The organism is Amycolatopsis sp. NPDC004368 (assembly GCF_053602515.1).
On record NZ_JBSGDT010000001.1, the window covers coordinates 399,132 to 514,474 of the forward strand.

Here is a 115,343-nt window from a genome sequence, read left to right on the forward strand (position 1 = left end):
CGGCTCCTCGGTCAGCGGACTCGCGAAGCAGGCAGCCGCATCGAAGCAGCAGACTTTGCTGTGGATCATCCCGCTCAACGGCGTGGACCCCAACGGCGTTGCGAACGCGCTGGCCTCGAAAACCCTCACAGTCGGTCAGGTGCCCAGCTCGTCGGGCGGCACCATCGACGGCGAGGCCATCGCCAGCGCGGTCGCGCGGGCGCTTCAGGGCACCCGCGCGCTCGGCTCGACCTCGAACACCCAACAGCAGGTGCTCGACGCGATCACCACGTCCGTCGCGTCGAACTGCGGGCTGACCACGCTGGCCACGAACTACACGCCACCGACGTCGACCACGACGCCGCCGTCGGACTCGCCGGCCACCTCCACGCCGCCCAGCACCACGAACCCCGACGGCAGCCCGCTCGCCAACCTCGTCCCGGGATCCACCGGCGCCGCCCCGCAGCGCGACTACAACGGCATCCCCACCGCGACGCCGGGCACCGCCGTCGCCCCGGGCATCCGCTACCCGGCCAACGGCACGCTGCCCGGCTCGGCCACGCCCCTGACCGGCGGCCAGGACACGCAGAGCCATGGCCCCGACGTGCGCAACGCCGGCAACGCCGAGTCGCTCGCGACCTCCGGCGGCGCGTCCGACGTGCAGCTGCCGATGCTGCTCGCGGTCATCGTGCTGGCGGGTGTGACGGCCGGGCTCGTGCGCACGTGGGTGCTGCGCCGGGCCGCCTGACCGGGGCTGTCGGCAGGACTGTCGGTGCCCCCAGGTACCCTTACCTGGACAAACCCTCCTGCCACGGACAGTCCGTGGCCGCGAGCCCATAGGAGGTGAGTGGTTGTGTCACGCCATTACGAGGTAATGGTCATCCTGGACCCCACGCTCGACGAGCGCACGGTCGCCCCCACGCTGGACAACTTCCTCAACGTGATCCGCACTTCGGGCGGAAGCGTCGAGAAGGTCGACGTCTGGGGCCGCCGTCGCCTGGCGTACGAGATCAAGAAGCACGCCGAGGGCATCTACGCGCTGCTCGACCTGAACTCCGACGCCGACGCGGTCAAGGAACTCGACCGTCAGCTGTCGCTGCAGGAGACCGTGCTGCGCACCAAGGTCATGCGCCGCGAGGTCAAGCGCGCCGCGGCCAAGCCCGTCGCCGCCAAGGCCTGAGCCGAAGGGACGTCCCCGTGGCTGGAGACACCGTCATCACGGTGGTCGGAAACCTGACCTCCGACCCGGAACTGCGCTTCACCCCGTCCGGCGCGGCGGTCGCGAACTTCACGGTCGCGTCCACCCCGCGCACCCTCGACCGCCAGTCGGGCGAGTGGAAGGACGGCGAGGCGCTGTTCCTGCGCTGCAACATCTGGCGCCAGGCGGCGGAGAACGTCGCCGAGTCGCTCACCCGCGGCGCCCGTGTGGTCGTGCAGGGCCGGCTCAAGCAGCGGTCCTTCGAGACCAAGGAAGGCGAGAAGCGCACCGTCGTCGAACTCGAAGTCGACGAGATCGGGCCCTCGCTGCGCTACGCCACGGCGAAGGTCAACAAGGTCAGCCGCGGTGGCGGCGGTGACTTCGGCGGCGGCGGCGGCAACCGCGGAGGCGGCGGTGGCGGCGGCATGCCGGCCGACGACCCGTGGGGCTCGGCCCCGCCCGCGGGCGGTGGCGGCGGCGGTTTCGCCGACGAACCCCCGTTCTGATCTCGCACTTTTACACCTCAAGATTTGAATCCAGGAGAAGACAGTGGCCAAGCCACCCATCCGTAAGCCCAAGAAGAAGGTCTGCGTTTTCTGCAAGGCCGAGAAGAAGGGCCGTCCGGAACTGATCGACTACAAGGACACCAACCTGCTGCGGAAGTACATCTCCGACCGCGGCAAGATCCGTGCCCGTCGCGTCACCGGCAACTGCAGCCAGCACCAGCGCGACATCGCCATCGCGGTGAAGAACTCGCGTGAGATGGCGCTGCTTCCCTACACCTCGACTGCCCGCTGAGGAGGCTCGTCATGGCGAAGATCATTCTCACCACGGACGTGGCGAACCTCGGCGGCCCCGGCGACATCGTCGAGGTCAAGGACGGTTACGCCCGCAACTACCTGCTGCCGCGCGGCTACGCGATCCCGGCCAGCAAGGGTGCCGAGAAGAACGTGCGCACCATCCAGCGCGCGCAGGAGTCCCGGCGCATCCGCGACCTCGACCACGCCAAGGAAATCAAGGCGACCCTCGAGGGCCTCGGCGCCATCCAGCTGAACGGCAAGGCGGCGGAGGGCTCGAAGAAGCTCTTCGGCTCCATCACCGCCTCCGAGATCGTCGACGCCATCAAGGCCGCCGGCGGCCCGCTGCTCGACAAGCGCGTCCTGGACCTGCGCGACCACATCAAGACGGTCGGCAAGCACACCGTCCCGGCCCGCCTCCACCCCGACGTCAAGGTCGACGTCCGCCTCGAAGTCAAGGCGACGGCGGTCTGACCGGTTTTTGTTTTGCGCGAAGCGCCCCTCGGGTTCCGGCCCGAGGGGCGCTTCTCTTTCGGGTGATGCTTTGCCGGAACAAGATCAGTTTCGGCGGGCTCAATGGGGTCTCTTGAACCCGCGCGGGAACCAACGGCCGTGCGTTACCATCCAACCTGCTGATCTCGCCGTTTGGGGAGCGAGAGGTAGCCAAAGGGGGTAACGCCGATGTCCGATGTTCCACCACCCGCGCCGATCAAGGTCGGCAGCTACGGAACAGCCGGTGGGTACCAGTTCAGCGAGGAAGAAGTCGACGGCGTCATCAAGCAGTGGGAAGACCTCCTCGGGCACCTGTCCGATGACCTCGGCAAAGCTCAAGCGATCTCCGATGTGAAAGCGCCGGCCGACGAATTCGCCAGCCACGACTTCATCAACAAGGGTTCGAACCCGTCCGGACAGACGCTGCTCCTCCAGCACCAGCGCATGCACGACTACGTCTCGAACTTCATCACCGCGCTCAAAGCCGCGAAGAACAAAATCACGTACCACGAGCAGGAACAACGCGACGCCCTCAACAAGACTGGAGCCTGAGTACCACATGCAGTCCCGCACCCTTCGACTCGCCGCAGGCACTGTCGCCGCCCTCGCCTTGCTCACGGCTTGCAGCGGTGGAACCGGCGGGGTGACGCCGCCGTCTGCCACCGGCAGTTCAGCCAGCGCCCCGAGTGGCGGTTCGGGACCCAAGGTGCCGGCTCCGCTGCCGACCAAGGACTTGCTGAGTGACCCGTGCAGCGCCCTCACCTCGGCAGAAGCGACACAGGTCGGGCTGGCGTCTCCCGGGCGGAAGACCGATGGGGAACTGAGCGGCTGCACCTGGACGTCGTCGGGCAACGGGCAGAACTTCGTCGCGATCAACGTCGCGCCGCAGAACCGCAACGGGATCAGCGACATCTATGACCAGAAGGCCGACCAGGCGTACTTCGAGACTGTGACCGTGGACGGCTACCCCGGCGCATTCACTTCGAAGGCCGACCTGCGCCCCAGTGGCAACTGCCAGTTGTGGCTCGGCGTGACCGACCAGCTGGCCGTGTCCATCAACCCTCAGCTCAGCGTCGGACCGAACAAAGCCGACCCGTGCGGGTACGCCAAGAGGTTCGCGACGACGTTCATCGCACATCTCAAGAGGGCGGCGTGATCACCACGCGGCCGACACACGGTTCGGAAGGAGTGGCACATTATGGGGAATGATGCCAACACCGTCGGCAAGGAACTGAAGTACGCAGCGGGCGGGGCGGTCGCCGGTGCTGCCGTCGGCTCCGTGGTGCCGGTCGTCGGCACCGCGGTCGGTGCCGTCGCGGGCGCGGCCGTGGGCAGCCTGGTAGGGCTCTTCAGCGGTGGTCCCGAAGCTCAGCAGCAGTCGGCCAACCTGGGTGGCCGCTCTATCGACGCGTACACGATCTACCAGAAGATCAAGGCCGGCGACACGACGTCGCTCACCACCGGGGTGACTGCCGCCCAGAACCTGCAGAAGGTCCACGACGGGCGGGTCACCGAGATCGACAACCTGAACAAGCAGATGGACGCCGCCTGGCAGGGTGGCGGTGCGACGGCCGCTCAGGCCGGGGCGCACCCACTCGGCATCTGGTTGCAGGATTCGGTGAACAACCTCGGCAAGAGCCACACCTACCTCAACACCCAGGTCGACTGTTTCGGCACCGTCAAGACGAAGGTGCAGGACATCCCGAAGGATCCGCCGTCCGCGGGCTTCCTGGACGGAGTCAATCCGTTCAGTGACAAAGACGACGAGATCAACGACTACAACAACAACGCCAAGGCCAACGTCGACGCGTACACCAATTACTTCAACGCCTCCGGTGCAAACGCCCAAGGTCTGCCGCAGTACAGCGCGTGGCAGGGCAACAACCTGTCCGGCCCGCCCAGTGGCCCGAATCTCCCCGGCGGCCCCGGTGGTGGCGGCAAACTTCCCGGCGTCGGCGGCCCGGGCGGTGGTGGCGGAAGCAGCTTCAACCCGGCCGACATGCCCAAGTTCGAAGCCAAGCCGACCGACTTCTCCACCGGCCACACCGGTGGCAACGACCCGAACAACCCCAACGGCACGATCGGCACGGGGATCCCGACCGGGACCTACAACCCGACCGGCTCGGACAGCACGACCGCGCAGGGCTTCACGCCGTCGTCGTTCGATTCGAGTGGGTTCGGGCCTGGTGGGGCCGGCGGGTTCGGCCCGGGCGGTGGCGCCGGGAGCTTCGGCCCTGGTGGTAGTGGCGGTGGGTTCGGCAGCGGTGGCGGTGCTGGCTCGGGTGCTGTCGCGGGCTTCGGGCCGGGCGCGTTCGGCGGTGGGGCGTTCGGGTCCGGGGGCGCGGCATCCGGTGCGGCGGCAGGGCTCGGCGAAGGTGCGGCCGGCGGGGCCGGCATGCGTGGCGGGGCCATGGGCGCCGCAGGCAAGGCCGGCGCGTCCGGAATGGGCGGCATGGGTGCGGGCGGCGCCAAGGGCGGCAAGGGCACCGAGGACGAGGAACACCAGACCAAGTACCTCGTCGAGGAAGATGCCAACGATCTGTTCGGCACCGACGAGCTGACCGCGCCACCCGTGATTGGTGAATGAGGCACAACGACGTGATCACTCTCGACCGACCGATCAAGTTCACCCTCCCGACGCTGTTCAACTTGATCAAGCGTCGGGGCGGTGAACCTCACCAGACGTTCTCCGATGTGCCCGTGTTCCACGACCCGGATGCCGAGCGCAGCCTCGATCTCCAGGTCAACGCGGCGTTGACCGAGATGGGTCTGATGGGGCCGCGCGGGATGGACCGCGATCTGCTCGGCCTGATCGAGTCGATCTCGCACCCGCAGGTCGAGTACTACGGCTGGTTCGACGGGCAATTCGGAGACGGCAGCCCCTCGCAGTACTCGGTGCTGGTCGGCAGCGGCAAAGGTGGCGGGTTCGGTCTGGTCAAGGTCGCGGGCGAAAACACCGTGACGCTGCAGCAGCAGCGGCCCGACCTGCTGCTCCCCACCTTCCTCGACCTGCTCCCCTTCGCGCAGGGGGCACCCGGGCAGCCGCTGGTCACCAGCAAGTCCGAGTTCCAGAGCGGGCACGCCGCGGGGTCCGAGGACGTGTCGCAGCGGTCGATCATGCAGACGGGGACCGGGCGGAACGAGGCGCTTGCGCCGCTCAAGGAGATCCAGCGGATCCTGAAGGCGCCGCGGACCGGGGCGGGGTCGTTGTACGTCGCGACGCGGCCGAGTGGTGGGCGGCGCCGGCGGATTCCGAAGCCGATCAACTTCGTCGACACCGCCGAGGGGCGGTGGCTGATGGAGGAGCGGCCCGGACGCGACGACTCGCTCATCGTGTTCACGCCGGGTACACCGAAGGCCATCGGGGACCGGTTGAGGACCGCGCACGGCGCGTTGGGCTGACCCAAAGCACTACTCCGGGTGGGGTTTCGAGTGCGGCACGTTCAGGTTGCCGCCAGGTGAACCCCACCCGGTTTTGCGTTGCGACCGGCCTACCAGCGGGTTCTCACTCAGTGGTTACTGAGCGCACCAAAACGCGCGCCTCGACCGGTGTCTCCCACTCCTTCAGCCCACCGTGTCATGCCTCTACGCTCCGTAGCATTCATCCACAGGCATGTGTGCACACGCCCGGGCGACACGCCGAACAACCCAGTCCGCGCGACACGCCGGACGAGTTTCGACGAAGTTCTCCACAGTCTCTACACAGGCCTTGACCTGCGGATCTTCTGAAGCTGATCAGGACTGTCCCCAACTTGTCCACAGCGTGGCGGCTGCCTGTGACTGGTTGCCCGTAGTCGTCCACAAGTTATCCACAGGACGGTCAACACCCGGAATTGCGCTCCTCCGTCCGGGGGATCTAGCGTGCCCTCTCGGCCAGCACTCACGGTGGCGCCCGGCGTGGCAGATCACGAGTGAGGGGGACGCCGGTCCATCATCAACGAGGGTCCGGCGGTGGGCTGGGAAAGTCGGAGAGGATCCGGCATAATCGAACAGGTGTTCGCACGAGGAGCGGCACTGTTCGACACAGGACGTGACGAGTGGCAGGGGATGACCGCGGCTTTGCCCGCCGGTCGAGGAGGTGTCCGGGGCGGTGGCGCTGACCGACGACCGCGGTCCGATGTACGACTCGGACTCCGATCCGGGGCCGAGTGACCCAGGTCCGGGGTTCGACCGGCAGCCGCCGCAGGACATGGCGGCGGAGCAGTCCGTGCTGGGCGGCATGCTGCTGTCGAAGGATGCGATCGCCGACGTGATCGAGGCGCTCGGGCCCGGCGATTTCTACCGGCCCGCGCACCAGGCGGTGTACGACTGCATCCTCGACCTCTACGGCCGCGGCGAACCGGCCGACCCGATCACGGTGTCGGCGGAGCTCGAGCGCCGCGGGGAGCTCGGGCGCGTCGGCGGAGCGCCGTACCTGCACACGCTCATCGCGACCGTCCCCACCGCGGCCAACGCCGGGTACTACGCCGAGATCGTCGCCGAGAAGGCGGTGCTGCGCCGGCTCGTGGAGGCGGGCACGCGCATCGTGCAGTACGGCTACGGCGCGGCGGCGGCCGACGGCGCGAACATCGACGAAGTGGTCGACCGCGCGCAGGCCGCGATCTACGACGTGACCGAGCGCCGCACCAGCGAGGACTACGTCGCCCTCGAAGACTTGCTGCAGCCGACCATGGACGAGATCGACGCGATCGCGTCACGCGGCGGCCAGTCGCAGGGCATCCCGACCGGGTTCGCCGACTTCGACGAGCTCACCAACGGCCTGCACCCCGGCCAGATGATCATCGTCGCCGCTCGCCCCGGTGTCGGTAAGTCGACCCTGGGCCTTGACTTCGTGCGGTCCGCCTCGATCCGCCACGGCCTGACCAGCGTCATCTTCTCGCTGGAAATGAGCCGCACCGAGATCGTGATGCGCATGCTCTCGGCCGAGGCCAAGATCCGCCTCGCCGACATGCGCGGCGGCAAGATGTCCGACGACGACTGGACCCGCCTGGCCCGCCGCATGAGCGAGGTCTCCGAAGCTCCGCTGTTCGTCGACGACTCGCCGAACATGACGATGATGGAGATCCGCGCGAAGGCCCGCCGGCTCAAGCAGCGCCACGACCTCAAGCTCGTGGTCGTCGACTACCTCCAGCTGATGACGTCGGGCAAGCGCGTGGAATCCCGTCAGCAGGAAGTCTCGGAGTTCTCGCGGCAGCTGAAACTGCTCGCCAAGGAGATCGAAGTGCCGGTCATCGCGATCTCGCAGCTCAACCGTGGTCCGGAACAGCGCACCGACAAGAAGCCGATGCTCTCCGACCTCCGTGAGTCCGGCTCGCTGGAGCAGGACGCCGACATCGTCATCCTGATCAACCGCCCCGACGCGTGGGAGCGCGACGACCCCCGCGCCGGCGAAGCCGACCTCATCCTGGCGAAGCACCGCGCCGGCCCAACGAGCACGATCGTCGTCGCGCACCAGCTGCACTACAGCCGGTTCGCCGACCTCGCCCACGACTAGCTCGGGAGCCAGGCCGCCATCGTCTTGTACTCGGCGTACAGGGTCGGCGGAAGAGTCTCTGCGGCGGGTTTTTCGCGCTCGGGCAGGTAGCTGAACATCTCCAGGAACCCGACGGCGGTCGCGTTCTCCACCTTCGGGTCCCTGCGGAACTCGGCGTCCAGCACCGCCGCGACCGCCCTGGCCTGCGCGAACTCGCCGGGCTCGCCACGACGCCAGGCCTCGAGGTACCACACACCGAGGGCATCGAAGTAGAGGCTCGGCAGCAGCTCACCGTGGTCGGCGAGGTGCTGTTCGAGCAACTCGACCGCGCGCGCGGCACCGGCGGCGGCTTGGGCAACCCGCAGGTGCTCGCCCGAAGCGAACGGTTCAGCCATGCCGCCAGCCTGCCGTCCCCATCCGCGACCCAGCGCTTCGTAGTTCGTGATGAAACTCGTGGGCAGGCAGCCCGGCTTCCGTCGCGCGATCCTTCTACTTGCCTGTCCATCCCGCCCCAGAACAGGCCCCCGCCCACCTCGGGGGGACGGCCCCGCTCCAGTTTACCGAGGTCAGGGGCCTGAAAACGGCTGGCGAGAAATCTGTGGACAACTGGCGCCAGGGCGGACGAGCTGTGGATAACCGGCGCCGGGAGGGCCAGCCGCGGACAACCGGCGCGACGAGGAGCCGGCCGCGGATAACCCAACGCCAGAAGGGACCGGCCGCCGACGACCGGCGCCAGAAGGGACCAGCCGCCGACAACCGGCGCCAGAAGGGACCAGCCGCCGACAATCGGCGCGAGGAGGAGTCAGCTGTGGACAACCGGTGCCAGGAGGGACCAACTGCGGACCACCCAGACAGGCGGCCACGCACCTACGCGAAACCCCCGAACACGCACGTCGACGATCGCAGGGCCGCCGCATCGCACAATGCCCTGGCGAGCGACCGAAGCACGCCGTTGTTGGAAGAAAATAGCGGCGACCCCTCGCCCTTCCATCCCGGCAGCCCAACCCTCGCCACCGAAGCGCAAGACCGTTCGGAGGAAATATCGCCGCCCCGCCCAGCGTCAAGTACTCTAGTAGTTGAAGTTTCAAACACTTGGAGGCACGCATGGCCCGCACCCCGGTTCTCTACCTCAGCCACGGTGCGCCGCCGCTTGCGGATGATGCGACGTGGACGCGGCAGCTCGCGGGGTGGTCCGCGGATCTGCCGAAGCCGAAGGCGATCCTCGTGGTGTCGGCGCACTGGGAGGAGGCGCCGCTGACGCTCGGGGCGACCGAAACCGTGCCTCTCGTGTACGACTTCTGGGGCTTTCCCGATCGCTTCTACCAGGTGAAATACGCCGCACCCGGTGCGCCGGAGCTGGCCGCGAAGGTGCGGAAGCTACTGAAGTCCACGACTCCCGTGCACGACGCGCCCGACCGCGGCCTCGACCACGGTGCGTACGTGCCGCTCGTCGAGATGTACCCCGAGGCCGACGTCCCCGTGCTGCAGGTGTCGATGCCGTCACTCGACCCGCAGGTGCTGTTCGACCTCGGCCGCAAGCTCGCGCCGCTGCGGGACGAAGGTGTGCTGATCATCGGCAGCGGCTTCTTCACCCACAACCTCAGCGCCATGCGCGAGACCGACGGCACCGACGGCACACCGCCGCAGTGGTCCAGCGAGTTCGACCACTGGGGCAACGAGGTAATCCAGCACGGTGACGTCGACGCGCTGCTCGACTTCCAGCACAAGGCGCCGGCCGCCGCCGTCGCGCACCCGCGCATCGAGCACTTCGCGCCGCTGTTCGTCACGCTCGGCGCGGGCGATTCGGCCGGCCGCACCGTGATCGACGGCTTCTGGCACGGTCTCGCGAAGCGTTCGCTCGAATTTTCCTGACGCACCAATACAAAACGGGCCCGGAAGCTGGCTGCTTCCGGGCCCGTTTCGGGATTGCCTAGCTCACTTCTTGAAGAAGCCGGTCACCTTCGCGGCCAGCTGCTGGATCATCGCCAGGGGCGAGGAGTCCATGCCCGACAGCGCCGGGACGGCGGGCAGGCCCGCGGTCGGCAGCGCCGGGACGGCGGGCAGCGCCGGCAGACCCGCGGTCGGCAGCGCCGGGACACCCGACGTCGGCAGCGCGACGGGCAGAGCCGGCAGCGCCGTCACGGCGGGGAGCTGCTGCAGCGTCGGCAGGTTCGCCTTCACCGGGAGCTGAGCCGGCAGAGCCGGCAGGTCGGCGCGCTCGCCACCGACGGGCAGACCCGGCAGGTGCACGCCGCTACCCAGACCCGACACGGTCGGCAGGGAGGTGGCGCCCTTGAGCTGGCCCAGCTCGTTCAGGGCCGAGAGCCCGCTGACCGGCAGGTCGGCGCGCTCGGCACCCGGCAGCATCGCCATCGCGGGCAGGCCCGGGAGAGCACCGGCGTCCGGCAGGGCCGGCAGCGCGGGCAGGCCCGGAAGCGCACCGGCGTCCGGCAGCGCGGGCAGACCCGGCATGGCGCCACCCGTGGGGAGCGACGACAGCGCGGGCAGCGCCGGCAGCTGAGCGGCACCGAGCTCGTTGCCGAGCGGGGTGTCGATCGACGGCTCGGACACGACGGTGTTGTCGGTGCCCTCCGCGGTCGCGGTGCCCAGCAGCTCCAGCGGGACGCCGAAGACCGGGACGTTCACCGGCAGGTGGTGGTAGAAGTTGTAGCCCGAGAGGGCGCTTCCGTCACCGTCGGTGGTGGGGGTGCCGCCGTTGGTGGCGGTGATGTTGTTGTCACCGGTCGCGTGGGCGACACCGGCCGCGGAAACGGCGTTGGTCACCACGTGCGGAACGGCGCTCACGGGGATGTCGAGGATGTTGCCCGAGACCGAGCCCTCGACGCCCGACGTGGTGTCGTCACCGGCAGCCGTCACGTCCTGCGTGTTCGTGCTGTCGGCCGAGGACACGCCCGCCGCGGAGACCGAGTCCGCCACGACCGGGACGGCCGCCAGCGGGTCGGCACCGATGACGTTGCCCGCCACCGCGCCCGCGTTGCCGTTGGTCAGCGAGGAGCCGCCCGCGGTCGACGCGACGTCGTTCGAACCGGCCGCGTGGCCCAGCGCCGCACCCGCGACACCGGTGCCCGACGGGTTCACGGCACCGGCGATCGGCGCCTTGACGATGTTGCCGGCGAGGCCGCCGTCCTTGCCGTCGGTGAGCGCGTTGCCACCAGCGGTCGAGTCGGTCAGGTTGTCGGCCTGGGCGGTGCCGATGCCGGCCACCGCGCCGCCGATCCCGTGGCCCTGGACGGGCAGCGAGACCGGAGCTTCGACGATGTTGCCGGCGGCCGCGCCGCCGGTGCCCTTCGCGTGAGCGTCCCAGCCGGCACCCGAGGTGGTGTCACCGGTCGCGGTGCCGTGGCCCTGGCCCACGAACGCGCCGCCGATGCCGAAGACCTGCACCGGGGCCGACACCGGGGCGGTGCCGAGGTTCGAGCTCAGGAAGCCGTTGTCGTCGTCGGTGTTGCCACCGCCGCCGCCCTGGACGACCTTGGTCTCGTGCGCGTCGCCCGAGCCCTGGCCGATGAACGAGCCACCGACGCCGAAGACCTCGGCGGGCACGCCCACCGGGACCTGGACGACGTTGCCCGAGCCCGAGGAGTCGTTGCCCTGGCTGCCGTCGTAGCCACCGGCCGTGACGGTCTTGGTCTCGTTCGACGTGCCCGACGCGTTGCCGATGTGGCTGCCGCCGATGCCGTGCACCTCGGGAGCGCCCGCCACCTGGCTGTTGACGACGTTGCCGCCCAGCACGGTGTCGTTGCCGCGGGTGTAGCTGCCGTTGCCGGCGTTGGCGTCGGTGGTGTTGTCGCACGCGGCGTGCGCGTTGCCGATGTAGGTGCCGCCGACACCGCACACCTCGACGGGCAGGGCCACGGCCGGGTCGACCACGTTGCCCGCGCCCGCGGCCTGCTGGCCGGTGGTCTTGACGAAGCCGCCGGAGTCGACGGTGCTGGAGTGCGAGCTGCCCACGGAACGCTCGGGCGACATGCCCGTGGTGGCGTTGCCGATCCAGGAGCCCGCCACGCTCGCGACGTTCGCGATCGGGCTGAGCTGCGCCGCCGCGGCGTTGCCGCCGAGGAACGACCCGTCACCGTCGGTCTCGAGGTAGGTCGGGATGCCCTTGAGGCTGCCCGGCCGCGTGTCGCCGGCCTTCGCGTCGGCCGAGGAGCTGGAGGACGCGTCGGCGTCCGAGCCCCACACGCCACCGGCGTTGCCGTTGAACTTCACCGGCAGGGCGATGGGCGCGCCCACCACGTTGCCGGTGCCCGCGCCGCCCTTGCCGTCGGTCAGCGCGGAGCCGCCCGAGGTGGCCGTGGTGTCGGCGGTGTACTGACTGTAGCCGTTGCCCAGGATCCAGGACGCGGCGTTGCCGGTCACCTGCACCGGGGTGGCGAACTGCCCCGCGACGACGTTGCCGGACAGGCCCGAGCCCTTGCCGGTGGTGTCGATGTTGCCGGTCTCGCTGGTGCTCTGGCTGGCCGAGCCGCCGTGCACCGCGCCGGACCCGCCCGCGAGGCCGACGCCGTTGCCGGCCAGCTGCACGGGGAGCGCCCAGTCGAGGGCGACGACGTTGCCCGCGAGCCCGGAGTTCTTGCCGGAGGTCGCGATGTCCTGGTTGTGCGAGTAGGTCTGCTCGTGCGACTTGCCGTCGACGTTCGCGTCACCCAGCACACCGACGGCGTTGTCGACGATCTGGATCGGCACGACGAGGTCGCCGGAGACCTTGTTGCCCTTGAGGGCGTCGTGGGTCGGCGTCAGCTGCCGCGGCGCGTCGGCCTTCGGCAGGCTGTCCGTCAGGTTGCTCGCCGCACCGCCGGGGCTCTTCGCCGAAGCGAGCGCGTCCTTCACAGCGGAGGTGACGGGCTTGGTGCTGACCTCACCCTGGTAACCGGGAACGTCCACCTGACCCAGCGGGGTGCCGATGGCGTTGTTGTCGACGTCGACCGGAACGGTGACGTTGAGGTCGAGCGGGGAGGCCGGGGTGTCAGGGTTGACGTTTTCGTCGGCCGAGGCGATGCCGGTGCCCAGCATCAACAACCCACCCGTGACCAACGCGGTCTGGAGTCCGCGCTTTGCCCAGGTCTGCATGGGGTTTTTCTCCTTCATTTCGGGTTCCCTTGCGGGCTTGTGGGGGTGCGCATTTCGCCGTGATCAATCGAGGGAAAGCGCACCGTGTGAGAGGTGGTGCGAGGGCGAGCGCGAAAAGTGCGCATCGCGAGAAAACCCGCGGGGTTCAGTCGGTGACGCGAAGCCGGCACGACGAAGGTGCCCGGACTTCAGGACGCGTCAGCGACCCCGCGGGTGAGGTGAATCAGTCAGGAGTGACGCCGGGCTGGTGGCCCGGGCTGAGCGGCGTGTGCCGCACACCGGCGCGGGTCGAACCCGCCACGGCGTTGTCGACGGCGGCGGTGACCCAGGAGGGGACACCGAAGTTGAGGCCGTCGAGGTGACCACCGGGGGCGGAGTTGCCGCCGCCACCGGGGACAGTCGGGATGGAGGGGGGCGCGATCGGAAGCTGCGCCGGGGAGAACGGGTCGGGCAGGTTGCGGTGGTCGCCGCGCGAGGGCGCGCCGGCTTCGTCGCCTGCCGCGAAGTCTTCGTGCGCGGAGCGGTCGAAGATCGCCCGCAGCGCGTCGGAGGTGGAAACCGCCGCAGCTCCGAGGTTCTGCGCCGTGTCGCCGGTGGTGGCCGTGGCGGCCGCGACAGGCGCGGCCGGTTCGACCGGCGAACCCGGGAGCTCGGGGAGGTCGACCAGCGAACCCGTGTGGCTCGGGTCGAGCAGGTCCCACACCTTGCGGCCGAAGTCCTGCGCCTCGGGCGACGGGGCCGTGGCCTCGTCGATCACGCGGCGGGTGTCCTCGGGCTTGCGGGCGATGTGCTCGACCGCGCCGAGCGTGCGGTGCGCGGGCTGCAGCACGGCGTCTTCACCGAGGTCGGTCACGGCGTCGCTGACGCGCCCGGCCACCTCGTGGTCGGCCGTGGTGCGCACCTGGTCGCGGTGCGGGCCACCGATGTGGTCGCGCGGGTCGAGCGAGCAGATCGGCCGGTCGTGACCCGGCTCGGACCACGTGGTGGCGTCCTGCTCGCACGCAGAGACGTTCTGCACGGCGCCCGCGGCGGTGCCGGCGACGCTGCCGGCGAACTCCGAGACACCGCGCGTGACGTCACCGAGGTTGGCCACCGTCGCGTCGGTCACCGGCGTGACGCTGACGTCGCCGGCCTGGATCGTGTCGGCCGACGCGGCGGTGGAGGAGATGGCCCACGCGGCGGCGGTCGCGGCGACCGCGCCACCGAGGACGAACAGCGCACGCGACGCGAGACGGCCGACGCGCATCGCGTCCCGCCCCTCGTTCGCCGCGTTCGTCACTCGTGCTTCTCCTCAACGTGAAAGTTCGTGACTTGAAATGGTTTCCCGGATTCGGCGAAATGACGTTCCGCATCTCCGGTGCGGAACCGAGAGAACCAGGAGCCGCCCCCGTCACGCATCCTTGACACGGCTTAATGCCACCATCGTGTGAACAACACAGAGTGTGGTCCGATCTCACGGCCCGTGATCACGACTGGCGGCGCGCGGTTACTCCGCGGTCGGCTGTCAAGCGCCACTTCGGGCGAACCACGGGACGCACCACCGCGATTGGCACCGGGAATGTCGGGGTAGACCGATACGGTGGGCACCGTGAGCCAGCCACCACGCGGACGGCGCGAGCAACCGTTCCTCGCCGAGAGCAACGACATCACCGGCCTGGTCCCGAGAGGACTGCGGGTCGCCGCCGCGCTCGGGTGGCGGTTCATCGTCGTGATCGCCGCGCTGTACGCGGTGCTCTGGCTGATGGGCTACCTGGCGGCGGTGGTCATCCCCGTGTCGATCGCGCTGCTGCTCGCGGCGCTGCTCGCGCCCGCGGTCGGAAAGCTCGTGCAGTACCGCTTCCCGCGCGGGCTCGCCACCGCGATCGTGCTGATCGCCGGCCTGGCGGTGCTGGGCGGGCTGCTCACGTTCGTGATCACGCAGTTCTCCAGCGGACTGCCGCAGCTGCAGCAACAGCTGAACAACAGCCTCAACCAGATCAAGGACTGGCTCACCAACGGGCCGATCCACCTGCGCCAGGAACAGATCCAGGACTTCCTCAGCAACGCCATCGGCTTCATCCAGAACAACCAGGCCTCGCTCACCAACACCGCGCTGACCACGGCGGGCACCGTCGGCGAGATCCTCACCGGGTTCGTGCTCACGCTGTTCGTCACGATCTTCTTCCTGGCCGGTGGCAACCAGATCTGGTCGTTCCTGGTGCGCGGCATCCCCCATCGCGTGCGCAAGCGCGTCGATGTCGCAGGGCGCCGCGGTTTCGCGTCGCTCGTCAGCTACATCCGCGCGACAGCCGCAGTGGCGGTGGTCGATGCGGTGGGCATCGGCATCGGGCTGTGGATCGTCGGCGTACCGCTGGTGATCCCGCTGGCGACACTGGTGTTCCTCGGCGCGTTCATCCCGATCATCGGTGCGGTGATCGCGGGCGGGGTCGCGGTGCTGATCGCCTTGGTGACCAAGGGGTTCATCGGCGCGATCATCGTGCTGGCCATCGTGATCGGCGTGATGCAGCTGGAAAGCCATGTGCTGCAACCGTTGCTGCTCGGGCGTGCCGTGCGGCTGCACCCGCTGGCCGTGGTGCTCGCGATCGCCACCGGTCTCGTCGCGGCGGGCATCGCCGGCGCGCTGCTGGCCGTGCCGCTGCTGGCCGTGCTCAACGCGGGCATCCGGTCGCTGCTGCACGAACACGACCCGGATCCCGAAAGCGTCGACGTGCTCCACGACCAGGCGGCGCAACCCAACGACGCCGAACCGGGCTCCGACGACGCCGAAGTGCCGACTCGGGGCGACGAAGAGGAGAAGTGAGCACGCCGACGACCCGCGACCCGGCAACTCCGCTGTGGCGTGGGGTGGTGGTGCTGCGCGTGGTCACGTGGGCGTTCGCGCTCGGCGTGGTGATCGCGCACAGCCGTGAGTTCCAGCGGCCGTGGCTGGCGTGGGCCGTCGTCGGCGCGATGGGCCTGTGGACGCTGGTGTCGTGTGTCGCGTACGCGCGCGAGAGCAGCCGTCACCGCTGGCTCGTCGTGCTCGACGTGGTGCTCACGACCGGGCTGATGTTGCTGTCGCCCTTCATCCTGTCCGACGTCCAGTACGCCGAGGCCGCGCCGCTGATCACCACGGTGTGGGCCGCGGTGGCCCCCATCGCCGCGGCCGTCTGCTTCGGCGCGGGCGGTGGCGTGGCCGCGGGGTTCGTGGTGGCGGTGGGCACCGGTGTCGCGCGCGAAACGCTGGACCTCGACGTGTTCCGCGACGGCGTGCTGCTGTGCGCGAGCAGCCTGCTGGTCGGCATGGCGGCCACCACGGCGCGGCGCTCGGCGGAGGCGCTCGCGCTCGCGTTGCGCACGGAAGCTGCGACAGCAGAACGAGAACGGCTCGCGCGCTCGATCCACGACAGCGTGCTGCAGGTGCTCGCACGCGTGCGCCGGCGGGGCATGGAGGTCGGCGGCGAGGCGGCCGACCTGGCGCGGCTCGCCGGTGAGCAGGAGATCGCGTTGCGCGCGCTGGTGACCACCGAGCCGTCGTGGGTGGCGAGCAACGGGACCGCGGACCTGCGCTCGGCGTTGCAGCTGCTGGCCACGCCGACCGTGCAGGTCGCCACCCCCGCGGGCACGGTGGACCTGCCGGCGCACGTGACCTCGGAGCTGGTGGCGGTCGCGCGTGAGGCGCTGTCCAATGTGGAGAAACACGCTGGTCCTGACGCGCGGGCGTGGGTGCTGCTGGAGGACCTGGGCGGCGAGGTCGTGGTGAGCATCCGCGACGACGGACCGGGGATCCCCGAAGGCCGGCTCGCGCGTGCGGAGGCGGACGGGCACCTCGGTGTGGTGGAGTCCATCCGGGGCCGGGTGCGTGATCTCGGCGGCACTGCGACCCTGGACAGCGCTCCGGGCCGCGGCACGGAGTGGGAGGTGCGGGTGCCGGACCCGACTGTGCCGGACAGGACTGCCCCGAACACGACTGGGCCGAACGCGAAGAGGGGCGGACGATGACGATCTCGGTGATGGTGGTCGACGACCACCCCATCTGGCGCGACGGCGTGGCCCGCGACCTGGGCGAGAACGGCTTCGACGTGCGCGCGACGGCGCCGGACGCCCCGGCCGCCGTGCGCATCGCCCGCACCGTGCGACCCGACGTGGTGCTGATGGACCTCAACCTCGACGGCACCTCCGGCGTCGACGCGACCCGCGAGATCACCACGGAGCTGCCGGACACGCGCGTGCTGGTGCTGTCGGCGTCCGGCGAGCACTCCGACGTGCTCGAGGCCGTGAAGGCGGGTGCTTCGGGGTACCTGGTCAAGTCGGCGTCGGTCGCCGAGCTCGTGGACGCCGTGCGCCGCACGGCCGAGGGTGACCCGGTGTTCACGGCGGGCCTGGCGGGGCTCGTGCTGGGGGAGTACCGGCGGATGGCCGACACGCCCTCGTCGTCGGCGCCGTCGCCGCCGCGGCTCACCGAGCGCGAGACGGACGTGCTGCGCTTGGTCGCGAAGGGCCTCACCGCCCGCCAGATCGCGGAGCGGCTGGTGCTGTCGCACCGCACGGTGGAGAACCACGTGCAGTCGACGTTGCGGAAGCTCCAGCTGCACAACCGCGTGGAGCTGGCGCGGTATGTGATCGAGCACGGGCTCGACGCGGACTGAGGTTCAGGACGCGCTAACCGCGGCTGTCTGCAGGGCGCCGGTCAGCTTGGCCTTTCCGAGCCGCCACGCGGGTTCGCCCGGGTGCCAGGCCGCGACGACGCCGTCGTCGAGCACGAGGTCGCCGTCGTCGGTCCAGTCCAGTGACGAGTGCTTGAGGTTCCCGGTGGTGTACGGCATCGACGGCGACTGCTGCCAGGTCAGGTCGGTGAGGTCGAGCAGCCACACGTCGCGGGTCTGGATGTCGGAGCTGTGCCACGCGGGCGAACCGAAGTCGACGGCCACGAAGTTGCCCTCTCGGCTCGGCACGACCAGCGGACTGCTCTGGACCACCGGTGGCTCGACCTTTTTCCGGCTCCCGTCGCGCAGGTCGACGACCGTCAGGTCCGTGAGGCCGCCGAGGATCAGCCGGTCGCCGACCGCGGCGAGGATGCGCGGGGACTGCTGCACGGTGCGTCCGGTGTCGGGGTCGATGAGGACGTCGACGGTTTCGGCGGTGCCGTTGTTCACCGTGATGAGCAGGCCGTGGGAAGTCTCCTGCCGCAGGATCGTGGTGCAGCTCGCGGAGCTGCCGCCGTCCCGCACCGCGCCGGCGAGCGACACGTGCTCGAGGCGGCAGCTGTCCGGCGCGTCCTGGCGGATGACCCACACGCTCTTGGCGTCGGCGCCCGGCGCGAGGCTCACTGCCTGGCCGAGCGGTGTGGCGACGCCCGCGTAGGCGAAGACGTCGAACGGCTGGCACGTCAGCTGGCACAGCGGCGTGGTGAGGATGACCGGGGTGCGGCCGACGCGCCGCACCGAGACCAGCCGATCGCCTCCCGGCACGCCGGGGACGGTGCCCGTCGCGCCGGTGTCGGCGTCGAACAGGGTCGGGGGTGAGGTGGCGAGCAGCAGTTGCACGTCGATCCCGCCGCGGCCGGCCGACCCGTTGAGCCCGCTGGGCGGCGGTCCGGTCGTCCGCTGGGTGGGGGTGGCCGTGGGGGCCGGGGCTGGGGCTTCGCCCGTACACGCGGCCAGCAGCAAGCTCGTCGCAACGAGGGCGACGCCGGCGCGAAATACGGGTCCGTTCAGGGTTTTTCCCCGATCTGGCGAGGGAAATACGGTTCTACCATCGTTTTCATGGCCGAGGAAGAGACGACCGGCGCGGAGGCCGCGACCGAGACGAAGCCGTTGACCGCACGCGACATCAGGGTGTCGGACGACGAGCGCGAGCACGTCGTCGCCGTGCTTCAGAAGGCGATCGGGCTGGGAATGCTCAACCTCGACGAGTTCACGGAACGCACCGACAAGGCCCTGGCTTCGCGCACGCGCGGCGAGCTGAACGCCGTGCTCACGGACCTGCCGGGCCTCCTGCACCCGGGGGCGGCGCCGTCGATCGGTTACCCGCCGCCGCCTCCGAGTTACGCCCGTGGTCAGCGGCTCGAACTCAACGCCAAGTACTCGTCCCTCCAGCGCGGCGGCCCGTGGCTGGTCCCGCCGGCGATGGTCGTGCGCAACAAGTACGGCAGCACCAAACTCGACTTCACCGAGGCCCGCGTGTCGACGCCGGTCGTCGAGATCGAACTGGACTCGAAGTGGGGCTCGGTCGAAATCGTCATCCCGCCCCAGGCCGCCGTCGACTACAACGCGATCACCGAGATCAAGTTCGGCTCCCTCGACGACAAAACCGGCAGCAACGGCCGCGCCGGCACCCCTCGCTACGTCATCACGGGCCGCATCCACGGAGGCTCGCTGGTCATCCGCAACCCTCGGCGGGGCTTCTTCGGCTGACCAGCGGTGCGGTGCCGGACCCGGTTTTCCATCCGTCGGCCGGGTCCGGCTCCGATTTTTTGCTGCCCGGTGTCGGGATCGACGCAGGTCAGTGCGGCTCGCCGTTGCTTCCGGCTCAGCCAGCGCGGGTGAGGACAACGGGCCCGGCAGGCCACGGCGTTCGTCGCGAACCCCGGGAGGCCCGAACTTCGCCACACTGCGGCCGGATCCGCGCCGGTCAGCGGTGCGGCTTCGTTACATCCGCCTCGGCGAGCCTGACCGGGGGCCAGGGCAGCGCCGCCGGACGGCAACGCTCGCCGGCAGGCTTGGGCCTCTTTGTCATCACCCACCAGCCCGGCAGGCCACAACACGCCGCCACGCCGCGGCCGGACACGTGCCGGCGAGCGTCGCCATCCCGTCGCTTCACCTCCACGAGCCGGGCCGCGGGCCAGCGCAGCACCTCCGGCTGGCAACGCTCGCCAGCAGGCTTGGGGCTCTGTTGGCTATCTCCCACCAGTCCGGCAGGCCACAACACGCCGCCACACCGTGGCCGGACCCGCGCCGGCGAGCATCGCCATCCCGCCGCTTGCACCTCCGCGAATCTGACCGCAGGCCAGAGCAGCACCAACGACCGGCAACGCTCGCCAGCCGGCTTGGCGCCCCTTGGTCATCACCCACCAGTCCGGCAGGCCACAACACGCCGCCACACCGCGACCGGAACCGCGCCGGCGAGCATCGCCATCCCGCCGCTTCCATCTCGGCGAGCCTGACCTCGGGCCATCGGCACCGCCGGCAGGCAACGCTCGCCAGCAGGCTTATGCCGTCTTGGTCATCTCCCACCAGCACGGGCACAACACGCCGCCACACCGTGGCCGGACCCGCGCCGACCAGGTCGCCGCCCCGTCGCTTCCATCTCCGCGAGCCTGCCCGTGGGCCGGCGCAGCGCCACCGGACGGCAACGCTCACCAGCAGACTTCGGGCCCTTTGGCCATCTCCCGCTAGTCCGGCAGATCACAGCACACCGCCACACCGCGGGCGGACCCGCGCCGACCAGGTCGCCGTCCTGTCGCTCCCATTTCGACGAGCCGGACCGCGGGCCAGCGCCAGCAGCGTTCACCGAAAGCTCGGGAGGCCTCTGGTTACCTCGCGCTTCGCGCCGCCGTCGGGTTGGCGCTGGCCAGTGCCGCGGCCGCCGTTGTTTGGGCGTCGGCGAGGGTGACCGTGGCCAGGGAGGCGCCGACCGCGCGGACAGCCGCCGCGTTCATCGACAGGCTGGTGAAGCCCAGGCCCGCGAGCACGACGGCTAGGCGCGGGTCGGCGGCCGCCTCGCCGCAGACGCCGGCGGGCTTGCCCGTGGCCTTCGCGGCGTCGCCGATGAGCTTGAGGAGGCGGAGCAGCGCCGGCTGCCACGGGTCGTTCAGCTTCGCGACCGCGCCGAGCTGGCGGTCGGCGGCGAAGGTGTACTGGGCGAGGTCGTTGGTGCCCACGGACACGAAGTCGACGACGTCGAGGATCTCCCGCGCGGACAGCGCCGCCGCCGGGATCTCGATCATCACGCCGGCGCGCGCGATGCCGGCGGCGCGCACGCGCTCGGCGAACCACGCGGCCTCTTCGGCCGTCGCGACCATCGGGGCCATCACGGACACTTCGGCGCCCGAGTCGTCGGCCGCGCCCTTGATCGCTTCGAGCTGCCGGTCCAGCACCTCGGGCCGGTCGAACGCGACCCGCAGGCCCCGCACCCCGAGCGCCGGGTTCGGCTCGGCGTCCGGGTTGAGGAAGGCGAGCGGCTTGTCGGCCCCGGCGTCCAGCGTCCGCACTATCACCGGCTTGCCGCGGAACGGCGCCAGCACCGCTGCGTATGCCTTGCGCTGCTCGTCGACGGTCGGCTCGGCCGGCGCGTCGAGGAAGCAGAACTCCGTGCGGAACAGGCCCACGCCCTCCGCGCCCGCCTCGGCCGCGGCCTTCGCGTCGGCGGGGGAGCCGACGTTGCCGTAGACCTTGACGACGTGTCCGTCGGCGGTCGCGCCGGTGCCGTTCCACTCCGCCGGCCCCTGCGCGACGGCCGCGATCACCGGCTCCGCCGGGTCCGCCGGCTCGACCACACCGGTGTCCCCGTCGACGGTCAACGCCCTCGCGTCGAGGTCGAGCACACCCTTCACCGCCACGACGGCCGGAATCCCCAGCGCCCGCGCGAGAATTGCGGTGTGGCTCGTCGGCCCGCCCTCCTCGGTGACCAGCGCGAGCACCCGCGCCGGATCCAGACCCGCCGTGTCCGCGGGCGCCAGGTCACTCGCCACGAGCACACTCGGCGCCAACAACTCCGGCACCCCCGGCGGCTGCTGCCCGAGCAACTCGGCCACGAGCCGGTCCCGCACGTCGCGGACGTCGCGCACCCGCTCCGCCATGTACCCGCCGGCCGCCGACAACGCCTCGGCAAACCCCTCGGCCGCCTCGTAGACCGCCCGCGCCGCCGGCAGCTGCCGCTCTTCGACGAGCTTGCGCGCCTGCCCCGCCAACGCCGGGTCGGCCGCCATGGCCGCCGTGGTGATCAGGATCGTGGCGGCCTCACCGGTGGCCGCTTCGGCCTGCGCTTCGAGCCGCTGCGCCACGACCTCAGCCGCGGGCCCGATCCTCCCGGCCTCCGCCCGGGCATCCTTCGGCGCCGGCCCAGCCGGCGGCTCGCCCAGCGGCTCCGCCACCCGCACCACGGGCCCCCTCGCCCGGCCCGGACTCACCGCAACCCCGCTCAGCCTCGCCGGCGTGCTCTCAGACATGGTCTAGACCATATCGCAGATGTGGCAGGGTGGCCCGCGGTGTCGGCCACACTCGCTGGCCCTGGTCGCGTTCCGGCATGAGCAGCACCTCCTGGCCCTTGAGACGCTCGCCCTCGCTGCTCCGGAAGGCAAGCGGTGCTCTGCCGCAGGCTAAGGCGGATCCGCTCAGGACTCCACTCTTGCCCGAAGCCCCCACTGGTCCGACTTGCGCCGAACCTTCTGTGGCCGGCGCCGCGATCGCCCCACCCCAGGACCGGCCCCGTGCTCCAGCTCGCGCTTTGCCTCCCAGGCTCCGACCCGTTCCTGTTCGAATCCACTGACCCGATCCAGCCCCGGCAAACACCCCCGCCCTCCCTTGGGGGGGCTGCCCTTTTCCAGTTTACCGAGGTCAGGCGCCCGGAAACGGCCTGCGATGAATCTGTGGACAACTCGGGTTCGGCGAGGTCGCTTGTGGATAACTTCGGGCACCAAGCGGTAAAACCTCAGTGCACGGAACAACCCAAGAGGCCGGGACCAGGCTGGAAGCCATTCCGGTCGATACGGCGATTGGTTGGGCGGGTGTGGTGCCGAACCCGAGGGCGGAGCCGAAGCCCGCCGCAACCACAAGGCCGCGGGTCAGGCCAGTTCAGCGGCCGTCGGGTACGAAGGTTGGGCGCCGGGGCGGGTGACGCTGAAAGCGGCGACCGCGGCCGCGCGGTGGGCGGCGTCGGCGAGCGAAGCGCCCGAAGCCAGGGAAGCCGCCAGAGCGCCCGAGAAGGCGTCGCCGGCGCCCGTGGTGTCGACGGCCTCGACCGCGGGCGACGAGACCGAGACCGTGCCCTCCGTCGTGATCACCACGGCGCCCCGGGAACCCAAGGTCACCACGGCCGCACGCGGGCCCAGGGCGAGCAGACCCGCCGGGTCCGCCGAAGGGGAGCCCAGGAGGTAAGCCGCCTCGTGTTCGTTGATCAGCAACACGTCCACCGCACGCAAAGTCGACGCCGGAAGCTCAGCCGCGGGCGAGAGGTTGAGCAACACAGTCGCCCCGGCTGCGGCCGCGAGGGAGACCGCGCGCGAAACCGTCGGCAGCGGGACCTCCAGCGAGAGGACGACCACCGACACCCCGGAAAACACCGACTCGGTCACGTCCGAGGGCTGAAGCGCCGAGTTGGCGCCGGGGGAAACCAGAATCGAGTTCTCCCCGTCGGGCGTGACCGTGATGTACGCGATGCCCGTCGGCCGGTCGACCGTGCGCAGGTGCTCGAGCGAGACGCCGGCGCCCGCGAGGGAGTCGCGCAGCAGAGCGCCGTAGGCGTCCGATCCGACCGCCCCCAGCAGGGCCACGGAAGCACCCAAGCGACCGGCGGCGACGGCCGTGTTCGCGCCCTTGCCGCCTGGGGAGAGCACGGTGTCGCCGCCCAGGACGGTTTCGCCGCCGGCCGGGCGGTGGTCGACGGGGACGACGAGGTCGGCGTTGGCGGATCCGACCACCAGCACGGCTGCGCACATGGGCGTCACTGTGCCACGAGGACGTTCGGGCGCTGGTCACGCACCGTCCGTGCGCAAAAGTGAAGGTTTTTGTAACTTATTCGGCGCCCAGTGCGACAATCAGGCGAGCAGCGGCTGCCCGTCACTCGATCGGGGGATACGTGTCCCCCAGGCGTCACTTCTGACACGGGTTCCGCTCTTGTGGAGCGTCACTGTCCTTGAGCCAGTGGCGTTGCCCCGACCGGAAGCGCACCGGAGAGGGCATCGGGTCGCCGGCGCCGATCACGTAGCCCCCCGAGTGATCGGCGTCGGCGGCGCCCCGACCAGGGCGGCCACGGCCCGAGCGGCCGGCATCGAAACGCCCGAGGCCAGCACGAAATCATCGCCATCACGCCGGAAAACGCGCACCACGCCACCTGCTTCGGCCGTCACGGCAGCGATCTCTTCCCGCCGCACCACAGTCCCGTTGTCGTATCGCGGTGTCCACATCACACCGTCACCGTCCACGGTGAACACGCCGCGCGTGCCGCGGTGCCGGGTCCACCCCAGCGCCGCGACGCACACCGCGACCGCGATCAGCCCGGGCACCAGGACCGGCAGCCAGACCCGCACCACGAGCACCGCCACCAGCAGCACCACCGTGCCCCCGACGGCCGCCTGGCGAGCCCCCGACGCCTTGCTCGCCCGCACCTTCACGCTCGTCCCGGCACCCGGCGGCACCCGCTTCACCGAACCCCACCGCACCACCGTCGCCGCGACGCGCTGCAGGCCGAAACCACCGCGCCGCACCTCGAGCGACGGCCACCGCACCAGCCCTGGCCGCACGGTCTCGATCGCCGCCGCCAGCCGCTGGGCCTCGCCCGGTTCGAACAACGTCGAAAGGACGTACCCCTGGGGCGCGCGCCGGCTGAACTTGCGCGCGAACCGCTCCTCCTCGACCGGCACGAGGTACACCTCGACGCGGTTGTGCTTCTCGACCAGCACGACGTCGTGGAAATCCTCCCAGCGCAACACCAGCCGCGCGTCGCGCACCGGGAAGCGCAGCCCCTCGGCCGCGACCTCGAAACTCAGCCGCTCGCGACGCATTCCCCGCCGTCCGACCGGAATGCACCCGAGCAGCACCAGCCCGATCAGCGCGATCACCGATCCCGCGTACAGACCGGCGCGGCTCAAGGTCATGAGCACTCCGCCGAACGCCGCGATCAGGACACCGGGAACACCGAACAGCAACGTGGCCAGCCGCACCTCGTCCGGTGGGACGGGCGCGGGGTAGGAAATCGTGGTGACTTCGCTCATCTCGGGACGAAGTGTGACAGAACGCGGTCGGGGTTTCCCTACCCCGTTCGGCGGACGGCCGGGTGTTTTCGCAGCTCACCGCTCCCTAACGTCGAAACCATGACGATCTCGGACTGGAAACGCGTGGTCTACGCCGTGGTCGCGCTGCCCGCCTGCTTCGGCGGCAAACGCGCGCGTCAACAGCTCGCGTTGCGGCTCATGGGCGAGCCGCCGCGTGAAGGGACCCCTCGGTACGCGGCGGCGGCCGGGGTGAGCGTCGCCGCCGTGCCCATTTCGCTGCTCGTGTGGTTCCTGGTGTGGCGGATTTCGACGTACGGCCTGTTCTGGGACTCTGCGTCGGCCGCCGAATCGTGGGGCGGGCCATCCCTGGCCGGGGCGTGGGTCGTGCACCTCTTCGCCGCGCTGGGCATAGCCACGGTGGCGATGGGGGTGCTGCGGCCGCTCACCCGGTTGCAGGCACGCCTGCTCTCCGGCCGCGTTGTTACGGGAACGAGCGCACCGACCACCTAGAATGTCCGGATGAGCAGCCCCACGCGAAGGGGCCGCGCGCGAGCGGCTACCGAGCAGGACATTCGCCGGACCGCCCGGAAACTGCTGGTCGAACAGGGTCCGGACGCCGTGACGCTCCGGGCGATCGCCCGGGAGCTGGGCATCACCGCGCCGGCCCTGTACCGCTACTACGAATCGCGCGACGACCTGGTCGAGAACCTGCGCCTCGACGTCTGCGCGGACCTGGCGGCCGAGCTCGCCGAGGACGTCGCCGTGCTGTCCGACGACGGCATGGCGCAGCTGTTCGCCATCTGCAAGGGCTTCCGCCGCTGGGCGCTGACGCACACCAAGGAGTTCACGCTGGTGTTCGCCTCGCCCACGGGTGGCGTCGGCACCACGGCGGGCAGCGCGCTGCACCGCCTCGACGAGCCGTTCGGCCGCATCTTCCTGGCCGCCGCCGGCCAGGTCCTCGCCACGCACGACCTGGTGATGCCACCGAACGACGTCGTCCCGCCCGAGCTGCGCGACGACCTCACCGCGTTCCAGAGCGAGCTGCTCAGCGTGCTCGGCGAGTCCGGCCGCGCGATCGCGCCCGAGAAGCTGGATCTCGGGCTCACGTACCTGATGATCCAGTTCTGGGCCCGCCTCTACGGCCACGTGACGCTCGAGGTGTTCGGCAACTACCCGATCCCGGTGTCGAAGCCGGACATCCTCTTCGAGGCCATCCTCACGGATCTGGCCCGTGACGTGGGGATCTACTCAGGCTAGGCCGCGTGGCCGCCGTCGACCGACAGCGTCGCCGCGGTGATGCACGCGCTCGCCGGTCCGGCGAGGTACGCCACGGCGTCGGCCACCTGCCCGACCGACCGCCGTCAGTGGACGCTGGTCGTCGGCATGCGCACCGCCGGCCGGGTTCATGTCGGCGTCGGTCGGGCGCGATGCACGAGGTCCACGGGGACGCCGTGCTTGCGCGGACTCCTCCCGATTTCATCGGGGCCGGCCTTGGCAGCGTGAGCCGCCGCCCGATAGCGACACGCACTGGCCGCCACCGATGCTGCTTCGATCAGCCGAGGTCTTCGCCCAGGCACGACCAGCGCGAGCACCCCCGTTCGCCCGCGCAGCATCGCGCCTCACTTCGCTGGCCGCGTGGCCGCTGGTGAAGCCGAACCAACCCTGACCACGTGCCTGAATTCCGCCCCCGCGCCTGACAAACCCCCGCCCACCTCGGGGGGCGTCCCCAGCCCAGTATATCGGCGCCCTGCGACGAGAATGCCGAAAACCGCTGGTGGAGGGCTAGTTGTCCACAACTCGTCGGTCCTGTGGACAACTGCGGCGGCGAGGCGCAGGGCCGTGCGCGGCAACGAGGTTCGGGGCGCGAGGACCGGTTGGTCAACCCACTGCCGCAGAAACCGCCGTGTTGGCGAAGACTCGCGTTGAAGGGCGCGCACCGGAGCAAACACGTCGCCAGCCCGGGCACGAGGCCAAAGCAGAACAGCGCAGAACGCGCGAACTCACCGGGTCCAGCCGCTCGGTGCGGTCCGGCCCGGGTAGCAGCCCCGAGCCGGACCGCGGCGGGTCACAGCACGATGTTGACCAACCGGCCCGGCACCACGATCACCTTGCGCGGCGTCTTGTCGCCCACCAGCGCGGCGACCTTCTCCTCCGCCAGCGCCGCGGCCTGGACCACGTCGGACGACGCGTCCGCCGGCACCGTCACCCGGGCCCGGACCTTGCCGTTGACCTGGATCGGGTACTCGACCGAGTCCTCCACCAGGTACTTCTCGTCGACGACCGGGAAGGGGCCGTGGACCAGGGAGTCGGCGTGGCCCATGCGGTGCCACAGCTCCTCGGCGACGTGCGGGGCCAGCGGCGCCAGCAGCAGCACCAGCGGTTCCGCCACCTCGCGCGGAGTGCCCGCAGCCGAGCCGTACACCTTCGTCAGGTGGTTGTTCAGCTCGATCAGCTTCGCGCCGGCCGTGTTGAAGCGCATCTCCGCGTAGTCCTCGCGGACGCCCGCGATGGTGCGGTGCAGCAGCTTGCGGTCGGCTTCCGTCGGGTCTTCGGCGGTGACGCGCAGCTCGCCCGTCTCCTCGTCGATCAGCAGGCGCCACAGGCGCTGCAGGAAGCGGTGCGCGCCGACGACGTCCTTGGTCGCCCAGGGGCGGGACATGTCCAGCGGACCCATGGACATCTCGTACACCCGGAAGGTGTCCGCGCCGTAGGTGTCCGACATTTCGTCGGGCGTCACGGCGTTCTTCAGGCTCTTGCCCATCTTCCCGTACTCCTGGGTGACCTCCTCGTCGCCCAGGAAGAACTTGCCGTCGCGCTCCACGACGTCGGCGGCGGGCACGTGCACGCCGCGCGCGTCCGTGTAGGCGTACGCCTCGATGTAGCCCTGGTTGAACAGGCGCCGGTACGGCTCCTTCGACGACACGTGCCCCAGGTCGAACAGCACCTTGTGCCAGAAGCGCGAGTACAGCAGGTGCAGCACCGCGTGCTCGACACCGCCGACGTACAGGTCCACACCACCCGGGTCGTCCACACCGTGCTCGGCCGGGCGCGGCCCCATCCAGTAGGCCTCGTTCTCGGGCGCGCAGAACACGTCCGGGCTGTCCGGGTCTACGTAACGCAGCTGGTACCAGCACGAACCTGCCCACTGCGGCATCACGTTGGTGTCGCGGCGGTACTTCTTCGGCCCGTCGCCCAGGTCCAGCGTGACCTCGACCCACTCGGTCGCGCGCGACAGCGGCGGCGACGGCTCGGAGTCGGCGTCGTCCGGGTCGAAGGTCTTCGGCGTGTAGTCGTCGACGTCCGGCAGCACGACCGGCAACTGGTCCTCGGGCAGCGCGATCGGCATGCCGGTCTCGTCGTACACGATCGGGAACGGCTCGCCCCAGTAACGCTGGCGGGCGAACAGCCAGTCGCGCAGCTTGTACTGCACGGTGCCCTCGCCGGCGCCCTGCTCCTCCAGCCACGCGATGATCGTCTTCTTCGCGTCGGCGACACCCATGCCGTCCAGGGAAACGGTGTCGTTGGCGGAGTTGATCGCCGCGCCCTCGCCGGTGAACGCCTCGCCCTCGAAGCCCTCGCCCGGATCGACCGTGCGGATGATCTCCAGCTCGAACTTCTTGGCGAAGTCGTAGTCACGCTGGTCCTGCGCCGGCACGGCCATGATCGCGCCGGTGCCGTAGCCCATCAGCACGTAGTCGCCGATGAAAACCGGGATTTCCTTGCCGTTGACCGGGTTCACCGCGAACGCGCCGGTGAAGACGCCGGTCTTCTCCTTGTTCTCCTGACGGTCCAGATCGGACTTGCGCGACGTCGCCAGGCGGTACTCGGCGACGGCGTCGGCCGGAGTCTTCGCGCCACCGGTCCACACGGCCGGGTGCTCGCCGGCCCACTCGGCCGGAGTCAGCTTGTCGACCAGCGGGTGCTCGGGCGCCAGCACCATGTAGGTGGCGCCGAACAGCGTGTCGGGCCGGGTCGTGAAGACCTCGATCTTCTCGTCACCCGAAGCGAAAGTCACGCGCGCACCTTGCGAGCGCCCGACCCAGTTGCGCTGCATGGACTTGACCTTCTCGGGCCAGTCCAGCAGGTCCAGGTCGTCGACCAGACGATCGGAGTACGCGGTGATCCGCATCATCCACTGGCGCAGGTTCTTGCGGAACACGGGGAAGTTGCCGCGGTCGCTGCGCCCGTCGGCGGTCACCTCTTCGTTGGCGACGACCGTGCCCAGGCCCGGCGCCCAGTTCACGGGCGCCTCGGAGATGTAGACCAGCCGGTGGTCGTCGATGACCTTGCGCCGCTCGACGTCGCTCAGCTCGCTCCACGCCCGGCCGTCCGGCGTCGGGCGCTCACCGGAGGCGAACGCCTTTTCCAGGTGCTCGATCGGGCGTGCCTTCTGCGCTTCGGTGTCGTAGTAGGAGTTGAAGATCTGCAGGAAGATCCACTGGGTCCACTTGTAGTAGTCCGGGTCGATCGTCTCGATCGAGCGGCGCTCGTCGTGGCCCAGGCCCAGGCGCTTCAGCTGGCTGCGCATCGTGGCGATGTTCGCCTCGGTCGTGGTGCGCGGGTGCGTGCCCGTCTGCACCGCGTACTGCTCGGCCGGCAGCCCGAACGCGTCATAGCCCAGCGTGTGCAGCACGTTGCGGCCGATCATGCGGTGGTAGCGCGCGTAGACGTCCGTGCCGATGTAGCCCAGCGGGTGCCCGACGTGCAGGCCCGAGCCGGACGGGTACGGGAACATGTCCTGCACGAACAGCTTGTCCGACGGCACCGGCTCGCCCTCGACCGCCAGCGCGCCCGTCGGGTTCGGCGCGCGGTAGGTGCCGTGGTCGGACCAGTAGTCCTGCCAGCGGCGCTCGATCTGCCCCGCCAGCTCCGCCGTGTAGCGGTGCGGCGGGGTGTTCTCGGCGCCGGGAGCGCCGTCACCCGTGGCCGGGGCGGGCGCCGTGGACTCTGTCATCGCCGTCTTCCTCCGTGAATCGGACCACTCCAGAAACAACTCGACCCCTCAAGCCCGAAGGCATGAGGGGTCGCCGCGCCGGCCGGGCCAAGTGGTTGGCCGAGTCAGCGCGGCAGGCCAAGGAGCAGCCGAGCCGTGTTCATACAGTCAGTCTAACGGCGTGGTCAAAGCCGTTCCGAAGGGACTGCCAAAGCGATGACCTGCGTCACCTGTGTCGCGGAGAAATTGTTGTCGCTCACGAAGACCAGGCTGCGCTCGCCGTTCGGCAGCGCCGGGCCCCAGGTCATGCCCTCGACGTTGTCGACCGCGGGGACGAAGTCCGACAAATCGGCGATCAGCTTCTTCTTAACCGGCTTCACGTGCTTCGAATCGGCCAGCGATTTCACGTTCAACACGTTCGTGGCGCCCGACGTGTCGATCTCGAACACCCGCACCTTGTTGCCTACGCCGGTCACGAACGAGCGCTCCATCATCAGGAACTTCGTCGGGTCGAGCTGGCTCACGGCGAGCATCGAGGACACGCCGGTGTCGGCGAACGCGTCGGCCGGCACCGGCGTCGCGAACAGCTCCTCCTGCGGGTACGCGTACTGCGCCAGCACCTGGCCCGTGCGCGCCTGCAGCGTGACGCGCGAGAGCGCGCCGGACGTCGGGGTAGGCGGCGGGCCGTCCTGCAGCAGCGGCGCCTCGACCTCGCTCGCCAGCAGCGTGCCGAAGCCGGTGTAGGCGAGGCCTTCGAGCACGTAGTTGCGGCGCGGGCCGGCGTCGGCGGTCATCTTCTCGTCGGCCGGGATCGGCAGGTCACGCACGTACCCGCCAGTGCGCGTCGCCTCGCGGATCGACGGCTGGATGAAGGAGTCCGCCAGCCGGTCGCCCTCCTGCGACCAGGTGTAGCCACCGGTCCACGGGTCCACACGCAGCTCTTCGGGGTCGATCGTCTGCTCGTTCTGCGGCGCCTTCGGGTCATTGGCCGTGAGCGGCGGGTACGGCGTGCCGTCGGGGCGCAGCAGCGGTTTCGTACCGGTGAAGGTCACCGGGCCGAGGTGGTGGGCGTCGAGGGAGAACGTCGCCGTGTAGAAGCGGGCGGGGTTGATCGCGGAACGGTCGTCGCAGATGAAGGCGTAACCGCCCGTCCGCGCGTCGAAGTCGATCGACGACAGGCCGCCGACGGTGGTGCCCTGGAGCTGCAGCGCGTTGGGCACGATCTGCTCGCCGATCAACCGGATCGGCCGGGCGTGGCCCTGCGCGGCGTCGGCGGCGGGTGCGGCCATCAGCGACAGTGACAGGGTCGCGAGGAGAGTGGCGGTGAGCACGCGGCGACGTGCGGACGAAGACATGGTATGTAGCACAACCGCCGAGGGTATCCGCCACGTTGCCGGGAGGTCACGCTTATCCTCAGGGGGTGTTCGCTATCGCGCTCGTCCCGATCGTGCTGGGTCTCGTCGTCGCCTGGGGTGGCTTCCTCGGCTTCCGCGAACGCTTGACCCGCGAAAGCGGTACCGGTGTTCGCACGGAGGCGTCGCTGCGCCGCCACGCCGCGTTCAAACTGGCGAACCGCGTCGCGAGTGTGCCGACGCTCGCCGGTGGCGCCGTCGGCGTGATCGCCGGGCTCGCGGGTATCGCCACGGGCACCACGGCCGGAATCATCGCGGCGGCGGTCGTCGGGATCATCGGCCTGATCGCGCTGGTCGCGAGTGGCGGGGTGCTCGGCGCCCGGGCCGCGCTGACCGTGCCCGCCCCGGCTCCGGCCGCGCCCGCGGGATGCAGCGGCTGCGCCTGCGGCGCCGGTGGCTGCGGCGTGTTCCAGAAGGCTGAAAACTAGTTCCGCTGCAGGTCGCCCGGGTGGGTGGCCAGCAACGCGATCGGCACGCCTTGGCGCCGCAGCACCTGACCCCAGAGGTCCCGGTGCGGTGACGCCAGGATGTCGCTCGGCAGCGCGGGCACGATGACCCAGTCGTCGCGCTCGATCTCGCCCGCCAGCTGCCCCGAGTCCCAGCCCGCGTAGCCGGCGAAGACGCGCACGCCACGCACCTTCGGCACCAGGGCTTCGGGGTCGGTGTCGAGGTCCACGAGCGCGACCGGCCCGCGCACGGCGATCACGCCGGGCACGCTCGCGGCCGTCTCGCCGGTGCGCAGCGCGGCCAGGCACAGGGCCGTTTTCTTCTCCACCGGACCGCCCACGAACACCGACTGCGGCTCGGCCACGTGCCCACCCCAATTGGGCAGGACGTCGTGCACGGGAACGTCGCTGGGGCGGTTCAGGACCACGCCGAGGGTGCCCTCGTCGCGGTGGTCGATGACGAACACCACGGTCCGTTTGAAGTTCGGGTCGAACATCGTGGGGGCGGCGACCAGGAGCGTTCCCGGTTCAACCTCGGCGTCCGCTGGCACGCCGCCAATCCTCCCACTTCCCGCCGCGAGAATTTCCGTCGGCACGGGAACACCAACCACTCGTGCCCCGTTGGGAACAGTGGGTCGGCGCACTCCGTGTCCCCCGGGCTCACTGAAGAACCGCCTTTGTGGAATACCGTTCGGCTGGAGCCACACTGCGCCAAGCCGCCGAGAGGCGACCAAGTGCGCCGGCCCCCTACCTTCCCGAACCGCGGCTCAGCCGTGCCACGTCCGCGGCCGAAGCGGCAGACCCGAAGCACCGTCGTCGGGCGTGCGCACCGCGAGCACCTGGTTGAGGCCGATGCGGTTGCCTTCGAACGCGAGCGCCGAAGCGGCCATGTACAGCCGCCACACCCGCGCCCGCCCCGGTCCGGCCAGGCGCACGGCTTGATCCCAGTGAGCTTCGAGGTTCGCGACCCAGCGCCGCAGGGTCAGCGCGTAGTGCTCGCGCAGAGATTCGACGTCGCGCACCTCGAACCCCGCGCGTTCCAGCTGCGTCACGGTGGTGCCGATGGGGGCGAGCTCGCCATCGGGGAACACGTACGCATCGATGAACCCGTCGAGCTCGTACGCCGATTCGTCGACCCGGGGCCGACGGGCGATCTGGTGGTTGAGCAGCTTGCCGCCGGGGCGCAGCAGGGCGTGCAGATCGCGCGCGTACTCCAGGTAGGTCTCCGCGCCGACGTGCTCGGCCATGCCGATGGAGGAGATCGCGTCGTAGGGACCGTCGGAGACATCGCGGTAGTCCTGCACGCGGATCTCGACCCGGTCGGTCAACCCGGCTTCGGCGACGCGCTTGCGGGCGTAGGTCGCCTGCTCCTCAGAGATCGTGACGCCGACGACGCGCACGCCGTGCTCGCGCGCCGCGTGCAGGGCCATCGAGCCCCAGCCGCAGCCGACGTCGAGCAGGCGCCGGCCTTCGCGCAGGCCGAGCTTGGTACAGACGAGCTCGAGCTTGTCGCGCTGGGCCGACTCCAGCGTGCCGTCTTCGGACCAGTACCCGCACGAATAGACCATCGACGGGCCGAGGACGAGCTCGTAGAAGTCGTTGCCCACGTCGTAGTGGTGGCTGATCGCCCGCTTGTCGCTGCGCCGCGTGTGCAGGTGACGGCTGCGGCGCACCTCCTCGCGCGGCCGCGGTGGTGGCAGCGGCGGACCGGCGAGCTTGACGAGTTCACCGACGGCCGCGCGGACGTCCGGGTCACGAAGGGCCCGCAGCACACCGCCGCTCTCGCCTTCTTCGCGTTCCCAGATCAACGCCGCCATCGAGCCGAGCGCGGTGTAGAGGTCACCTTCGAGCCCCAGGTCACCCGACACCCAGGCGCGGCCGAGGCCCAGCTCACCCGGCTTGAACAGCAGCCGCCGCAGGGCCCGGCGGTTGCGCAGCACGAGCACGGGCGTGCCCGGCGGACCGGCCAGCGAACCGTCCCACGCCCGGATCTGCACCGGGAGCGGTGCTCCGAGCAGCTTCTCGGCAACTCCCGCCAACCGCGCCGCGGCGCCGGTCATGGCCACACCTCCCAAAGGACGACGTCTCCTTGCTGTCAACGCATCCTCGCCCCTGCGCAGTCCCTCGCGGGCGTCACAGCTCAGTAAAATGAGGCCGGTGAAGTGCGCTCATTAGGACCTTCTGAGCCCTTCGCCCCGTAGCTACGCTGGCCCCGTGACGATCAGCGCGACGACGGAGCGGATCGGACCGAAGCTCCTGGTCCGTGATCGCGAGTTCCGCAGGCTGCTCTACACCCGGTTCGCCGCGCAGTGGGGCGACGGCGTGTACCGGGCGGGCCTCGCGGGCGCCGTGCTGTTCAACCCCGAACGCGCTGCCGACCCGCTGGCGATCGCCGAGGGCTTCGCGGTGCTGCTGCTGCCGTATTCGATCGTGGGACCGTTCGCGGGCGCGCTGCTGGACCGGTGGGATCGCCGGCGCGTGCTCGTGTTCGCGAACCTGCTGCGGGTCGTCACCATCCTCGCCTCGGCCGCCGCTGTGGGCTCGGGCCTCGGCGGACCGGGGCTGTTTTCCCTGGCACTGCTGGCCGAAGGGCTGTCGCGCTTCATCGGCTCGGGGCTGTCGGCGTCGCTGCCGCACGTGGTCCCGGCGCCCAGCGTCGTGTCCGCCAACGCCTTCGTGACCACGCTCGGTTCGGTGCTGGCGGTGGTCGGCGGCGGGTGCGCCATCCTGCTGCGGATGGCCTTCGGCGCCGACAACCTCGGCTCGGCCGAGACCACGGCGTTCGCGGCGCTCGGCGCTCTCGTCTCGGCGCTGATCGCCCGCCGGTTCACGCGCGGGGTGCTCGGGCCGACGGTAGTCGACGAGCCGCCCAACCCGTTCGTGGCCGTCGCCCGCGGTCTCGCCGACGGCGCCCGCCATGCCTGGCGCGCGCCGAGCGTGACCGCCGGGTTCATCGCGCTGTTCGCCCACCGCGCGGCCTACGGCATCTCGCTGCTGGTCACCGTGCTGCTGATGCGCAACTACTTCACCGACGACGGGGTCTTCCGCGCCGGGCTGCCCGGCCTCGGGCAGATGGCCGCGCTCGCCGGCGCCGGCATCCTCGTGGCCGGCCTGCTCACCGCGCGGCTGATCCGCGGCTTCGGCCGGCTGCGCTCGATTCTCGGTGCACTGCTGGTGGCCGCCACCGCGCAGGCGGCGCTCGGGCTCCCGATGGTGCTGCCGCTGGCGTTGCTGGCGTCGTTCCTCATCACGGGCGCGGGCCAGGTGCTCAAGCTGTGTGTCGATTCGTCGATCCAGCTCGACGTCGCCGACGAAGCCCGCGGGCGCGTGTTCGCCCTGTACGACACGCTGTTCAACATCACGCAGGTGCTGGCCGTGGCCATCGGCGCGGTGTTCATCCCGGACAACGGGTACTCGCCCGGGCTGATGGTCGCGGCGACGATCTGCTACTTCCTCGGCGGCGCCGGTTACCTCGTCGCGCGCCGGCGCGCCACGCCGAACTGATTCGCTGCCGCAAACCGTTGGGCCGAACGGGGTCAGTGATCGTCGCATTGGCATTAGAGTGACGCGTGACCCGGCCGGGTGAACCCCGGCGAGTGCAACCAACACGGGGGGCCACCGTGAGTACCGCAGGGGACGATCGCGCCCTGGAAGCCGCTCCTGCAGTGCTGACCTCACCGGACGGGCTCGTCCGCGCCACGGTCGGGCCCGGCGGCACCCTCGGCCGGCTCGAGTTCGCCCCGGACACCTTCGGCCGCACCACTCCGGCACAACTCGCGTTCACCGTCCAGGCCCTGGTGCAGCAGCTCGCCGAGGCCCCGCTCACCGATGGCGCGCCGCAGCAGATGCCGGCCCCTCGGCCGACCCCGCGACGCGTGCGCCCACGCACGGCGAGCGCGGCCAAGCCGCAGGGCACCCTGCCCCCGCGCAGCGCCATGCCGCAGCACCGTCGCCGCGGCTACTAGCGCCGCGCACCCGGATGTGCTGAGACCTGTGGAACCACCACTTTCCGAGTCCGACCAACACGAGCGGCTCGTCGAGATCGGGCGGCTGATCCGCGCCCACCAACCCGACGAGGGCGCCCCCGCGGGCATCGGCTTCGCGCAGGTCGGTGACCACACCGAGGTCCAGCCGCGCAACACCGAGGCCGGCCCCGAGCTGGTCGGGCTGTTCCACGCGCTGCGCGCCGGCATGTACCGGCAGGGCCGCGGCACGTGGCTGCAGGCGCGGTTCGTGCTCGCGCCCGACGGCACGTTCGACTTCGACTTCTTCGTCGACGGCGAACCGCAGTGGACGACCCCGCCCGACGCCGGCGCGTACCGCGACGAGCTCGAGACGTTCCCCCGCGAGGACGACAACATCCCCGACTGGTGGCGGGTGCGCGCCGGCCTGCCGCTCGGCGTCGAGTTCCGCCGCGCCCGCCCCGCCGAGGTGGGCGAGGAGCGCGAGCCGCTGCCGGACGAGGAGCTGCCGCTCGTGCTGCAGTACCTCGAACGGGAAGCGCTGGTCGACGACGCGCACCGCACCGACGGCACGTGGCTGTGGCCCGAGACCGTGCCCCACCAGCTGCGCCACCACGGCGTCGCGCCCGAGCCCGAGCTGGTCGCGCACATCCGGGCGCTGGGGTTCCAGCCGCCGTACGTCGAGCACCTCGTGCGCCGCACGGCCGAGGCTGATCTGCTCGGCCGGCCACGGCCTCGGCCCGGCGCCACCGACGGGCGGCCCACCGAAGGCGACGTCGCCGCCGAGCTGGAGACCGATCCCGATCCGGAGCTGGCCGACGAGCAGCTGCTGGTGGTGCTCGTGCAGCGGCTCGGGTCGTTCGGCGTGTGGCCGCAGGCCTACCGCATCGGCGCCGTCGAGGCGGGGAGGTGGTGCCTGACCAGGGGAGACGACGGCTGGACCGTCACCTCGGCCGCCGGCGCCGGCCAGACCTTCGAGCACCTCGCCGGCGCGGCGCAGCAGCTGCTCGGCGCGCTGCTGCTGCACCCGGCCCGGCTCACGGGCGGGCGCGAGACCCCGCTCGAGACGGCGAAAGAGGTGGACGACTGGCCGATCCAGCCCGCCGCGGGTGATCCACCGTTGACGCTGCTGCGCAACAAGCGACTCACACGACTGCCCGAAGGTACGGTCGTCCTGCGCTTCGGGGAGGAACCGGGCAACCTCGTTCACCACGGCGAGGTACGGTTCGCCACGACCTCACTGCCACTCGAACGGGAACGGGTGACACACACTTACCGCCTACGACGGTCACTCTACGTGGTCACCGGAGTCACGGTGCCCTGGGCGAACCTGCCGGGCGGGGCGGTGGCTTACGTGTTGCCCAAGCCGATCGCGGAGCACGAGTCCGACGGAAGCCTGGAGAGGATCGAGTAGGTGGAAGCGGCGGAAGCGATGGAAAAGGTCGTGAACTGGCTACGCGCGGTACACGGTCCCCAAATCGCCGGACCCGGCGGGCTGCGGGTCGACACCGAGCGCGTGCTGCGCATCCCCGAAGGCTGGTCGATCCCGTACAACACCACCGCGTACCTCGACGACGGCCGGCCGGACAAGGAGCTCTTCCCGCCGCCGTCGGTCGTCGTGCGCGAGCCCGACGGTGAGCTGCGCCAGGCACCGCCGAACCCAGGAGGGCTGAGCATCCCCGTGGCGTTCCCCGGCCAGGAGAGCTGGCGCGAAGTCGTGGACCCCGAGTACGTGAAGGCCGGGTTCGGCGAGCTCGGTGTGCCGCTGCAGGCCGTGGCCGGCTGGGTCAAGGTCGACAACGAGGGCCGGCAGACCGGCGACGAACGCGAGAACCCCGAATACAAGGCCGGCCCGATCCGCCGTGGGTACCCGAAGCCGGAGAACACGCTGGAGACGCTGCTCGCGTTCGCCAGCGTCGGCTGGCTTTCGCGGGAGCAGTTGCTGATCGGCCTGCTGCGCTGCGACGTGTTCGTGCCGCTCGATCCCGAGACCGGCGCCACCGACCGCTTCTACTTCTCCGAAGAGCGCAACGAGCTGCGCGTGTTCAGCGCAACGCGCCACTTCCCGCCGCGTGAGCACGCCTGGTGGCGCGTGGACCTCGCCACCCTCGCCGAGTTCGAGCATCCGCCGAACCTCGTGATCAACGGCGGCCCGGCGACGTTCGAGGACGTCGCCGGCGAGGACCTCACGGCCATCGCCAAGCGCTTCCCGCGCCACGAGCCGCGCATCGACCGGCACGGCCGCGGCCCCGAAGCAGAGGAAGACCTCGAACGGCTCACCCGTGACACCGCCACGCGCATGGGCCTCGACAAGCCGGTGGCCGTGCCGCTGGCGGCCGCCGAAAACGCGCGCCGCCACGGCTACGAGCTGACCGCGGAGGAGTGCCAGCGCACGGTGCTCGGCCAGTCGTGGCTCGACCGCCTCGCGATGGCCGAGCCGCCGCGCAGCAAGCCGAACGACTGGCGCGCCAACGGTCTCGTGCCGGGCTGGGACAACCTCGGCCGGGTGATCCCGCGGCTGGACACCTTCGGCAAGTACCCCGACCGCGACCTGGAGAACTTCCGCTACGGCTGGCAGCGCGTGGCTGGCGCGTACGTGGGCTTCGCGCTCGGCGAGGCGCTCGGCATGGCCGTGGACCGGATGCGGCTCGACGAGATCGTCACGCAGTTCGGGTCCGAGGGCGTGGCCGACCTGCCCGTGGCGTTCGACCAGCCCGGGCGCATCGGCTCGCTGACGCAGCGGCTGCTGTTCTACACCGAGGCCGTGGTGCGCAGCCCGCACCGCGAGCAGCCGGAGTCGCGTGACGTCGAGCAGCAGTTCCCCTCGGTGGTGCGCGGTGCGTTGATGCGCTGGCTGCACACGCAGGGCGCGCCGTACGACGAGGCCGACGGCTGGCTCGTGAAGGTGCCCGAGCTGCACGTGCGCCGCACGGCCGACGACGCCGAGCTCAACGCCTACCACGCGGCGGTCACCGGATCTGGGCAGGCAGTGCCGCTGTCGGGCCCGACTTCGTTGATCGCCGCGCTGCCCGCCACGCTCATCGCCGCCGGACCCGGCACGGGCTTCAGCGGCGGCGTGCGCCAGGCGGTGCGTGACCTCGTCGGCGTGACGCACCCGCACGAGGACGACCTGGCCGCGGCGACGTACCTGGCCTGGCTGTTCGAGCCGGTGCTCACGAAGGACGCCTTCAGCTACCCCGTGTGGAACCTGTCGCGCGAGATCCTGACCGACCACAACACCACGTTCGTCAGCGGTCCGGAGTGGGCGCCGGTGAAGGCGATGGTCGCCGAGTCGGTGCCGTTCTTCGGCGAGCACGGGCTGCCCGACCTGCGGATGCCCGAGCTGATCGGCGACGGCCAGGGCACGCTTTCGGTGCTGGGCCGCGCGTTCGCCGCGTTGTCCGGCTTCGAGAACTACCCCGAGCAAGCCCTGTTGCGCGCGGTGAACCACTCGGGTCGCAGCGCGCTGACCGGTGCGATCGCGGGCGCCCTGCTCGGCGCGCGCGTGGGCGTGCCCGGGCTGCCGCAGAAGTGGGTCGAGCAGCTGGAGCTGCGCCACCTCATCGAGCAGGTCGTGACCGACGCGCTGTGGCACTTCGACCGCCGCTCGGCGCTGAGTTTCCTGGGCGAGGAGTGGGTGCAGCGCTACCCGCGGCACTGACCGCGCGCCGGTTCGAAAAGATGGGGTCATGGAGGCACAGCGGCTGAGGGGCTGCCTGCTCGCGGGCGCCGTCGGCGACGCGCTCGGCGCGAAGACGGAGTTCGATTCGATCGAACGGATCCGCGAGCTCGCCGGGCCCGCCGGCATCACCGACTTCATCCCCGCGTACGGCGGCGAAGGGCGCTTCACCGACGACACACAGATGACGCTCTTCACCCTCGAAGCGCTCATCCGCGCCCACGCGCAACAGCGGTGCACGGGCAGCGCCGACGTCGTGCAGTCCGTGCAGCTGGCCTACCAGCGGTGGCTGCACACGCAGGGCGTGCCGTGGACGCAGGCGCGCGGCCCGCATTCCGCGTTGAGCGCGCCCGACGGTGAGCTCGTGACGCACCACGAGCTGTTCAGCCGCCGCGCGCCAGGGCTCACGTGCTTCGGCGAGCTGGAGGAGTACGGCCGCTCGGGTGTTCGGGGCGGCGTCTCGCGGCCGGTGAACAACTCGAAGGGCTGCGGTGGCGTGATGCGGGTGGCGCCCGTCGCGCTGTGGTCGGACGACCCGTCCGAGGTGTTCCGGCTCGCGGCCGAGTGCGCGGCCCTGACCCACGGTCACCCGAGCGGGTATTTGTCGGCGGGCACGTTCGCGGTGATCATCCAGCGCCTGCTGGCCGGTTCGCCGCTGCTCGACGCGGTCGCGGTGGCCCGCGATCTTCTTGTACGGCACCCCGGACACGAAGAGCAGCAAGCCGCGCTGGCGCAGGCGCTCGCGATGCCCGGCCCCCCGACGCCGGAGAAGCTGGCTGAACTGGGCGACGGCAACGTCGGCGAGACGGCTTTGTCGATGTCGGTCTATGTCGCCCTGACCACCGAAGATCCCGACACAGCGCTGCTCGCGGCCGTGAACCACGGCGGCGACAGCGATTCCACGGGTTCGGTGTGCGGCAACCTCGTCGGCGCGATGTACGGCGAAGCCGCACTGCGCGGCAGCTGGCTCGACCGGCTCGAACTGCGCGACGTGATCACGGGGCTGGCCGACGACGCGCTCGCCGAGTTCGGCCCCGACTCACCGAGTGACGACGGTTGGTTCACCCGTTACCCGGTCGACTAAGTTCTTTCCCGGTCACCGGGGGAATTGGGGAGGAACCTGACGTGCGCTACCGGGTAGAGGCGGGGGACCGTCCGGACGGCTTGTACGCGACGCTGGAGGACCGCACGTTCGCGGCCGAGCGCTCGACCACCGACGGCACGCTGCTGCTGTCGGTCGCACCGGACGAGGAGGCGCCGGACGGCTTCGACCGGACGCACGAAGGCCGCCCCGCGCGCGTGGTGCTGGCCAACGAGGTGCCGGCGACGTTCACGCTGCGCACCTACTGCGAGTACGAGGACGAGCTGTTCGAGGTCGCACCCGGCGAGGGCAAGGAACTCACGCTCCGCTGGACGCAGCACGATCCGGTGCGCGCCGCGCAGCTCGGCCTCACCGACTTCTCCACGACCGCCGAGGCCAAACGCGTCACCGGCCTGTGGCAGCTGCGCCGCGACCAGGGCGAGACCCGCCCCGACTTCGACGCCGACCACGGCGCCCTGCTGCGCTCGATCGGCCGCACGCTGCGCGCCGTGCCCGGCGGCTGGACGCGCGTGGCCGCGCAGTTCCGGCAGGTCGGCGACTACGCGGAGCTCGAGGTCCGTGCGGTCGGCGACGAGAACGGGCCGGTGTCCGTTGCGCTGTCCGCGCCGCCGAAGCTGAGCGCCCTGTTCGCCCGGCTGCGCGCGGCGATGTACTCGCCCGACGCCGGCACCTGGTTCCAGGGCACCTTCACGCTCGACACGGAAGCGCAGTTCGACTTCGACTTCGACTCCGAACTCGAGCCCACCTGGCGCGTCCCCCCGAACGACGGGGGACGGCCGGCACCCGAGTCGTACGCCGTCGAAATCGCGCTGTACCCCCGCCCGCCGAAGGAACTGCCCGGCTGGCTGGCCGCGAAGGCGCACCAGCCGATCGACGTCGCCTTCCGCCACGCCCGCGTGGTCGACGCGCACAACGAGAACGAGCGCCCCGTGGTCAACCGGCCACCGGTGCCGCCGGACCAGGTGCGCGGAGTGCTGGACTACTTGTTCCGCGCACCGCTCGTGCTGCACCGCCCCCAGCCACAGCACGACATCTTCACCCCCGGCGCCCCGCCCGACGTGCCGCACGCGTTCCACACCGACGGCACCTGGATCTGGCCCGCGGCCGTGCCGCACTACCTGCGCAAGTACGGCGTGCCGCCGGAACCCGAGCTGCTGGACCACATTCGCGCCGCGGGGTTCCGTCCGCCGCTGGTGCGCGAACTCGTCCGCGCTTGCGCCGAAGCCGAGATCCTCGGCACCCCCCGCCCGACCCACTCGGAAACCGACCTCCCCGACGACACCCGCCTCACCCGCGTCCTGCGCGGCGACTCAGCCGGTCTCGACCTGCACGCCGCCGAGACGCTGACCCTGTTGCAGCAGCGCCTCGTCGAGCACGGTGTGCCCGCGAGCGCCTACCGCATCGGCGCCCTCGAGGTCCCGGTCCCCGACGTCTGGACCTTGCGCCGTGCCGAGAACGGCTGGGAGGTTTCGCGTCCGCCGGCCGTTTCGCCCGTGGCGTTCGCCAGTCTCGCCGACGCCGCGCGGTTCCTGCTGGGCACGCTGCTGATGGTGCCGCCGCGGGCTGCCGACGAGTCCGATCAGCCGGCGGACTGGCCGATCCTGCCGCTGCGGGGTGAGCCGCCGTTGAACTTCTACCGGGGTAAGCGGGTGGTGGTTCTGCCTGCGGGGACGACGGTGCTTCGGTACGGCTCTGATGCCGGGAATTTGGTTCATGCCGTTGGCACGCGTTTCGTCGAGACGTCTTTGGCTGCCGAGCGGGAGCGGGACTGGCATGAGTATCGGGTGCAGCGGACGTTGCGGGTGTTGACCGGGATCACGGCTCCGTGGGGTCCGCAGCCTGGTGGTGCTACGGCGTATCTGTTGCCGCGGCCGATTGCGCAGCACGTGGAGGCTGGGGCGTTGTCGCGGGTTTGACCCCGGTTCTGCGGCGACTGAGTCCGATTCCTGGCGGCTGCCCGCGCCCAGCCGCGAATCCACTGGCACAGCCGATTGCGTTGCACGTCGAGGGTGGTGCCATCGCGGGTTTGATCAGCGCTCGTCCGAGCGGATCGCCGAGTTGTCCGCTCCCGGAACCCCAGTTGTCCACAGATTCGCCACAGTCGGTTTTCAGGCCTCTGACCTCGGTAAACTGGAACTGGGCAGCCCCGAGGTGGGCGGGGGTTTGCCACGCCGGGGTTTGCCTCGCGGAGGTGAGCCAGCGACAGCGCGCGGAATGGGCGCTCGTCAGCAAAGCTTGAGGCCGAGGTTCCACGTGGAACCTCGGCCTCGAGCATCAGTCAGGTGCGGCCGCTTCAGGCGCCGAACGTCAGCTCGCCGAAACCGCCGTGACCTCCGCCGTCGTGCCCTTCAGGGGCGCGTTGGCGGGCCAGGCGACCGTCACGCTGTCACCGGAGGGACCCGTGGGCAGGTTGAGGTTCACGACGCTCGGCTGGAAGGTCGCCGGGGCCGCGGAGGCCTGCAGGATGCGCGACTCCGCCGGGTGACCGGCCCGGAGGTTGACCGGCGACGACGGCTGGGTGCTGTCCGGCGTGACCACCGTGCCGCTGCCGTCGCTTTCGCTGTGGCCGCTGCCCTTCGTGAAGGTCACCGCGGTGGGCGTGCCCTCGAGGCGGCAGTTGGTGGTCGGGCTCGCGGCGGTGTAGTGGATGACAAACGCTTCCTGGCCCGCGGCACCCGTCGGATCCGGGGTCACCGACACCTGCACGTCGCCCGCGGTGCACGGGGTGTCAGACGGCATCGCGTCGGCCGCGCCACCGGTGAGCAGCAGAGCGCCGGCGGCGACCCCGCCGGCGACGGCGACCGAGGCGAGGGTCTTGAGCGTGGTCTTCATGGCATCTCCTTCACATCCGGTGATCAATTCACACCGGTAAAGATGCCCAAGCCCCCCGAATGGATGCGTTGACGTGTGATCACCCTCAGCCGAGCAACTCAACCCGCCTCCGCACGTCAACAGATCAGAACGGCACCCACAAGGTCACCCGCGTGCCGCTGCCGGGCGTCGACTCGACCAGGGCCGTGCCGCCGACCTCGCCGAGGCGGGCGTTGATCGACTGGCTGATGCCGAAACCCGCCGGCCGGGAGTCGGGGCTGAAGCCCTGGCCGTGGTCGCGCGTGATCACGGCGATGCCGCCGTCGCGTTCCTCCACGCGCACCACGACTTTGTCCGTGCCGGAGTGCTTCATCGTGTTGCGCAGCGACTCGCGCACGGCGTCGCGCAGCGCGATCTGCCGCACCTCGGTCAGCGTGTCCTCGTCGAGTTCGGCGATCACCAGCTGCGCGCGCAGGCCGTCGCGGGCCATTTCCGCCGCCAGGGCCGCGAGCTTCTCGCCGAGCGGCCGCGAAGCCTCTTCGTCGCGCTGCGCGGCCGCGGCCTCGATCGTCTGCCGCAGCTCCATCGCCTGCGCGCGGGCCAGCCGCTGCACCTCCACCAGCCGGTCTTCCGACTCCCCGGTGCCGCCGAGCGAAATGGCCTCCAGCGTCTGCAGCACGGTGTCGTGCAGCATCCGGTGCTGCTGCGCGCGCTCGGCGAGCCGGCCGTTGCGAATCCCATACGCCAGCGCGAGCCGCGTGCCGAGGCCGAGCAGGATCAACGCGCCGATGCCGGTGAACAGCACCCCGAACATCGTCGGGTAGAGCGACCACGCCTGCGCGAAGTTCGCCGAGCCGCTGTTGAGGAGATCCGACAGCAGCCGCGCGGGCAGGCTCAGCGCCGCGAGCGCCAGCCCGGACGGGATGCCGATGGCCAGCGTCAGCAGCGCGATGTCACCGAGCAGGTGCTTGTCGGCCACACCGAGCGCGTCGTGGAACACCGACGTCGGCTCGATCAGGCCGATGACCAGCTGGAACACCACCGTGATGATCAGGTCGGCCACCAGCAGCCGCGCCGCGAGATCAGGCCGGAACGGCGATTTGCGCAGCATCCAGTAGATGCCGAACGCACTCATCACCATCGAGCACAACGCCACCAGCGCCACCGGCACGACCCCGGTCGAGCCGTGCGCCGACACGAACGCGCCGAACGCGCCCGGCACCGCGACGATCCGGTAGGCCAGCGGCACCAGCACCACATAGCGGGCCGCACGCAGCAGCAGCCCGTCGTTGTAGCGCGCGTCGACCGCGCCCGCCATGCGCGAGATCCGCTTGAACGCCCGCACCGGTGTCGGGTCGGCGATCTCGTCGGTGAGCCCGGTCGTCGCCGTCGCGAGCGCGGGCGTGCCGCGCTTGAGAAGGGTGACGAGGAAGCTGGACGTTCGGGGCGCACGGCCGTCGTGCTCCTCGGTTGCCTGCGCCGTCATCGATCTCCCCGGTTCGGGGCGCGCCCCCTCCGGCAGCGCCCGGGGCAGCGAGTATTCCCGCTTGCCGGGCCACGTTCCAGAGGCCAAAGGGGGATCTTGGCGGATTCGCGATCACGAATTCGACTCGTGTTCGCTCGAAAGCCTCCGGAGCGACCCGGCGGGCCTCACTCCGCAGGCGGAATGCCCTCCGCCTCGGCCCACTTCCGGAGCTCGGCGACCGCCTCGTCGTGCTCCAGCGGACCGCGGTCCAGCCGCAGCTCCTTGAGGAACTTCCACGCCTTGCCGACTTGCGGACCCGGCTTGAGCCCGAGCAGCCGCATGATCTCGTTGCCGTCGAGGTCGGGACGGACCCGGTTGAGGTCCTCCTGCTCCTTCAGCTGCGCGATGCGTGCCTCGAGATCGTCGTACGTCGCCTGCAGCGCCGCCGCCTTCTTGCGGTTGCGGGTGGTCGAGTCGGCGCGCACGAGCTTGTGCAGCCGCGTCAGCAGGTCGCCGGCGTCGGTGACGTAGCGGCGCACGGCCGAATCCGTCCACTCGCCGTTGGCGTACCCGTGGAACCGCAGGTGCAGGAACACCAGCTGCGAGACCTGCTCCACGATCTCCTTGGAGTACTTCAGCGCCCGCAAACGCTTGCGCGCCATCCGCGCGCCCACGACCTCGTGGTGGTGGAAACTCACTCCGCCACCGGGGATGAACTCGCGCGTCTCCGGCTTGCCCACGTCGTGCAGCAGCGCGGCGAGCCGCAGCACCAGGTCCGGCTCCGACGTCGGCTCGTGCGAAGTCTCCAGCGCAATCGCTTGCGCCAGCACCGTGAGCGAGTGCTGGTAGACGTCCTTGTGCTGGTGGTGCTCGTCGATCGCCAGGCGCATGCCCGGCAGCTCCGGCAGCACGAACTCGGCCAGCCCGGTGTCCACGAGCAGCTCCAGGCCCGGGCGCGGGTCGGCGGCGAGCAGCAGCTTCGACAGCTCGGCCTGCACGCGCTCGGCGGTGATCCGATCGATCTCGCTCGCCATCGACGTCATCGCCTCGACCACCCGCGGCGCGGCGACGAAGCCGAGCTGCGCGGAGAAGCGGGCGGCGCGCAGCATGCGCAGCGGATCGTCGGCGAACGACTCCTGCGGCGTCGCCGGGGTGTCGAGCACCTTCAGCCGCAGCGCGTCCATGCCGTCGTGGGGATCGATGAACGTCTTCGTGACCAGGTCGATCGCCATCGCGTTGACCGTGAAGTCGCGCCGCAGCAGGTCGCCCTCGATGGTGTCGCCGAAGGTGACCTCGGGGTTGCGCCCGACGCGGTCGTAGCTGTCGGCCCGGAACGTGGTGATCTCGAGCGTGGTGCCCTTCTTCGTGACCCCGACCGTGCCGAACGCGATGCCGACGTCCCACACCGCGTCGCCCCAGTCGCTCACGATCTGCAGCACGCGGTCCGGCCTCGCGTCGGTGGTGAAGTCGAGGTCGGAGGACAGCCGGCCGAGCAACGCGTCGCGGACGCTGCCGCCCACCAGGTAAAGACTGTGGCCGGCTCGCGCGAACCGCTCCGCCAGCTCGTCTGCGAGAGGGGACACACGCATCAGTTCCGTCACCGCGTTCTGCTGGGCGACCAGGTTGTTCACTTCGAACCCACCACGAGAGAGGCACCACTACTACGGGCGCCGTCGGACACGGACACGGAGAGCCAGCGTACCTGGGCAACCGTTTGCTCTAGCATCGCAGCATGCCTGGATCCGCCGGCCGCGCCGGAGCGCCGAAGCCGCGCCGCCGGCGCCGGCGACAGCGGGGCAGGCGCCTGACCACGGTCGACGAGACCTCGGCCGGCGGACTGGTCGTGGACTCGGACCGGGAACACGCGGTGCTGATCGGCCGCCTCGACCGGCACGGCAGACTGCTGTGGTCGTTGCCGAAGGGCCACATCGAGGACGGTGAGACGGTGGAGCAGACGGCGGTGCGCGAGGTGAAAGAGGAGACGGGCATCTCCGCGCAGGTCCTGCGCCCGCTGGGCACCATCGACTACTGGTTCGTCGCCGAACGACGCCGCGTGCACAAGACCGTGCACCACTTCCTGCTCGAGTCGACGGGTGGCGAGCTCTCCGACGAGGACGTCGAGGTCACCGAGGTCGCGTGGGTGCCGCTGGCCGAGCTGGAGACGACGCTGGCCTACGCGGATGAGCGCAAGCTGGTCCGCAAGGCCAAAGAACTTTTCGCGCACGACGAGCGCGCCTGAGAGGAAGCCCCCGAGTGAAGCGGCCCGCCGCCTTCTTCCTGTCACTGCTGGTCTTCGCAGCGGCTGCCCTGCTCGGCGCGCCCGCGCGGGCCCAGGAACCCGCGGGCCCGGAGCCCGCGCGGCTGAGGCTCGACCTCGCCCAGCTCAACCCGCGCGTGATCACCAGCAGCGCCACGTCGCTGACCGTGTCCGGCACCGTGACCAACATCGGCGACCGCCGCATCTCCCGGCCGCAGGTGCGGCTGCAGGTCGGCGACCGCCTGGCCGGTGACCGCGACCTGAAGGGCGTGCTCGCGGGCGAGCCGATCCAGGACAGCCCGCTCACCGACTTCACCGTGCTCACCGAGTCGCTGGAGCCGGGGCAGACCGCCAAGCTCGACGTCTCCGTGCCGCTCACCGGCAAGAGCGCCTTGCAGCTCAGCCGCCCCGGCGTGTACCCGATACTAGTCAACGTGAACGGCACGCCGGAGTTCGGCGGCCCCGCGCGGCTCGCGGCCGTGAGCCTGCTCATGCCGGTGCTGTCCGTGCCCGGGCGCCCGGCGGCGCCGCCGGGCAAGCACGCGGACGTCAGCGTGCTGTGGCCGATCACCGACAGCTCGCCCCACGTGCAGTCGTTCCCCTACGGCGGGCAGCTGACGCTCACCGACGACACCCTCGCGGCCGAGCTGGCCCCCGGCGGCCGGCTGCACTCGCTGGTCGCGGCGGCCCGCGCGGCCCAGCAGTCCGACCCGACCGTGGGCAATTCGCTCTGCTTCGCCATCGACCCCGACCTCCTGCGCACCGTCAACGCCATGACCGGCGGCTACTCCGTCGCCGGTGCCCCGGGCAAGGGCGGGCAGGCGGCGAAGGACTGGCTGCAGGCGCTGCGCACGCTCGTGAACGGCCGCTGCGTGGTCGCCCTGCCCTACGCCGACGCCGACCTCACCACGCTGGGCAAGGTCCGTTCCGCCAACGGCACGCCCGACGCCGGTCTGCTGAGCACGGCGCTCGGCGGCGAGGCAGCGCTGCGCGACCTCCTCGGCACGCCGCCGCGCCAAGGCGTCCTCTGGCCCGACGGCACGCCCGACGACCAGGCGCTGTCCGCGATGTCGGCGGCCGGCGTGCACACCGTCCTCACCGACGGCTCGAAGCTGCAGGCCGACTCGCCCGTCACCGGCGCCGTGTCGCTGCCCGGTGGCCTGCGTGCCCAGCCGATCGACGGCGTCATCGCGAGCGCCATGGTGGGTTCCGAGCCGAACGCGCAGAACCCGACCACCGTCGGCGCCGCCACGCAGCCGGCGATCGCGAGCCAGAACGGCCTCGCCGCCATCGCCTTCGAAGCCGGCCTCGGCCGCGCGAGCACCGGTTCGCCCGCGAAGCTGCTCGTCGCGCCGCCGCGGCGCTGGGACGTGCCGGCCCAGGAGCTCGCGGGCTTCCTCGAACGCATCGGCCAGCTCCTCGGCTCCGGCGGCGTCGCCACGGGCGCACCGCTGGCCGAGCTGCTCGACCAGGACACGTCGGGCACGGCCTCCTTCGCCGCCGGCACCCACGACCAGCCGCAATCCGCGGGCAGCGACGTGACCGACACGCTGTCGGACCTCGACGGCCAGGCCGCCGGCCTGCTCTCCGCCATGCGGATCGACACCACGCACCGCGTGCAGCCCGACGACATCATCGCCCCGGTGCGCAACGCCCTGGTGCGCGGCGCGTCCACCGCGTTCCGCACGCCCTCGGGCAGCACGGCCGGCGCGAACGCCGACGCCGAGCTCGCCGCGATCCGCGACCAGGTGACGGTGGAGCAGCCGCGGCAGACGATCGCGCTCGCGTCCGGTTCGTCGCCGCTGCCCGTGTTCGTAAGCAACGACCTGCCGGTGGGCATCACCGCGCAGATCGCGCTGAAGAACGAGGTCGGCATCCGCCCCGAGCAGGTGCAGAACTGGTTCTTCCCGGCCAAGGGGGGCAAGAACGAGCTGCTGCAGATCGAGGCGCTGCGCGCCGGGCGCCTCAGCGTCGATGTGTCCTTGACCACCCCCGCGGGCACGCAGCTCGGCTCGACGGCGCGCTTCGAGCTGACCTCCACGGAGTACGGCCCGATCACGATCATCATCACCGTCGTCGCAGGTTGCGCACTGCTCCTGCTGGCATCTCGGCGGATCTACCGGAGGGTCAAGGAAGGCCGGGTCGCCAGGGCCGAATCGCGCTGAGACCTCGGGGGACCGGGTATGTGAGGCCGTTCCCGATTACCCTGGGTCGACCGCTGCCACAATGGCAGGGACTCTGGCACCGAGGATTGGGCGCGCGTTGGACAGAGAGCCGGGCTTACCACCCGAGCGTGCGAGTCGTCCTCGGCGCGACGGCGCGCCTCCCGCTCGCGGGGACAAGGCCGTCCGCAGCGAAAAGGCAAGCCGCGGCGAACAACCGCGGCGCCGGCGCCAGCCGCCGCCCCAGGGCCAGGTCCCACCCGAACGCCGCCAGCCACCGCCGCCGGCCAACGGCCGCACGCGCCACCTGCCGGTGCCCGCCGAAGAGCGCCCCCCGCGCCCGGACGACCGGGCGGCACGCCGCGTACCCCCGCCTCCGCAGCAGGGACAGCCGCGTCAGGCGCGCGCGCAGGCGACCCCGCCGCCGCCCACGCGCCGGCAACCCCTGCCACCGCAGCAGGGACGCCCGCCGCTGCCCCAGCCGTCCGGACCACCGTCTTCCGGGCCGCCGCTCTCCGGGCCGCCGCCCGGCGGGCCGCTTCCGCAACCCTCGGGCCCGCCGTCGGGACCGCAGCCGCAGGTCCAAGGCCCGGTTTCCGGCCCGCAGCCCCTGCCACCCGCGCCGCACCGCGGCCGCGGCCCGCGTCCCGGCACGCCGATCCGGCCGTGGCAGGAAGAGGCGCTGCGCGACCCCGAGGCCACCCGGTTCATCCCGCGCACCGCCGGCGTCCCGATGGCGGCTTCGCGCTGGCCCGTGGCCGACCCCGACTCGATGCGCCCGTACGACGCGCTGGCCACCCAGGTCATGCCGCGGATCGGCGACGCACCGCTGGTCCGGCCCACCGAACCGGGCTCCACCGGCGAGCAGCCGGCCACTCCCGCGAAGGCGGCTTCGGTCGCGAAGGCCAGTGGCCGGATGGCGATCGCGTCGCTGATCTCCCGCATCACCGGCTTCCTGTGGAAGCTGTTGCTCGTCGCGGCGATCGGCGCGGGCGTCGCCAACGACTCGTTCAACGTCGCCAACACGATGCCGAACATCATCTTCGAGCTGCTGATCGGCGGTGTGCTCACGAGTGTCGTGGTGCCGCTGCTGGTGCGCTCGCAAGACGATCCGGACCACGGCGCGGCGTACGCGCAACGGCTGCTGACCGTGGGCCTGACGCTGCTGCTGGTGGGCACGGTGATCGCGGTGATCGCGGCACCTGCGTTCACCTCGCTCTACGTGGACTCCTCGGGGCAGGCCAGCCCCGGCCTGACCACGGCGTTCGCGTACCTGCTGCTGCCCGAGATCTTCTTCTACGGTGTGTTCGCCCTGCTCTCGGCGATGCTGAACGCGAAGCAGATCTTCGGGCCGACGGCGTGGGCACCGGTGATCAACAACCTGGTGGTCATCTTCACGATCCTGGTCGTGTGGGTGATGCCGGGCTCGATCGACACCGTCCACCCGTCGATCACCGACCCCAAGGTGCTCACGCTGGGCCTCGGCGTGACGGGCGGCATCGTCGCGCAGGCGATCATCCTCGTGCCGCCGCTGCTGCGGTCGGGCTTCCGGCCGAAGTGGCGCTGGGGCCTCGACAAGCGCATGAAGGAGTTCGGCGGCCTGGCGCTGTGGGTCATCGGGTACGTCGGCGTGAGCCAGATCGGCTACACGATCACCACCCGCGTGCTCACCAACGGCGCGCCCGGTGGTGTCACGGCTTACTCGAACGCGTGGTTGCTGTTCCAGCTGCCCTACGGCGTCATCGGCGTCTCGCTGCTCACGGCGATCATGCCGCGCATGAGCCGCGCGGCCGCCGACGGTGACAACAAGAAGCTGATCAGCGACCTGTCCTACGCCTCGCGCATCTCCACGGTCACGCTCCTGCCGATCTCGGCGGTGATGACGATCGTCGGCTCGTCGATCGGCATCGCGCTGTTCACCTTCGGCAAGGGCTCGATCGAAGGGGCCACCCGGCTCGGTGAGGCGCTGGCGGTCTCGTCGTTCGCCCTGCTGCCGTACGCGCTGGTCATGCTGCAGATGCGCGTGTTCTACGCGATGAAGGACGCCCGCACCCCGACGTTGATCATGATCGTGATGACCCTGGTGAAGGTGCCGCTGCTGTACCTGTGCCCGGTGGTCCTCTCGCCCAACAACGTCGTGCTCGGCGTGATGATGGTCAACGCGCTCACCTACGTGGTCGGCGCGGTGCTCGGCCAGGTCTGGCTGTGGGTGACGCTCGGCAACCTGCGCAGCAAGCGGATCATCGGCGTGATCCTCTTCACGGTCGTCGCGTGTGTGCTCGGGGTGGCCGCCGCGTACGTGGCCGGGCTGATCGTCCCTGCCTCTTTCGGGCCGACTTTGCAGGCCTGGATCAAGCTCTTCCTCCAGGGGATCGTCGGCATCGGAGTCTCGTTCGGCGTGCTCATGGCCCTGAAGGTCGAGGAACTGAGGCCGGCGACGTCGAGGATCACCCGATTGATCAAGCGCGGGTAACGATTGATTCACGACTGACGACGCTTCCCCCAGACCTGATCCGGGTACCCTCGGTGCGGGAGCGCGACGCGGGAGAGAGCGGTGGACACGAGACGGAGCGAACAGGCAGGGGAGGCCAACCGTGCGGGCGTTCGCGCCCAGGGCGGTTCGCTCGCCCCGGGCCGGGTCGTCGGCGACGGCCGGTACCGCCTGCTCGCACAGTTCGGGGTGGACGAACGAGCCGCCGCGCACCTGTGGCGCGCGCGCGATGGGCAGCTCAAGCGTGATGTCGCGCTGACGCTGCTGGTCGGTGATCCGGCGGACCCCGAAGCGGCGCGGCTTGCCCGGCGCACACTGGAACGAGCGGCGCACGCGTCGAAGTTCGGCCACGGCGGGGTCGCGCGGGTGCTCGACGTGCTCAGCCTCGGCAGTGGCGTGACCTCCAACGAGGGGCTGCTCGGCGTTGTCGTCGCGGAGTGGACCAAGGGCAGCGACCTGGTGGACCTGGTCGCGCAGCGGCCGGTGGCGCCCGCCGCGGCCGCACGCATGGTGCAGGCGCTCGCCGAAGCGGTGGAGCACGCGCACCAGAACGGCCTCGTCCTCGGTCTGGACCACCCGCAGCGCCTGCGGCTCACGCCCAACGGTGCGTTGAAGCTGGCCTTCCCCGGCCCGCTGCCCGACGCCACGCTGCGCGACGACGTCAAGGCTCTCGGCGCCGTCCTTTACCTCTTGCTCACCGGCCGCTGGGCCCTGCCGGGCGGGCCGCCCGCGATCCCCGCGTCGCCGCTGACCCCTCAGGGCCAGGTCGTGCCGCCGCGCACGCTGGTGCCGGCCGTGCCGCCGGAGCTGTCGTCGCTGGCCGTCCGCACGATCGAGGACGGTGGCAACGGCGGGATCCGCACGAGCTCGGCCATCCTGCGCGTGCTCGACCAGGTCGCCGAGGCCGAGGAGCGCACGCAGCTGATCAAGGCCGTCGGCGACGGTGCGACGGCCGAGGCCGACGGCACGATCTGGACCACGAAGAAGCCGGTGAAGGACGTCGCGCGGCGGCGGAAGCTGGCGTTCGGCGTCACCGTGCTGGTGGTCGCCACCGTGGTGATCCTGGCGTGGGGCGGGTTGATGCTGATCAACCTGTTCCAGGGCGACTCGAAGGCGAGCGGCCCGACGATCAACGTCGCCGCGCCCTCCTCGACCCTGGCACCGCCACCGGCGAACTCGGCCGCACCCCCGCCGTCGTCGCCGGCCGCACCGAAGATCGGCCAGCCGGTGGACCCGAAGTCGGCCACGATCTACAACCCGAAGGGCTCGGGTGACAACTCGAGCCGGGTGAAGAACGTGATCGACGGCGACCCGGGCACGGTCTGGCGCACCGACCAGTACCAGCAGCAGCTGCCGGCGCTGAAGCCCGGCGTCGGGTTCGTGGTGCAGTTCGACGACCCGGTGAAGCTGGCGCAGGTGAAGATCGCGGCCGACAGCCCCGGCACGAAGATCGAGATCCGCTCGGCCGACAGCAAGAACCCGCAGCTGGACGACACGAAGGTGGTCGGCACCGGTGACCTCAACGGCACCGACACCACCATCACGCTCGGCCAGCCGACCGAGAGCCAGTACTTCGTCGTGTGGATCACGCAGCTGGGCGACGACAGCGAAGGCGGCTTCATCAGCGAGATCGGAGACGTGAGCTTCCTGCCTGCAGGGTGATCGACATCTCCCACTCAGTAGGCTCACCCGGGTGACGGCTGCAGCTCCCACGGATGCCGACCTCATAGCGGCGCACGCCGCCGGGGACCCGCATGCGTTCAGCGAACTCGTCCGGCGGCACCGTGATCGGCTGTGGGCGGTGGCCCTGCGGACACTGCGTGATCCGGAGGAGGCCGCGGACGCGTTGCAGGAGGCGTTCATCTCGGCTTTCCGCGCGGCCGGCAACTTCCGCGCCGAGGCGCAGGTGACCACGTGGCTGCACCGCATCGTCGTCAACGCGTGCCTCGACCGCATCCGCCGCAGGCAGGCGCGGCCCACCGTGCCGTTGCCCGAAACCGGGTTCAACGAGCCGGCCTCGCCGCGGGACTCGATGGCGGAGAAGGAAACGAGCCTGCTCGTGCGCGAGGCGCTGGAGCAGCTGCCCGAGGAGCAGCGCGCGCCGATCCTGCTCGTCGACGTCGAGGGCTACTCCGTGGCCGAGACCGCCAAGATGCTCGGCATCGCGGAGGGCACGGTCAAGAGCCGCTGCGCGCGAGGAAGGGGCAAACTCGCGAAGGTTCTGGGGCACCTGCGGAACCCGGATGCGAATGCGAACGTCCCAACTCACGAAAGCAAACGCAGAAGCGCCACTTCGGACGGGTCCCGGAGTGCCGGGCGGGCCCACCGCTCGCCGGGGAACGGGGAGGCACGATGACGGACGAGAGTCGGGGGGTCGGCGGGACCGTCGGTCCGCCTTGGTCTGTCGACGTGCTGGCCGACCTCCACGCCGGCGTGCTGGACGAACACGAGGCGGCGCAGCTGTGGCCGCGGGTGCAGGCCGATCCCGAGGCCCGCGCGATCATCGACGCCCTCGAGGCGACCACGGCCGACCTCGCCGCGCTGGCCGCCGAGCCGGCGCCGCCGATGCCGGCCGAGTTCGCGGCGCGGATCGACCAGGCGCTGGCGGCCGAGGCCGCGTCCCGGCAGGCCGCCTCCTTTCCCGTGTCCGGTTCGGTTGCGGGTTCGCCCGAGCCCGGCGCGGCGCCCGTGGTGGACCTCGCGGCAGCACGGCGGCGGCGGAACAAGCGGCTCGGCTGGAGCGCGGGGATTCTGACGGCGGCCGCGGCGGCGATCGTGGCGCTGGCCATCACGGTGCCCGGTACGTCTTCGGAGCCCGGCACCGCGGGCGTCGCGGCTCCGGTCGGCCCTTCGGTGGGCGCGGACGGCAGCGGGGCCGAAGCGTTGCTGGGCGGCGCCATGGGCGTACGCGATTTCGGGCCGCTTCAGGACGAGCAACACCTCGACGCGTGCGTCAGCGCGGCCGGGCTGGACCCGAACGTGCGCCCGGAAGGCATCCGTCCGGTGACCGTGGACGGCAAGCCCGGGGTGCTCGTCATCTACACGACGGGGCAGCTCGCGCAGTTCCGGTTGGTGGCCTTCGGGGCCGGTTGCGGCCCGGGTCACGCCGACGTGCTGTTCGACAAGGTGGTCGGCAAGAAATAACCGCTGGTCGGGACGGATCAGTAGCGGCCGTCACCGTCGGGAACACCGCCACCTACCATCGTGTTGAGACCAGTGCACAGGTCACTACGAGCGGAGGTTCACGGGTGGCTGCCGAGGAAATCAGGAACCTGATCATCGTCGGGTCGGGTCCCGCCGGTTACACGGCCGCGGTGTACGCGGCGCGCGCGCAGCTCGAACCGTTGGTGTTCGAGGGCACGCAGTTCGGTGGTGCGCTGATGACGACCACGGAGGTCGAGAACTTCCCCGGCTTCCGCGACGGCATCCAGGGCCCGGACCTGATGGAAGAGATGCGCAAGCAGGCCGAACGTTTCGGCGCCGAGCTGCGCGCGGAGGACGTCGAGTCGCTGGAGCTGACGGGCGACGTCAAGTACGTGGTCGCGAACGGCAAGCGGTACGCCGCGCGCGCGGTCATCCTCGCGATGGGCGCTGCGGCGCGCTACCTGAACGTGCCTGGTGAGCAGGATCTGCTCGGCCGCGGTGTGTCGGCCTGTGCGACCTGTGACGGCTTCTTCTTCCGCGACCACGACATCGCCGTGGCCGGCGGTGGTGACTCCGCGATGGAGGAGGCGACCTTCCTCACGAAGTTCGCCAAGTCCGTCACGATCGTGCACCGCCGTGACGAGTTCCGTGCGTCCAAGATCATGATCGAGCGCGCGAAGGCGAACGACAAGATCAAGTGGCAGCTCAACTCGCAGATCACCGGGGTCGAGGGCGACGGCAAGGTCCAGGGCCTGACCGTCAAGGACACGAAGACCGGCGAGGAGAAGCAGCTGGACGTGACCGGTTTCTTCGTCGCGATCGGCCACGACCCGCGCAGCGCCCTCGTGAAGGGCCAGGTCGACCTCGACGAGGACGGTTACGTCGTGACGCAGGGGCGCACGACCTACACGAACCTGCCGGGCGTGTTCGCTGCCGGTGACCTCGTGGACCGCACCTACCGGCAGGCCATCACGGCCGCGGGCTCGGGGTGCAGCGCCGCCATCGACGCGGAACGATGGCTGGCGGAGCACGGCGAAGCCGACGCCCACGAGGCGTCCGAGCTGGTCGGCGGCGGCTACGGCGCCGGCACCCACTGAGTTTTCGACCACCCGAAGGAGAAACCATGGCCAACACCGTGAAGGTGACCGACAAGTCGTTCGTGGACGACGTCCTGACCAGCGAAAAGCCGGTCCTGGTCGACTTCTGGGCGACGTGGTGCGGTCCTTGTAAGATGGTCGCCCCGGTGCTCGAGGAGATCGCGGCCGAGAACGGCGACAAGATCACCGTCGCCAAGCTCGACATCGACGAGAACCCGAACACTGCGCGTGACTACCAGGTGATGTCGATCCCGACCCTGATCCTCTTCCAGGGCGGCAAGCCCGTGAAGCAGATCGTCGGTGCGAAGCCGAAGGCCGCGCTGCTGTCGGACCTGAAGGACGTGCTCTGACCGAGCCCGCGCTGTCCAGTCGCTGAGAACCCGGGCCTGCGAGAACTCTTCGCAGGCCTGGGTTCTCGCACGTTCGGGCGAAGTGTCCGTGGCCATGATCACGCAGGTGCACGCCCACGTCCGTCCTAAGGCGGCTTGCGCTCGCCCGGGGCATACCGACCGGGCCTGCGCGCTCACCGAGAGTTCACAGGGCACAATAGGTGCCTGGGCTTACCACCCACACAGGTTTTGTTTCGCATCGAGCCGGAATCGGTGCCTGAGGAAGAGCGAGGAGTGCATGCGGGTACTCCGCCGCGGTGACGCCGGGCCGGACGTCGCCGAGATCAGGTCGATCCTTGCCGGGATGGACCTGCTCCCGCCGGTGGCGGGGACCGATCAGTACGGCACGTTCGACGCCGCTGTCGAGCACGCCGTGCGGGCCTTCCAGCAGCGTCGTGGGCTGATCACCGATGGGGTGGTCGGCCCCGCGACGTTCCAGGCGCTGAAGGGCGCGAGCTTCCACCTGGGGAGCCGCCCGCTGCAGTACATGCTGTCCTCGCCCGTGCAGGGCGACGACGTCTTCGCGCTGCAGGAGCGCCTCACCGAGCTCGGCTTCGACGCCGGCCGTCCGGATGGCTACTTCGGCCCCCAGACCGAGCGCGCTCTGAAGACGTTCCAGCGCGACATGCGCCTCTCGCCGGACGGCATCTGCGGCCCGGCCACCATCCGCGAACTGCACAGGCTCTCCTCGCCCCGCGCCCGCGGCGGCCGCCCGGTGTTCCTGCGCGAGCAGGAGCAGGTCCGCCAGGCCGGCCCCCGCCTTCGCGGCAAGCGCATCGTCATCGACCCCGGCCACGGCGGCGAAGACCTGGGAGTCGTCGCGGGCGGTCTCCGCGAAGCCGACATCGCCTGGGACCTCGCCCGGCGCCTCGAAGGCCGCATGCAGGCCACCGGCATGGAAGCGCTCATCTCGAGGGGCCCCAACCACAGCCCCACGGACTTCGAACGCGCCCGCTTCGCCAACGACGCCGGCGCGGACCTGTTCCTGTCGCTCCACAGCGACAGCAATCCGTCCCCGCGCGCCCAGGGCATCGCCAGCTTCCACTTCGGCACCGGCAACGGCACCACCTCAACGGTCGGCGAACTCCTCGCCGGCTTCATCCAGCGCGAGGTCGTCGCCCGCACGGGGTTGAGGGACTGCCGCACCCACTACAAGACGTGGGAGATCTTCACCCGGACGCGCTGCCCGGCCGTGCGCGTGGAGATCGGCTACCTGACCAACCCGGATGACTCGCGCAAGCTCTCGGATCCCGCTTTCCGCGACATCGTCGCCGAGGGCATCCTGATCGCGGTGAAGCGCCTCTACCTCCTGGGTGAAGGCGACCAGCCGACGGGCACGTTCACTTTCGCGGACGTGTTGGCTCACGAGCTGGCGAAGGCTGAGTAGGGATTCTTGTTGGTGCGGCCGGGTCTTTGGGCTCGGCCGGGGGTTTGCTCTGGCGCTTTGCGTCCTGACGCTTGTGTTCTGACGCTTGTGTTCTTGGCTCGGGCGGTCTCGGCCCCATCCGCTGTCCTCAGGGCTTCGCCGTCGCCACAGTTGTTTCCTTGCGACCACACCGATCATCACGGCTCAGATCTCACCTGGGCCACTCACCCTTCGCGCCTGCCCTTGAGCCGCCGAGTTCAACTCGCTGGGCACCTCCTCGCGATCGGTATTGGCTCACCGTCGGTCCACGACCACGGGATGAGCTTCCTCGACGCCGAACCGCCGGGACTCAGCCGCGACAAGTGCCGGGCACGGCACTCTGGCGAGTCCGTGCCGCCGGGCGCTTCACCACGGGCCATGGCGGATAGTGGGCGCCGGACAACAAGCGGCCCAGCCCACGAGATCCACGAGATCCACGAGCCGAGGTACTTCCTCGACACCGGCACTGTCATCTGCGGCCCTTACGTGAAGTTCGAGAGCACCAGCGCCAGCACATCCAGCCAGCAGCAGCGAGCACGGAGCCGCCGGCCACGGCGCAGTCGATGACCACGCCGATCACCACGGGCACCAGGGCTTCGCCACTCCGCACCGGCACCTCGACACCGCCGCAGTGCTGCTTCGCCCGATTCCCGATGGCCCCACCGGCCCCACGGTCTGTCTCGAACCGCGCCCGATGAGACCACCTCACGGGCCGAGCCGCTGAACGCCACCGCCTCGGCCGGCACTCGCAGGCTGAGCCGTCGCGGCTGTGAGCCTTCGCGGCCAGCTGGCTGGAGTCGCGGGGACTCGTGTTCCGCATCCAGGACCGCATGAGCAGCTGCTGTCCCGTCGCCCCGGCTCGCAGTTCGTGCCGTACACCGCCGACGGCGAATCCGGTCTCGCACGCTGAGCCACTCGCGGACCTCACAGCCGGCCACCCACCGGCACTCGCACGTCGAGGCGCTCGGTGATCGGCTGCCCCATCCTCGGCAGCCGCGCAACCCGCCCGCGACCGGTCAACCAATTCACGTCTGGTCAGCCGACCATGCGCCAGCCAGGCCCGACTACCAGGCAAGGGTCGGTCGGCCTGCTCTTCCCCGCCCGGTCTACCCAGTCCGATCCACCCGCTCGGCCTACCCGGTCCGGTCTTCCCGCTCGGTCCGCCCGGTTTCCCCGGCTATCCGCCTCGCCCCAGCTCCATCCTGATCACGCGCGCACCAGCGCCGGGACCCTCGGCAGCCGCGCGCCCCACTCCACCACCGCACCCACATCCGCCTGAGGCACCATCCACAGCCCACCCACAATCACCCTGAGTAGCCACCCCAGCCGCGACAGCCGAACGCACCCGCCGCGTCACCCCTCGCCGATACCCCACAGCTTGTGCACAACTCCGCCCCCATCCTCATCCCAACCGGTGCACAGGCCGACTCAGGTGGAGTAGTCCACCGTCACCCTCAAAACCGGAGCCCGCGACCGCTTCAGCCGCCCCGCCGACCGCCACAACCCGTTGCGCCTGCCCCGCCGCCAACACACCACACCTGGGGGCAGCCCCCGCCCACCTCGGGGGGCGTCCCCAGATCCAGTCTACTCATCCACAGGTTTTCCACGGCCTCTATCAGGGATCTGTGGATAACTCGGGGTTTCTTCCACAGTTGTGCACAGCCGGGTAAATCGGGTATTTCGGGCTGGGTAAAACCGTGGTAGGCGGGCGTCGCGAAGATCTTTCGGGGAAGGCGGGTGGCGTTTCGGTCGAGGGGAGGCGCCGGTGCGGGTGGCACGAAGTTGACCTCGGGCGATGCGGCAACGAGCAGCGCTTGAGCGGCGATGTTAGGCAAGTGGGTGACGCGCGTGAGGCGGGTGGCGAGCCCGAAAGCTTCGTCAGCGGGAGGTCGGCGAAGAGTTCGGCGAAGCGTCGGATGGGCAGAGCGTGAGCACAGAAAGTGACCATCCACCGGGGCTTTGCGCAGGCCCCGGAAGCGATCAGCTGAGCGCAATGCAGGTGCACAGGAAACCCGAGGACGAACGTCAAGCTCGCCCGAGGCTCGGTTCCGCCGTCGTGATGGTGACCTGGCCGAGGAGGCGCTCCAGGGCGGCCTCGACGTCTTCCTTCCACGTGATCGCCGAGCGCAGCTCCAGGCGCAGGCGCGGCCACTTCGAGTGCGGACGCACCGTCTTGAAGCCGACGCTCTGCAGGAACGCGGCCGGCAGCACGCACGTGTGCTGGCCCATCGGGTCGACTTCGTCGGGCTGGGCGTCGCCGAAGGCTTCGATGGCGCGGACGCCGCGTTTGGTCAGGTCCTTGGCCACGGCCTGCACGAGCATGCGGCCGAGACCGCCGCCGCGGAACTCGGGGAGGACCTGGAACGCGGTGAGCAGCACTGCGTCGGCACTGGGCGGCGAGGTGGGGAAGGCGAGGGAGCGCGGCACGGCGTTCGGCGGCGCGTACAGCACGAAGCCGACCGGCAACGTGTCGCTGTAGACGATGCGGCCGCACGAGCCCCACTCCAGCAGCACGCTGGAGACCCACGCTTCCTTCTCGACCTCGGTCGAGCCGAACTCCTCGGCCTGGGCCTTGAGGTGCGGAGCGAGCTCCCAGTAGACGCACCGCCGGCAGGCCTTGGGCAGGTCTTCGAGGTTGTCGAGTGTGACGCCCACCACGCGACGCGACACCTGGAACCTCCCCGAATCCCTCACGACCGGCATCCGCTCCCCGCAAGAGCGCAGGAACGGCCGGAAGAGCCACTCGAAGAATAGGACGATGTGATGAGCGCCGGAAGAGCGGGGACCAGGAAGAGGCCCTGGTTACACTCGATGGATCTACCCGCAGGTACCACCGAGCCCTCAGGTGTGTCGATGACCGAGAACCGCCCCGCGAAGCCGCAAGCCGGCCGTCACAATCTCGACCCTCACCTCGACCGGTACGCAGCGCGCACCGCCGGGATGACCGCTTCGGAGATCCGGGCGCTCTTCGCGGTGGCGAGCCGGCCCGAGGTCGTGTCGCTGGCCGGCGGGATGCCGAACCTCGCCGCGCTGCCGCTCGACACGCTGTCGGCGCAGGTCGCGGAGATCATTGCCGACGAGGGGCTCGTGGCGCTGCAGTACGGGTCCGCGCACGGGATTCCCACGCTCCGTGACCAGATCTGCGAGATCATGGCTCTCGAGGGCATCCAGGCGCACCCGGACGACGTCGTGATCACCGTCGGCTCCCAGATGGGCCTGGACATGGTCACGCGTCTCTTCTGCGACCCCGGCGACATCGTGATCGCCGAAGGGCCTTCGTACGTCGGCGCGCTGGGCTCGTTCGCGGCGTACCAGGCGAAGGTCGTGCACGTCGCGATGGACGACCAGGGGCTCGTGCCCGAGGGGCTGCGCGAGGCGCTGCGGCAGGCCGAGAAGACGGGCCGACGCGTCAAATTCCTTTACACCATCCCGAATTTCCACAATCCCGCCGGCGTCACGCTCGCCGTGGAGCGCCGCGCGGAGATCGTGGAGATCTGCCGTGAGCACGGGGTGCTGATCGTCGAGGACAACCCGTACGGGCTGCTGGGTTTCGATGGCCAGACCTACCCGGCGCTGCGCTCGCTAGACCCCGACAACGTGGTGTACCTCGGATCGTTCTCGAAGACGTTCGCTTCCGGCCTGCGCGTCGGCTGGGTGCTCGCGCCGCACGCCGTGCGCGAAAAGCTCGTGCTGGCAGCGGAATCCGCGACGCTGTGCCCGCCCACGTTCAACCAGATGATCGTCTCGCGTTACCTCGCGACGCACGATTGGAAGGGCCAGATCAAGAAGTTCCGCGAGAACTACCGCGAGCGGCGCGACGCGATGCTCTCGGCGCTGAACCAGTACCTGCCGCCCGGTTGCTCGTGGACGAATCCCGAAGGTGGCTTCTACGTGTGGGTCACCGTGCCGGAAGGTGTTGACACCAAAGCGATGTTGCCGCGTGCGGTCACCGCGCGCGTCGCGTACGCGTCGGGCACCGGCTTCTACGCCGACGGGTACGGCTCGCGCCAGATGCGCCTGTCGTACTGCTACCCGACGCCTGAACGGATCCGCGAGGGCGTGCGCCGGCTCGCGGCGGTGCTGGAGTCCGAAATGGACCTCAGCCGCACCTTCGGTAGCGTGAAGGCACGCACCATCTCGGGGCCGGAAACCCCGTCGCCGGACACGGTCTGACCGGTCCGCAGCAAAACCTAAGGAGTTCCCTCGGTGGTCGACCGTACCGTTGCCGTGCTCGCAGGCGGGCTTTCCCACGAACGCGACATCTCCCTCCGTTCGGGTCGCCGGCTTTCGGCCGCGTTGCGCTCCGAGGGGCTGACCGTGCTGGAGTGGGACACCGATGCCGGGCTGCTCGAACGCCTGCGCACGCAGCGGCCGGACGCGGTGGTCGTGGCTTTGCACGGTGGCGAGGGCGAGAACGGTTCCGTGCAGACGGTGCTGGAAATGCTCGACGTGCCGTTCGTCGGCACCTCGAGCATGGGTTGCCGCCGCGCATGGGACAAGCCGACCGCGAAGGCGTTCGTGCAGCAGGCCGGGTTCTCGACGCCGGACTGGATTGTCTTGCCGCACAGCACTTTCCGCGAGCTCGGCGCGCAGTCGGTGCTCGACGCGATGGTCGAACGCCTCGGGCTGCCGATGATCCTCAAGCCCGACCAGGGCGGCTCGGCGCTGGGCACGCAGGTCGTGCGCGAGGCCTCCGAACTGCCCGCGGCGATGGTCGGCTGCTTCGCGTACGGCGACACCGTGCTCGCCGAGCAGTTCGTCGACGGCGTCGAGGTCGCCGTCACGGTCGTCGAGGGTGAGGACGGCGCCGAGGCGCTGCCCGCCGTCGAGATCGTGCCGGAGAGCGGCGTGTACGACTACACCGCGCGCTACACGGCCGGCCTCACCGACTTCTTCACACCCGCGCGCATTTCCGAGGCCGCGGCGAAGGCCGTCGGCGAGCTCGCCGTGGCGGCCCACCGCTGGCTCGGGTTGCGCGACATCTCGCGCACGGATGCCGTGATCACCGCTGACGGCACGGTGCACTTCCTCGAGGTGAACCTGTCGCCGGGTCTCACCGAGACGTCCACGGTGCCGATGGCCGTCGAGGCGGCGGGGAAGTCACTCGGATCGGTGTTCGCGGACCTCGTGGGGCGCGCTGTCGCTCGCTGATCACCGCGCGCGGTAGAGGTCGCGCAGCAGTGCGATCTCGGCGCCGTGGTGCAGCACTTCCTGGTTGACCCACCACACGATCTCGAGCAACGGCTCCTCGGGATCACTGCCGTGCGGGTAGGTGCACAGGCCGACGGTGTCGAGCGCGGCGTCGTCCAGGCTGAGCAACGATTCCCGCCACGCGGTGGCGCCTGCTTCGAACGCGGCAATGGCGCTCGCCGCGGTGCCGGCCGGTTCGTAGTCGTCACGGGTGAGCGTTTGGCTGCCCGAAGTGTGGTCGGCGCGCAGGACCAGCATTTCGCTGAGGTGGGACAGGCGCCAGCCGATCGTTGTGATCGGCGGCGGCCACGGGTGGGGGAACGGCGCCGAGTCACGTCCCCAGTCGCCGCGGCCGGAAAGGTTTGCGCTCGCGCCGTCGCGTCGGCGAACTGACCAACACCGCGGCGCCGGCTCCCACAGGAGTTCGTCGTCGGTCATCGGGGCGACGGTGACGGGGGTGCCGTCGCCGCTGTCGACCGCCGGACCCACGAGGCGGTCGACGAGCCGATCGCGCGCGAAGTCGAACTGCCGGAGCAACGGGTCGAGACGCGGTGGGATCACGGTGACGCTCCCGGGTGGACGGACCAGTTCCGCCACACTCCCAGATCCGCCGCCGCGCGGCCGCCGAATTTCACGGCCGCGGCGGCGACCACCCAGAGTGCCGTCCGTTGCGGCGGTGAGCAATCATCACCGTGACGAAACGACCCGGTGTGATTCCTAGTCGGTTTCCTCTGTCTGATTCGCCGTATTTTCGTTCGAGTTCGCGTCGATGAGGGAGACGATGCGCTCGAGGTCGTCGACGGAGCCGAACTCGAGGACGATGCGTCCCTTGCGACGGCCGAGGTCGACCTTCACCCGAGTGTCGAAGCGATCGGAGAGCCGGTTCGCCAACTCCTGGAGCCCTGGCGCCTGGATCGGCTTGCGGGGAGCGGGCTTCGGCTTGGCGGGCTTCTCGCTCTTCTTGAGCGTGACGGCTTCCTCGGTCGCGCGCACCGACATGCCTTCGGCGACGATCCGGGCCGCCAGCTCTTCCTGGCTTTCCGGATCTTCGAGCGACAGCAACGCCCGCGCGTGCCCGGCCGACAGCACGCCCGCGGCCACCCGGCGCTGCACGGCGAGGGGGAGCTTCAGGAGCCGGATCGTGTTGGTGATGACGGGACGGCTGCGGCCGATGCGGCTGGCGAGCTCTTCGTGCGTCACCGCGAACTCGTCGAGCAGCTGCTGGTACGCCGCCGCTTCTTCGAGCGGGTTGAGCTGGACGCGGTGGATGTTCTCCAGCAGCGCGTCACGAAGCATGGACTCGTCTGCGGTCTGCCGGACGATCGCCGGGATCGCCTCGAGCTCGGCCTGCTGCGACGCACGCAGGCGCCGCTCGCCCATGACGAGCTCGTACTCACCCTCGCTCAGCTCACGAACGACGATGGGCTGCATCAGCCCGAACTCGCGGATCGAGTGTTCGAGTTCGGCGAGCGCTTCTTCGTCGAAGACCTGGCGGGGCTGCTTCGGGTTCGGCTTGACGGAGCTGACCGGGATCTCCCGGTAGACCGCGCCGGCGACCTCGCCGCCGACGGGGGTCGCCGCGCCGTTGGCCGCGAACCAGCCCTTGTCCTCACGCGCCGCTTTTTCCGCGGGCGATGCGCCTTCGACGGCGGAGGGCGCCGGGCCGGCGGTGGTGGCCGGTCCGGTCGGGATCAGGGCCGCGAGCCCCCGCCCCAGCCCTCCTCTGCGCTCAGTCATGCGGTACTGCTCCTTCCTTCGGTCGCGCCACGCTCCGCGATCTCCTTGGCGGCGTCGAGGTAGCTCATGGCGCCACGTGAACCGGGGTCGTAGGAGAGCACGGTCTGACCGTAGCCGGGCGCCTCCGAGACCTTCACACTGCGCGGGATGACGGTCTTCAGGACGGTGTCGCCGAAGTGGTTGCGGACCTCGTTCGTGACTTGGTCGGCGAGCTTGGTGCGACCGTCGTACATCGTCAGCAGGATCGTCGAGACGCGAAGCTCGCGGTTGAGGTGCTGCTGCACGAGCTCGATGTTGCTCAGGAGCTGTCCCAGACCTTCGAGCGCGTAGTACTCGCACTGGATCGGGATGAGCACTTCCTGCGCGGCGACCATCGCGTTGACGGTGAGGAGACCGAGCGACGGCGGGCAGTCGATGAAGACGTAATCGACGCCGATCTGGTCGAGGATCTCGTCGGAGAGCGCCTCCTTGAGCCGCGTCTCGCGGTTGGCCATGGAGACGAGTTCGATCTCGGCGCCGGCGAGGTCGATCGTCGCGGGGACGCAGAACAGGTTCGACGACTGCTCGCTGACGGCCGCCGCTTCGGCGAGTGACACCTCGCCGATGAGGACCTCGTAGATGGACGGCGTACCGGAGCGGTGGTCGATGTCGAGCGCGGTGCTGGCGTTGCCCTGGGGATCGAGGTCGATCACCAGAGTCTTCAGGCCGTGCACGGCGAGTGCGGCGGCGAGGTTGACGGTGCTCGTTGTCTTGCCGACGCCGCCCTTCTGGTTGGCGACCGTCAGCACTCGGCGACGGGTCGGGCGGGGGAGCGTGCCCTCCTTCGGGTGCAGGACGCTCGCGGCGCGGACGGCTTCTTCGGCGATCGGCGTCCAGCCCAAGTCGTGGCCGGTGCTCGCAGGGTCGGACGGGCGGGGATTCACCGGTCTCGACACCTCCTCTTGATAGACGACTCGTTGGCGTTCGGACCGCGGTGTTTCACGTGGAACGTCGCGGCCGCACTCGTACGCTTAGCTCCGCCTGCCGCGAGGCCGAGACGGCTTCGGTGGCAGGCGGCGGATCATCACGACCGTGCTGGGAACCTCGAGTACTACTTTCCCGCACTCGGCGAGTTCTGGATCGGCACCGCCGGCCTTCCGCACAGCCACGCGGTCCCGCTCGATTTCCTCTCCCGCGCTGGCACCCTTGAGCGCAACCAGACGACCTTCGGGGCGAACCAGCGGAAGACACCAACCTGCGAGGCGAGCGAGAGGAGCAACAGCGCGAGCGGTGACGACGTCTGCCCCACCCAGCTGCTCACGCACAGACCGCTCCTCGGCGCGTCCACGCACGATGGTGATCGGGAGTTCCAGCTTCTCGGCGACCTCGGCCAGCCAATCGACCCGGCGGGCCATGGGTTCGAGAAGAACGATAGCGAGGTCGGGCCGAGCGATCGCCAGCGGTACACCCGGAAGCCCAGCCCCCGACCCGACGTCCACCACGCGCGCCCCGTCAGGAATCTGCTCCCCGATCACGGCCGAGTTCAGCACGTGCCGCTCCCACAATCGCTCCACCTCACGCGGCCCGATCAGTCCTCGCTCGACCCCGTGCGTAGCCAGCAGCTCCACGTATCCGGCCGCCCGATCCACCCGCTCCCCGAACACCTCCACCGCCGCGGTCCGCACCATTGCGGTGGCGCCGTCCAAGCTCACGCAACCCACTCCTCGCTCCGCGCGTTTCACGTGAAACGCGCTCGTTCGATTGTCCCCGATGCCGCGCCCAAATCGAGCCGACAGACCGCAACTGTGGACAACTCCACTCGGGGAGCCGAGCATCCACAGCCATGTTCCACGTGAAACCGCCGCAGCGGTGGGTGGCGGTGGCGGCGTTTCACGTGAAACGCCACGGTTGTAATTCCCCTCGGGCGTGCGCGGGGTTGTGGCGCCGCAACACCAAGCGACAACGACCGACTTAGCGGCTCGTAGTCGAGCGAGAGGATCGACCTTCTTTGCGCTTCACGCTGGAGCCGTTGGCCCTGTCGAACTTGCCGTGCGCCCGCCAGTGGACGCACGGCAACGGCGACGCATGAGCCGGGAGGTGCTCCGAGCTGAGACCCCGGCAGCCGAGAGCCAGCACCCCATCGTCGAGGGTGTCGCCTGGAAGCCGGGCGGCCCCTTGAAGTGGAGCGCTCCTCGCCGGTCGGGGGAGAGCCCGCTGAGCTGGGCGAGTGTTCACAACTGCCCGCCGGGCCCATGGGCCGTCTGACGGGAGGGCCCACAAGTCAGGAGGCATACACGAGCCCGACGAGTCAGGCCGTGATGGAGAGTCGAACGACGACCAACCTGATTCAGCGATTGCCACACGGCCCCGAGGCACGCCCGGGTTCGCCCACGCGCATCCGCCACTCGATGAAAGTCCACGGGAGGCGGGCCGCGCCGAGGCAAACCGAACGGGGACGAGGGGGATGCAGCCGCCGCGAGCTTGGTCGCGTGCGAGCGGCTCGGGATCGAGGGGGAGTCATGTCCGGAGGTCTCGAAGCCGCTGGGAGTTTCTCGTGATCTGCGGGACCCGGCAACGTCAGTGTCGGCGCGGATCCGCCAATCGAGGACAGGCTCAGCGATGGGCGGTGACCGCGATGGAGCGGGTGTGCTGTCGGGCGCGATGCGGTGGCACCTGAACAGGAATGCGTTCGAGGCCAGCTGTGGTCCCGCTGCCGAGTAGGCACGCCCGGGCTCGTCAGCTCGACGGCTTCAGAAAAACGCGGCGATCCCGCGGTGCGACACGGCAGGCCAACCGGTGGGCAGACCCGAAGGTACGGCGAGCACTCCGGAGCCCCGAGTCCAGCAGGCAGGGCGATTCGGCGATGGCGGCGCTGTGACAGGCACAGCGCCTGCCGCAGTGCGGCGCTCACGCCAGTGCGGCGGGTGTGGCATTGGCGGCGCATACGGCAGGAAGCGTGACGGGCGCGGTAGGCCCGGCAGCAGAGGGTGCGACATCAAAAGCGGGAGCGAAAGCTTGGCGGGTATGGCGGCAGAGCAAGCGGAAAGCTCCGCGAGTGCGCCAGGACGGCGGATGGTGCGCGCATGCGCTGCAGGCAGAGAGACGAGCGCAGCGCGCGGAGGAGCGCAATTCGAAGCGCCGGCGTGGAGGCGACAGCTGGGCGGAAGCAGTAGTTCTACCGACCACGAGCACGGGCGCAGCGGGTCCAGCAGGCAGCGCGAGTAGCACAGCATCACCGGCCCATCGCCAGCCTAGCGGCGCAGCAACGCGGCACACACACAGCTCGGCACAGACCGCGCGGCGGCCAGGTGGAGGCAGCAGCGTGACGGAGTCAGGAGCTCGGCTCGTGCCCGAGCGCAGCGGGAGCAGCAACACCGCAGAGGAGCAGCCTTGGCGGAAGTAGGTGCTTCGCGCGAGCAGCAGCGCAGTGAGAGCGGCAGCGCCGCGGGAGTAGATGCTTGGCGGAAGCAGGAGCGCGGCGAGACCAGGAGCGCAGCGGAGACAGCAGCGCCGTGCGAGTAGGTGCTGGGCGCGAGCTCAGCGAGGCAGTAGCCGAAGCGGAAGCAGCAGCGCCGCGGGAGTAGGCGCTCGGCGCGTGCAGCAGCGCGGCAGGAGTAGGCGCTCGGCGGAATTAGGACCCTGCGCGAGTTGGAGCGCGGCGGAAACAGCAGCGCGTCGGGAGTAGGCGCTCGACGCGAGCACAGCGGGGCCGAAGCGGAAGCAGCAGCGCCGCGCGAGTAAGCGCTCGGCGGAAGTAGGAGCTCGGCGCATGCAGGAGCGCGGCGGGAGCCAGCGCTCGGCGGGATACGCCGCTCGGTGGAGGTAGGAGTGCCGCGCGAGTAGGAGCCCGGCGCGAGTAGCAGCTCGGTGGAGGTAGGAGTGCCGCGCGAGTAGGAGCCCGGCGCGAGTAGCAGCTCGGCGGAAGTAGGCGCTCGGCGCGAGCAGGAGCGCCGTGCGCGTAGCAGCGCGGCGTAAGCAGGAGCCCGGCGCGAGCAGGAGCGCCGTGCGCGTAGCAGCGCGGCGTAAGTAAGAGCGCCGCGAGAGCAGGCGCTCGGCGGGAGTGAGAGCGCCGCGCGCAGGCACTCGGCGGAAACATCAGCACCGCGAGAGCAGGCGCGCCGCGCAAGGAAGAGCGCGGCGGAAACAGCAGCCCGGCGCGAGCGAGTGGGTACCTGAAGCCGCAAAGAGCTGCCAGTGTGCGGCGAGGGGGGTGGCAGCGCCGTAGGCCCGACAAGCGCAGCTGAAGCCGAGAGGTATCGACATAGCGCGAACGGCACGGCAGGGGCCTGAGCGCGGCCAGCGGCGTAATGCTGCAAAGAGCTGCCAACCGTGACACGAGAGGTGCGGCAGAGCCGTGAGGACCACTAGCGCGGTTAGAGCTGCAAAGAGGTGCCAGTGTGACACGAAAGGCGCGGCAGAGCCGTGGGCACGGCTGAAGCCGCCGGGCTGCCAGCACAGCGCGAGGGCGCGGCAACGCCGTGAGCGCGGCTGAAGCCGCCGAGCTGCCGCCGCAGAGCGAAGGGCGCGGCAACACCGTGAGCGCGGCTGAAGCCGCCGAGCTGCCGCCGCAGAGCGAAGGCGCGGCAACACCGTGAGCGCAACTGGCGCGGCTGAAGCCACGGAGCTGTCGCCACATGACGAAGGGCGCTGCAACGCCGACCCCGAAGCACCGAGCACCGAGCACCGAGCACCGAGCACCGAGCACCGAGCACCGAGCACCGAGCACCGAGCACCGAGCACGAAAGCATCAAGTGCCGCGAACCAGCGAAACAACCCCGGGCGAAAGAAGCGGCCCACCGGATCATCCGGTGAGCCGCTTCTGCTCAGTGCTCCTCAGTACTCCGCACTACATCCCGCACCTCAGCAACGGGGGAGAAGGCCTTAGCCCTCCGGGAAAATCACCACGCGGCGCTTCGGGTCTTCGCCCTCGCTTTCGCTGGTGACGCCGTCCACGGTGGCCACGGCGTCGTGCACGACTTTGCGTTCGAAGGGGCTCATGGGCTGCAAGCGGACGCGCTCGCCGCTCGACAGGACGGACTCGGCGGTGGAGCGGCCGAGTTCGCGGAGCTCTTCGCGGCGGTCGGCGCGCCAGCCGGCGATGTCGAGCATCAGGCGGCTGCGGGAGCCGGTTTCCTGCTGGACGGCGAGGCGCGTCAGCTCCTGCAACGCTTCCAGCACCGTGCCGCGGGGGCCGACGAGCTTTTCGAGGTCCTCGCCGCCGTCGATGCTGATGATGGCGCGGCCGGCTTCGACGTCGAGGTCGATGTCGCCGTCGTAGTCGAGCAGGTCGAGCAGGCGCTCGAGGTAGTCGCCGGCGATGTCACCTTCCTGCACGAGCATGTCGTCGCCGCTCTGCTTCTGCTCATCAGCAGAGGCAGAGGTGGCGGCGGCGGGGGAGGCCGTGGCCTCTTCGTCCTGATCGGCGTCGATCGTGTCGACCGTCTCCGACATCATTCGTCTCCTCTCCAGGCCGGATCCGCGTCAGCGACGCTTCCGGCCCGACTTCCTGGTCGAGTCCTTGAGGAGTCCGGGAACCCCGGTTCCGTTCTCCTTGTTCGATCCGTTCTGGGCCGGCTGCTGCGCCGGCTTCGACGGGGTCGCCTTGGTATCCGGCTCGGACGAAGCGGCAGTGGGCTTCTTGCTCTCGACGTCCGAACCGCCGGAGCCCTTCGTCTGCGCGAAGCCGTGCGCCGAACCCGCCTTGGTCACGTTGCCCTGGCGCTGACCGTTGCCGGACGGGTTGTTCTTCTTCTGCTGCACCGGCTTCTGGCCGACCTTCGGAGCCGTCGGCTTCTGCCCCGGCTTCGGTCCGAGCGACGCGCGCTTCTCCGCGGCCTCCGCCTTGCGCGCGGCCTCTTCCTTGTCGATGCGCGTGTACACGAGCCGCTGCTGCATCAGCGTCCAGCCGTTGTTCGCGAGCCAGTAGAAGAGCAGGCCGAGCGGGAACAGCGCACCGAACACGAGCACACCGAGCGGGAAGATGTACATCGTCAGCTTGTTCATGATCGCGGTCTGCGGGGTGGCCGACGCGGCGTTCTGCCGGGCCACCGAGTGCCGCGCGGTGAGGTGCGTGGCGATCGATGCGATGATCATCAGGGGTAGCGCGACGGGAAGCACGTTCCAGTGGAACCCGGGAGCCGCGACGCTGCCGCTGACCACCCCGACGCCGTTGTAAACCGCTTCACCGAGGTTGACGCCGAAGAGCTTCGCGGTGACGTAGGACTGCACGTCGTGCTGGTTGAAGAAGTAGTTCTCGGTCTTCACGCCGCCGCCGGGGGGCTGGATCGTGAAGGCGCGCAGCACGTGGTTCAGGCCGATGAACACCGGGACCTGGAGAAGCATCGGAAGACAGCTGCCCAGCGGGTTGACGCCGTGCTCGCGCTGGAGCTTCTGCATCTCCTGCGCCTGGCGCTGCTTGTCGTTCGCGTACTTCTTCTGGAGCTTCTTCATCTCCGGCGCGAAGTCTTGCATCTTCTTCATCGACCGGACCTGGTTCACGAACGGCTTGAACATGATGCCGCGGATCGTGAACGTCAGGAAGATGATCGCGAGGATCCAGGAGATCGCCGATGCTTCCCCGAACGCGAACCCGAATACCTTGTGCCAACACCACAAGATGAAGGACACGGGGTAGTAGATGAAATCGAGCACTGAGCTACTCCTCGATCGGTGTTTCAGGCATGTGGTGGCGCCACGAGAACTTCTCGGGTACCGGATCGCGGCCCGGCGGTGTCCACGGGCCGCAGCGCAGCAGCCGGCGCAGCGCGAGGTAGGAGCCGCGGCCGGCACCGTGCCGGGTCAGGGCTTCGACTGCGTACGCGCTGCAGCTCGGGTAGAAGCGGCAGGCCGGTGGCAGGAACGGCGAGATCGCCTTGCGGTAGAGCTTGATGGGGAGGAGCAGCACCCAGGCGACCGGACCGGGACGGCGCGGGGCCGCTTCCTCGGTGACGTCGGCGCCGCCGTGGGTGTGCTCGGGAGTGGCTTGCATTGCCTTACACCGCTGATCCGTGGTCGGGGGCCGCGTCCTGCTGACGCGGTTGCCGGGGAGCACCTTCCCCGGCGGTGCGGCGGGACGAGGTGAGTCCGAGCCGGCGCAGCGCCGCGTCGAGATCGGCGCCGAGCTCCGCGCTCGAAGCGGACGCCGCCGGAGGTAATGCCCGTACGACCAACGAGCTGCCCGGGGGCAGTGTTCCGAGTCGAGCCGAAACGAGATGACGCAGCTGCCGGGTCACCCGGTGGCGCACCACCGAGTTCCCGACGGCCTTGCTCACCACAAAACCCGCCCTGGCCGCATCGGGTGCGGCCGCGGACGGGTCCGTGGTCAACGCGTGGACGACGAGGCGGCGCCTGCCTGCCCGGGAGCCCCGGCGGAGAACGACCCGAAAGTCCTCACTCCGCCGTAGACGTGCGGCTGCGGGCAGCACGGCGCGCCTCGACGAGCCGGATCAGGCGGACAGCGAGGCGCGGCCCTTGCGACGACGAGCGCCCAAGATGGCACGGCCGGCACGGGTCCGCATGCGGAGGCGGAAACCGTGGGTCCGCGCGCGTCGGCGGTTGTTCGGCTGGAAAGTGCGCTTGCCCTTGCTCACTGCTACTCCTGTGTCTCGGCCGTCGGGCGACGGATTTTCGGCCGTCTACCGGCATGTCGTGCGGTCGCACGGCAGTCTCTGGTGTCTCCTACCAACGTGTGGCCTCGTCACGACGAGCGACGACATACGTGGGCACGCGAAACGCACCCGTCGCTTACGGGAGACCTTACGAGGGTACGCACCCCGGTCGTGAGCCGTGTAGGCACCCCCTCCGCCACGCTGGGCAACCGGCGCGCGACCTCGGGTTTGCCCACGCCGGGGCACCGAATGGCAACACGCCGTACACCGTGAAAAGCTTGCGCTCAACGATGCCTTGTGGCAGCGGACGAGGCTTGTTAGCGTGCCTCTTCCGGGTCGCCCGGTCTCGTGGCGAGCGGCGTTGTCGCCACCGGGGTGTGGAGGCGCCCACGGCGAACGTCGAGCCCGCAGGGTGAACGGCTGCGGGCAGCCGTACATTAGTGCACAGCTGTGGACAACTATGTGGATATTCGCTGTGCCCGCGCGCAGGTCGGTCCAAGATGACGTCCAGGGGAGAGTTTCGCGGGCGTGCTTGGGGTTGATTCCGCCGTTCACGCCGACGACGGGAGGGGAGCCAGACAGGTGTCCGAGCACCAGCACAATCTGGGCGTCATCTGGGAGCAGGTGGTGCGGGAGCTGTCCGACGGCACCCTCTCGCCGCAGCAACGGGCCTGGATGCGGGTGACGAGGCCGATCGGCCTGCTCGACGGCACCGCCCTCCTGGCCGCCCCCAGCGACTTCGCGAAGGAAGCGATCGAACGCGCGCTGCGGGGTGCCATCACCGACGCGCTCTCCCGCCGGCTCGGCCGCGCCGTCTCGCTCGCCGTGAAGGTCGACAGCACCGAGGCCGTCGCGCCCGCGCCGCGCTACGTGCCCTCACCCGCTCGAGTGGAAAACGGACATCCCGACCACAGCCGCGTCGACCACGGTCACCTCGACACCCGGCACCTCGAGGACACGCGCCACCTCGACACCCGCCACCTCGACACCAGCCACATCGAGGACACGCGCCACCTCGACACCCGCCACATCGACACCAGCCACATCGAGGACACGCGCCTCGACACACCCCGCCCGGACAACGGCCGTCCCGAGAACGGTGCGCCGCAGCGCCCGCCGATCGGTGGCGCCTCCCTCGCCGCCGCGCGCGCCGCTCGGCCCGAGCCGCCGCGGCAGCGCCCGGTACCGCAGCCGGCCCCGATCGAGGAGTCCGACGACCCGAACGAGGAAGTGGACGAGGAAGGCGAAGCTCTCGCCGCCGTCCACGAGATCTGGCCCACGTTCTCCGGCCAGCCGATCGCCGGGCAGCCCTACACCGCGCCCGCGCAGCCGCAGACGTCGAAGACGAAGCTGAACGAGAAGTACACGTTCGACACGTTCGTGATCGGCGCGTCCAACCGCTTCGCCCACGCGGCCGCGGTGGCCGTGGCCGAGGCACCGGCCCGCGCGTACAACCCGCTGTTCATCTGGGGTGAGTCCGGCCTGGGCAAGACGCACCTGCTGCACGCCGTGGGGCACTACGCGCAACGGCTGTTCCCCGGCATGCGCGTGCGCTACGTCTCGACCGAAGAGTTCACGAACGACTTCATCAACTCGCTGCGCGACGACCGCAAGGTCGCCTTCCAGCGCCGCTACCGCGACATCGACATCCTGCTCGTGGACGACATCCAGTTCCTGGAGGGCAAGGAAGGTACGCAGGAAGAGTTCTTCCACACCTTCAACACCCTCCACAACGCGAACAAGCAGATCGTCGTCAGCTCCGACCGCCCGCCCAAGCGCCTCGAAACGCTGGAGGACCGGCTGCGGACGCGGTTCGAGTGGGGCCTGATCACCGACATCCAGCCGCCCGAGCTCGAAACGCGCATCGCCATCCTGCGCAAGAAGGCCGCGCAGGACCGGCTGGCCGTGCCGGGTGAGGTGCTGGAGTTCATCGCCTCGCGGGTGGAGGCCAACATCCGCGAGCTGGAGGGCGCGCTGATCCGCGTGACCGCGTTCGCGTCGCTCAACCAGCAGGCCGTGGACACCTCGCTCGCCGAGATCGTGCTGCGCGATCTGATCCCCGACTCCCACGCGCCGGAGATCACGGCGCCGACCATCATGGGCGTCACGGCGGAGTTCTTCGACGTCACGCTCGACGACCTGTGCGGGCCCGGCAAGACGAAGGCGCTAGCCACGGCTCGACAGATCGCGATGTACCTCTGCCGCGAGCTCACGGACATGTCGCTGCCGAAGATCGGGCAGACGTTCGGCGGCCGCGACCACACCACCGTGATGCACGCGGACAAGAAGATCCGCAAGGAGATGGCCGAGCGCCGGCGCATCTACGACCAGGTGCAGGAACTCACGTCGCGCATAAAGCAGCGCGCGAGGCAGTGACACAGGCTCTGTGACTCGGGCTCTGTGACTCGGGCTCTGAAAAAAGGGCGTCGCCTTCGGGCGGCGCCCTTTTTCAATGCCCGCGGCCGTGAGAGGCCGCCATCCACACCGGACGGCCGCCACGAGCCACCACGAGCGCGCCGTTTCCCTTACCACACAACATCTTCCGCCTCGCCACGGCTCCAACGTGGACGAAGCACGCGTACACAAGCGACGCACCCGAAGCGAGCGGCGTGTGCCTTCGCCCACGTACGCACGCGTACGCAACCATCCCCAACCCCATTGATACACAAGGAGTTCTCCCCACCCTGTGCGCAGTTTGTGCACAACTCCAGCAGATCTCCCAGCTGCACCGACGCCGAAACGGTCCACATCCCGCCCACACGGAATCCACAGCCTTTCCACAGGGCTGTCCACGGGGATTCCACAGGTTGCCCACACTTGATCCACATCGGGCGCCCGTCACTCTCCAGGGCGATTCGGGGCCGTTCGGACGCCCACAGAACCTGGGTACAACTCCCCTCACAGCTGGGGACAACCATGGGGACAACTGCCCTCGGATGTGGATGGATCGGGCCGCCGCCGAAACCATCCACGGATCGCCCGAACCATCCACCGATCCACCACCAGGACTCTCCACACGCCGCCGCACCGTCCGACCTGCGCGAACGAGCTCTGTCCACACAACCCACAGCCCCTATTACTGCTACTGCTCTTAGATCTTTTGAAAGAAAGAACAAAACAAAAACAGGCGATGGACGAAGTTGGGGACAAGCCGTCGAGCCTGTCGCCTTGTCGACAAAGTCAAGGGGAGGCCGAGGTGACGGGACCCCCGGCGACGGCCTAACGTGGATGCCTGCACCTGGTCCGTTCCTGTGCGCCGATCCCGGCACGCCGAAACGGGCCGGCCCGGTGGGGACTCGGTCGCGGCGTACTGGCGCAGTACTCGTGAACCGCCAGCCGCCGACCCTTCACGAGCCGAGGGGCTCGGCTGTCGAAAGGATGCGCGCATGAAGATCCGCGTCGAGCGCGACGGGCTTGCCGACGCCGTCGCCTGGGTGGCCAGGAGCCTCCCGTCCCGGCCTCCGGTGCCGGTGCTGGGCGGTGTGCTGCTCGACGCGGGTGCGGACGGGGAGTCCGACGCGCTGACGGTGTCCGGGTTCGACTACGAGGTCTCCGCCACGGTGGGTGTGCCCGCGACGATCGCCGACGGCGGCCGCCTGCTGGTCTCCGGCCGTCTCCTGGCCGACATCACCAAAGCGCTGCCCGCGCAGCCGGTCGAGATCTCGGTCGACGGCGCCCGCGCCACCATCACGTGCGGCTCCGCGCGCTTCTCCCTGCCGACCATGCCTGTCGAGGACTACCCCCAGCTGCCGAGCCAGCCCGCGTTCGCGGGTGAGCTGACCGGCGACACGTTCGGCCAGGCCGTGACCCAGGTCGTCACCGCCGCCGGCAAGGACGACACGCTCCCGATGCTCACCGGCATGCGCCTGGAGATCTCGGGCGAGACCCTCACCCTCGTGGCCACCGACCGCTTCCGCCTCGCCATGCGCGAGTTCACCTGGAAGCCCGCCGAGGGCCTGCCCGACGCCGCGGTGCTCGTGCCCGCGCGCACGCTCGCCGAAGCCGCGAAAACGCTCGGCGGCGCCGGCAGCACCGTGCGGCTCGCCCTCGCCAGCGGCGAAGGCCTGCTCGGGCTTTCGGGCAACGGCCGCTACACGACCACCCGCCTCCTCGACGCGGAGTTCCCGCCCTACCGGCAGCTGCTGCCGGCGACCCACACGTCGCGTGCCGTGATCGAGGTTTCGGCGCTCGCCGAGTCGATCAAGCGCGTTTCCCTGGTCGCCGAACGGGGTACGCAGGTGCGGCTGGAGTTCGCCGATGGATCGCTGCGGCTTTCCGCCGGTGGCGACGACGAGGGGAGCGCCGAAGAAGAGCTGCAGGTCGACTACGAAGGCGAACCGGTCACCATCGCCTTCAACCCCGGCTACCTCGTCGACGGGCTCGGCGCGCTGCACAGCGACCGCGCGGAGCTCACCTTCACCACCCCGAACCGGCCGGCGCTCATCAAGCCCGCCGACGCCGAGGGCAACGTCGTCCCCGGTTATCTCTACCTGCTGATGCCGGTCCGCCTCCCGGGCTGACCGGTCGTCCACCACCGCGGATTTCGTTACTACCTAAGGGGATCTCATGGTTCAGCTCGGTCTCGTGGGCCTGGGCAAGATGGGCTTCAACATGCGCGAGCGGCTGCGTGCCGCCGGGCACGAGGTCGTGGGCTACGACCGCAACCCGGCCGTCAGCGACTCCGAGTCGCTCGCCGACCTGGTGTCCAAACTGGAGGGTCCGCGCATCGTCTGGATCATGGTCCCCGCCGGTGACCCGACGCGGGCGACCGTGGTGGAGCTCAGCCAGTCGCTGTCCGAGGGTGACCTCGTGATCGACGGCGGCAACTCGAAGTTCACCGACGACAAGCTGAACGCCGAGCTGCTCGCGGCCAAGGGCATCGGCTACCTCGACTGCGGTGTGTCCGGTGGCGTGTGGGGCAAGGACAACGGTTACGGCCTCATGGTCGGCGGCGCCGAGTCCGACGTCGCCCGCGCGATGCCGATCTTCGACACGCTGCGTCCGGAAGGCCCGCGTGAAGAAGGCTTCTCGCACGCCGGCGAGGTCGGTGCGGGTCACTACGCGAAGATGATCCACAACGGCATCGAGTACGGCATCATGCAGGCCTACGCCGAGGGCTTCGAGCTGCTCGAAGCCGCGCACGTGGTCAAGGACGTGCCCGCGGTGATCAAGGGCTGGCAGCGCGGCACCGTCGTGCGCTCGTGGCTGCTCGACCTGCTGGTGCGCGCGCTGGAGGAAGACCCGGAGCTCGACGACCTCGAGGGTTACGTCGAAGACTCCGGCGAGGGCCGCTGGACGCTGGAAGAAGCCGTGAACAACGCGGTGCCGGCGCCGGTGCTCTCGGCCGCGCTGTTCGCACGCTTCTCCTCGCGGCAGAAGGACTCCGCCGCGATGCGTGCCGTCGCGGCGCTGCGCAACCAGTTCGGTGGCCACGCCGTGAAGAAGGCCGGGAGCTAGCCTCCCCCGCTCGTGTATCTGCGACATCTCCAGGTCACCGACTTCCGGTCCTGGCCGCAAGCCGACCTCGCCCTCGAACCGGGGCCGGTCGTGCTCGTGGGCCAGAACGGCCGGGGGAAGACGAACCTGCTCGAGGCGATCGGCTACGTCGCGACCCTGGGTTCCCACCGGGTCGCGACGGACGCCCCGCTGATCCGGCACGGGTGCGAGCGCGCGCTCGTGCGCGTCGCCGTGGTCAACGACGACCGCGAGCTCACGGTCGAGCTCGAGATCACGGCCGGGCGCGCCAATCGCGCCCGCGTGAACCGGGGCGCGGTCGGCAAGCCGCGCGACGTGCTCGGGATCCTGCGCACGGTGCTGTTCTCCCCGGAGGACCTGGCGCTCGTGCGGGGCGACCCGAGTGAGCGCCGCCGCTTCATGGACGAGCTGCTCGTGCTGCGCGCGCCGAGGTATGCGGGCGTGCGCGCGGACTATGAGAAGGTGCTGAAGCAGCGCAACGCCCTGCTCAAGACAGCCGGCAAACGCCGGACCGGCAAGGAGGACCCGTACGCGCTGTCCACCCTCGACGTCTGGGACGACCACCTGTCGGTGGCCGGCGCCCAGCTGCTCGCGGCGCGGCTGAACCTGATCGCGGACCTCGGGCCGTACGCGGCGGAGGCGTACATGGGCGTCGCGCCGGACTCGCGGCCGGCGTCGATCGCGTACAAGTCTTCGCTCGGCGAAGCGCTGCCTCCCGGCTACGGCGTGGCCGGCGGTGAGCGGGCCGACGCGGACGTGCTCCGTGAGCTGCTGCTCAAGGCGCTGGCGGACGTCCGGCGCAACGAGCTGGAGCGCGGGATCAGCCTCGTCGGCCCGCACCGCGACGAGCTCGAGCTGATCCTGGGCGAGGCGCCGGCGAAGGGTTACGCGAGCCACGGCGAATCGTGGTCGTTCGCGTTGGCACTTCGGCTCGGCAGCTACGAGCTCCTGCGTGGCGAAGCGGGTGAACCGGTGCTGCTGCTGGATGATGTGTTCGCCGAGCTCGACCGCAAACGGCGGGCGCGGCTCGCGGAGGTCGCCGCGGGTGCCGAGCAGGTGCTCATCACGGCGGCGGTGGACGAGGACGTGCCGTCGGAGCTGGCGGGGAGCCGGTTCGTGGTGGCGGATGGCGAGGTCACCCGTGCCTGAATCGCCGGAGTCCCCGGCCCCAAGATCAAGCCGGCCACGGCCGGTGATCACGGTCACACCAGTTACCCACCGATCTGGGGACAAACCTGTGGACAGTGTGGATAAACCCGTGAACCGGTTATCGCCCCGTGTGACGACACGGCCTGATGAGGGCCTTGACATCCCTCGGACGGGCAATCACCCACGCGAGGCGGCCGATTCCGGCACCGAGCGTGACGTGTCCACTGGGCCGAACGGGAAGCCCTCCGGACGGGACTTGGCGCACGCCGCGCTCGAAGCCGCCAAGGCCAAGGCGAAGGAACGGGGCGCACCCCCGAACCTGCGCCGCGGCCGGATCACAGGTGGCGGGGGCCAGAACCCGCGCCGTCGCCGCTGGTCAGGACCCGGTGCCGACGCGCGTGACCCGCAGCCGCTCGGCCGGCTCGTCTCGCGGCTGGTCTCCGACAGCGGCTGGCAGGACACGATGACCAACGCGCGCGTGTTCGGGCAGTGGGCACGGCTAGTTGGTGAAGACGTGGCCGAACACGCCCAGCCGGTGAGCCTCAAGGACGGCGAACTGACCGTGCGCGCGAGCTCCACCGCGTGGGCCACCCAGCTGCGGCTGCTGCAGAGCAAACTCATCGCGAAGATCGCCGCGGGCGTCGGCAACGGGGTCGTGAAGCGCATGCGGATCCAGGGTCCGACGGCCCCGAGCTGGCGGAAAGGGCCGCGTGTCGTGCCGGGACGCGGCCCGCGTGACACGTACGGCTGACACCGGTTGCGAGTCGGCGGGTGAGTTCCCCGAGAACCGCTTGACAACCCGCTCGCTACGAGATGACTCGCCTTTGAGCGATTTCGCGCGTCTGTGACGCAACGAGGGGTGTCCTTGCCGCATGCCAGCGCGCGCGGGCAAGTACACTGGAGGAGTAGCGAGCGTCCGCTCGGGCGAGACGAGGAGAAGCAACGCCGGTGACCGAGAACAAGAGCGAGTACAACGCGTCGTCCATCACCGTGCTCGAAGGCCTCGAAGCGGTCCGCAAGCGCCCCGGTATGTACATCGGTTCGACCGGTGAGCGCGGTCTCCACCACCTGGTCCAAGAGGTCGTGGACAACTCCGTGGACGAGGCGATGGCCGGCTTCGCGACCAAGGTCGAGGTTACGCTCCTCGCCGACGGCGGGGTACGGGTCGTCGACGACGGACGCGGCATCCCGGTCGACATTCACCCCAAGGAGCAGAAGCCGACCCTCGAGGTCGTGCTCACCATCCTCCACGCGGGTGGCAAGTTCGACAGCGACTCCTACGCGGTGTCCGGCGGTCTCCACGGTGTCGGCGTGTCGGTGGTGAACGCGCTGTCGACGAAGCTGCTGGCGGAGATCAAGGTCGGCGGCCGCAGCTGGCGCCAGGAGTACCTGAACCAGGTCCCCGGCCCGCTCGAGGACCTCGGCCCGGCCGAGGAAACCGGCACCACGATCACCTTCTGGGCGGACCCAGGCATCTTCGAGACCACCACGTACAACTTCGAGACGATCTCCCGCCGGCTGCAGGAGATGGCGTTCCTCAACAAGGGCCTCACCCTGTCGCTGCGCGACGAGCGCGTGGCCGACGAGGAGACCGAGGAAGACGCGGAGGGCAAGCAGGCCCGCGTCAAGGAGAAGGTCTACTGCTACCCCGGTGGGCTCGAGGACTTCGTCAAGCACATCAACGGCAGCAAGGACCCGATCCACGAGAGCGTCATCTCGTTCGACGCGAAGGGCACCGGCCTCGAGGTCGAGGTCGCGATGCAGTGGAACAACGGGTTCACGCCGTCGGTGTACACGTTCGCCAACACGATCAACACCCACGAGGGCGGCACCCACGAAGAGGGCTTCCGCGCGGCGCTCACCCGCGTCGTCAACGCGTACGCGCGCGATAAGAAGCTGCTCAAGGAGAAGGACGCGAACCTCACGGGTGACGACGTGCGCGAGGGTCTCGCCGCGATCGTGTCCATCAAGCTGTCCGAGCCGCAGTTCGAGGGCCAGACGAAGACGAAGCTGGGCAACAGCGAAGCGAAGACGTTCGTGCAGCAGCAGTCCAACGAGTGGCTGGGCGACTGGTTCGAGCGCAACCCCAACGAGGCGAAGACGATCATCAACAAGTCGATCTCCTCGGCGCAGGCGCGCATGGCCGCGCGCAAGGCGCGGGACCTGGTGCGGCGCAAGGGCGCGCTGGAGATCGGCGGCCTGCCGGGCAAGCTCAAGGACTGCCGCTCCAACGACCCGGGCGAGTGCGAGCTCTACATTGTGGAGGGCGACTCGGCCGGCGGTTCGGCCAAGGAAGGCCGCGACTCGATGTACCAGGCGATCCTGCCGATCCGCGGCAAGATCATCAACGTCGAGAAGGCGCGCATCGACCGCGTCCTCAAGAACACCGAGGTCCAGTCGCTGATCACGGCGCTGGGCACCGGAATCCACGACGACTTCGACATCTCAAAGCTGCGCTACCACAAGATCGTGCTGATGGCCGACGCCGACGTCGACGGCCAGCACATCACCACGCTGCTGCTCACGCTGCTGTTCCGCTTCATGAGCCCGCTGATCGAGCACGGCCACGTGTTCCTTTCACGGCCGCCGCTGTACAAGATCAAGTGGCCGCGGTCCGAGCCGGAGTACGCGTACTCCGACAAGGAGCGCGACGCGGTGATCCAAGCGGGTGTCGAGGCCGGCCGCCGGCTGCCGAAGGACGACGCGATCCAGCGCTACAAGGGTCTCGGCGAGATGAACGCCGAGGAGCTGTGGGAGACCACGATGGACCCGGCCAACCGGCTGCTCGGCCAGGTCACCCTCGACGACGCCGCGCAGGCCGACGACCTGTTCTCCGTCCTGATGGGCGAGGACGTGGAGGCCCGGCGCTCGTTCATCACGCGCAACGCCAAGGACGTGCGTTTCCTGGACGTGTAGCCGTCCGCCTTCCCCCGACTGCCCAGACCTTTCCCCGAGAAGGAACCCATGACGGAAACCTTGCCGCCGGAACACGACCGCATCGAGCCGGTCGACATCCAGCAGGAGATGCAGCGTTCCTACATCGACTACGCCATGAGCGTGATCGTGGCACGGGCGCTGCCGGACGTGCGCGACGGTCTCAAGCCGGTGCACCGGCGCGTGCTGTACTCGATGTTCGACTCCGGCTTCCGGCCGGACCGCGGGTACAACAAGTGCTCCCGCGTCGTCGGCGACGTCATGGGCAACTACCACCCGCACGGTGACTCGGCGATCTACGACGCGCTCGTGCGCCTGGCCCAGCCGTGGTCGATGCGCTACCCGCTCATCGACGGGCAGGGCAACTTCGGTTCGCCGGGCAACGACCCCGCCGCGGCCATGCGGTACACGGAGTCGCGCCTCGCGCCGCTGGCGATGCAGATGCTGGCGGACATCGAAGAGGACACCGTCGACTTCCGCGACAACTACGACGGCCGCACGCAAGAGCCCAACGTGCTGCCGTCGCGTTTCCCGAACCTGCTGGTCAACGGCAGTTCCGGCATCGCGGTCGGCATGGCGACCAACATCCCGCCGCACAACCTGCGCGAGGTCGCCGAGGGTGTCGTGTGGGCGCTGGAGAACTACGAAGCGTCCGACGACGAGCTGCTGGCCGCGCTGCTCACGCGCATCAAGGGCCCGGACTTCCCGACGAAGGCGATGATCCTTGGCACCTCGGGCATCGAGGACGCGTACCGCACCGGCCGCGGGTCCGTGCGCATGCGTGCGGTCGTCGAGGTGGAAGAGGATGCGAAGGGCCGCACCACGCTCGTCGTGTCGGAGCTGCCGTACCAGGTGAACCCGGACAACCTCGTCGAGAACATCGCGCACCTCGTGCGCGACGGCAAGCTCACGGGTATCGCCGACATCGCCGACGAGTCCAACAGCCGCTCGGGTATGCGGATCGTCATCACGCTCAAGCGCGACGCCGTGGCGAAGGTGGTGCTGAACAACCTGTTCAAGCACACCCAGCTGCAGCAGAACTTCGGTGTGAACATGCTGGCGATCGTCGACGACGTGCCGCGCACGCTGCGGCTCGACCAGATGATCCGCCACTACGTGAAGCACCAGATCGAGGTCATCGTCCGGCGGACCAAATTCCGCCTGCAGAAGGCCGAAGAGCGCGCGCACATCTTGCGCGGTCTGGTCAAGGCGCTCGACATGCTCGACGAGGTCATCGCCCTCATCCGGCGGTCGCCCTCGGCCGACGAGGCGCGGCCGGGCCTGATGGAGCTCCTCGACATCGACGAGATCCAGGCCACGGCCATCCTCGACATGCAGCTGCGCCGGCTCGCCGCCCTGGAGCGTCAGCGCATCATCGACACCCTGGCCGAGATCGAGCTGGAGATCGCGGACCTCAAGGACATCCTCGAGAAGCCCGAGCGCCAGCGCACGATCATCCGTGAAGAGCTCATGGAGATCGTCGACAAGTACGGCGACGACCGTCGCACGAAGATCATCCCGTTCGACGGCGAGGTGTCGGTCGAGGACCTGATCGCGGTCGAGGACGTCGTGGTCACGATCACGCGCACCGGCTACGCGAAGCGCACGAAGACCGACCTGTACCGCTCGCAGAAGCGCGGCGGCAAGGGCGTGCAGGGCGCCACGCTGAAGCAGGACGACATCGTGCAGCACTTCTTCGTGTGCTCCACGCACGACTGGATCTTGTTCTTCACGAACAAGGGCCGCGTCTACCGCACCAAGGCGTACGACCTGCCCGAGGCCAACCGCAACGCGCGCGGCCAGCACGTGGCCAACCTGATGGCGTTCCAGCCCGACGAGCAGATCGCCCAGGTCATCGAGATCCCGAACTACGAGGTGGCGCCGTACCTGGTGCTGGCCACGCAGAAGGGGCTCGTGAAGAAGACCAAGCTCACCGACTTCGACTCCAACCGCGCGGGTGGCCTCATCGCCATCAACCTGCGCGAAGGCGACGAGCTCGTGGGCGCCGTGCTGGCGGCGGCCGAGGACGACCTGCTGCTCGTGTCGGCCGGCGGCCAGTCGATCCGCTTCCACGCGACCGACGAGGCGCTGCGCCCGATGGGCCGCCCGACGTCCGGCGTGCTCGGCATGCGGTTCAACGACGGCGACGAGCTGCTCGGCATCAGCGTGGTCAAACCCGACAAGTTCCTGCTGGTCGCGACCGACGGCGCGTACGCCAAGCGCACGCCGATCGAGGACTACCCGGTGCAGGGCCGCGGCGGCAAGGGTGTGCTGACCATCCAGCACGACACGAAACGTGGGAGGCTGGTGGGAGCACTCATCGTCGACGAGGACGACGAGCTGTTCGCCATCACCTCGAGCGGTGGAGTCATCCGCACGCCGGCGCGCGACGTGCGCAAGGCCGGTCGCCAGACCAAGGGCGTACGGCTGATGAATCTCGGGGACGGCACAACTCTTCTCGCGGTCGCACGCAACGCGGACGAGGGGTCGGACGTCGCCAATGGTGGCGAGGACTCCGCCACGGACGCTGATGTTTCGGCTTCGGTGGAAGATGCTGTGGAGACCCCCGCCGCCGACGGCGAGGCGACCACCGCGCCGGAAGAGAGCACTGAAGAAGACGGCACGGCGCCGGAGCAGTGAGCGGCGCCCCACGCACGGGTAAGGACTGACTCTTCGTGACACCATCCGAGAAGGCAGACGGCACGGCGTCGAGCCCACCCTGGCAGCGCACCGCCAAGGACGGCGGCGGCGACTCCGAGGCGACGGTCTCGACCGGGATCGCCACCGAGGATGTGGTCTACTCGGATCATGAGCAGCACGGACCGCGCGTGAGCGAGAGCGACTACCCCACCGCGGTGAGCGGCACGGCGGCGCCCCGGCTCTTCGGAGCCGAGGGCGCCCCGCCCCCCGCACCGGCCGACGACGTGCCCCCAGCCGGCCGCACCCGCCCCACCCCGAGCGCCCTGCGCCGCCCCGGCCGCGGCCCGCGCCGCGCGTCGCTGCAGATCAAGCGCTTCGACCCGTGGTCGGTGCTGAAGCTGTCGCTCGTCCTGGGCGTCGCGATGTTCTTCGTGTGGCTGGTCGCCGTCGGCGTGCTCTACACCGTCCTCGACGGCATGGGCGTCTGGGACAAGTTGAACGGCACCTACTCGTCCCTGGTCGGCGGCGAGGGCGCCAACGCGTCCACCGAACCGCTGATCAGCGCCGGCCGCGTGTTCGGCATCGCGGCCATCCTGGGCGCGATCAACATCGTGCTGGTTTCCGCGTTGGCCACGGTTAGCGCGTTCATCTACAACGTGTCGGCGGACCTGGCGGGTGGCCTGGAAGTCACCCTGTCCGAGAGGGAGTAACCCGGTTGCAGGGCCCCTCCGGGGGTCCTGTAAAGTTCCTTCCGTTCGACGGGCCCATAGCTCAGGTGGTTAGAGCGCTTCGCTGATAACGAAGAGGTCCCAGGTTCAAGTCCTGGTGGGCCCACCCGATTGCCCGGTCATACTCGCGGAAAGCGCTCGTATGATCGGGCGTTTGTTGTTTCTGGGGGGCGACCCCCAGACCCCCACGGTGCGGACGGTGAGGGACCCAGCGTGGGTGCGTTTAGGGATCCGTGGTGCGGTGATGGCGGATCCTGCGTTGGATCGTGGGGGAAACTGTGGTGACGTTGGTGAGTCAATCGGCGGGTCACTCGTCCCTGACGTGGTCGTCAAGCGAGCGCCGCTGCGCCGCGGGATAGGGCTGGGCGCCGCCAGGGTAGGCCCGCCGCGTAGAAGGTGCGGTGGCCCAGCGTGGTGACGGCGTAGGGTCCCTCGTCCACGGCGTCGACGACCCAGGTGCCGCGATGGAGGGGCGCGCGAATCCGTGTGCTGCCAGGGCTTTTGCGAGCGCGTCGGCGCGCTCGCACGGCGTTTTTCCGCATCTACAAGGGAAATTGATGGCGTCGAGGATCGGGGCCCACCACGACGGGCGTGTGTGGCTGGGTGAGGGGTGGGACAGCGTCGCGGCGCTCGTGGACGGGCGGTGGGTCGAGCGCAGGCCGCGGCGGGATGAGGTGCGTGAGTTGTTGCGGCGCGAGACGCGGGTGATGCCGTGGCTTGCGCCGCGACTGCCGGTGCGCGTGCCGGTGCCGGTGGTGCGGCGGGAGGAGCCGTTGGTGGTGCGGCATGAGTTCGTGCCCGGCGGGCCAGTGGAAGTGCTGACGGCTGAGCACGGGCGGGTGATCGGGGAGTTCCTGCGGGTGCTGCACGCGGTGGACGTCGGCGAGGCCGCGGCGCGTGGCGTGGTGGCCGGCGATCGGGTGGAGGTGCTGGCGGAGTTCTCCGAGGTCGTCGTGCCGCGGGTCGGGGGTGCGGAGTTGCTCGACGAGGTGCGCGGCTTTCCCGTCGACGCGGTGGTGCACGCGGACCTCGGGCCCGAGCACGTGCTGGTGAACGAAGACCAGATCAGCGGCGTGATCGACTGGTCGGACGTGTGCCTCGACGACCGGGCGCGGGACCTGGCGTGGGCACTGTTCGGGGCGTCGCCGGCGTTCGCGGAGGGGGTGGCCGAGGCGTACGGCATGCCGGAAGAGTTGCACCGGCGGGCGTGGGCGTGGCACCGGCTGGGGCCGTGGTTCGAGGTCACCCACGGCGTTGCCACGGGGCAGCCCGACCTCGTCGAGTCGGGCCTCGCCGGTGTGCGCGAGCGGCTCGCCGCGCACAAATCAGCCCTGCCGGGAAGAGAAGGCCGGCAGGGCTGAACTGTCTGCGGTCGGCACGCGCACGGTCGCCTCTCGGCGAAAGGCACGACGCGGCTCCAGCCGAACGGTATTCCGCGAAGGCAAAGGTGTGAGCCCGGGGGACACGTTGGGCGCACCGACCAGTGAGTTCAACCGAGTGTCCGCCCGAGGTATTCCGTTCGGCCTGTGACGTGGCTCGCCGGTGGTTCCACGTGGAACGAAGGCCGGAACCGCCGGATCCGGCGGTCAGCGCGTGCAGTAGCATCGTGGGGTACGGAAGCAAGCTGGAAAAGGGGGCTTCGGATGAAGAAGCTGTTGGCACTCGCAGTCGTCGCGGGCGGCGTTCTGTTCGTCGTGAAGCGCAACAAGGCTGCCAAGGCCGAAGCTGACCTCTGGCGCCAGGCGACCGCCCCCTCGGGCCCGGTCTCCGCAAACGGCAGCACCCCGGCCAAGGCCGCGGACGCTTCCCGCAACTGACTCAACGCGCGGGCGGCTTCCGGGTCGCCCGCGCTCGGGGCTGTAGCTCAATTGGTAGAGCACCGCCTTTGCAAGGCGGGGGTCAGGGGTTCGATTCCCCTCAGCTCCACATAGGTTGACCAGCGTTTCATCGCTACACCACGATCTCAGTGGATCTCTGCCAGCCATGGTGACCACGAATGCTCTCAAGATCGTCGCTCGGAAGTCTGATCATGAGCCCCGAGAGCGGGGCCAATGGGGCCAGTCAGGTGTTCTCGGGTCATGCCAGAACGGCGGGAGCCGCGGTTGTCCGGTTGGACGGCAGCGGCTCCCGCCGTTCTGGCATGACGAGACTCACCGGTCGATCGCAGTTGCCTTGGGCCGGGTGCGGGTGGGAGTGGCCCGGGGTTCGCCGCAGTGGGCGCAGGTGATCATGCGCCGGGCCTGGCGCGGTGCCACGACGCCCGGCGCCGAGGCCGGAAAGGTTTGGATGGCCACGTGCACAAGGCAGGTGGCGGCGCCGCAGTGCACACAGACCCCGACGGCCGGTTCGCTCATGCCTTGTGTCGCGCAGTCGATGCAGATCATGGTTCTCCTTGAAAAACGGCGGGAGAAGACACGGTAAGCAGATCTCCGTCGGATAACGATGTTCTCGTTCGCGAGTAGTGCGACATCACATCGCAGGTGCCGTCGGCGAGGCCGGGCATGCGAGGTTCGCGATGCGGTCGAGCTCCCGGAAAGCGCCGACTGGCTCGCTCTGTTGTGTCCTCTGGGCGTGCACCTCTCGACCCTCGGTCGTGGTCGCCCGCTGCGGTGAGCGTTAGGCGTCGGGGCGGAGTTCGAGCAGGCAACGCTGCGAAGTCAGGTCCGTGACGGAGTCCACCACCAGGCCGTGGGGCGCGGCGAGGGCACGGAACTCGTCGAGGCGACGTTCGCGGCCGCCGAAGATCGTCAGCATGGCGAGGGCGCTTTCGGTGTTCTCGTGGTGGCCGGTGACGGGTTCGACGACGAGGACGCGGCCGGCGGGCGCGGCGGCTTCGGCGCAGCGGGCGAGGATTTGGTGGGCGTGCGCGTCGTCCCAGTCGTGGAGGATGTCGACGAGGAGGTAAGCGTCGGCGCCGGGCGGGAGGGGGTCGAAGAAGCTGCCGGCGGTGACCTCGACGCGCTCGTCGAGCCCGTGGGTGCAGAAGGTGCGCCGGGCCTCGGCGGCGGTCGGGGGCAGGTCGAGCAGGTGGCCGTGCAGCGTGGGGTGCGCGGTGAGGATCGCGGCGAGCACGTCACCGCGCCCGCCGCCGACGTCGACGATCGTCGGGAAGCGCGACCAGCCGAAACCGGTCACGAGCTGGGGGATCTGTTCGTGGAGGCGCAGCGTCATCTGGCGGTCGAAGGACTCGCGCAGCGCCGCGTCGGAGGCCAGGTCGGTCCAGAAGCCCTGGCCGTAGCGGCACGGGTAGGCCGCCTCGCCGGTGGTGATGCTGTGCGCGAGCTCGACGAACGCCAGCTCGGCGCGGCCGCCGGCGGTGTTGAGGTCGAGGAGCGTCGCGGTGAACTCGTCGCGGAGGTGTTCGCCGTACTCGGTGGTGCGGTAGCCGGCCGGGGTTCGGTCGACGACACGCAGCGTCGTGAGGTGGTCGAGCAGGAGGCCGAGCGCGACGGGGTTCACGTGGAGCTCGGCCGCGAGCACGTCGGCGGTCGCGGGCGAGCCGAGCCGCGCCGGCAGGTCCAGGGTCACGGCGACCCGCAGCGCCATCGGCGTCGCCAGGCCGGCCAGGCGGCGCAGGGAGTTCGTAGGGGTCACGAAGATCTACTCTGCCGGGCGGGTCAACCGAAAAAGAGGAGAGCCGATGCGTCCCCACGTGCTGCTGAGCGTCGCGACGAGTGTCGATGGCGCGATCGACGACACGACCCCCGAGCGGCTGCTCCTGTCGAACGCCGAGGACTTCGACCGCGTCGACCAGGTGCGCGCGGAGTCCGACGCGATCCTCGTCGGCGCGGGCACGATCCGCGCCGACAACCCGCGCCTGCTGGTCAACAGCGAGCAGCGCCGCGCCGAACGCGTGCGGGCGGGCAAGCCGGCGTATCCGCTGAAGGTGACCGTGACGGCATCGGGCGAGGTGGATCCGGAGTGGAAGTTCTGGCACCACGGCGGGGAAAAGCTCGTCTACACCACCGAAACGGGCGCGCCGACCGTCCGCGAGCGGCTCGGCGGGCTGGCCGAAGTCGTCGCCCTCGGCTCCCACGTCGACTTCGGCACGCTGCTCGACGACCTCGGCGCCCGCGGCGTCCGGCGCCTCATGGTCGAGGGCGGCGGTCAGATCCACACGGCCCTGCTTTCCCAAGGCCTCGCCGACGAACTCCACCTCGCCATCGCGCCGCTCGTGGTCGGGGACGCCGCCGCGCCGCGGTTCCTGCTGCCCGCGCGCTACCCGGGTGGACGGATGCGGCTGGTGGACGCGCGGGCGATCGGCGACGTCGTGTTGATCCGCTACGCGCCCAAGGACCGGTGAAAGGTCGCGCGCAGCGACGCAGATCGTGGCCGTGAAGTGGCGGCTGTACCCCAGCGCGGTCGAGGCCGCCGAACTGGCCTTCGACCTGCTGACGAGCGGGCTGGGGTCGCTCGATCAGCGGTGAATCCACAGGTCGTGGGGTGTGCGCCCCGGCTGGAAACCGCAGGACGTGGCGAGCGCGGCGGCGTCGGCGAAGCCGTGGCCCACCAGCTCGGGCGCGTGTGCGTCGCTTCCGAAGGAGAGGGTGCGGCCGCCTTCGGTGGTCCACCAGAGCAGGATTTCGCGCGGCAAGGGGACTTTCGTGTTGAGTTCGAGCGCGCGGCCGCTGCCCGCCAGGGTGCGCAGGACCGTGCGGAACTCGTCCTCGAAGTCCGTGGCGACAAAAGGTTTTGACGAGGGCCAGGTGCGCAGGGCGTAGTCGATGTGGGCCAGGATCTCGAAATCGGCCGTCGACTCGACCAGGCCCAGGACTTCGCCCAGGTACGAGCGCAGCAGGCCATCCGCCGGGCGGTCCGCGATCACGCTGAGCTCGTAGTGAGCAGTTCCCTCGGGGAGCGAGTGGACCGATCCCAGCACCCGTTCGAAGTGGTGCGCGGTCAACAGCGCGTCGGCCTGTGGGCGGTGCCAGTGCGGCTCACTCAGCTCCACGCCGGAGAGGATGCGCAGGTCGGGGAACCGTTCCCGGCACTCCCGCACGCACGCCAGGTAACCCTCGACGTCGAGCGCCGGTGGTTCCAGCACGCCGTCCGCACGCAGCCGCACGCGGAAGTGGTCGGGGAGGTGCGGGCGGATCGGCGGGGGGATGAGCCACGGTGTGAGGTCGGCGTGCTCGGTGAACGCCAGCGAAGGCAGGCCGAGGTCGGTCGCGCGTTGGCACGAGCGGATCATCGAGCCCGTCACCGTGTCCCACGACCACTCGGTGTGGACGTGGCTGTCCTGTGGCAGCACGCCCCCCAGGCTACGAGTTGGCGCGCAGCACCGAAATCGCGCGAACGGTGGCGTAGCCGCGCCATTCGAGCGACGCCGTCGGCGAGAAGCTGGCGAAGTCGACGGTCCAGCCTCCGTCGTCGAGCTGCTGCGATTCGAGCCGTTCGAGCTCCGCGGCGATCACGGCGGCGTCGAGGATCCTCCGCGACGGTCCCGGGAGCGGCGAGAAGTCCAGCGGCCGCAGCACCTCGTCCGCGCCACCGCCGGCGACGGACAGGATCCCGTCGGCGGGCAGGAACTTGCCGAGATGGTCGAGTAGCTCGTCGGCCTCCGGGTGCGTTGCGTGTGCGGCGTCGAGGAAGCGGATGGCGAACGACAGCTCGATGGCGTGTGGCTGCGTCGTCACCCGGGCGATGGCGTCGAGGCAGGTCGCGACCGCCGCTGTGAGCCACGGGTGTTCGGCCACCGCCGGGTCGTGGGCTGCCACGCGCATCGCCGTCGATGCGACGAAAGCCGTGCTCTGCGGGGAGAACCTCGTCGGATCCGCGTCCGTCCAAAATGGAGCACTGCCGGTCCGGTCCGCGACGGGGAACGCGAACGGCAACCCGCCGCCAGGCAGCGCCACGGACTCCAGCCAGTCGCACAGCTCCAGCGCGAGCGGCGTGGTGGTGGGTGCGACGTCCTCGAACACCTCGAACGCGTGCAGCGCCCCACCCGGCTGGCTCTCCGGCGCGCGCAGGTCGGGCTCGAGGCCCCAACCGTAGCCGCCGTCGGGGTTCCGGTAGGCGGAAACGGCCGAAAGCACGGCGTCGGCGTCCCCCTCCCCGAACAGCAGCTCGAAACGGCGGCGGTCGAGCACCCGCCCGTGCGTGCCCATAAACGACGCGGCAGCGCCTAGGTTCACAGTCATGCGAGCACCGTCGCACGCGGTGGGTTCGCGTGTCTTGAACAGATCGGACATCAGGGCCAGAGGCGTTCGCGGGTCCACGTGGTGGTGTCGCGGGAGTAGCGCAGGCGCACGTGGCGGCGGTCGTGGGAGGCCTGCCAGAACTCGACCGTGGTGGGGGTGAGGAGGTAACGCGTCCAGGTTTCCGGGGCGGTGGTCGGGTTTGCGGCGACCCAGGTGGCGGCCGCTTCGGCGGCTTCGGTGAGATTGGCCGGGTCCGGGAGGGGCTCGGATTGGTGGCCGATGAAGGCTTCGACGCGAGAAGCCGGGGGGGCGGTCGAGGAAGTCGGCCCTGGAAACCTCGGGTGGGGCGGGGGCGAAGGTGCCGCGGGCGCGGACCTGGCGGCCGCGGCCGGGCCAGAAGAAGGTGAGGGCCGCGTGGGGATTGCGGGCGAGTTGGTGGCCCTTGGGGCTTTCCGAGCTGGTGGCGATGGCCCAGCCGGTGGGGCCGACGTCCTTGAGGATCACGACGCGGGCGTCCGGGAATCCGGACTCGTCCACTGTGGACAGGGTGACGGCGTGGGGTGCGAGGACGTGTTCGCCGGCCTCGGTGAGCCAGCCGAGGAAGAGCTCTTCGGGGGTTTCCGGGGCGGAGTCCGGGTCGAAGATCGGGAGCTGCTCGGGGAAGGACGGCCAGCCGCGGAGGGAAACCATGTCAGTGACCGTACGGGGGAAGGCCCGGTGGTGGGTAGTGCGGTGGCTGCGGGCCGGGTGGGCCGGCAGCTGGTGGTGGGGGTGTGTGCGGGCGGCGGTCGGGTGGGATTTGCCGGCCGGGGAAGCCGCCGGAGCCGGAGGTGCTTGTTGGTGAACCGCTGTCGGTGGCGGCGGTGCGCTGAAACGCCTGCCACTCCTCAAGAGCCTCCGCCGGTGGCGGGAAGCAGAACCGCAGCCGGGCGTTCACCGATCGCTGCAGGAGGGCGCCCCAGAACTTGCCGCCCGGCCAGGTGTGGAGGGCGGCACTATGGGGGTCGACGGCGACCAGACGGGTTTCGACGCCGAACTTGACGGGGGTTTTCGCGGAGGCGGCTGTGGCGGCGTCGGGGTGGACGTGGCCGATCAGTCCGGCGAAGACGATCGAGGCGGCGGTCCAGCCGAGGGCGCCCTGGGCGTTGGCGCGGCCGTGCTGGGTGGCGAGGGTGGCGAACTGCGTCAACGTCTGCGCAGAAACCTCCGGACACGCAGCCACGGCGACGCAGTAGTTCATGGTGGACACCGCGGGCGACTCGGTGAAGAGACCGACGGTGGCGGACACCGGGCCCAGTTGGACGGTCGACAGGCGGCCGCCGCTGCGGTGGATGCGGTTGGTGACGACCTGGAGGTACTGATCCGGCGTGAGCACCACGAAACCCCCGACTTCGAACCGGAAAACCCGGCGTCCATCGTTGCACGCCGGGCCGGAAAAGTGGGGCAAACGGGGCAAAGCAGGTCAGCCGGCGGTGGCGGGCACTGCGCGCGGGCGCCGGAACAAGTCGAGCAGCGACCAGTGGCCGCCGCCGGTGAAAGCGAGGAGGAGGAAGGCCCAGGCGAAGATGGCGGCTTGCTCGCCGCCGTTTTCGATGGGCAGCACGGCTTTGCCGAAGTGCACCGTGAAGTACGCGAAGGCCATGGAGCCGGAGCAGATCACGGCGGCGGTGCGGGTGCCGAGGCCCAGTGTCACGGCGGCGCCGCCGACGAGTTGGATCAGGGCGGCCCACCAGCCGGGCCACATGCCGACGAGTCCCTTACTCCGTGAAACCTGAACCTTTCGCTCTTCACTCTCGTGTGACTGGACATGATTGACTGTGCGCGCTATGCGACGAATCCTCGCTCTCGCGCCTGCCCTGGCGTTGCTCGCCGGCTGCAGCATGTCGACTCCCATTCAGGGCACCGCGCAGCCCACGCCGCCTCCGGCGACGACCCAGCACGCGGCTGAGCCCGGCCTGCCACCCGATCCGCAGCCGGCCCGGGAGGCGAAGTGTCCCTACCTCTCGGCCGAGACGGTGCAGGACGCGAACGGCCAGCACGTGACGACCGTACGCGTCTCGAACGACGAACCGAACCCCGCGTGCTTCTTCTACCGCCCCGACGGCGGGCTCCAGGTGACCGTGCAGGTGTACGTGGGCACCAAGGACGTCGCGACGAGGCTGGTGAACCGGGCCGCGCCCGTCGACTCGTCCAACCCCGCGAGCGACCCCGCGGGGTGGAAGGGCGGCTACCAGCCGGCTGGTGACGGAGTGGTGTACGCGGTCTCGAAGGGGGGAGCCGCCGTCATCGTGACGAGTAACCAACAGCAGAGCATCAAAGCACGCACAGTGGCCAAGAAGGCTATCGCGGCCCTGAAGCTCTGAGTAGTGGCCTCCGCACGGGTGAGTGAAGTTGATCTTGTATTACCCTGTGCGTCACGCGCGCGGCCTCAGCTCTCGCGCGGGCGGGTGCCCGTGTGGCACCACAAGCACTTCGCCATCTCTACGACAAGGACAAGATTCGTGGCTGACACCCTCAAGGAAATCCTGCTCGACTCCAGCCGTCGCCCGTCGGTCGTGACCGACCTGGAGGGCCTCGTGGACGCCGAGGTCTCCGACAAGGGCGGGGTCTCGGGCGCGGTCGTGAAGACCGGCTTCGCCGCCGTCAAGAAGATCAAGCCGGGCATCATCCCCTCGGCCGTCGACACCCTGCTGGACGACTTCGCCGTGGCCCTCGAGCCGTTCTACGGCGACTACCGCGCCCAGGGCGGCAACGACTTCGGTGCCTACCTGACCAGCCGCTCCGACGCGGCCGCCGACGCGCTGCTGAGCGTCACCGACTCGCGCGCCGACCGCAGCAGCCGCGACAGCATCAAGAAGGTCTACTCGAAGCTGCGCCCGAACGGCAAGAAGAACGTCGAGGAGGCCCTGCCCCGCCTCGGCCAGCTGATCGACAAGCACGCCGCGAACGCCTGAGTCGCAACGAAAGAGGGCCCTGGGACACGTCCCGGGGCCCTCTTCGCGTCTGCTTCAGCTCTTCTTCTCGGCCGGCGTGCTGGGCGCCTTGCCGTTGCTCGCCGGAGACGGCGTGGTCTCCGAAGCGGGCTTCGCCGGGGGGGCCGGCGGGGTGGCCTTCGGCGGCGCCGGGGCGACCGGCGGCTCCTGCTGGCGCGACTTCAGCGCCACGGCCGTGCCGACGGCGACGGCGCCCAGGCCGAGCACCCACGGCCAGCGGCGACGCTTGCGCGTGCCCTTGGCCGCCGACTTCGCCTCGACCAGCGCGGCGCGGAAGTCCTTCTTCGCGGCCTTGAAGTCCTTCTTGCCCCGGCGCTTCGACTCACCGGCGGACTTCGCGGCCTTGATCGCGGCCTTCTTCGCCTTGCGGCCGGGCTTCTTCAGCTCGGCGATGCGGGCGAGAGCCTCCTTGCGTGCAGCGGCCGAGCTCTTCTTGAGCTCCTTGCGCGTGAGCTCGGTCTTCTTCGCGAGCTTCTTGCGTGCCCGGCGGCTCTGCTTCGCGAATTCTTCGGCACCGGCTTCGGCGGCCTTCGCGGCGGCCTCGGCGCCCGCCTTGCCCGCTTCGGCGGCTCGCTTGCGCAGGCCGACCGTGCCGGACTTCACCGACTCGCTCACCGAATCTGCGGCCCGGGTCATGGCCTTCACCTCATCAATCGTTTTGATAGCGCTCTGTTGCCCGTAACCTATCGTGCCCTTTTTCCCCGCGTAACGCTGTGTCTTCCCCCAACGGGAACCGGTGAAACCTCGGGAAATGGGCCTTTTCCTGCGGTCAGGCGGTCGAGTTCGCCCACGGCGAGCCCCCTGAACCCCCCAAATGTGCGAAGGGATGGCACGATGGCGGCGTGACTGAAAGCGCCCGCAAGGCCACCCTGCACACCAACAAGGGTGACATCCACGTGAACCTGCTCCCCGACCACGCGCCGAAGACGGTCGCGAACTTCGTGGGGCTCGCCGACGGCTCCAAGGAGTACACGCAGCCGAACGCGCAGGGCACGAACTCCGGCCCGTTCTACGACGGCTCGATCTTCCACCGGGTCATCGACGGCTTCATGATCCAGGGCGGCGACCCGACCGGCACCGGTCGTGGCGGCCCCGGCTACAAGTTCGGCGACGAGTTCCACCCCGAGCTGCAGTTCAACAAGCCGTACCTGCTGGCGATGGCGAACGCCGGGCCCGGCACCAACGGCTCGCAGTTCTTCATCACCGTCGCGCCCACCACACACCTGAACTTCCGCCACACGATCTTCGGTGAGGTGGCGGACCAGGAGTCCCGCAACGTCGTCGACGCGATCGCGCAGACGTCGACCGGTCCGGCCGACAAGCCGCTGGAAGACGTCGTCATCCAGAAGGTCACCATCGAGGCCTAGGGCCGTCCCGGGGGGATTTCGGTAGGTTGGTGGCATCGTGAACCAACCGCCGAATCCCCCCGCGTACCCGCCGGCCGCGCTGCCCGGTTGCTGGTGGCACCCGAACCGCCCGACCGGCCTCAGCTGTGCGCGCTGCGGGCGTCCGGCGTGCCCCGACTGCCTGCAGGAAGCCCCCGTGGGCTTCCAGTGCACCGACTGCGTGCACTCCGGCTCGCAGCAACAGAAACGGCAGCACCGCGAGTACCAGAACGCCGGCAGGGGCACGCGCACGATCGCGGGCGCCCGGCCGACGAACTCCGTCGTCGTGACGATGACGTTGCTCGCCGTCAACGTCTTGCTCTACCTGATCACCGCGGTGCAGGCGAAGAGCCTCGACAACAGCAACGCGTCGATCAACTTGCTGGGGGTCATGCAGCCCTTCGCCGCGCTGGTCGACGGCGAGTGGTGGCGGATCATCACCTCGGGCTTCGTGCACTTCGGGATCATCCACATCGCCGTGAACATGTTCTCGCTCTGGATGATGGGTCGAGACCTGGAAAAGGTCTTCGGCAAGGCCCGGTACCTGGCGCTCTACTTCGTCTCGTTGCTGGGCTCTTCGGTTGCCGTGCTGCTCTTCGACAACCCCGGACAGGTCTCCGGAGGCGCGTCGGGCGCGTTGTTCGGCCTGATGGGCTGCTACGCGGTCATCGTCGTGAAGCTCAAGCTCAACCCGTCCGGCCTGCTGATCACGCTCGCGATCAACGCGTACGTCACCTTCGCCATCCCCGGCATCTCGATCCTCGCCCACGTCGGTGGGCTCATCACGGGTGCGCTCGTGTCCGTCGCGCTGCTGTACGCGCCGGAGCGCGACCGCGTGCGCTGGCAGGTGATCGGCGTCGGGATCATCGTCGTGGCGCTGGTGGGCCTGGTGGTCTACCGCGGCGCCGTGCTGAACTCGATGGTGTAGGCCACGCCGCCCACCGGCCGGGCCCCTCGATCCGGCGGTGGACAGCTGAGCCCGGCTTACGCGGCGGCCGGCAGGCCAGGTCGGGCTGGGGGAGGTGGTTGGCGTAGTCGGACAGCACCTTGGGCGCGATGTGGCCGACGACCTCCATCAGCTCCGCGTAGAGGTTGGGCACCTTGCCCAGCTGCGACCCAGGCGTGGCGCGCCGGCGCGACACCGCCTGGCGCGAATGGCTGGCCTCACGCGTCGAGGCGCTGGCGAGCAGTGCGCAGGAGAAGCCGCTGGCCGTGTTCGACGCTATGGAAGAGCGCGTCGGCTGGCAGGACCCGACGCGGCCCAGCGCGCCACGGAAACGGCGGCGATCCTGCTGGCCGCGGTGCCTGCTGCCGGTTAGTGACGCAGCTCAGTCAGGACGTCGTGGACGTCTCGTGGGTCTTCACCGAGGTCGACGCGGCCGAAGATGTAGAGCTGGTCGTCGTGTTCCAGTTCGAGCGTGACACCGTCGCGGCCCAGCCGGCGGGTGGTGCGCAGCTGCACGGTGGTCTCGGCCCACGGCAGGCGGTGCGTGCCGCCGAGGGTGCGGGCGACCAGGCCCTCGGCGTCGGCGGACAGGCGCGGGCGCACCACCGACCAGTGCACGGCGAACGCCCCGATCGCCACGGTGGCGACGCCCATGAGCAGCGCGCCCTTGCCGTCGCCGAAGACGCCGTCGAGCACAGCGCCGATGAGCAGCAGGCCGGTCACGGCCCAGGCCACTACCACAAGGGCCGAACGCGGGGCCCACGAGGTGGGGTAGTTATCCACAGCGGTTATCCACACTGGGGATGAGTCACACCGGTGTAATTCGGTGTCAAGCCGCCATCCGGAGTAATGATCAGCGCCAGCGCATGGTCATGAGCAGGCCGACGATCATCGCCGCGAATCCGATGCCGAAGTTCCAGTTCCCGAGATCGGTCAGGAACGAAATCTTGTCGCCGGCGATGTAGTTCACGATGAGCCACAGCAGCCCGAGGAGCATGAGGCCGAACATGACGATCTTGTAGAACAGGTTCGACGGGCCCGCGGCCTTGACCTTCACCGGCGTCCGGCGATCAACGGGCGGGGTGTACGCGGTCTTCTTGCGGACCTTGGACTTCGGCATCGTGTTCCTCGCGTGCGGTTCTGGCTCTGGCCGGTGGCGGTGCCTGTTCGCGGGCATCCCGCTCGTCGGGTTGCGCAACCAGCGCCACGTGAACACGTTAACGTAAACGACGGCTCCAGAGCACCGGGCGGGAGCGGTCGGATTTCCGGACTGTGACAATAGCGCCACCGGCAGTTCCACCGGCGGTGTGAGAGGAGCTTGCGTGACGACGCAGGATTGGCCGGGTGAAGACGACCGCCGCCGCCCGCCGCAGGGGCCCGACGGCCAGCGGCGACGCCAGCCGCCACCCGGTGCCGACGGCGCCGCGAGACCCCGCAGGCAGCCGCCGGGTGACCCCACGCGCAGAGCGTCCGAGCCGCCCCGGCGCGTGGCCGGCGACCCGGCCCGCAGGCAGGCCGACCAGCGCAGATCACCCGATCAGAGCAGGCAGCCGCGTCCCGCTCAGCAGTACAGCGCCGACCAGCAGGGCTCGCGCACCGAGCGCATGAACTCGCCGCGCCCTCGTCCGCGCTCGGGGCAGGCCGGGACGCCGCCGCGAGGCACCGAGCGGATGAACGTGCCACACCGCACTCCGCCTCGGGGCACCGGCCGGCCGGCACAGCCACCCCGTGACCCGCGCCGGCCCGTGGTCGCCGACCAGCCGACAGAGGTGTTCGCGGCCGTCGAGGCGGGCGGCACCGCCACCGCGGTGAAGGAGAAGCCCGCACCTGCGCCGCTGGGCAAGGGTGGCGTCGCGATCCGGACGGCGGGCGAGGTGCTCATCACGCTGGGCCTCGTCGTGCTGCTGTTCATGGTCTACGAGGTCTACGTGACGGACCTGTTCTCGGCCGAGAAGCAGTCGGCCGCGAGTGACCAGCTCCAGGGCGACTGGGCCAAGGACCGCACGCTGCACCCCGGCCTCGTGGACGGCAAGGCGTTCGCGCGCATCCACATCCCGGCGTTCGGCGCCGACTTCAACTTCACGATCCAGGAGGGCACGGGCGAGGACTCGCTCGCCATCGGCCCCGGCCACTACAAGGGCACGGCGCTGCCCGGTGAACCCGGCAACTTCGGCGTCGCCGGTCACCGCGTGGGCAAGGGCGCGCCGTTCAACGACCTGGACAACCTCAGCTCCTGTGACCAGATCGTGATCGAGACGCAGACCGACTTCTTCATCTACAAGGTGCTGCCCTACGACGACGAGCTGTCGGGCTGGAGCAGCGGCAAGGGCGCGCAGCCGGAGTGCAAGGGCGTGGGAACGCTGCGCAACCCGAGCATTCCCGGTGGCGGAGCGTACGACCAGACGTTCGGCCGCAAGGTCGTGCTCCCGAGCCAGGGTGACGCCGTGAACCCGGTGCCGTACAAGCCGGCGGACACGTTGCCGAAGGCGGAGGAAGCGTCGCTGCTCACGCTCACCACGTGCCACCCGCAGTTCTCCGCGAAGCAGCGGCTGATCATCACGTCGGTGCTCACGCAGCAGGTGCCGAAGTCGCAGGTGGCCGACTACGGGAAGCTGCTGACCCAGATCGGCGGGGCTTCCTGATGTACGCGTGGATCTGGCGGCGCCTGCCGGGACCGTTCGCGGCGAAGCTGACGATCGCCGTCGTGCTGGTGCTCGGCATCGTCGCGCTGCTGATGTTCGTGGTCTTCCCGTGGCTCGATCCGCTGCTGCCGTTCAACGAAGTGTCGGTGGACAGCTGAGGCACACCCGATTCGGTGTCTTCCTCGTGTCCGGGCGGTTCCCGGGGCAGGAGGACGCCGAAGTGCTGCTCCGGACCGTGCGCGCGGCCGAGGCCGCCGAAGCGGCGGGCTTCGACGACGTGTGGCTCGCCGAGCACCACTTCCTGCCTTACGGCGTGTGCCCGTCGGCGATCACGCTCGCCGCGCACGTGCTCGGGTGCACTGAGCGGATCGACGTCGGCACGGCGGTGAGCGTGCTGTCCACGACGCACCCGGTGGCCTTGGCGGAGCAGTGGTCGATGCTCGACGCGGTGTCCGGCGGGCGGCTGCGCCTCGGCGTCGGGCGCGGCGGTCCGTGGGTCGACCTGGAGGTGTTCGGCACCGGGATCGACCGGTACGAACGCGGGTTCGAGGAGTCGCTCGACGTGCTGCTGAGCGCCACCGCGAGCAAGGTCTCGGCCGACGGTGAGCACTTCGCCTTCCGCGAAGTGCCGCTGGTCCCGGCTCCGCGGCGCCGGCCGGAGATCGTGGTCGCCGCCGGCGGTCCGAAGTCCGACGCCGTGCGCCTGGCCGCCGAACGCGGGCTGCCGCTGCTGCTCGGCCTGCACGCCGGTGACGACGAGAAGGCCGCGACGGTCGCGGCGTACGGCGCGCCCGCTGCGCACGTGTCGACGGTGCTGTGCCAGGTCGGCGCCAGCCGCTTGTCAGCAGTCGAGGTGGTGCGGAAATCATTGCCCGGCTGGCTTTCCGACGGTCTCGGCGCCCACGTGACGGTGGACGGCCGGCCCGGGCCCTCGCGTGATCCGCACGAGTACACCGAGCAGCTGTGCGAAATCCACCCCGTCGGCGATCCGGAGTACTGCATGAAGACGCTGGAAACGAGCCTCCGGCGTACCGGCGCCGCCCACGTGATCATGTTCGTGGAAGCGTCCGGTACGCCGGAGGGCACGGTCGAGAACATCAGCCGGATCGGCGCGGAAGTCCTCCCCGCGCTCAGGGCTTAGCAGAAACCGTCAGCAGTCGCGCAGCTCCGGGCTCTGGTTGAGCAGCTGCCCGCGCACCGACACGAACGCGCGGTAGCGGTCACTGTCCATTTCGGACGTCCGGAACACGGCGACCCGGTGGCAGTTCTGGAAAGCGAGCTTCACACCGAAGTGGCGCTCGAGCCCGCCGCGGATGGCGTCGGAGGCCAGGGCGCGCAGTAGCTGGCCGCGGGCCGCCTCGCTCGGCGGCGGCGTCTCGTTGTCGGCGAAGCCGTCCGGCGCGCCCTCGGCCTCGGCGATCACACCCGTGATCACTTCCCACGCGTACGGCAGCGACTCCCGCACGCAGGCGACGAACTCGGCGTCGGAGACCTCCCCGCGCTCGGCCTTTTCCAGCAGCGCGGGCGATACGTCCAGAGACAAGACAACCTCCATGGTGAGTGGTTCCCCCTCCTTGGCTACTCGCCCGGCAGAGGACGCCACAAGAGAAAACGGTATTCATCACCACTTCGGTGGATCACTCCCACCGGAACAGCCGCACGGCCAGCGCCGTCCCGCCCAGCGCGAACGCGGCCAGAGCGACGAACTGCAGCGGCTGAACGCCCGCACCCACCCACGCGTCCTGCAGCGGCTGCGTGCCCGGCGGCACGTACGCGCCGATCTGCTGGATCACCTCCGGCAGCAGCGGCCGCGGCAGGTACACGCCGCCGAGGAACATGATCGGGAAGAACGCGATCATCGCGATTGCCGACGCGGCCTTCGCCGTGCGGGCGACCGAAGCCGCCACGAGGCCGAGCGCGAACACCGACACCAGGCCCAGCAGCAGCGTCACGGCGTAGGTCAGCGGGTGGCGTGGCAGCGGCACGGCGAAGCCGATGCGTGCGGTCACCAGCATCAGCAGCACGCCGGCGAGCGCCACCACCGCGTGGAGCACGAGCTGCGCCAGCAGCAGGAACGACGGGGGCACGGGTGTGGTCGCGAGCCGCCGCAGCACGCCCTGCTCGCGGTAGCTCGCCACGGACGCGGGGATCGACTGCAGGCCGAGCATCGCGAGGGAGACCACGACGAGCGACGGGACCCACAGGTCGATGAACCGGTAGCCACCGGTCACCTCGCTCGGTTCCCGCATGCCCGAGATCGAGCCGATGCCGACCAGCAGCGCCGTGGGCAGCAGCACGCCGAACAACGCCCACAGCGGCGTGCGCAGGAAGAGTTTCGCCTCGGTGGCGAGGAGTCGGGTGAACGTGTGCACGGTCAGCTCCGTCCGGTGAGGGTGACGAACGCGTCGTCCAAAGTGGACTTTCCAGTGGTGGTCCGGAGTTCGGCCGGCGTGCCGGCGGCGACCACGCGGCCGGCGTCGAACACCGCGACGCGGTCGCAGAGGCGCTCGGCTTCGTCCATGAAGTGGGTGACGAGCACGACCGTGACACCGGCGTCGCGCACGCCCGTGACGAGCCGCCAGGTTTCGCGGCGCGAGCGCGGGTCGAGGCCGGTGGTGAGCTCGTCGAGGATCGCGAGCTCGGGGTTGCCGACCAGCGCGAGCGCGATCGACAGCCGCTGCCGCAAGCCGCCGGAGAGCTTGCCGAACGCCGTGGTGCGGTGCTCTTCGAGCCGCAGCTTTCGCAGCAGCACTCCGACGTCGGCCGGGTTCGGGTAGAAGGCCGCGAACAGCTCCAGCGCCTCGGCCACCCGCAGTTTCTCGGGCAGCCGCGCGTCCTGCAGCTGCACGCCGACGCGCTGGTGCAGCTGAGCGGCGTCTTTCGAGGGATCCAGGCCCAGCACGGAGATCGTGCCGGAATCGGGGGTACGCAGGCCCTGGAGGCATTCGACGGTGGTGGTCTTGCCGGCACCGTTGGTGCCGAGGATGCCGAAGATCTCGCCGCGCTCGACGGCGAACGAAACGCCGTCGACCGCGACCCGCTCGCCGTAGGTCTTGCGGAGCTCGGTGACTTCGAGGAGAGGCATGCGAAAGACGCTAAAAGCACTCGGCGTCCGGCAGAATGGCACTGAAACCCCAGCTCAGGTGGGGTTTCGCTGACGCTGGGGTGGGCCCAGCCCCACCCCGGTCCGGAGGCTTCGGCCAGTGCGCGCGAGGGCCCGATTCGGTCAGACTGAGGTTCAGCGCGGGGAAGGGGGTCCGGTGATGGTTTCGGCACGACGAGCGTTCGCCCTCGCCGGTTTCGCGCTGCTGAGCTGGGTCGACGCGCTGGTCGAGCTGGTCGCGTTTCTGCTGCTGTGCGTCGGGCTCGTGGTCTTCTTCACCCCCGCGGTCGACTGGGCGCGTGGCCGGTCGGCGCGCACGCGGCAGCTCGTCAGCCGGTGGTGTGGCGTCGAGGTCGCGGCGCCCTACCGCCCGGAGCCGGCGGAGCCTGAACGCGAGAGCGACGGCTGGTACCGCGACGGGAACCAGCTCTACAAACGGCCGTGGTGGATCCGCTGGAACCGACGTTTCACGTGGATCACGGAGGATCCGGCGACCGGCCGCGAGTTCGGCTGGCAGGTGCTGAACCCGCCGTTCGCGCTGGTCACGGCGCTGTTGTCCCTCGTGTCCGGGCGCCGCGCCCTGCGCTGGTACGGCCGCTGGACGCGTTACTGGCTCGGGCCGCACCTCACTGCGCATCCCCTGCCCCAACGCGCACGCAAGCGTTGGCTGCACCGGCACGTGGAGTCGGTCGGCCACCAGTTCGGCCTGCTCGCGCTGGCGGTGGTGCACCTGGTCTTCTCGGCCTGGCAGCTCGTGGTGATCATCGGCGCGGCCCCGATGGCCGCGCCGCTCGTGCTGGGCTGCCGATCGGTCACCGACACACTGCGCCGCGAAGCCGGCCGCTGGACGGGCGTGCACATCGCGCGGCCGTACTTGCCGCCGCCGCGCCTGCCCGTGCCGCGCGCCGACGGGCTTTACCAGGTGGGCAAGCACCTGTACGACGAGCCGTGGTGGGCCGTGCAACGCGCCCGTACGCAGTGGGTGCTGCGCGACCGTGCCACCTGGCGTGATCTCGCCGGCGGCGCGTTGATCCCGGTGGTCACGCTGGTGCTCACGTTGCCGGCCATCGTGTTCTTCGGCTGGGGTCTGACCGGGCTCGTGCTGCTGTGGGGTGTCCGGCCGTTCGCGGCGGCTCTGGTCCAGTGGTACCCGCTGCCCGAGGTGTCGACGTACCTCGGCGCTCTCGCGCAGACGCCGCTCGTGCTCACGCTGCTTGTCGCCGGCCTGGCACCGGCCACGTGGCTCGCCCGGCAGCAGGCCCGCTTCGCCCGCGTGTGGCTCGGGCCCACGGAGGCCACGCGGCTCGCGCAACGGGTGGCGCGGCTAGACCAGTCGCGCACCGACGTCACCGTGGCGCAGGCCGCCGAGCTGCGCCGCATCGAACGCGACCTGCACGACGGCATCCAGTCGCGGCTCGTGGCCATGGGGATGAAACTCGGCGCGGTCGAGGCACTGATCGACCGCGATCCCGAAGCCGCGAAACGGCTGGCGGCCGAGCTGCGTACGGCGTCGGCCGAAGCGCTGACTGAGCTGCGGCTGCTCGTCCGCGGAATCCACCCGCCGGTGCTGTCCGAACGCGGTCTGGTCGACGCCGTGCGCGCGGCCGCGCTCGACAGCCCGCTCAAAGTCGACGTGACAGCCGACGTGCCGGGCCGCGTCGAGCAGCCGGTGGAGGCGTGCGCCTACTTCGCCGTGTGCGAGCTGCTCGGCAACGCGGCCAAACACGCTGGTGCGAAACGGGTTTCGATCTCGCTGACGTACGCCGAGGGCCTGCTGCGCGTGGTCGTGGCCGACGACGGGCGCGGCGGCGCCGAAGCCGCGCGGGGTTCGGGACTTCGCGGGATCGAGCGCCGGCTCGGGGCTTTCGACGGTACGTTGGCCCTCACCAGCCCACCGGGCGGACCGACCGAGGCGATCCTGGAGGTGCCGTGCCTGCTGAGTCCCGGCCCCGAACCGTCGTCGCCGAAGACCAGTACCTCCTCCGGGACGGCCTGACGCACCTGCTCGCCGCGCACGGCTTCGAGGTCGTCGCCGCGGTGGGCTCCGGTCCGGAACTCGCGGCGGCACTGCGGGAACACCGGCCAGATGTGTCCGTTGTGGACGTTCGCATGCCTCCGACGAACACCGACGAGGGCCTGCAGGTGGCGCTGGCGGCCCGGCGCGAGATGCCCGGGCTGCCGATTCTCGTGCTGTCGCAGCACGTCGAGCAGCTCTACGCGCGCGAGCTGCTCGCCGACGGCACCGGCGCCATCGGCTACCTGCTCAAGGACCGCGTGTTCAACGCCGAGCAGTTCGTGGACGCCGTGCGCCGCGTCGCCGCCGGCGGCACGGCCATGGACCCCGAGGTGATCGCGAAACTGGTGGCGGGCAACGCGAACGACCCGCTGGCCGCCCTGACCCCGCGCGAACGCGAGGTGCTGGCGCTCATGGCCGAAGGCTGTTCCAACGCCGCCATCGCCGCGCGCCTGCACTTCAGCGAAGGCGCCGTCGGCAAGCACACGGCCAACTTGTTCGCGAAGCTCGGCATCGCCGCCTCCGACGACACCAACCGCCGCGTGCTGGCCGTGCTCACCTACCTCGGTGCTGCCTGAAACTCAGTCCCGGGAAACCCGGATCATCTCGTCGCGTTCCACGACCTTGATCCGCTCGCGGCCGTGCGGCTCACCCAGCGACTTCTCGTGCGCGTCGAGCTTGCCCCAGCCTTCCCACGTGGTGAACGGGATGCCGCGCCCGGTCAGGAACTCGAGGATCGCGTCGGGCGAGTCGTGCTTCGGCTGCGTGAGCGTGTCGACGTCGGCGAGCAGGCTCGCGACGGTCTCGGCCGCGTCGCCCTTCGTGTGGCCGATCAGGCCGATCGGGCCGCGTTTGATCCAGCCGGTGACGTACACGCCCGGCAGCTGGTTCTCGTCGAGGTCGAGCACCCGCCCGGCCTGGTTCGGCACGACGCCGGCGACGTGGTCGAACGGGACCTCCGGCAGGTGCGAGGACAGGTAGCCGACCGCGCGGTACACGGCCTGCACGTCCCAGTCGTGGAACTCGCCCGTGCCGCGGACGCCGCCCTCGCCGTCGTACTCGGTGCGCTCGGTGCGCAACCCGGTCACGCGGCCGTCTTCGCCGACGATCTCGGCCGGCGCGTGGAAGAAGTGCAGGTGCAGCCGCTTCGGACGGGTGCCCTCGTCGCGGATCGCCCACTCCTGCAGCGTTTTCACGACCATGTCGATCTGCTTCGACGCCCGCAGCGCGGTGATGCTGGCGTCGTCGAACTCCATGTCCTCGGGGTGCACGATCACCTCGACGTTCGGCGAGTGGTCGAGCTCGCGCAGCTCCAGTGGCGTGAACTTCGCCTGCGCCGGGCCGCGGCGGCCGAACACGTGCACGTCGGTGACGGGGCTGGCCTTCAGCCCTTCGTAGACGTTGGCCGGGATGTCGGTGGTGAGCAGCTCGTCGGCCGTTTTCGCGAGGATGCGGGCCACGTCGAGCGCCACGTTGCCGACGCCGAGCACCGCGACGGACGTGGCGTTGAGCGGCCAAGTGCGCGGCACGTCGGGGTGGCCGTCGTACCAGGAGACGAAGTCGGCGGCGCCGTGGCTGCCGTCGAGGTCGGCGCCCGGGATGTCGAGCGGCCGGTCGGCCATGGCGCCGGTGGAGAAGATCACGGCGTCGTAGAACTCGCGCAGCTCGTCGAGTTTCACGTCGGTGCCGTAGTCGACGTTGCCCAGCAGACGGATGTTCGGGCGGTCGAGCACCTTGTGCAGGGCGGTCACGATGCCCTTGATCCGCGGGTGGTCGGGCGCGACGCCGTAGCGGATCAACCCGAACGGCGCGGGCATGCGCTCGAAGAGGTCCACGTGCACGTCGGCGTCGGACTTGTCCAGGATGTCGGCGGCGTAGATACCGGCGGGACCGGCGCCCACGACCGCTACTCGAAGGAATCGGCTCACTGTACCCACGGTAAGTTAGGCCTACCTAACTTTCACTGTGATCTGGCGTACGGTCCACCAGGTGAGAGCCGCTAGGCTGATCGCATGCGCGTACTCGTCGTCGACAACTACGACAGCTTCGTCTACAACCTGGTGCAGTACCTGGCGCAGCTCGGCGCCGACTGCACGGTGTGGCGCAACGACGTGGTCGACCTCGAGCGCGTCCCCGAGTTCGACGCCGTGCTGGTGTCGCCCGGTCCCGGTACGCCCGAGCGAGCCGGCCAGAGCATCGAGGTCATCGCGAAGTGCGCCGAGACGCGCACGCCGATGCTCGGCGTCTGCCTCGGCCACCAGGCGCTGGGCGTGCACTTCGGCGCCACCGTGGACCGTGCGCCGGAGCTGCTGCACGGCAAGACCAGCCAGGTCCGGCACGACGGCCTGGGTGTGCTCGCCGGCCTGCCCGACGGGTTCACGGCCACTCGCTACCACTCGCTCACCGTGCTGCCCGAGACGATCCGCGACGAGATCTTCGAGGTCACCGGCCGCACCGAATCCGGGGTGGTGATGGGCATGCGCCACCGCGAGCTGCCGCTGGAAGGCGTGCAGTTCCACCCCGAGTCGGTGCTCACCGAGGGCGGGCACCGGATGCTGGCCACGTGGCTGGCCTCGGCCGGGTACGTCGTCGACCCGAAGAAGGTCGACGAGCTGGAACGCGCCACGAAGGCGCTGCAGAAGGCCGCCGCTGCGTGACCACGCCGCTGATCCGGCTCGAGGGGGTCGGTAAGCGGTACGGCGGCGGCGAGTTCGTGCTCGACGGCGTCGACCTGACCGTGCCCGCCGGGTGCGTGATCGGGATCCTCGGGGCCAACGGCTCGGGCAAGTCCACGCTGCTGCGCATCCTCGCGGGCGTTTCGCGGGCGAGTCTCGGCACGGTCGTGGGCACCCCGTCGATCGGTTACCTGCCCGACCGGTTCCCCGGCGGCCAGCGCCTGAGCGCGCGTTCGTACCTGCGGCACCTGGCGCGCATCCGCGGTGGCATCGACTTGTCGACCATCGACCCGCTGCTGGAGCGGCTCGCGCTGGTCGGCGGACCCGACGCGCAGCTGCGGACGCTGTCGAAGGGCAACGCGCAGAAGGTCGGCCTCGCGCAGGCCGTGCTGCCGCGACCCGACCTGCTGATCCTCGATGAGCCGTGGTCGGGCCTCGACGTCGGCACCCACGCGGTGCTGGGCGAGCTGGTGGCCGAGACGCGGGCGCGCGGCGCGAGCGTGGTGTTCACCGATCACCGGCCGGCCGTGGCGCGGGAGCACGCGGACGACGTCCACCGCATCGAACGCGGGCAGCTCACCGAGGTCCTCACGACCGAGCCCGCCACGCGCATCGTGCTCGCGGGCACCGGCGCCGACTGGGCCGGAGAACCCGGCGTGCGCCACGCGATCGCCGACGGGCCGCACGTGGTGCTCACGGTCGACGCGACGAGCGCCGACGCCGTGCTGCTGCGGGCGCTTTCGGGCGGCTGGTCGGTGCGGGAGGTGGCGCCGTGCTCGCCGTGAGCCGCTACTACCTCGCGCTGCTGGGCCTTTCGCAGCGGTATCTGCCGGCGTTGCTGGCCTACCTCGCGTTGTCGGTGATCCTCTACTCCGACCCGAACTCGCCGGTGCTGCCGCTCTACGGCGTGAGCAGCGGCGCGCTGGTCGTCCTCGGCTGCTGGCTCACGATCGCCGTGCTCGACATCGAGGATCCGGTGCAGCGGCTCGTCACCCTCAGCCACACGCGCAGCCGCCTGCGCACCATCGGCGGCGCGGTGCTGGCGGTGTTCGGCTGCCTGGTGGTGCTCACGGTGATCACGGTCGGGTGGTCGGCGATCAGGACGTGGCAGCTCAACTGGGGCGCGTTCGGTGTCGGCGTGCTGAGCCTGCTGGCGAGCGGGCTGCTCGGGGTCGCGATCGGACTGCCGTGCTCACGCCTGCTCGTCGGCCGCATCGGCTGGACGGTGCTGGCGGCCGTGCTCGTGCTCGGGCTGGTGCTGCTGGGCAAGTGGGTGCCGCTGGTGCACCCGCTGATCACCGCGCTCACCAACGACACCCCGTACGGCGGCGCGCTCGTGCTCGCCGTGGTCACGTCGGTGGTCGCGCTGGGCGTGAGCGCCGGTGTCGTCGGGTGGCTGGCGGGCCAGCGGGCCTGAACTCGCAGCGGTGATCGGTAACTCCGAGGTGAAACTGCAAATTGCACATGGCAATTTCCTGTTGGGATCTTCCCGAGATCACCCTCGGCACGCTAACGTTTTGCCCTCACCCACGCGGGTGGCATCGGCCAGCAGCGAAATCTGCTGCGGAGAGAGCCCGCGGCGCCGGGAAACGCTCCGGCGCCGCGGGTGAGTCCCACCGGTCCACCGGCATTCGTCGGCGGCACGACGCGCCCGTGCCGACGGCGGATGCCGGTGCCCGACCGGAACGATTGCGTGGCGTGATATGCAAATTGCAGTACGCAATCGAGGGTGCTGGTCTTCCTCCGTGGCGACGCGTCGGTTACCCTCGCGCCGTCTGTTCACCCGTGAGGGGAGAGTCGTGACGGCCGGTATCGCCGCGATCACCGTGGCCGGCTCGGAGGCCGAGCTGCACCAGCTCGCTTCGTGGTTGCGCTCCGAGGACGAGCTTCGCGACCGCGTCCGGCTGTCCGAGAGGTCCGTGGCGGGCGACGCCGTGGTCGTGATGGTGAGCAGCCGGTCGGTCGCCACGCTGTGCCGCTCGCTGTTCGGCTGGCTGCGCAAGGGCGGCGGCGACGAACGTGTGCAGCTCAAGCTGAAACGCTCTGGAGCGGTCGAAGAACTCGACGTCGACTGGGGTTCGGGCAGCGACGTGGACGCCGTGCTCGCCAGTGTCCGCGGCTTTCTCGACCAGGACTGAACCGTTTCTCCGGCAAGCATCTCCGACACAGCAAAGGGCCCGCACGGCGAACCGTGCGGGCCCTCTGGCGTCAGCTGATCAGCGGTTGCCAGGCGGGAGGCCGATCCCACCGTTGCCGCCGGGGCCACCCGACGTCGTCGGTGTACCGCTGTCATCCTGTTCCAGGATCGTGAGCGTGACGTTCTGCGTCGGTGAGATCGTCTGGCCCGCGTCCGGGTTGGTGCGGATGACCGTGTTGGGCTGGCCGGCGCCGAAGTGCACGGACTGGACGGTGATGTTGCCGGACCAGCCCAGCTTCTGCAGCGCCTGCGTGGCCTGGTCCTCGGTCTGACCCGTCAGGTCCGGCATCGTGAAGTTTTGCGGACCCTTGGAAACCGACAGCGTGATCGTGGAACCCGGCTGGACCGAGCCGCCGTTCGGCTGCTGGCCGACGACCTGGTTCTTCGGGTCGTTCGAGTCCACGTCGTTGCGCTTCACCGTGAAGCCGAGACCTTCGAGCTTCTTCTTCGCGGCGTCGTAGTCGGTGCCGGTCGTGTCCGGCACCTGCTTGAGGTTGACGCTGCCGCCGATCACGATGTTCACCGCCGACTCCAGCGGCGCGGACGAGTTGGGCGTCGGGTCCTGCTTGATGACCTTGCCGACGTCGTCCTGGTTGTCGACGTTCTGCGTCGTGACGTTGCCCAGCTTCAAGTGGGCGTCCGTGAGCGCCTTGCCGGCGTCGTCCTGAGTCTTACCGGTCAGGTCCGGCACCGGCGTCGTCCCGAGCTTCGCACCCACGTACAGCTGGATCTGCGTGGTCGTCGAGACGTTCTGACCGACGTTCGGATCGATCGCCACGACGTTGCCGATCTGGTCTTCGCCGCAGGTCAGGCCCTTGGGGTTGGTGCTGGGGTCCGGCGCGCCGCACACCACGTTCTTGTTCGGCGCGAACGAGGAGAAGCCGGCCGTTTGCAGCTCCGACTTCGCGACACCCACCTGGTGGCCCACCACGGCCGGGATCGCCGCGCTCGTGGTCTCGGAGCGGAACGAGCCGTTGAGCCACATGATCAGCAGGATCACGCCGGCCACGATCAGCGCGGCGACGATCGCCAGGATCGTGCGGTTGCGCCGCTTGGCCTTCGGGTCCTCGTCCGGCTCCTCGGCGTACTCCTCGTAGCGCTGGGGCTGCCGGCGGTCGGCGTTCATGACCTGGGTGCGCTCGTCCTCCGACATCACCATCGGGGCGGACGGACGCTGGCCCGAGAGCGTGCGCACGAGGTCCGAGCGCATCTCGGCGGCCGACTGGTACCGGTTGGCCGGACCCTTCGCCAGCGCCTTGAGCACCACGGCGTCGAGCTCGGGCGTCACCGCCGGGTTGACCGACGACGGCGGGTTCGGGTCCTCCCGCACGTGCTGGTAGGCCACGGCGACCGGCGAGTCACCCGTGAACGGGGGCTCTCCGGTGATGAGCTCGTAGAGCACGCAGCCGGCGGCGTACACGTCGGAACGCGCGTCGACGGCTTCACCGCGCGCCTGCTCCGGCGAGAGGTACTGCGCGGTGCCGATCACGGCCGCGGTCTGCGTCATGGCCGACTGACCGTCGTGCATCGCGCGGGCGATGCCGAAGTCCATCACCTTGACGGCGCCGTTCTTCGTGATCATCACGTTGGCGGGCTTCACGTCCCGGTGCACGATGCCGTGCCGGTGCGAGAAGTCCAGCGCGGCGCAGACGTCGGCCATGACCTCCATGGCCCGCTTCTGCGACATCGGGCCCTCGGTCTTCACGATGTCGCGAAGCGTCCGGCCCTCCACGTACTCCATGACGATGTAGGGCAGGTTCCCGAACTCGGTGTTGGCCTCACCGGTGTCGTAGACCGCCACGATCGCCGGGTGGTTGAGAGCGGCCGCGTTCTGCGCCTCACGGCGGAAGCGTTCCTGGAACTGGGGGTCGCGGGCGAGGTCAGCACGCAGGACCTTGATCGCGACTTCCCGGCCGAGACGCACGTCGAGTCCGTGGTGGACCTCGGACATGCCTCCGTAGCCGAGCGTCTCGCCCAGCTCGTACCGATTGGAGAGCAGTCTGGGTGTGCTCATCTCTGTGTGCCGTTCCATTCCGTCCAAGGTGTGGTCATGATGCCTTGCAGGCCCTGCTTCTCGCTGGCACCCGGCTCCGCGGGTCCGCCTGCGTTCGGTCCGGCGGGCCGGCCGGTGGGCTCGACCGGCGTCGGTCTGCCTGTGTCCACGCTTCTCGGTGTCTGTGCGTTGCCCGTCACCCTCGCGATGACGAATGCCGCCGCCACGATCACGGCGACCACGAGCACCGCGAGCAGCACCCACCAGCCCCATTGGCTCCTCCGCCGCGGCACGGGCGGGTGCACCGCCTGCCGCACCGCGCCCGCCGGAAAAGCGGGGCCAGGACCGATGGGCGCGTGGGGGATCTCGCCGGCCTGCGGCATCCCGGGGGGTGTCCGGCCGGCCGCGTAGGCCGCGTTGACCACACCGAGCGGTGTCGGCAGCGGGTGACCGGCGCGGATCGCCGCCACGGCCGCGGCGAACTCGCCGCCGCTCGCGTAGCGCTGCCGCGGGTCCTTGACCAGGGTCGCTTCGATGACCGCACGCGCACCCGGCGGCACGTCAGGCGGCAGCGGCGGCGGCACGTCGCGGATGTGCATCATCGCGACGCTCACCGAGTTCTCCGAGAGGAACGGCCGGTGGCCCGCGAGGCACTCGTAGCCGCACACGGCGAGCGAGTACACGTCGCTGGCCGGCTCGGCGTCGTGGCCCAGCGCCTGCTCAGGCGCGATGTAGTGGGCCGTGCCCATCACCATGCCGTTGCGGGTCACCGGGGCGGCGTGCGCGGCCTTGGCCACGCCGAAGTCGGTGATCTTCACCTGCCCGGCCGGCGTCACGAGGATGTTGCCCGGCTTCACGTCGCGGTGCACCAGGCCCTGCTCGTGCGCGGCCTGCAGCGCCGTGCCGGCCTGCTCGAGGATGTCGAGCGTGTAGTCCGCCGACAGCCGCCCGTGCTTGGCGAGGATGCCCGCGAGCGGGTCGCCCTCCACGAACTCCATGACCAGGTACGCGATCGGCAGCGCGTCCTCGGCGCTGCCGCCGTCGGACCCGGCGAAGGTCTCGCCGTAGTCGTGCACCGCGGCGATCCCGGCGTGGTTGAGCGACGCCGTCATCCGCGCCTCGGTGCGAAACCGGTGCAGGAACTCGGCATCACCCGACAGCTCGGCCTTCAGCACCTTCACGGCGACGACCCGGTCGAGCCGGGTGTCGCTCGCCTGCCACACCTCGCCCATCCCGCCGACGGCGATCCGGTTCGTCAGCTTGTAGCGCTCGGCCAGCAGCTGACCCGAGGACAGCATGGGTCACCCACCCCCGAGGCGCGCGGCGATGGCGGCCCGGCCGATCTCGGCGGCGACGGAGCCACCGGTCGCGGCGAGCCCGCGGTTGCCGCCGTTCTCGACGATGACCGCCACGGCGATCTGCGGGTTGTCCGACGGCGCGAACGCGGTGTACCACGCGTGCGGCGGGGTGTTCTTCGAGTCCGTGCCGTGCTCGGCGGTGCCGGTCTTCGACGCGATCTTCAGCGCCGGGTCCTTGCCCTTGCCCGCCGTGAAGCTCTCCGACGCGATCATCATGTCGGTCATGATCTGGTCGTTCTCGGGCGAGAGCGCCGGCGTACCGGTGAGCTGCTCGGGGTCCACGTCCTCGATCGTCGAGAGGTCCGGCGCCAGGATCGACTGCACGAGCTGCGGCTTCATCGCCATGCCGCCGTTGGCGACGGTCGCGGCGAGCAGGCAGTCCTGCAGCGGGGTGAGGCGGACGTCGCGCTGGCCGATGCCGCTCTGGTACAGCGCGGCCTGCGAGTCGAGCGCGCCGACGGTCGAGGGCGCCACCTTCATCGGCACGGTCAGGTCGGTCTGACCGATGCCGAAGTTGGCCGCCGTCGCCTTGATCTTGTCGGCACCGAGCTGGCCCGCGAACGTCGCGAACGGCACGTTGCACGAGTGCGCCAGCGCGTCCTTGAACGTGTTGCCGGGGCAGGTCTCGCCGCCGTAGTTCTCGAGCGTCGTGTTGGTGTCCGGCAGCTTCACGTTGGGGGCGGTGCTGACCACGGTGTCGGGGCCGATGCCGTTCTGCAGCGCAGTGGACCCGGTCACGATCTTGAACGTGGACCCCGGCGGGTAGGTCTCCGAGATCGCCCGGTTCAGCATCGGGTTCTTCGGGTCCTTGGAGTAGTTGGCCCAGGCGGTGTTCTGGTCCTTGCCGTGCGACGCCAGCGTGTTCGGGTCGTACGACGGCGTGGACACCATCGCGAGGATGTGGCCCGTCTTCGGGTCCATCGCCACCACGGCGCCGGTGTAGCCGCGCTGGGTCATCAGGTCGTACGCGGCCTTCTGCACCTTCGGGTCGATCGTGAGCTTCACGTTGCCGCCACGGGGATCGCGCCCGGTGACCATGTCCGACAGGCGGCGCACGAACAGCCGCGGGTCGGAACCGTTGAGCACGTCGTCCTCGGCGCGCTCCAGGCCGCCGGCGCCGTAGTTGATCGAGTAGAAACCGGTGACGGGCGCGTACATCGGGCCGTCGGTGTAGGTGCGCGTGAACTTGAACTTGTCGCTGGAGGCCTTCACCCCGGCCAGCACCACGCCGTCGGGCGTGACGATCTGCCCGCGCTGGCGCGAGTACTCGTCGTAGAGCACGCGCTGGTTGCGCGAGTCGGTGCGGTAGTCGTCGGCCTTCACGACCTGGATGTAGGTGTCGTTGGCCAGCAGCAGCACGATCATCACGAGCATCGCCATGCCGACCTTGCGCAGGGGCGTGTTCACGCGATCCTCCCGTCCGCGGCGGGGTTCGCCGCGCCAGAGGCGCCGTTGCCAGTGTTGTTGCCAGGGCCCTTGTTGCCAGGGCCGTTGTTGCCGTTGCCGGTGTTGTTGCCGGGGCGCTGCACCAGCACGGTGTGCGCCTCGGCGATCGGAGCCTGGGGTGGCTGCGGTTTCGCGCGCTTCACCGGCTTGCGCGCGGCGTCGGAAATGCGCAGCAGGAGCGCGACGAGGATGTAGTTCGCGAGCAGCGACGAACCACCCTGGGACAGGAACGGCGCCGTGATACCGGTTTCCGGGATCAGCGCCGTGACACCGCCGACGACCACGAAGATCTGCATGACCACCGTGAACGCGAGCCCGCCGCCGAGCAGCTTGCCGAACGTGTCGCGCACGGCCAGCGCGCTGCGCATGCCGCGCATCGCGATCAGCAAGTACAGCATCAGCACGGCGGCCAGGCCGATGAAGCCCAGCTCCTCGCCGATCGACGCGGTGATGAAGTCGGTGCCCGCCGCGGGCACGATGTCCGGCCGGCCCGCGCCGAGGCCGGTGCCGCCGACCCCGCCGGTGCCGAGGCCGAACAGGCCCTGCGCGAGCTGATAGGAGCCGCCGAGCTCGTCGTAGCGCGGGCCCAGCGGGTTGAGCCAGTTCTCCACGCGCTGCTGCACGTGCGTGAAGAGGTTGTAGGCGATGATGCAGCCGCCGATGAAGAACGTGAGCCCGACGACGACCCAGATCACGCGCTCGGTCGCGACGTAGAGCATCACCAGGATGATGCTGAAGTACAGCAGCGAGGTGCCGAGGTCCTTCTCGAACACGAGGATGCCGATGCTCGCCGCGGCCGCGATGAGGATCGGGCCCAGGTCACGGGCGCGCGGCAGCTCCACGCCGAGGACCTTCTTGCCCGCCACCATGAACAAGTCGCGTTTGGACACCAGGAACGACGCGAAGAAGATCATCAGCAGGATCTTCGCGAACTCACCGGGCTGGATCGAGAAGAACGGCAGCTTGAGCCAGACCTTCGCGCCGTTGACCTCGGACAGGCTCGACGGCAGCACCGCCGGCAGTGCCAGCGCGGCGATGCCGACCAGGCCGAACGTGTAGCCGTAGCGCGTGAGGGTGCGGTGGTCGTTGACCACGATCAGCACGACCACGAACAACGCCAGCGCGATGACCGTGAACAGCACCTGCTTGGTCACTTCGGGGCTGTACTCGGCGCCCTTCTGCGCCGCCTGCTCGGCCTCGGCCAGGTCGAGGCGGTGGATCATCACCAACCCGATGCCGTTGAGCAGCGCGACGCACGGCAGCAGCACCGGGTCCGCGTACGGCGCCCACCGGCGCACGGCGAGGTGCGCGGCGGT

General features: G+C 70.0%; 100 protein-coding genes, 2 tRNA genes and 1 pseudogene (2 of these 103 cut by a window edge). 61 read left to right on the forward strand and 42 right to left on the reverse strand.

The window, feature by feature from the left end:
* From ACWEOE_RS01830 to dnaB, 10 genes are all read left to right on the forward strand, one after another.
* Positions 1 to 727 carry the 3' portion of a hypothetical protein gene (locus ACWEOE_RS01830; RefSeq protein ID WP_452002488.1) on the forward strand. It extends 176 nt beyond the left edge of the window, so only the last 727 of its 903 coding nucleotides appear in the window; its start codon lies off the left edge, out of view; it ends in the stop codon at positions 725 to 727.
* A gap of 105 nt (positions 728 to 832) precedes the next feature.
* A complete protein-coding gene (gene rpsF, locus ACWEOE_RS01835; RefSeq protein WP_452002491.1) occupies positions 833 to 1,159 on the forward strand; it encodes a 30S ribosomal protein S6 in 327 nt (108 codons plus the stop codon).
* 17 nt (positions 1,160 to 1,176) lie between these two features.
* A complete protein-coding gene (locus tag ACWEOE_RS01840) occupies positions 1,177 to 1,683 on the forward strand; it encodes a single-stranded DNA-binding protein (RefSeq protein WP_452002494.1) in 507 nt (168 codons plus the stop codon).
* Positions 1,684 to 1,726: 43 nt separating this feature from the next.
* Positions 1,727 to 1,975 (forward strand): 30S ribosomal protein S18, encoded by a 249-nt coding sequence (gene rpsR, locus ACWEOE_RS01845; protein WP_003098744.1) that lies wholly within the window; start codon positions 1,727 to 1,729, stop codon positions 1,973 to 1,975.
* Positions 1,976 to 1,986: 11 nt separating this feature from the next.
* Positions 1,987 to 2,448 carry a 50S ribosomal protein L9 gene (gene rplI, locus ACWEOE_RS01850; protein ID WP_452002497.1) on the forward strand — a complete coding sequence of 154 codons (462 nt, stop codon included), beginning with the start codon at positions 1,987 to 1,989 and terminating at the stop codon, positions 2,446 to 2,448.
* Between the two features lie 207 nt (positions 2,449 to 2,655).
* Positions 2,656 to 3,018 (forward strand): hypothetical protein, encoded by a 363-nt coding sequence (locus tag ACWEOE_RS01855; RefSeq protein ID WP_452002499.1) that lies wholly within the window; start codon positions 2,656 to 2,658, stop codon positions 3,016 to 3,018.
* A 7-nt stretch (positions 3,019 to 3,025) separates the two neighbouring features.
* Positions 3,026 to 3,622: a DUF3558 domain-containing protein gene (locus ACWEOE_RS01860; RefSeq protein ID WP_452002502.1), complete on the forward strand. Its 597-nt coding sequence runs from the start codon at positions 3,026 to 3,028 to the stop codon at positions 3,620 to 3,622.
* A gap of 42 nt (positions 3,623 to 3,664) precedes the next feature.
* The gene (locus ACWEOE_RS01865; protein WP_452002505.1) at positions 3,665 to 5,053 is read left to right on the forward strand and encodes a hypothetical protein; all 1,389 of its coding nucleotides are present in this window, start codon (positions 3,665 to 3,667) and stop codon (positions 5,051 to 5,053) included.
* 11 nt (positions 5,054 to 5,064) lie between these two features.
* Complete coding sequence (locus ACWEOE_RS01870; RefSeq protein WP_452002508.1) at positions 5,065 to 5,868, forward strand: ESX secretion-associated protein EspG; 804 nt, start codon at positions 5,065 to 5,067, stop codon at positions 5,866 to 5,868.
* Positions 5,869 to 6,556: 688 nt separating this feature from the next.
* Positions 6,557 to 7,960, forward strand: a complete 1,404-nt coding sequence (gene dnaB, locus ACWEOE_RS01875) for a replicative DNA helicase (protein WP_366587732.1) — start codon at positions 6,557 to 6,559, stop codon at positions 7,958 to 7,960.
* On the opposite strand, the gene ACWEOE_RS01880 is transcribed toward dnaB, so the two are convergent.
* Positions 7,957 to 8,334 (reverse strand): hypothetical protein, encoded by a 378-nt coding sequence (locus ACWEOE_RS01880; protein WP_452002511.1) that lies wholly within the window; start codon positions 8,332 to 8,334, stop codon positions 7,957 to 7,959. The genes dnaB and ACWEOE_RS01880 overlap by 4 nt on opposite strands.
* A gap of 709 nt (positions 8,335 to 9,043) precedes the next feature.
* Between ACWEOE_RS01880 and ACWEOE_RS01885 the strand changes: the two genes are divergently transcribed.
* Positions 9,044 to 9,811, forward strand: coding sequence for a dioxygenase family protein (locus ACWEOE_RS01885; protein ID WP_452002514.1), 768 nt, complete (start codon positions 9,044 to 9,046; stop codon positions 9,809 to 9,811).
* Positions 9,812 to 9,874: 63 nt separating this feature from the next.
* On the opposite strand, the gene ACWEOE_RS01890 is transcribed toward ACWEOE_RS01885, so the two are convergent.
* Both ACWEOE_RS01890 and ACWEOE_RS01895 read right to left on the reverse strand, forming a co-directional pair.
* Positions 9,875 to 13,030 carry a PE-PGRS family protein gene (locus ACWEOE_RS01890; protein ID WP_452002517.1) on the reverse strand — a complete coding sequence of 1,052 codons (3,156 nt, stop codon included), beginning with the start codon at positions 13,028 to 13,030 and terminating at the stop codon, positions 9,875 to 9,877.
* Between the two features lie 223 nt (positions 13,031 to 13,253).
* Positions 13,254 to 14,309: a hypothetical protein gene (locus ACWEOE_RS01895; protein ID WP_452002519.1), complete on the reverse strand. Its 1,056-nt coding sequence runs from the start codon at positions 14,307 to 14,309 to the stop codon at positions 13,254 to 13,256.
* 309 nt (positions 14,310 to 14,618) lie between these two features.
* Here ACWEOE_RS01895 and ACWEOE_RS01900 point away from each other — a divergent pair, with 309 nt between their 5' ends.
* The 3 genes from ACWEOE_RS01900 to ACWEOE_RS01910 are packed head-to-tail and all read left to right on the forward strand — an operon-like array spanning position 14,619 to position 17,658.
* The gene (locus tag ACWEOE_RS01900) at positions 14,619 to 15,830 is read left to right on the forward strand and encodes an AI-2E family transporter (RefSeq protein ID WP_452002522.1); all 1,212 of its coding nucleotides are present in this window, start codon (positions 14,619 to 14,621) and stop codon (positions 15,828 to 15,830) included.
* Positions 15,827 to 17,011, forward strand: a complete 1,185-nt coding sequence (macS, locus tag ACWEOE_RS01905) for a MacS family sensor histidine kinase (RefSeq protein ID WP_452002525.1) — start codon at positions 15,827 to 15,829, stop codon at positions 17,009 to 17,011. The genes ACWEOE_RS01900 and macS overlap by 4 nt, the downstream gene beginning before the upstream one ends.
* Positions 17,008 to 17,658, forward strand: a complete 651-nt coding sequence (locus ACWEOE_RS01910; protein WP_452002528.1) for a response regulator — start codon at positions 17,008 to 17,010, stop codon at positions 17,656 to 17,658. The genes macS and ACWEOE_RS01910 overlap by 4 nt, the downstream gene beginning before the upstream one ends.
* A gap of 3 nt (positions 17,659 to 17,661) precedes the next feature.
* Here the strand turns inward: ACWEOE_RS01910 and ACWEOE_RS01915 are convergent, their stop codons facing one another.
* Positions 17,662 to 18,555 carry a hypothetical protein gene (locus ACWEOE_RS01915; RefSeq protein WP_452002529.1) on the reverse strand — a complete coding sequence of 298 codons (894 nt, stop codon included), beginning with the start codon at positions 18,553 to 18,555 and terminating at the stop codon, positions 17,662 to 17,664.
* Positions 18,556 to 18,774: 219 nt separating this feature from the next.
* On the opposite strand from ACWEOE_RS01915, the gene ACWEOE_RS01920 reads away from it, so the two are divergent.
* On the forward strand, positions 18,775 to 19,425 hold the full coding sequence (locus ACWEOE_RS01920; RefSeq protein WP_452002532.1) for a DUF1707 SHOCT-like domain-containing protein: 651 nt from the start codon (positions 18,775 to 18,777) through the stop codon (positions 19,423 to 19,425).
* A 1,118-nt stretch (positions 19,426 to 20,543) separates the two neighbouring features.
* Here ACWEOE_RS01920 and ptsP read toward each other — a convergent pair.
* The 3 genes from ptsP to ACWEOE_RS01935 all read right to left on the reverse strand — a co-directional run bounded on the left by ptsP (position 20,544) and on the right by ACWEOE_RS01935 (position 24,941).
* Positions 20,544 to 22,178 carry a phosphoenolpyruvate--protein phosphotransferase gene (gene ptsP / locus ACWEOE_RS01925; protein ID WP_452002535.1) on the reverse strand — a complete coding sequence of 545 codons (1,635 nt, stop codon included), beginning with the start codon at positions 22,176 to 22,178 and terminating at the stop codon, positions 20,544 to 20,546.
* 615 nt (positions 22,179 to 22,793) lie between these two features.
* Positions 22,794 to 23,666: a ribokinase gene (locus ACWEOE_RS01930; protein ID WP_452002538.1), complete on the reverse strand. Its 873-nt coding sequence runs from the start codon at positions 23,664 to 23,666 to the stop codon at positions 22,794 to 22,796.
* Positions 23,667 to 23,927: 261 nt separating this feature from the next.
* Entirely contained in the window at positions 23,928 to 24,941 is a 1,014-nt protein-coding gene (locus ACWEOE_RS01935; protein WP_452002541.1) for a hypothetical protein, read from the reverse strand.
* 99 nt (positions 24,942 to 25,040) lie between these two features.
* On the opposite strand from ACWEOE_RS01935, the gene ACWEOE_RS01940 reads away from it, so the two are divergent.
* Together ACWEOE_RS01940 and ACWEOE_RS01945 are read left to right on the forward strand one after the other, a co-directional pair.
* Positions 25,041 to 25,451: a hypothetical protein gene (locus tag ACWEOE_RS01940; protein WP_452002544.1), complete on the forward strand. Its 411-nt coding sequence runs from the start codon at positions 25,041 to 25,043 to the stop codon at positions 25,449 to 25,451.
* Between the two features lie 9 nt (positions 25,452 to 25,460).
* Positions 25,461 to 26,198, forward strand: a complete 738-nt coding sequence (locus tag ACWEOE_RS01945; RefSeq protein WP_452002547.1) for a TetR/AcrR family transcriptional regulator — start codon at positions 25,461 to 25,463, stop codon at positions 26,196 to 26,198.
* An 808-nt stretch (positions 26,199 to 27,006) separates the two neighbouring features.
* On the opposite strand, the gene leuS is transcribed toward ACWEOE_RS01945, so the two are convergent.
* The gene (gene leuS, locus ACWEOE_RS01950; RefSeq protein ID WP_452002550.1) at positions 27,007 to 29,895 is read right to left on the reverse strand and encodes a leucine--tRNA ligase; all 2,889 of its coding nucleotides are present in this window, start codon (positions 29,893 to 29,895) and stop codon (positions 27,007 to 27,009) included.
* 164 nt (positions 29,896 to 30,059) lie between these two features.
* Complete coding sequence (locus ACWEOE_RS01955) at positions 30,060 to 31,229, reverse strand: esterase-like activity of phytase family protein (protein ID WP_452002552.1); 1,170 nt, start codon at positions 31,227 to 31,229, stop codon at positions 30,060 to 30,062.
* A gap of 65 nt (positions 31,230 to 31,294) precedes the next feature.
* Between ACWEOE_RS01955 and ACWEOE_RS01960 the strand changes: the two genes are divergently transcribed.
* Positions 31,295 to 31,714 (forward strand): SdpI family protein, encoded by a 420-nt coding sequence (locus tag ACWEOE_RS01960; RefSeq protein ID WP_452002555.1) that lies wholly within the window; start codon positions 31,295 to 31,297, stop codon positions 31,712 to 31,714.
* Here the strand turns inward: ACWEOE_RS01960 and ACWEOE_RS01965 are convergent.
* On the reverse strand, positions 31,711 to 32,292 hold the full coding sequence (locus ACWEOE_RS01965) for a YqgE/AlgH family protein (RefSeq protein WP_452003335.1): 582 nt from the start codon (positions 32,290 to 32,292) through the stop codon (positions 31,711 to 31,713). The genes ACWEOE_RS01960 and ACWEOE_RS01965 overlap by 4 nt on opposite strands.
* 207 nt (positions 32,293 to 32,499) lie before the next feature.
* On the reverse strand, positions 32,500 to 33,792 hold the full coding sequence (locus tag ACWEOE_RS01970; protein WP_452002558.1) for a class I SAM-dependent methyltransferase: 1,293 nt from the start codon (positions 33,790 to 33,792) through the stop codon (positions 32,500 to 32,502).
* Positions 33,793 to 33,946: 154 nt separating this feature from the next.
* Here ACWEOE_RS01970 and ACWEOE_RS01975 point away from each other — a divergent pair, with 154 nt between their 5' ends.
* The 6 genes from ACWEOE_RS01975 to ACWEOE_RS02000 all read left to right on the forward strand — a co-directional run bounded on the left by ACWEOE_RS01975 (position 33,947) and on the right by ACWEOE_RS02000 (position 42,391).
* Positions 33,947 to 35,236 carry an MFS transporter gene (locus ACWEOE_RS01975; RefSeq protein ID WP_452002563.1) on the forward strand — a complete coding sequence of 430 codons (1,290 nt, stop codon included), beginning with the start codon at positions 33,947 to 33,949 and terminating at the stop codon, positions 35,234 to 35,236.
* A 116-nt stretch (positions 35,237 to 35,352) separates the two neighbouring features.
* The gene (locus ACWEOE_RS01980; RefSeq protein WP_452002566.1) at positions 35,353 to 35,697 is read left to right on the forward strand and encodes a hypothetical protein; all 345 of its coding nucleotides are present in this window, start codon (positions 35,353 to 35,355) and stop codon (positions 35,695 to 35,697) included.
* A gap of 28 nt (positions 35,698 to 35,725) precedes the next feature.
* Positions 35,726 to 37,108 carry a TNT domain-containing protein gene (locus tag ACWEOE_RS01985; protein ID WP_452002568.1) on the forward strand — a complete coding sequence of 461 codons (1,383 nt, stop codon included), beginning with the start codon at positions 35,726 to 35,728 and terminating at the stop codon, positions 37,106 to 37,108.
* Entirely contained in the window at positions 37,109 to 39,355 is a 2,247-nt protein-coding gene (locus tag ACWEOE_RS01990; RefSeq protein ID WP_452002571.1) for an ADP-ribosylglycohydrolase family protein, read from the forward strand.
* 28 nt (positions 39,356 to 39,383) lie between these two features.
* Positions 39,384 to 40,457, forward strand: a complete 1,074-nt coding sequence (locus tag ACWEOE_RS01995; protein ID WP_452002574.1) for an ADP-ribosylglycohydrolase family protein — start codon at positions 39,384 to 39,386, stop codon at positions 40,455 to 40,457.
* Between the two features lie 41 nt (positions 40,458 to 40,498).
* Positions 40,499 to 42,391 carry a TNT domain-containing protein gene (locus tag ACWEOE_RS02000; protein WP_452002577.1) on the forward strand — a complete coding sequence of 631 codons (1,893 nt, stop codon included), beginning with the start codon at positions 40,499 to 40,501 and terminating at the stop codon, positions 42,389 to 42,391.
* A gap of 391 nt (positions 42,392 to 42,782) precedes the next feature.
* Here the strand turns inward: ACWEOE_RS02000 and ACWEOE_RS02005 are convergent, their stop codons facing one another.
* The 3 genes from ACWEOE_RS02005 to ACWEOE_RS02015 all read right to left on the reverse strand — a co-directional run bounded on the left by ACWEOE_RS02005 (position 42,783) and on the right by ACWEOE_RS02015 (position 46,382).
* Complete coding sequence (locus tag ACWEOE_RS02005; protein WP_452002580.1) at positions 42,783 to 43,307, reverse strand: DUF4232 domain-containing protein; 525 nt, start codon at positions 43,305 to 43,307, stop codon at positions 42,783 to 42,785.
* Between the two features lie 124 nt (positions 43,308 to 43,431).
* Positions 43,432 to 44,772, reverse strand: coding sequence for a sensor histidine kinase (locus ACWEOE_RS02010; protein WP_452002582.1), 1,341 nt, complete (start codon positions 44,770 to 44,772; stop codon positions 43,432 to 43,434).
* A gap of 164 nt (positions 44,773 to 44,936) precedes the next feature.
* The gene (locus tag ACWEOE_RS02015; protein WP_452002585.1) at positions 44,937 to 46,382 is read right to left on the reverse strand and encodes a CCA tRNA nucleotidyltransferase; all 1,446 of its coding nucleotides are present in this window, start codon (positions 46,380 to 46,382) and stop codon (positions 44,937 to 44,939) included.
* 101 nt (positions 46,383 to 46,483) lie between these two features.
* Here ACWEOE_RS02015 and ACWEOE_RS02020 point away from each other — a divergent pair, with 101 nt between their 5' ends.
* From ACWEOE_RS02020 to ACWEOE_RS02060, 9 genes are all read left to right on the forward strand, one after another.
* Positions 46,484 to 46,990 (forward strand): NUDIX hydrolase, encoded by a 507-nt coding sequence (locus ACWEOE_RS02020; protein ID WP_452002587.1) that lies wholly within the window; start codon positions 46,484 to 46,486, stop codon positions 46,988 to 46,990.
* 14 nt (positions 46,991 to 47,004) lie between these two features.
* Positions 47,005 to 49,173, forward strand: a complete 2,169-nt coding sequence (locus ACWEOE_RS02025; RefSeq protein ID WP_452002590.1) for a DUF6049 family protein — start codon at positions 47,005 to 47,007, stop codon at positions 49,171 to 49,173.
* 655 nt (positions 49,174 to 49,828) lie between these two features.
* On the forward strand, positions 49,829 to 51,643 hold the full coding sequence (gene murJ, locus ACWEOE_RS02030) for a murein biosynthesis integral membrane protein MurJ (RefSeq protein ID WP_452003338.1): 1,815 nt from the start codon (positions 49,829 to 49,831) through the stop codon (positions 51,641 to 51,643).
* Positions 51,644 to 51,724: 81 nt separating this feature from the next.
* Positions 51,725 to 53,323 carry a protein kinase family protein gene (locus ACWEOE_RS02035; protein WP_452002593.1) on the forward strand — a complete coding sequence of 533 codons (1,599 nt, stop codon included), beginning with the start codon at positions 51,725 to 51,727 and terminating at the stop codon, positions 53,321 to 53,323.
* 31 nt (positions 53,324 to 53,354) lie between these two features.
* Positions 53,355 to 54,017, forward strand: coding sequence for an RNA polymerase sigma factor SigM (gene sigM, locus ACWEOE_RS02040; RefSeq protein ID WP_452002595.1), 663 nt, complete (start codon positions 53,355 to 53,357; stop codon positions 54,015 to 54,017).
* On the forward strand, positions 54,014 to 54,805 hold the full coding sequence (locus ACWEOE_RS02045; RefSeq protein ID WP_452002598.1) for a hypothetical protein: 792 nt from the start codon (positions 54,014 to 54,016) through the stop codon (positions 54,803 to 54,805). The genes sigM and ACWEOE_RS02045 overlap by 4 nt, the downstream gene beginning before the upstream one ends.
* 104 nt (positions 54,806 to 54,909) lie before the next feature.
* A complete protein-coding gene (trxB, locus tag ACWEOE_RS02050) occupies positions 54,910 to 55,902 on the forward strand; it encodes a thioredoxin-disulfide reductase (RefSeq protein WP_452002601.1) in 993 nt (330 codons plus the stop codon).
* Positions 55,903 to 55,928: 26 nt separating this feature from the next.
* Complete coding sequence (gene trxA, locus ACWEOE_RS02055; protein ID WP_452002604.1) at positions 55,929 to 56,252, forward strand: thioredoxin; 324 nt, start codon at positions 55,929 to 55,931, stop codon at positions 56,250 to 56,252.
* 277 nt (positions 56,253 to 56,529) lie between these two features.
* Positions 56,530 to 57,678, forward strand: coding sequence for an N-acetylmuramoyl-L-alanine amidase (locus ACWEOE_RS02060; RefSeq protein WP_452002607.1), 1,149 nt, complete (start codon positions 56,530 to 56,532; stop codon positions 57,676 to 57,678).
* Positions 57,679 to 59,721: 2,043 nt separating this feature from the next.
* Here the strand turns inward: ACWEOE_RS02060 and ACWEOE_RS02065 are convergent.
* Positions 59,722 to 60,366, reverse strand: a complete 645-nt coding sequence (locus ACWEOE_RS02065; protein WP_452002610.1) for a GNAT family N-acetyltransferase — start codon at positions 60,364 to 60,366, stop codon at positions 59,722 to 59,724.
* 183 nt (positions 60,367 to 60,549) lie between these two features.
* Between ACWEOE_RS02065 and ACWEOE_RS02070 the strand changes: the two genes are divergently transcribed.
* Together ACWEOE_RS02070 and ACWEOE_RS02075 are read left to right on the forward strand one after the other, a co-directional pair.
* Positions 60,550 to 61,869: an aminotransferase-like domain-containing protein gene (locus tag ACWEOE_RS02070; protein WP_452002613.1), complete on the forward strand. Its 1,320-nt coding sequence runs from the start codon at positions 60,550 to 60,552 to the stop codon at positions 61,867 to 61,869.
* Between the two features lie 33 nt (positions 61,870 to 61,902).
* Positions 61,903 to 62,847, forward strand: coding sequence for a D-alanine--D-alanine ligase family protein (locus ACWEOE_RS02075; RefSeq protein WP_452002615.1), 945 nt, complete (start codon positions 61,903 to 61,905; stop codon positions 62,845 to 62,847).
* Here the strand turns inward: ACWEOE_RS02075 and ACWEOE_RS02080 are convergent, their stop codons facing one another.
* The 9 genes from ACWEOE_RS02080 to rpmH form a co-directional block, all read right to left on the reverse strand.
* Positions 62,848 to 63,447: a DinB family protein gene (locus tag ACWEOE_RS02080; protein WP_452002618.1), complete on the reverse strand. Its 600-nt coding sequence runs from the start codon at positions 63,445 to 63,447 to the stop codon at positions 62,848 to 62,850.
* A gap of 156 nt (positions 63,448 to 63,603) precedes the next feature.
* Positions 63,604 to 64,623, reverse strand: a complete 1,020-nt coding sequence (locus ACWEOE_RS02085) for a ParB/RepB/Spo0J family partition protein (RefSeq protein WP_452002621.1) — start codon at positions 64,621 to 64,623, stop codon at positions 63,604 to 63,606.
* Entirely contained in the window at positions 64,620 to 65,546 is a 927-nt protein-coding gene (locus ACWEOE_RS02090) for a ParA family protein (RefSeq protein ID WP_452002624.1), read from the reverse strand. The genes ACWEOE_RS02085 and ACWEOE_RS02090 overlap by 4 nt, the downstream gene beginning before the upstream one ends.
* Before the next feature lie 87 nt (positions 65,547 to 65,633).
* On the reverse strand, positions 65,634 to 66,314 hold the full coding sequence (rsmG, locus tag ACWEOE_RS02095; RefSeq protein WP_452002627.1) for a 16S rRNA (guanine(527)-N(7))-methyltransferase RsmG: 681 nt from the start codon (positions 66,312 to 66,314) through the stop codon (positions 65,634 to 65,636).
* A 3,169-nt stretch (positions 66,315 to 69,483) separates the two neighbouring features.
* A complete protein-coding gene (locus ACWEOE_RS02100) occupies positions 69,484 to 70,053 on the reverse strand; it encodes a Jag family protein (RefSeq protein ID WP_452002631.1) in 570 nt (189 codons plus the stop codon).
* A 30-nt stretch (positions 70,054 to 70,083) separates the two neighbouring features.
* Positions 70,084 to 71,253 (reverse strand): membrane protein insertase YidC, encoded by a 1,170-nt coding sequence (yidC, locus tag ACWEOE_RS02105; RefSeq protein WP_452002632.1) that lies wholly within the window; start codon positions 71,251 to 71,253, stop codon positions 70,084 to 70,086.
* A gap of 4 nt (positions 71,254 to 71,257) precedes the next feature.
* Entirely contained in the window at positions 71,258 to 71,590 is a 333-nt protein-coding gene (gene yidD, locus ACWEOE_RS02110; RefSeq protein WP_452002635.1) for a membrane protein insertion efficiency factor YidD, read from the reverse strand.
* A gap of 4 nt (positions 71,591 to 71,594) precedes the next feature.
* Complete coding sequence (gene rnpA / locus ACWEOE_RS02115; protein ID WP_285971342.1) at positions 71,595 to 72,026, reverse strand: ribonuclease P protein component; 432 nt, start codon at positions 72,024 to 72,026, stop codon at positions 71,595 to 71,597.
* Between the two features lie 21 nt (positions 72,027 to 72,047).
* Positions 72,048 to 72,191, reverse strand: a complete 144-nt coding sequence (gene rpmH / locus ACWEOE_RS02120; RefSeq protein WP_452002638.1) for a 50S ribosomal protein L34 — start codon at positions 72,189 to 72,191, stop codon at positions 72,048 to 72,050.
* A gap of 600 nt (positions 72,192 to 72,791) precedes the next feature.
* On the opposite strand from rpmH, the gene dnaA reads away from it, so the two are divergent.
* The 12 genes from dnaA to ACWEOE_RS02180 all read left to right on the forward strand — a co-directional run bounded on the left by dnaA (position 72,792) and on the right by ACWEOE_RS02180 (position 87,061).
* Positions 72,792 to 74,585: a chromosomal replication initiator protein DnaA gene (gene dnaA, locus ACWEOE_RS02125; protein WP_452002641.1), complete on the forward strand. Its 1,794-nt coding sequence runs from the start codon at positions 72,792 to 72,794 to the stop codon at positions 74,583 to 74,585.
* 1,010 nt (positions 74,586 to 75,595) lie between these two features.
* On the forward strand, positions 75,596 to 76,729 hold the full coding sequence (gene dnaN, locus ACWEOE_RS02130; protein ID WP_285971339.1) for a DNA polymerase III subunit beta: 1,134 nt from the start codon (positions 75,596 to 75,598) through the stop codon (positions 76,727 to 76,729).
* 46 nt (positions 76,730 to 76,775) lie between these two features.
* Positions 76,776 to 77,666 carry a phosphogluconate dehydrogenase (NAD(+)-dependent, decarboxylating) gene (gnd, locus tag ACWEOE_RS02135; protein WP_452002644.1) on the forward strand — a complete coding sequence of 297 codons (891 nt, stop codon included), beginning with the start codon at positions 76,776 to 76,778 and terminating at the stop codon, positions 77,664 to 77,666.
* Positions 77,667 to 77,678: 12 nt separating this feature from the next.
* Positions 77,679 to 78,833 carry a DNA replication/repair protein RecF gene (gene recF / locus ACWEOE_RS02140; protein WP_452002646.1) on the forward strand — a complete coding sequence of 385 codons (1,155 nt, stop codon included), beginning with the start codon at positions 77,679 to 77,681 and terminating at the stop codon, positions 78,831 to 78,833.
* Positions 78,834 to 79,050: 217 nt separating this feature from the next.
* Entirely contained in the window at positions 79,051 to 79,584 is a 534-nt protein-coding gene (locus ACWEOE_RS02145; RefSeq protein ID WP_326567381.1) for a DciA family protein, read from the forward strand.
* 197 nt (positions 79,585 to 79,781) lie between these two features.
* Positions 79,782 to 81,749 carry a DNA topoisomerase (ATP-hydrolyzing) subunit B gene (gene gyrB, locus ACWEOE_RS02150; protein WP_452002651.1) on the forward strand — a complete coding sequence of 656 codons (1,968 nt, stop codon included), beginning with the start codon at positions 79,782 to 79,784 and terminating at the stop codon, positions 81,747 to 81,749.
* Between the two features lie 48 nt (positions 81,750 to 81,797).
* Complete coding sequence (gyrA, locus tag ACWEOE_RS02155) at positions 81,798 to 84,407, forward strand: DNA gyrase subunit A (protein ID WP_452002654.1); 2,610 nt, start codon at positions 81,798 to 81,800, stop codon at positions 84,405 to 84,407.
* Positions 84,408 to 84,442: 35 nt separating this feature from the next.
* Positions 84,443 to 85,117 carry a DUF3566 domain-containing protein gene (locus ACWEOE_RS02160; RefSeq protein WP_452002657.1) on the forward strand — a complete coding sequence of 225 codons (675 nt, stop codon included), beginning with the start codon at positions 84,443 to 84,445 and terminating at the stop codon, positions 85,115 to 85,117.
* Between the two features lie 50 nt (positions 85,118 to 85,167).
* Positions 85,168 to 85,241, forward strand: a tRNA-Ile gene (locus tag ACWEOE_RS02165).
* 451 nt (positions 85,242 to 85,692) lie between these two features.
* Entirely contained in the window at positions 85,693 to 86,496 is an 804-nt protein-coding gene (locus ACWEOE_RS02170) for an aminoglycoside phosphotransferase family protein (protein ID WP_452002660.1), read from the forward strand.
* A 282-nt stretch (positions 86,497 to 86,778) separates the two neighbouring features.
* A complete protein-coding gene (locus ACWEOE_RS02175; protein WP_204092358.1) occupies positions 86,779 to 86,952 on the forward strand; it encodes a DLW-39 family protein in 174 nt (57 codons plus the stop codon).
* Between the two features lie 36 nt (positions 86,953 to 86,988).
* Positions 86,989 to 87,061, forward strand: a tRNA-Ala gene (locus ACWEOE_RS02180).
* Positions 87,062 to 87,285: 224 nt separating this feature from the next.
* Here ACWEOE_RS02180 and ACWEOE_RS02185 read toward each other — a convergent pair.
* The gene (locus ACWEOE_RS02185; protein ID WP_452002663.1) at positions 87,286 to 87,519 is read right to left on the reverse strand and encodes a DUF2180 family protein; all 234 of its coding nucleotides are present in this window, start codon (positions 87,517 to 87,519) and stop codon (positions 87,286 to 87,288) included.
* A 232-nt stretch (positions 87,520 to 87,751) separates the two neighbouring features.
* Positions 87,752 to 88,729 carry a methyltransferase gene (locus tag ACWEOE_RS02190; RefSeq protein ID WP_452002666.1) on the reverse strand — a complete coding sequence of 326 codons (978 nt, stop codon included), beginning with the start codon at positions 88,727 to 88,729 and terminating at the stop codon, positions 87,752 to 87,754.
* Positions 88,730 to 88,775: 46 nt separating this feature from the next.
* On the opposite strand from ACWEOE_RS02190, the gene ACWEOE_RS02195 reads away from it, so the two are divergent.
* Positions 88,776 to 89,438 (forward strand): RibD family protein, encoded by a 663-nt coding sequence (locus ACWEOE_RS02195; protein WP_452002669.1) that lies wholly within the window; start codon positions 88,776 to 88,778, stop codon positions 89,436 to 89,438.
* Between the two features lie 114 nt (positions 89,439 to 89,552).
* Here the strand turns inward: ACWEOE_RS02195 and ACWEOE_RS02200 are convergent, their stop codons facing one another.
* The 5 genes and pseudogenes from ACWEOE_RS02200 to ACWEOE_RS02220 all read right to left on the reverse strand — a co-directional run bounded on the left by ACWEOE_RS02200 (position 89,553) and on the right by ACWEOE_RS02220 (position 93,019).
* The gene (locus tag ACWEOE_RS02200) at positions 89,553 to 90,386 is read right to left on the reverse strand and encodes a PHP domain-containing protein (RefSeq protein ID WP_452002672.1); all 834 of its coding nucleotides are present in this window, start codon (positions 90,384 to 90,386) and stop codon (positions 89,553 to 89,555) included.
* 10 nt (positions 90,387 to 90,396) lie between these two features.
* Positions 90,397 to 91,275, reverse strand: a complete 879-nt coding sequence (locus ACWEOE_RS02205; protein ID WP_452002674.1) for a hypothetical protein — start codon at positions 91,273 to 91,275, stop codon at positions 90,397 to 90,399.
* 50 nt (positions 91,276 to 91,325) lie between these two features.
* Positions 91,326 to 91,965, reverse strand: a pseudogene (locus tag ACWEOE_RS02210) (pyridoxine/pyridoxamine 5'-phosphate oxidase).
* 1 nt (position 91,966) lies between these two features.
* Complete coding sequence (locus tag ACWEOE_RS02215; RefSeq protein ID WP_452002676.1) at positions 91,967 to 92,650, reverse strand: hypothetical protein; 684 nt, start codon at positions 92,648 to 92,650, stop codon at positions 91,967 to 91,969.
* An 87-nt stretch (positions 92,651 to 92,737) separates the two neighbouring features.
* On the reverse strand, positions 92,738 to 93,019 hold the full coding sequence (locus ACWEOE_RS02220; protein ID WP_452002679.1) for a DoxX family protein: 282 nt from the start codon (positions 93,017 to 93,019) through the stop codon (positions 92,738 to 92,740).
* Positions 93,020 to 93,101: 82 nt separating this feature from the next.
* Between ACWEOE_RS02220 and ACWEOE_RS02225 the strand changes: the two genes are divergently transcribed.
* Positions 93,102 to 93,638: a DUF2020 domain-containing protein gene (locus tag ACWEOE_RS02225; protein WP_452002682.1), complete on the forward strand. Its 537-nt coding sequence runs from the start codon at positions 93,102 to 93,104 to the stop codon at positions 93,636 to 93,638.
* Between the two features lie 138 nt (positions 93,639 to 93,776).
* On the forward strand, positions 93,777 to 94,229 hold the full coding sequence (locus tag ACWEOE_RS02230; RefSeq protein ID WP_452002685.1) for a DUF6918 family protein: 453 nt from the start codon (positions 93,777 to 93,779) through the stop codon (positions 94,227 to 94,229).
* Positions 94,230 to 94,283: 54 nt separating this feature from the next.
* Here the strand turns inward: ACWEOE_RS02230 and ACWEOE_RS02235 are convergent, their stop codons facing one another.
* On the reverse strand, positions 94,284 to 94,904 hold the full coding sequence (locus tag ACWEOE_RS02235) for a hypothetical protein (protein WP_452002688.1): 621 nt from the start codon (positions 94,902 to 94,904) through the stop codon (positions 94,284 to 94,286).
* 206 nt (positions 94,905 to 95,110) lie between these two features.
* On the opposite strand from ACWEOE_RS02235, the gene ACWEOE_RS02240 reads away from it, so the two are divergent.
* On the forward strand, positions 95,111 to 95,635 hold the full coding sequence (locus tag ACWEOE_RS02240) for a peptidylprolyl isomerase (protein ID WP_452002690.1): 525 nt from the start codon (positions 95,111 to 95,113) through the stop codon (positions 95,633 to 95,635).
* A gap of 175 nt (positions 95,636 to 95,810) precedes the next feature.
* On the forward strand, positions 95,811 to 96,581 hold the full coding sequence (locus ACWEOE_RS02245) for a rhomboid family intramembrane serine protease (protein WP_452002693.1): 771 nt from the start codon (positions 95,811 to 95,813) through the stop codon (positions 96,579 to 96,581).
* 387 nt (positions 96,582 to 96,968) lie between these two features.
* On the opposite strand, the gene ACWEOE_RS02250 is transcribed toward ACWEOE_RS02245, so the two are convergent.
* A complete protein-coding gene (locus ACWEOE_RS02250) occupies positions 96,969 to 97,382 on the reverse strand; it encodes a PH domain-containing protein (protein ID WP_452002696.1) in 414 nt (137 codons plus the stop codon).
* A 70-nt stretch (positions 97,383 to 97,452) separates the two neighbouring features.
* Complete coding sequence (gene crgA / locus ACWEOE_RS02255; protein ID WP_452002699.1) at positions 97,453 to 97,719, reverse strand: cell division protein CrgA; 267 nt, start codon at positions 97,717 to 97,719, stop codon at positions 97,453 to 97,455.
* Between the two features lie 550 nt (positions 97,720 to 98,269).
* Between crgA and ACWEOE_RS02260 the strand changes: the two genes are divergently transcribed.
* Genes ACWEOE_RS02260 through ACWEOE_RS02270 form a run of 3 tightly spaced genes read left to right on the forward strand, consistent with a single transcriptional unit; the run spans position 98,270 to position 100,382 of the window.
* Entirely contained in the window at positions 98,270 to 99,241 is a 972-nt protein-coding gene (locus ACWEOE_RS02260) for a class E sortase (RefSeq protein WP_452003341.1), read from the forward strand.
* On the forward strand, positions 99,241 to 99,399 hold the full coding sequence (locus ACWEOE_RS02265; protein WP_452002701.1) for a hypothetical protein: 159 nt from the start codon (positions 99,241 to 99,243) through the stop codon (positions 99,397 to 99,399). Before ACWEOE_RS02260 ends, ACWEOE_RS02265 begins: the two co-directional genes overlap by 1 nt.
* The gene (locus ACWEOE_RS02270) at positions 99,351 to 100,382 is read left to right on the forward strand and encodes an LLM class flavin-dependent oxidoreductase (RefSeq protein WP_452002704.1); all 1,032 of its coding nucleotides are present in this window, start codon (positions 99,351 to 99,353) and stop codon (positions 100,380 to 100,382) included. The genes ACWEOE_RS02265 and ACWEOE_RS02270 overlap by 49 nt, the downstream gene beginning before the upstream one ends.
* A gap of 9 nt (positions 100,383 to 100,391) precedes the next feature.
* Here ACWEOE_RS02270 and ACWEOE_RS02275 read toward each other — a convergent pair whose 3' ends face one another.
* The 3 genes from ACWEOE_RS02275 to ACWEOE_RS02285 all read right to left on the reverse strand — a co-directional run bounded on the left by ACWEOE_RS02275 (position 100,392) and on the right by ACWEOE_RS02285 (position 102,326).
* A complete protein-coding gene (locus tag ACWEOE_RS02275) occupies positions 100,392 to 100,784 on the reverse strand; it encodes an SCO5389 family protein (RefSeq protein ID WP_452002706.1) in 393 nt (130 codons plus the stop codon).
* 94 nt (positions 100,785 to 100,878) lie between these two features.
* Positions 100,879 to 101,613: an ABC transporter permease gene (locus ACWEOE_RS02280; RefSeq protein ID WP_452002709.1), complete on the reverse strand. Its 735-nt coding sequence runs from the start codon at positions 101,611 to 101,613 to the stop codon at positions 100,879 to 100,881.
* 2 nt (positions 101,614 to 101,615) lie between these two features.
* Positions 101,616 to 102,326 (reverse strand): ABC transporter ATP-binding protein, encoded by a 711-nt coding sequence (locus ACWEOE_RS02285; protein WP_452002712.1) that lies wholly within the window; start codon positions 102,324 to 102,326, stop codon positions 101,616 to 101,618.
* 178 nt (positions 102,327 to 102,504) lie between these two features.
* Between ACWEOE_RS02285 and ACWEOE_RS02290 the strand changes: the two genes are divergently transcribed.
* Entirely contained in the window at positions 102,505 to 104,340 is a 1,836-nt protein-coding gene (locus tag ACWEOE_RS02290) for a histidine kinase (RefSeq protein WP_452002714.1), read from the forward strand.
* A complete protein-coding gene (locus ACWEOE_RS02295; protein ID WP_452003344.1) occupies positions 104,337 to 104,936 on the forward strand; it encodes a LuxR C-terminal-related transcriptional regulator in 600 nt (199 codons plus the stop codon). The genes ACWEOE_RS02290 and ACWEOE_RS02295 overlap by 4 nt, the downstream gene beginning before the upstream one ends.
* Positions 104,937 to 104,939: 3 nt before the next feature.
* Here ACWEOE_RS02295 and ACWEOE_RS02300 read toward each other — a convergent pair whose 3' ends face one another.
* A complete protein-coding gene (locus ACWEOE_RS02300; protein ID WP_452003347.1) occupies positions 104,940 to 106,259 on the reverse strand; it encodes an FAD-dependent oxidoreductase in 1,320 nt (439 codons plus the stop codon).
* A gap of 111 nt (positions 106,260 to 106,370) precedes the next feature.
* Between ACWEOE_RS02300 and ACWEOE_RS02305 the strand changes: the two genes are divergently transcribed.
* The 4 genes from ACWEOE_RS02305 (at position 106,371) to ACWEOE_RS02320 (ending at position 109,171) form a co-directional block, all read left to right on the forward strand.
* Positions 106,371 to 107,015: an aminodeoxychorismate/anthranilate synthase component II gene (locus ACWEOE_RS02305; RefSeq protein ID WP_452002716.1), complete on the forward strand. Its 645-nt coding sequence runs from the start codon at positions 106,371 to 106,373 to the stop codon at positions 107,013 to 107,015.
* 8 nt (positions 107,016 to 107,023) lie between these two features.
* Positions 107,024 to 107,818 carry an ABC transporter ATP-binding protein gene (locus ACWEOE_RS02310; protein WP_452003350.1) on the forward strand — a complete coding sequence of 265 codons (795 nt, stop codon included), beginning with the start codon at positions 107,024 to 107,026 and terminating at the stop codon, positions 107,816 to 107,818.
* A complete protein-coding gene (locus ACWEOE_RS02315; protein WP_452002718.1) occupies positions 107,806 to 108,450 on the forward strand; it encodes a hypothetical protein in 645 nt (214 codons plus the stop codon). Before ACWEOE_RS02310 ends, ACWEOE_RS02315 begins: the two co-directional genes overlap by 13 nt.
* Before the next feature lie 382 nt (positions 108,451 to 108,832).
* Positions 108,833 to 109,171 (forward strand): effector-associated constant component EACC1, encoded by a 339-nt coding sequence (locus tag ACWEOE_RS02320; RefSeq protein ID WP_452002721.1) that lies wholly within the window; start codon positions 108,833 to 108,835, stop codon positions 109,169 to 109,171.
* A 78-nt stretch (positions 109,172 to 109,249) separates the two neighbouring features.
* On the opposite strand, the gene pknB is transcribed toward ACWEOE_RS02320, so the two are convergent.
* The 4 genes in view from pknB to ACWEOE_RS02340 are tightly spaced (at most 3 nt apart) and all read right to left on the reverse strand, a layout consistent with a single transcriptional unit that may run on beyond the window.
* Positions 109,250 to 111,244 carry a Stk1 family PASTA domain-containing Ser/Thr kinase gene (pknB, locus tag ACWEOE_RS02325; protein ID WP_452002723.1) on the reverse strand — a complete coding sequence of 665 codons (1,995 nt, stop codon included), beginning with the start codon at positions 111,242 to 111,244 and terminating at the stop codon, positions 109,250 to 109,252.
* On the reverse strand, positions 111,241 to 112,521 hold the full coding sequence (locus tag ACWEOE_RS02330; protein WP_452002725.1) for a protein kinase domain-containing protein: 1,281 nt from the start codon (positions 112,519 to 112,521) through the stop codon (positions 111,241 to 111,243). The genes pknB and ACWEOE_RS02330 overlap by 4 nt, the downstream gene beginning before the upstream one ends.
* Positions 112,522 to 112,524: 3 nt before the next feature.
* Positions 112,525 to 113,988 carry a peptidoglycan D,D-transpeptidase FtsI family protein gene (locus ACWEOE_RS02335; protein WP_452002728.1) on the reverse strand — a complete coding sequence of 488 codons (1,464 nt, stop codon included), beginning with the start codon at positions 113,986 to 113,988 and terminating at the stop codon, positions 112,525 to 112,527.
* Positions 113,985 to 115,343 carry the 3' portion of an FtsW/RodA/SpoVE family cell cycle protein gene (locus ACWEOE_RS02340; RefSeq protein ID WP_452002730.1) on the reverse strand. 207 nt of this gene lie beyond the right edge of the window, so the window shows 1,359 of its 1,566 coding nt (coding positions 208-1,566); its start codon lies off the right edge, out of view — the gene reads right to left on this strand; its stop codon occupies positions 113,985 to 113,987. Before ACWEOE_RS02340 ends, ACWEOE_RS02335 begins: the two co-directional genes overlap by 4 nt.

What these genes read in the sequence shown, in the direction of transcription:
- rplI (WP_452002497.1), top strand. Translation starts at nt 1,987, where the DNA reads ATGGCGAAGATCATTCTCACCACGGACGTGGCGAACCTCGGCGGCCCC.
- ACWEOE_RS01855 (WP_452002499.1), top strand. Translation starts at nt 2,656, where the DNA reads ATGTCCGATGTTCCACCACCCGCGCCGATCAAGGTCGGCAGCTACGGA.
- ACWEOE_RS01860 (WP_452002502.1), top strand. Translation starts at nt 3,026, where the DNA reads ATGCAGTCCCGCACCCTTCGACTCGCCGCAGGCACTGTCGCCGCCCTC.
- ACWEOE_RS01865 (WP_452002505.1), top strand. Translation starts at nt 3,665, where the DNA reads ATGGGGAATGATGCCAACACCGTCGGCAAGGAACTGAAGTACGCAGCG.
- ACWEOE_RS01880 (WP_452002511.1), bottom strand. Translation starts at nt 8,334, where the DNA reads ATGGCTGAACCGTTCGCTTCGGGCGAGCACCTGCGGGTTGCCCAAGCC.
- ACWEOE_RS01885 (WP_452002514.1), top strand. Translation starts at nt 9,044, where the DNA reads ATGGCCCGCACCCCGGTTCTCTACCTCAGCCACGGTGCGCCGCCGCTT.
- ACWEOE_RS01890 (WP_452002517.1), bottom strand. Translation starts at nt 13,030, where the DNA reads ATGCAGACCTGGGCAAAGCGCGGACTCCAGACCGCGTTGGTCACGGGT.
- ACWEOE_RS01910 (WP_452002528.1), top strand. Translation starts at nt 17,008, where the DNA reads ATGACGATCTCGGTGATGGTGGTCGACGACCACCCCATCTGGCGCGAC.
- ACWEOE_RS01920 (WP_452002532.1), top strand. Translation starts at nt 18,775, where the DNA reads ATGGCCGAGGAAGAGACGACCGGCGCGGAGGCCGCGACCGAGACGAAG.
- ptsP (WP_452002535.1), bottom strand. Translation starts at nt 22,178, where the DNA reads ATGTCTGAGAGCACGCCGGCGAGGCTGAGCGGGGTTGCGGTGAGTCCG.
- ACWEOE_RS01930 (WP_452002538.1), bottom strand. Translation starts at nt 23,666, where the DNA reads ATGTGCGCAGCCGTGCTGGTGGTCGGATCCGCCAACGCCGACCTCGTC.
- ACWEOE_RS01935 (WP_452002541.1), bottom strand. Translation starts at nt 24,941, where the DNA reads ATGAGCGAAGTCACCACGATTTCCTACCCCGCGCCCGTCCCACCGGAC.
- ACWEOE_RS01940 (WP_452002544.1), top strand. Translation starts at nt 25,041, where the DNA reads ATGACGATCTCGGACTGGAAACGCGTGGTCTACGCCGTGGTCGCGCTG.
- ACWEOE_RS01945 (WP_452002547.1), top strand. Translation starts at nt 25,461, where the DNA reads ATGAGCAGCCCCACGCGAAGGGGCCGCGCGCGAGCGGCTACCGAGCAG.
- leuS (WP_452002550.1), bottom strand. Translation starts at nt 29,895, where the DNA reads ATGACAGAGTCCACGGCGCCCGCCCCGGCCACGGGTGACGGCGCTCCC.
- ACWEOE_RS01955 (WP_452002552.1), bottom strand. Translation starts at nt 31,229, where the DNA reads ATGTCTTCGTCCGCACGTCGCCGCGTGCTCACCGCCACTCTCCTCGCG.
- ACWEOE_RS01970 (WP_452002558.1), bottom strand. Translation starts at nt 33,792, where the DNA reads ATGACCGGCGCCGCGGCGCGGTTGGCGGGAGTTGCCGAGAAGCTGCTC.
- ACWEOE_RS01995 (WP_452002574.1), top strand. Translation starts at nt 39,384, where the DNA reads ATGGAGGCACAGCGGCTGAGGGGCTGCCTGCTCGCGGGCGCCGTCGGC.
- ACWEOE_RS02005 (WP_452002580.1), bottom strand. Translation starts at nt 43,307, where the DNA reads ATGAAGACCACGCTCAAGACCCTCGCCTCGGTCGCCGTCGCCGGCGGG.
- ACWEOE_RS02010 (WP_452002582.1), bottom strand. Translation starts at nt 44,772, where the DNA reads ATGACGGCGCAGGCAACCGAGGAGCACGACGGCCGTGCGCCCCGAACG.
- ACWEOE_RS02020 (WP_452002587.1), top strand. Translation starts at nt 46,484, where the DNA reads ATGCCTGGATCCGCCGGCCGCGCCGGAGCGCCGAAGCCGCGCCGCCGG.
- ACWEOE_RS02045 (WP_452002598.1), top strand. Translation starts at nt 54,014, where the DNA reads ATGACGGACGAGAGTCGGGGGGTCGGCGGGACCGTCGGTCCGCCTTGG.
- trxA (WP_452002604.1), top strand. Translation starts at nt 55,929, where the DNA reads ATGGCCAACACCGTGAAGGTGACCGACAAGTCGTTCGTGGACGACGTC.
- ACWEOE_RS02060 (WP_452002607.1), top strand. Translation starts at nt 56,530, where the DNA reads ATGCGGGTACTCCGCCGCGGTGACGCCGGGCCGGACGTCGCCGAGATC.
- ACWEOE_RS02070 (WP_452002613.1), top strand. Translation starts at nt 60,550, where the DNA reads ATGACCGAGAACCGCCCCGCGAAGCCGCAAGCCGGCCGTCACAATCTC.
- ACWEOE_RS02085 (WP_452002621.1), bottom strand. Translation starts at nt 64,623, where the DNA reads ATGACTGAGCGCAGAGGAGGGCTGGGGCGGGGGCTCGCGGCCCTGATC.
- ACWEOE_RS02100 (WP_452002631.1), bottom strand. Translation starts at nt 70,053, where the DNA reads ATGTCGGAGACGGTCGACACGATCGACGCCGATCAGGACGAAGAGGCC.
- yidD (WP_452002635.1), bottom strand. Translation starts at nt 71,590, where the DNA reads ATGCAAGCCACTCCCGAGCACACCCACGGCGGCGCCGACGTCACCGAG.
- dnaN (WP_285971339.1), top strand. Translation starts at nt 75,596, where the DNA reads ATGAAGATCCGCGTCGAGCGCGACGGGCTTGCCGACGCCGTCGCCTGG.
- gnd (WP_452002644.1), top strand. Translation starts at nt 76,776, where the DNA reads ATGGTTCAGCTCGGTCTCGTGGGCCTGGGCAAGATGGGCTTCAACATG.
- gyrA (WP_452002654.1), top strand. Translation starts at nt 81,798, where the DNA reads ATGACGGAAACCTTGCCGCCGGAACACGACCGCATCGAGCCGGTCGAC.
- ACWEOE_RS02170 (WP_452002660.1), top strand. Translation starts at nt 85,693, where the DNA reads ATGGCGTCGAGGATCGGGGCCCACCACGACGGGCGTGTGTGGCTGGGT.
- ACWEOE_RS02175 (WP_204092358.1), top strand. Translation starts at nt 86,779, where the DNA reads ATGAAGAAGCTGTTGGCACTCGCAGTCGTCGCGGGCGGCGTTCTGTTC.
- ACWEOE_RS02185 (WP_452002663.1), bottom strand. Translation starts at nt 87,519, where the DNA reads ATGATCTGCATCGACTGCGCGACACAAGGCATGAGCGAACCGGCCGTC.
- ACWEOE_RS02195 (WP_452002669.1), top strand. Translation starts at nt 88,776, where the DNA reads ATGCGTCCCCACGTGCTGCTGAGCGTCGCGACGAGTGTCGATGGCGCG.
- ACWEOE_RS02205 (WP_452002674.1), bottom strand. Translation starts at nt 91,275, where the DNA reads ATGACTGTGAACCTAGGCGCTGCCGCGTCGTTTATGGGCACGCACGGG.
- ACWEOE_RS02220 (WP_452002679.1), bottom strand. Translation starts at nt 93,019, where the DNA reads ATGTGGCCCGGCTGGTGGGCCGCCCTGATCCAACTCGTCGGCGGCGCC.
- ACWEOE_RS02225 (WP_452002682.1), top strand. Translation starts at nt 93,102, where the DNA reads ATGCGACGAATCCTCGCTCTCGCGCCTGCCCTGGCGTTGCTCGCCGGC.
- ACWEOE_RS02235 (WP_452002688.1), bottom strand. Translation starts at nt 94,904, where the DNA reads ATGACCCGGGCCGCAGATTCGGTGAGCGAGTCGGTGAAGTCCGGCACG.
- crgA (WP_452002699.1), bottom strand. Translation starts at nt 97,719, where the DNA reads ATGCCGAAGTCCAAGGTCCGCAAGAAGACCGCGTACACCCCGCCCGTT.
- ACWEOE_RS02260 (WP_452003341.1), top strand. Translation starts at nt 98,270, where the DNA reads ATGAACGTGCCACACCGCACTCCGCCTCGGGGCACCGGCCGGCCGGCA.
- ACWEOE_RS02265 (WP_452002701.1), top strand. Translation starts at nt 99,241, where the DNA reads ATGTACGCGTGGATCTGGCGGCGCCTGCCGGGACCGTTCGCGGCGAAG.
- ACWEOE_RS02285 (WP_452002712.1), bottom strand. Translation starts at nt 102,326, where the DNA reads ATGCCTCTCCTCGAAGTCACCGAGCTCCGCAAGACCTACGGCGAGCGG.
- ACWEOE_RS02290 (WP_452002714.1), top strand. Translation starts at nt 102,505, where the DNA reads ATGGTTTCGGCACGACGAGCGTTCGCCCTCGCCGGTTTCGCGCTGCTG.
- ACWEOE_RS02305 (WP_452002716.1), top strand. Translation starts at nt 106,371, where the DNA reads ATGCGCGTACTCGTCGTCGACAACTACGACAGCTTCGTCTACAACCTG.
- pknB (WP_452002723.1), bottom strand. Translation starts at nt 111,244, where the DNA reads ATGAGCACACCCAGACTGCTCTCCAATCGGTACGAGCTGGGCGAGACG.
- ACWEOE_RS02330 (WP_452002725.1), bottom strand. Translation starts at nt 112,521, where the DNA reads ATGCTGTCCTCGGGTCAGCTGCTGGCCGAGCGCTACAAGCTGACGAAC.